Genomic DNA, 113,282 nt, shown 5'->3' on the forward strand with positions numbered 1-113,282 from the left:
GAAGATTGATCTGGAGGCTTCCAGGTGTGGGTTTTGCCCATGTCCGAGCCCTTTCCCGACGACCCCTTTGAAGGCCTAGCCGGCCTGAGATTGGTGAGGGATTGGAGGTAGGTAGGAAGCTTGTCACTCTGGATCGTTCGTTGTTGACCAAATGAAAGGTAGGGTGAAAGCCCGTCGCCAATCGTTTGGCGCCCCCGCGGAGCGCGGACTGTAAAGTCCGGGCAAGCGTGAGCGAAAAGATCTCTGACGGATGGTCGGATTACCGTTGCCTGACCGCGCGGTACCGGATTTGATCTCGAGAAGCTGGTCTTAAGATGGACCGCAAGTGAGCTGCTCGGCGTAGCTCCAATAAAGCGGATCCATCGAACACGTCGATGGCATTGTTGAATGAACCGGGTTGTAAAAGGTAACCTGGTTTTTGGGGTCTTGATATGCGGCTTGTCCGTATGGTCAGGTTTGGAACCTCTTCGAGCGCAAGCGAGAAGGATAGGAATTCCAAACCCAATAGATGATGAGCATTGGCAATGAGAACGATTAAGTGTCGTAAGGGCAATTGGTGGATGCCTTGGCATGCACAGGCGATGAAGGACGTGATACGCTGCGAAAAGCCGTGGGGAGCTGCGAATGAGCTTTGATCCATGGATATCCGAATGGGGGAACCCACCTTAAATGCTTGGAAAATCCAAACTGTCAGCGATGACGGCTTGGGTTTCCAAGCATTGTTAATAAGGTATCTTCACCTGAATAAAATAGGGTGTAAGAAGCGAACTCGGGGAACTGAAACATCTAAGTACCCGAAGGAAAGGACATCAACCGAGACTCCGCAAGTAGTGGCGAGCGAACGCGGACCAGGCCAGTGGCAATGTGGAATAAAGCGGAACGCTCTGGAAAGTGCGGCCGTAGTGGGTGACAGCCCCGTACGCGTAGAACACACATTGTCCTTGAGTAGGGCGGGACACGTGAAATCCTGTCTGAACATGGGGAGACCACTCTCCAAGCCTAAGTACTCGTGCATGACCGATAGCGAACAAGTACCGTGAGGGAAAGGTGAAAAGCACCCCGACAAGGGGAGTGAAATAGAACCTGAAACCGGTTGCCTACAAACAGTCGGAGGGCGCAAGCCTGACGGCGTACCTTTTGTATAATGGGTCAACGACTTAGTGTAACTAGCAAGCTTAAGCCGGTAGGTGTAGGCGCAGCGAAAGCGAGTCTGAATAGGGCGTTTTAGTTAGTTGCATTAGACCCGAAACCGAGTGATCTAGCCATGAGCAGGTTGAAGGTTGGGTAACACCAACTGGAGGACCGAACCCTCATCTGTTGCAATAGATTGGGATGACTTGTGGCTAGGGGTGAAAGGCCAATCAAACTCGGAAATAGCTGGTTCTCCGCGAAAACTATTTAGGTAGTGCGTCGACCGAATACCCTCGGGGGTAGAGCACTGGATGGGCTATGGGGACTCACCGTCTTACTGATCCTAACCAAACTCCGAATACCGAGGAGTACTAGTCGGCAGACACACGGCGGGTGCTAACGTCCGTCGTGAAGAGGGCAACAACCCTGACCTCCAGCTAAGGTCCCCAAGTCATGGCTAAGTGGGAAAGGATGTGAGGATCCCAAAACAACCAGGATGTTGGCTTAGAAGCAGCCATCATTTAAAGAAAGCGTAACAGCTCACTGGTCTAAATAAGGGTCTTTGCGCCGAAAATGTAACGGGGCTAAAGCCATGCACCGAAGCTGAGGATACATGAGCAATCATGTGTGGTAGCGGAGCGTTCCGTAAGCCTGTGAAGGGGTACCTGTGAGGGGCCCTGGAGGTATCGGAAGTGCGAATGTTGACATGAGTAACGATAAAGGGAGTGAGAGACTCCCTCGCCGAAAGACCAAGGGTTCCTGCTTAAAGTTAATCTGAGCAGGGTTAGCCGGCCCCTAAGGCGAGGCGGAAACGCGTAGTCGATGGGAACCACGTTAATATTCGTGGGCCTGGTGGTAGTGACGGATCGCACAAATGGTACATTCTTATTGGATTGAATGTGCTGTGGAGCGGTTCCAGGAAATAGCTCCACCCTATAGACCGTACCCGAAACCGACACAGGTGGTCAGGTAGAGTATACCAAGGCGCTTGAGAGAACTATGCTGAAGGAACTCGGCAAATTGCACGCGTAACTTCGGAAGAAGCGTGACCCCATTTTACGCAAGTAAGGTGGGGTGGCACAGACCAGGGGGTAGCGACTGTTTATCAAAAACACAGGGCTCTGCGAAGTCGCAAGACGACGTATAGGGTCTGACGCCTGCCCGGTGCTGGAAGGTTAAGAGGAGAGGTGCAAGCTTTGAATCGAAGCCCCAGTAAACGGCGGCCGTAACTATAACGGTCCTAAGGTAGCGAAATTCCTTGTCGGGTAAGTTCCGACCTGCACGAATGGCGTAACGACTTCCCCGCTGTCTCCAGCATAGACTCAGTGAAATTGAATTCCCCGTGAAGATGCGGGGTTCCTGCGGTCAGACGGAAAGACCCCGTGCACCTTTACTATAGCTTTACACTGGCATTCGTGTCGGCATGTGTAGGATAGGTGGTAGGCTTTGAAGCGGGGACGCCAGTTCTCGTGGAGCCATCCTTGAAATACCACCCTTATCGTCATGGATGTCTAACCGCGGTCCGTTATCCGGATCCGGGACAGTGTATGGTGGGTAGTTTGACTGGGGCGGTCGCCTCCGAAAGAGTAACGGAGGCGCGCGATGGTGGGCTCAGACCGGTCGGAAATCGGTCGTCGAGTGCAATGGCATAAGCCCGCCTGACTGCGAGACTGACAAGTCGAGCAGAGACGAAAGTCGGTCATAGTGATCCGGTGGTCCCGCGTGGAAGGGCCATCGCTCAACGGATAAAAGGTACGCCGGGGATAACAGGCTGATGACCCCCAAGAGTCCATATCGACGGGGTTGTTTGGCACCTCGATGTCGGCTCATCGCATCCTGGGGCTGGAGCAGGTCCCAAGGGTTTGGCTGTTCGCCAATTAAAGCGGTACGTGAGCTGGGTTCAGAACGTCGTGAGACAGTTCGGTCCCTATCTGCCGTGGGTGTAGGAATATTGACAGGATCTGTCCCTAGTACGAGAGGACCGGGATGGACATATCTCTGGTGGACCTGTTGTCGTGCCAACGGCATAGCAGGGTAGCTATATATGGAATGGATAACCGCTGAAGGCATCTAAGCGGGAAACCAACCTGAAAACGAGTGTTCCCTATCAGAGCCGTGGAAGACGACCACGTTGATAGGCCGGGTGTGGAAGTGCAGCAATGCATGAAGCTTACCGGTACTAATAGCTCGATTGGCTTGATCGTTCTCATTGACCATGCTCATCAGCGCGCCTCAAGGCGCGATGATGATGCTGTTCTTCTGTCCTGACGCTGTCGCGGCTTTGCCGCTTCGCTCCGGACGGGCCGCACCATCAGGTGCGACGGCCGCTTGGCCTTGCGGAGCTTCGCTCCGACGCCCGATCAGAAGAAAAAAGACGTGTTCTAAAAGACAAACGAGGCAAACGCCTCTACCAGCTTCTCAATGTTTTGCCCTTAGCCGACCTGGTGGTCATGGCGGGGCGGCCGCACCCGTTCCCATTCCGAACACGGCCGTGAAACGCCCCAGCGCCAATGGTACTTCGTCTCAAGACGCGGGAGAGTAGGTCGCTGCCAGGTCTGCTAAGTGCAAAACAAACATCTTCTCATCCAAAATCTCTACGGCCCATCGCCGACCAAGGGCCGCTCGCAAAGCGGCCCTCTTGCGTTCGAATAGTCGTCGATCAAAGCATAACGTGGGGTGGAGCAGCCCCCGCCGGCCCGCAGAAGGCAAATGCCTTCGAGCACCGGCAAACAAAAAAACGGGCAATGCCCGGCGCTCAAACAATAACGCGGGGTGGAGCAGCCCGGTAGCTCGTCAGGCTCATAACCTGAAGGCCGCAGGTTCAAATCCTGCCCCCGCAACCACTGAAACTTGTAAATTCTCCCATTCGGGAAACTTCTTCAAAAGCTCCTCAGCATATTCGCTGAGGAGCTTTTTGCGTTTCTGCTCCGTGTCGAGCTCGCCAGACGCAATCCGTGCCAGGAGATCGTTTTGTGCAGCGGCGACGAACTGCTGCTGCATCACGTCGATCACATCCATCGAGGCCATGATGTGTGCGATGTCGCCATGCACCTGCAGGCTTGCCGGCTGGTGGCCCGGCGTCTTGCCAATGACGACCGTCTGAATGAGGTCCCGCACGATGTCAACGGCGGAGTAAAAACCGGCCACGCGGCGGCGCAAAAGTCGGCCACTTGTGGCGCGCGCATGAGACCGCCGGGAGGGCTTAGGCCCGAGCGGGGGTCTCATGTGCGCGTTGCGATTTTCGAAGGGCGTCAGCCGGCCTTTCGGGCGCGGCTTTGGGCGAGACGATAGCTGTCGCCGTTCATCTCGAGGATGCTGACGTGATGGGTGATGCGGTCGAGCAAAGCGCCGGTCAGGCGCTCGGACCCCAAGGTTTCCGTCCATTCGTCAAAAGGAAGGTTGCTGGTGATCAGGGTCGCGCCTCGCTCGTATCGTTGCGAGATCAGCTCGAACAGCAATTCCGCGCCGGTCTTTGACAGCGGCACGAAGCCCAGTTCATCGATGATCAACAGCTGGTAGGCGGCCATCTGCTTCTGGAACCGGATGAGACGCCGCTCGTCGCGCGCCTCCGTCATCTCGCTGACCAGTGCGGCCGCTGTCGTGAACCCAACGGACAGGCCCTTCTGGCAGGCGGCCAGGCCGAGGCCGAGCGCCACATGGGTCTTGCCCGTGCCGCTGGGGCCGAGAGCGATAACGTTCTCCCTGCGCTCGATCCATTCGCAGCGCGCCAGTTCCAGCACCTGCATCTTGTTCAGCTTTGGGATGGCGGCGAAGTCGAAACTGTCGAGGCTTTTGACGACCGGGAACCTGGCCGCCTTGATGCGACGCTCGACCTTGCGACGGTCCCGTTCGATCATCTCCCGCTCGGCAAGCCGGGTGAGGTATCCGACATGATCGACGCCTTCGGTGGCGCACAGCCGGGCCAGCTTCTGGTACTCGCGCTGGAAACTCGGCAGCTTCAGGGTTTTGAGATAATGGGTGAGAAGGATCTCGGGTGCTTCGGTGTTCATGCGGCTTCTCCCGCATCCGACGACAGGAGACGCATATACGCCTTCGCCGATGTCGTCTCGACCGTCGCCCTCGGCAGGTAGGGGTAGATGGACAGGTCCAGTCTGGGCGGCCGGCGTTCCACCCGGCACAGGATCAGATGCTTGACCGCGTCGAAGCCGATGGCTCCGAGTTGCAGGGCCCGCTTCACCGCCGCATGCAGATCGGCGAGTTCGAAGCTCTCCAGCAGGCGGAGGACCTGCACGTACTCACGCCGGCCGTGCTTGGCCATGCGGCCTTCCATCAACCGGCGCAGCGTAGCGAACTCTTGCGGCAAGTCCCAGCCCTGGAGGGGCGCTGCCTGATCCAGCGAATTGATCTTCTGCTCGATCAGCGGCAGGTAATGGACAGGATCGAAGACGACGTCTTCCCGTTCCCAGCACCGAGGATGGCGGGCGATGATCTCGCCACGGCAACCGATGACCACTTCGTTGACATAGCCGCGCACCCACACATCCTGATGGCCATAGGCGACCGGGACGGAATAGTCGTTGGTCTTGTAGCGCACCAGCGACTGCGCCGTCACCTTGGCACTTGCCTGGTCGCAGGCATCAAATGGCGAGGCTGGCAAGGCGCGCATGGCAGCCAGATCGCGCCGCAAGCGCTCGCCGATCGTCTCGCTCTCGCCGCGCAGCCTGTCGCGCTGGCGCTTCCGGCACTGCTCCTCCAGAAAGGTGTTGAACGCCTCCCATGTCGCAAACTGCGGGATCGGCACCATGAAGTTGCGCCGGGCATAGCCGACGAGACCCTCGACGTTCCCCTTGTCGTTGCCCTTGCCGGGACGGCCATAGCGATCCCGGATCAGGTAGTGGGACAGGAAGCCGCTGAACAACGTCGCGCGCTTGCGGGTGCCGTCAGGCAAAATCTTCGCCACCAGGCAACGGTCGTTGTCGTAGACGATCGATTGCGGCACGGCCCCGAAGAAGGAGAACGCATGGATGTGCCCATCGACCCAGGCCTCCGACACAGCCGCCGGATAGGCCCGCACATAGCAGCCGTCACTGTGCGGCAGGTCGAGCACGAAGAAGTGCGCCTTCCGCTCCACGCCACCGATCACCACCATCGCCTCGCCGAAATCGGCCTGCCCATGGCCGGGCGGGTGCGACAGTGGCACGAACACTTCCTGGCGGCGCTGATCCCGCTCGCGCATGTAATCCTTGATGATCGTATAGCCGCCGGTGAACCCGCGCTCGTCCCGGAGCCGGTCGAACACCCGCTTGGCCGTATGGCGCTGCTTGCGCGGCACTTGTCTGTCTTCGTCCAGCCAGTGATCGATCGTCGAGACAAACGCATCCAGCTTGGGCCGCCGGATCGGTGATTGTCGCTGATAGCCAGGTGGCGTCGAATAGGACAGCATCTTGGAAACGCTGTCGCGCGATATGTTGAAATGCTTTGCAGCCTGACGCCGGCTCAGGAAACGATCATACCAGCGGAGAAGGTCGGCCGAGGAATGCCGAGCTTGTCGAGGGTCTGCTTGGCAGGCAGGTGGGATTCTTCTACGAGCCGGACGATCTCAAGCTTCTCGGTGGCGGGATATCTCATTCGTCGTCGCCCCCATCCCCGATCATGCTTTTTTTTGAGCAGGCGGTTTTCCAGGGTGAGGTCGGCCAGGGCCTCCTTCAGGTCGCGCGTTTCACGGCGCAGCGCCTTGACCTCGTCGCCTGTCGCCGAACGGGCGGTGTCACCGGCGAGCCGCTTCTTGCCCGCTTCGAGGAATTCCTCCGACCCAGCTATAATACAGGCTCTCGGCAATCCCTTCACGGCGGCAGATTGCGGCAATGCTGTCCTCGCCACGCAGGCCGTCCAGCACAATGCGGATTTTCTCTTCCGACGAATGGTGCTTGCGCGTGGCGCGGCGGATGTCCTTGATCGTCTTCTCGGCCGTCGATGTCTGCGGCCCAGATTTTTGTCTCATCTTCGCTTCCTTCGAATGAGCTGCGATGAGCCGAAAATCCTCTCTTCTCAATTAAGCCAGTTTTGTCTCATGGGCGCTGATCCGGGACAGGGTTCACCGCGCACCTCGCACGAAACTCTCGCCAAGAGCTTGCGGCAGGCTCGCCTTCCTACCGGCGACGAGCAGCACGATCATCACCATCGCGAACGGTAACATCTGGATGACATCGGTCGGGACATTCACTCCGGCCACCTGCAGCGCTGTGGCAAGCGAAAGGCTGACCCCGAACAGGAGTGCCCCTCCGAGAACCCAGAGCGGACGTCCGCGGGCCAGCATTGCAAGAACGATGGCGATGAAGCCGTTGCCGTGGCTCATGAAGGGGATAAAGACGCCCGCGACGGCGACCGACATGAAGGCGCCGCCGAGCCCGGCCAGCGCACCCGTCGCCAGAACGGCGAGGCTGCGAGTGCGGACCACGTCGACGCCCATGGCGTCGAGGGCCGCGGGTTTGTCGCCTGCGGCCTGGAGCACGGAGCCGAGATGCGTCATTCGGTAGACCCAGGCGAAGAGCCCGACGAAGGCAATCGCCAGATAGACGACCGGATTGTGGTTGAAGAGGATCGGCCCGAGCACCGGAATGTCGGAGAGCGGCCATATCGGCCACTTCGAGACGCCGTCGAGACGCGGGTAGCTCCGGGAGAACTGGACGAAATGCAGGAGTGCCGTCAGCCCCTGGACCGCGAGCGTCAGGGCGATACCGATGACGATCTGGTTGAGGCCGAGGCGCACGCAGAAGAGCACCATGAAGGCGGCGATCAGCGCACCCGCGGCAGCACCGCCGAGGAAGCCGAGGCCAGGGCTGCCGCTCGCCCACGCGAGGAGGAAGCCGGCATAGGCACCCGCAAGCATCATGCCCTCGAGGCCGATGTTCAGGACGCCGGCCTTTTCGGAGAGCTGTTCGCCAAGGCCGGCGAGCAGAAGCGGGGTCCCGGCCGAGATGGCTCCGAGGAACAAGGTGATGATGAAACTTTCCGTGAACAGTGACATGCCTAAGACCTTTACTCAGAGCTTCGCGCAGTAGTGGCGGCGCTTGTCGAGATATTCGGCAAGCCCAAGCGTGATCAGCAGCAACGCCACGATGACGAGCGAGAAGAAGCTTGGCACGCCGAGCCGCCGAGCCGCGCTTTCACCGCCAATTGTCAGAGCGGAGAACAGGAAGACATAGGCGATGGAGCCGAAGCCGTTTAGCCGGGCAAGGAACACCAGCGGCACGACGGTCAGGCTGTAGGCCGGGTTCCAGTCGGCCCGCACATTGCCCTGTGTGCCCAGAATGTCGACGGCTCCGGACAGGCCCGCAAGACCCGCCGAGATGGCGAAGACCGCGATCGTCAGCTTCGGGACCGACAGTCCGGCATGGACTGCGGCACGCGGATTGGCACCGACGAGACGCAGCCGCATACCGAACGAGGTGCGGGTCATCATCAGATGCACGGCAACGATGACCACAAGGCCGACGATCAGGCCGGACGAGATGGTGGTGTCGAACAGCTTCGGCAGGCGCGCTTCCACCGGAAGGGTACGCGTCTGAGGGGTGGTGGTGCCGGGGTCGAGGAAGGCGAGCTTGACCAGTACGTTGGCGAGGGACACGCCGAGAAAGCTCATCATCAGCGTTGTGATGATTTCGTTGATCCCGTGCCAGGCCTTCAGCAGGGCCGGTAGGACGCCCCACAGCGCCCCGATGATGGCGCCGATGACAAGACCGATAAGCAGGTTCATCCAGATCGGCATGCCGGCAGCGAACATCAGCGGCGTTGCTGCAGCGACGATGACGGCGGCCAGCAGGAACTGGCCGTCACCGCCCAGGTTCCAGATGCCGGCGCGGAATGCGACGATCAGGCTGGCTGCAATCAGGAGGAACGGGCCCATCCTGGTGAGGGTCGCCGAAAGGCCGGAGGGCGACAGGATCGCCCGTTCCACCACATAGGCGTAATAGCTGAAGGGGTTGATGCCCATTGCCAGAAGGATGATCCCGCCGAGCGCCAGCGCAGCGATGAGCGGTCCGATGCTGATGGCGAGCATGCGACCCCAGGCGGGGAACGCCCTTGATCTGACGGTGGTTGTCGCCGTGACGGCGGTCACCTGTGGTTCACTCATTCTTCTTCTCCGGTACTCATCAGGCGGCCGACTGCATCACGCGCACCCGGGCCATTCGGGACGGCGCCCAGCAATTTGCCCCTGTCAATCACGCTGATCCGGTCGGCCAGCTCCAGAAGTTCGTCAAGATCCGTCGAGATCAGCAGAACCGCCTTGCCGGAATTCGCCGCCTCGCGGATGCGGTCGCGTGTCGCGCGAATGTTCTTGACGTCGAGGCCGTAGGTCGGCTTGGCGAAAATCACCGCCTCCGCCGCTCCGGTCAGCTCGCGCGCCAGAAGCACCTTCTGGATGTTGCCGCCGGACAGCGTGCCGACCGGCGTTTGAATGCTTGGCGTCCTGATGTCGAAATTGCGCACATGCTCGGTGGCCTGCGCATTGATCGCCTTGGTCTTTTCCAGGCCCCTGTTCCAGAACGGTGTGGCGCCGATATCCTTCAGCAGGAAGTTGGTGGCGACCGCGAAGATGCCGACCGTGCCTTCGCCCAACCGGTCGTCGGTCACGTATCGAAGCCCGGCGGCGCGGCGTGCGCCGACATTCTGCCCCCCGATCTCCGTTCCGTTGAGCTCAACACTCCCGGATGCTTCCGTCTGGCCCGCCAGGGCCTCGGCAAGCTCCTTCTGACCGTTGCCGTCGATGCCGGCGATCCCCAGGATTTCGCCCGCCCGCACATTGAGCGTGATATTGTTGAGCGGAATGCGCCCGGCTTGGGAATTGAGCCCTTCGACCTTCAGTACCACCGGCCCGAAGTCGCGCGTCGGGCGGGGCTGGTCGCCCGTCTTGCCGACGGCGGCCTGGCCGAACATCAGGCCGATGATGTTGGCCGTGTTCTGCTCGTCCGATTGGGCCTTGAGCTCTTCCGGGGCGATCGAGCCGGCATTGCGGCCGAGCCTGAGGACCGAGATCCGGTCGCCGTAGGCCAGGGCCTCGTTGAGCTTGTGGGTGATGAAGATGACCGCGAGACCATCGGCGGCAAGCCGGCGCATCAGCGCGCCAAGCGCGGTGGCCTCGTGCGGCGTCAGCATGGCGGTCGCCTCGTCGAGGATCAGGCACCGGCTTCCGCGCATCAGCGCCCGCAGGATTTCGACCTGTTGGCGTTCGCCGAGCGAAAGCGTGGAGACCAGTGCGAAAGGGTCGACCCGCAGGCCGACGCGGTTCGCGGTCTCGTGAATGCGCTTCGCAACGCCGGTGCGGTCCGGCTTGTGCCACCAGACGCCGTCGAGCGTGAAATTGTCTACGACGCTCAGGCTTGGGACCAGCATGGAGTGCTGGAAGACCGTTCCGATGCCGAGCGATAGGGCCTGGCGAGGCGAGGTGATGGTCACGGCGGTTCCGTCGATCTCGATTGCGCCGTCGTCCGGCTGCTGCAGGCCGGACAGCATGCCGACCAGGGTCGACTTGCCGGCGCCGTTTTCGCCGAGCAGGACATGCACCTCGCCGGGCCAGATATCGATATTGACGTTGTTGTTGGCGATGACGCCTGGAAACCGTTTGGTAACGGCGCGCAGACCGATGAACGGTCTCACGGGCGGGTGTGACGGAGAGGGTGCTGCCTCGGTAGTCGCCTGCATCTCAAATTCCTTCATGAAAGTCCGTATTGCCGCACGCGTCATGCATGCGGCAATACAGGTTTCGGAGCAGGATGGCTCAGTTGGAGCCGACCGTCTTCACCAGCGCATGAACGCTGTCGGCATCGAATTTCGGCTCGACCTTGATCTTGCCGGAAACGATGTCGGCCTGAAGTGCCTCGATTTCCGTCCAGACGGAATCCGGTGCATTGGCGGTCTTGAGCAGGCGGAGGCTGCCGTCTGCGAGCTTGATGTCGTAATTGTGGCTGCCGTACTTGCCGTCCTTCAGATCCTGGATCATCGCGGCATAGACGGGCTCGAGGTTCCAGATGACCGAGGACAACAGGTGGCCCTTGTCGATCGAGGTCTTGTCGCCGATCACGTCGATGAAATAGGCCTTGCCGCCGTCAGTGGCCGGGGTGGTTTCGACGGCCTGCAGCATGCCGAAGCTCGATCCGTTGCCCTGGCCGAAGATGATGTCTGCGCCCGAGGCGATGACCGTTTCGGTCACGCGCTTGCCGCCGGCCGCATCCGCATAGGCTGCCGGGCCGATGACCGCATAGCGGACTTCGACGGCCGGGTTCTCGGCCTTGACGCCTTCGGTGAAGGCGACGGACATGTTGTTCCACGACGGGGGTTCACCGGAAACGACGATGCCGACGACTTTGGTGCGGGTAACCTTGGCGGCCAGGCGACCGGCCAGGTAGGCGCCATCACTACCGGCTGCGGTATAATCGGCGATCTTGCCGGCGGCCAGCTTGTCGGGGCTGTCGACGATGGCGACCGGAACGCCCAGTTCCGCGCCGATTTCGGGCGCAGCGGTGTTGTAGCCGGAGGCGTGGGCAATCAGAAGATCCGCGCCGTCTTCGGCCAGTTCGCGCAATGTCGGGCGAACGTCGCCGTAGCCGAGGTTTTCGGCCACGACCACCTTCACGCCTGCGGCTTCCCCGGCGGCCTTGGCGGCGTCGACGCCCTGTTGGTTCCAGCCCATGTCGGTGCCCATCTCGGGGGCCAGAATGGCAATAGAGTCCAGATCTGCGGCCAGGGCCACTCCCGAAGTAAATCCATTTACAGCAAATACAATCGCAGCAATACTTGCCGACGACCTGATTTTCTTCCGCATTATATTGTTCCCACTCTTGATTGTTGTTGACGATTGCTTGAAGCCTGCTAAGTTTTATTGGTCACAAAACCGCAGAATTGGGTCACGATATGAAAGTCCACCTCCTTCTCATTCCCGCGTTCGTTTCGATCTTCGCAGCCACTCCAGCTCTGTCCGCCGCGCAGGCGCTGGACTTCGCGGTCGAAAATACGGGCAAGACTGCGTTGAAATGCAGCGCGGCCATTGCGCACTGGTTTTCTGCCGATCTCGGGGAAGCCGCGCCCGGCGCGAGCATCTCCTTCAGCCTCGGCGTCGACGTCGATTCCGGAACGGTGTTCCAGAAGAATTCGGTCGGTGACAAAATGGCGGTACAGCGTGTGTGGTGCGGCCTGAAGGGCGACGACTGGCGGACCAGAAACGAGATCCCTCTGGAGCGTCGCGCGGGCGTTACGCCCGGGCCGGTTCGCCTGCAATGCGCTGCCGAAGGGGGCAAGACCCGATGTGTCGCGCAGTAGGCGCGCTTGCTGCTTTCTGTCCGCCATCCTGCGCGATGCGCAAACCGGCCCCCCTCCTGGGGAGGGCTGGGCTGGCAGAGCAAGGAATCAAAGATTGCCAGGAAAGCCATAGCGATGTTCTCGATTGACAGCGTGAGAATACGATAGCATGATCATACCGTAATACAATAATGAAAAGCGGTGGCGAAGGAGAATTTTCGTTTCGTTAGCTTAACTGTATGATTTATAACGCATTATTGTAAGGTCTGATCGCTCTGTTCGAGGGGAAAAGTGAATATGCGGACTGCAATTGTCACCGGAGCCAGCCGTGGTTTGGGAAGAGCTTTCGCGATCGGTTTGGCAAGGGACGGCTTCGCGCTAAGCCTTTGTGCTCGCGACGTGGAAGGCCTTGAGGCGACCGCCGAATTGGCCCGGGCGGCGGGCTCGCCGAAGGTTGTTGTCGTCGCCGCTGACCTTTCCCAAGCGGGTGTCGCGGAAAAGGTCGTCGACGCCACTTTGCAGGCGACGGGACGCATCGACGCGCTGATCAACAATGCGGGCGCGACAAAGCGCGGCGACTTCTTTGCGCTGACCGACGAGGATTTTCTCGACGGCTTCGCCCTCAAGTTTCACGCGACAGTGCGCTTCTGCAGGGCCGCGTGGTCAGCCCTGGCCGAGAGCAAGGGTGTGATCGTCAACATTTCGGGTGTCGGCGCCCATACCCCGGAACCGGATTTTACCATCGGCGGCTCGGTCAACTCGGCCCTGATCAACTTCACCAAGGCGATCTCCAAGCGCGCCGTCGATACAGGGATGCGGATCAACACGCTCTGCCCCGGACACATCGTCACGGATCGCTTGGCCGGGCGGATCGAAACGTTGGCCCGGGACCGGGGAATTCCGTTTGATGATGCGCGCGAGGAAATGCGCCTGGAACAGGGCATTCAGCGTTTTGCCGATCCCGAAGAGGTTGCAGACGTGGTCCGCTTCCTCTGTAGCCCGGCAGCATCATACATTCATGGCACCGTGATCAACGTGGACGGTGGCGCAACGCCGGGGATCTGAGGTTGGCCCGAATGCGGGCCGAACGCTTACTCTTCGCCTTCTTCCGCCAGTCGTTCGCGTAGAATGGCGAGCGCGGTCTTGCCGGCATTCATCACATGGCGTGCGGCGGCCTTGCGGGCTTCCTTGCCGCGTCGGGCGGCGAGGAAGCCGACGACTTCCTCGAGCTCCTCAAGGCTTTCGCGCGTCCGTCCGGGCGCGCCTAGAGACGTTGCACGCAGCACCATCACACGTGCGTTGAGCGAGGAAAGCGTGTGTCCAAGCGCCTCGTTGTGGGCGCCATAGATCAGGCAGTCATAAAACGCGTTCTTCGCGGTCAGCCGTTCGAGCGGATCCGTGATGTGCTCGCCGCGCTTCAGGACTTCTAACGCGGTCTTCAAGGCCTCGATGTCTTCGTCCGTCGCATTGCGGGCAAAGAGTTCACAGGCAAGGCCCTCCAGTTCGACGCGTACCTGATAGATGCCCTCGGCCTGTTCGGGGAGCAGGCGCGCGACGATCGGCCCGCGATGCGGCACGACCTGCACAAGGCCCTCGCTTTCCAGCTGGCGCAGCGCTTCGCGCACGGCGGTACGGCTGACGCCGGTCATTTCGCACAGGTCGCGTTCGGTGATGCGTTCCCCGGCCTTGAAATATCCGACCGCGATTGAATCGCGAATGCTCTCGGTGACGCTGTGGCGAACCGGTGCCGCGGCCTTGACGACCTTGAAGTCGCTGGGCGGTGTCTTCCGTTGCAAGAGCTTGGCCATCAGTTTGTGCCCCGTTTGCGAACTGAGAATTGATAATACGGTATTACTACACGCAAAATGCCTGCTTTAAAAGCGGTAGATTGCCGAGGTGCCTGTTTTGGGTGCAACGCCGCCTCCATCCACGCGTCTGGCCAGCTGGCTTGCAGATGCCTTTGCTTTGAGCGTTCGGTTCTCATTGCGCCGAATCATCCAAGCAACGGCAGCGATGGTGAGAATATGCGAAAAGTTCGAAATGGAATAACATTCTCGATCCGGGATATTAGTGAGTATGATTACAGTATCGGCACGTTGAAGCGACGAATCGCTCTACGGCAGGGGCGGATACATAATCGATTTTGCTCAAATCCGAAGTGGTGGTTACTCGCCCAATTTACGGATTTCCGGTGATCTTCAACAGCTTTCCGCTCCCTGCGGTCTCTGCGCTGAGCCGCTTGGCAAAAGGCAGGACGGGCACCGGGCTGGAGAGCCCCCGGGAAAGCCGCATGGTTCCCGGAGGCCTTGGTCAAAAGGCAGAGGCTTGGATGCCGGGCCAGCCCTTACGCCTGGGCCTGATCGATCACCGCCATGGCAGCGGCAACGCCGGCCCCGACATCGATCCCCTTGACGCCGGCTGCCTGGAGCCCGCCGGCAATCGCCGCGACGGAGATGAGCGAGTAGGTCGGGCGGGCGGTTGGCCCCATGTGCCCGATGCGCGTCAGCTTGCCCAGCGTCTCTGCCCGGCCCGACGAGAAGACGACTCCATAACGGGCCCGGATGGATGCCCTGAGTTTGGCTTCGTCGACGCCTTCCGGAATTGCAACTGCTGTGCAGGTCGGTGATGCGATCTCCTCGCGCGCCGCCCAGAGCTTGAGGCCTGCGGCCTGGATGCCGGCCCGGCAGGCCTTGGCCGTCAGCGCATGGCGGGCCCAGACCGCCTGTTCCCCTTCGGCCAGGTAGAGGTCGAGCGCGGCATCTAGGGCGTAGATCTCCGAGACGGACGGCGTGAAGGGAAACGGCTGGTTCGCCTCATGGGCCCGTTTCCAGTCGCTGATCGAGAGGATGGAAGCGGTCGGCGCGTCGGCGTTGGCGGCAATCTTTTCCCACGCGGCCTCGCTCACATGCAGAAGTGACAATCCCGGGGGGCAGCCGAGGCACTTGTTCGGTCCCGTGACAAAGATATCGGCGCAGGAAGTTTCAGGCAGGACGTCCATGCCGCCGAAGGCGGAGACGGAATCGACGATCAGCAGCTTGCCGGCCGCCCGCACGACTGCACCGATCTCCGCTACCGGATTGACCGTGCCGGATGGTGTGTCGTGGTGGCAAAGGGAGACGATCGCAATGTCGGGGCGCTTCTTCAGCATGTCCGCCACGGCATCTGCCGTCAGGACTTCGTTGTAGGGTACTTCGAGCTCGACCAGTTCCCTGGCGTAACGCGCGGCCCAGAAGCCGAAGCCCTTGCCATAGACACCGGAGACGAGGTTGAGCACCACGTCGTTCTTGGCGATCAGCGAAGCGGCCGCAGCTTCCAGTCCCAGCACCGGTTCGCCCTGCAGGATCACCGGTGGCGTGCTCGTGTGGAAGACCTGCCGGACCTTGGCGTTCGTCGCCTCGTACTGCTCCAGGAAGGCCGGATCATAGTCGTAGAGCACCGGGCGGGACAGTGCGCGCAGCACGGACGGGTAGGCGTCCACCGGGCCGGTCGTCAGCGTGAAGATTGGATCCGAATATGTTCTCTGGCTCATGCGCTTCTCCTGTGATTCCTAGTCTTGCAACGTTGCGGGGCGGGTTGCGCGCAGGAAAGCTGCGCCGTCGGCGGCGCCCTCGAGCCCCTCGAGGGCGGCAATCAGGGCATCGCCATCCACCGGAAGGCGCCGCCATGCGATCTGGTCGCGGAATTTCCCGGCAAGGTCGGCGTCGCTCATTGGATGTCCGAGCCCGCCCTTGGCGGCGGAGACGGCATGCAGGATTTCTTGCCCGTCAGTGAGGCGCAGACGAACCTGCACAGCATCCAGGGCAGATGCCGGGTCGTCGCGAAAGGTGAGCTTTTCGCCGAAAGCGCGGATGTCCGGATCGGCGACCGCCGCGTCGGAGAATGCCGCCAGATCGGCACGTCCGCGCAGCAGGCTGACGGCGACGGCATGTTGTGCACTGACCTGTGCTGATCGTCCGGTGGTCACGCCGGGCCTGTCGGCGCGCTGGCGCAGCAGCGGATGGCCGGTCAGTTCCACTGATGCGACGTCGGCCGCGTCGAAGCCGCCCTTCGCATGCAGCGCGAGGCATGCCTCGATCACCGGGTTGAGCACCACGCCACACGGATAGGGCTTGAAGGTGTTATTGAGGATCTCCCAGTGACTGCCGAGTTCGCCCGTGATGGCAGCAAGGTCCGGCTGATCGGCGTGAAGCGCCAGGAAGCCGCGCTTACCCTCGAGCGGTTCTTCGGGGCCGGTATAGCCATCGGCAGCTAGTATCGCCGCCATCAAGCCGCCGCGTGCAGCCTGGCCCACCGAGAGGCTTTTTGACATGGTGCCGAGCGTTTCGACGGAACCCGCCCCTTGCGCCAGCGCGTTGCCGAGCGCATCGACCAATTGCGAAGGCGAAAGATCCAGCAGGCGCCCGGCCGCCATGGCGGCACCGAACACCCCGCAGGTCGATGTGATGTGCCAACCGCGCGCATAATGCGTTGGATGGAGGGCGTTCCCCAGGCGGCAGGTGACCTCCGCGCCGAGCACGAACGCCTCGATCAGGGCCTGGCCCGCGACCGGGCGCCCTTGGGCAGCCAGCGTTTCGGCGAGCGCCAGCACGGCCGGGCCGACCGGCGCCGAGGGGTGGATGACAGTCGGGATATGCGTATCGTCGTAATCGAAGATGTTTGCCGCGGCCGCATTGATATAGGCGGCCCACAGCATGTCGGCTCGTTCGGGGCGACCGATCAGCGTATTGGTCGGCGGGCCGGAGAAGACCGGCAGCAACGCTGCCATCTTGTCGATCGCCGCTTCGCCGGAACCGCCGATTGCCGTTCCCACCATGTTGAGCAGCGAGCGCCGCCCGGCAGCGATGACTGCGTCGGGCAACGCCGGCGGCGCATGGGCGAAAGCGGCGACGATGGCGCTGATGCTGCTCATGTCAGGCGTCGGCGGCCTTGCCGCGGACTTCGGTATCGGCCCACTTTTCCAGCGGGCGGATGATCGCCGTCATGTCGGCCGACGGGCCGCAATCGGCTTTGGTGATCGAGAAGAGCATCCGCACCGCATTGCCGACCAGCATGGGCACGCCGAGGCGATCGGCTTCCTCGAGGCAAAGGCGGATGTCCTTGAGCGACAGTGCGATCGCAAAGCCGAAGTCGAAGCCGCGCGGCAGGACGAAGCGCGGAATCTTGTCGACGCTCGCCGATGTGCGGCCGGAGCCGGCATTGAGCACCTCGATCATGACATCGGCATCGAGACCGGCTTTTGCACCCATCACCATCGCTTCGGAGGTGATGGCGAGCGCTGCGGCCGAGCAGATGTTGTTGATGAGCTTCATCACCTGAGCCTTTCCGGGCTCCTCGGCGATACGGATCACCTTGCCGAGCGCAAGAAGCATCGGCTCGACAATGGCGAAATCGGCCGACGGTCCGGCCGCCATCAGCGCCAGCGTGCCCTTCGTTGCACCCGCGACGCCGCCCGATACCGGGCTGTCGATCAATGCAATTCCGGCTGCGGACAGGATCTCCGCCAGATCCATCTCGGCCTTCGGGCCGGTGGTCGAAAGATCGACGACGCGCTTCACGATGCCGGGGGTTTCGGCGATGCTCCGGCCGATGGCTAGCACCACTTCGGGCGTGGGCAGCGACAGAAAAAGCGTTTCGGCGCGAGCGGTCAGCTCCGGAATGGTCGCCGCGGCGGCAGCACCGGCGGCCATCAGCGCCGCGACCGCCGCGTCGGCGCGATCATTGACGACAAGCGTGTAGCCTGCGCCGATGATGCGTTCCGCCATCGGCCGGCCCATGTTCCCGAGGCCAATGAAACCAATCTCACTCATTCAACTCTCCTGTTGTCGCGGTCCGCCGTTCAAGCGAAGGACCAGCCATTGTCCACGGGGATGGCTGCACCATTGATGCCCTCGCTGGAGGGGCCGCAAAGGAACTGCGTAAGCGCCGTCACCGTTTCTATCGGAATGAACTTGCCCCCCGGCTGCCGGGTGGAAAGAAAAAGCCGCTCCGCCTCGTCGCGGGAAATGCCCTTGTCGTTCGCGAGCGTCTTGATGCGCTCGAGCGCCGAATCGGTCGCCATCAGGCCCGGGCAGATTGCGTTGCAGGTGATGCGCGTCGCTGCGAGTTCGAGCGCGACGGTGCGCGTCAGGCCGATCATTGCATGCTTGGTCGTGACGTAGTCCGCACGCCCGGCCAGCGCCATCAGGCTGTAGACCGAGGCCATGTTGATGATGCGGCCCTGGTTGCGCTCCCGCATCTTCGGCAGGCATGCCCGGATCAGCCGGAATGGCGCGGAAAGATTGACCTCGAGCGCCCGATCCCAGTCCGCATCGCCGAGCGTTTCCACCGGCGACATCTTGCGGACCACCGCGTTGTTGATCAGCACGTCGATCGTGCCGAGATGGCTTTCCGCTTCATCGACGAGGCAGGCGGCGGCACCCGCTTCCGAGAGGTCGATTTCGACCGCGCCGACGGGGCGGCCGATTTCCTCGGCCAGTGCATCTGCTGTGTCTTCCACGTCCGGCAGGATGTCGGTCAGAAAGACCCGATCGCCGGCCTTCGCAAAGGATCGCGCCAGTTCCAGCCCGAGGCCGACGGCCGAACCGGTAATCAGAACACCTCGTTCGCCAAGGAATTTCATCGAGAAAGCTCCTCCCACGACAGGGAGGGCGCGACATCCAGCCGAACAACGACACCTTCCAGTCCCGTCGAGGCCGCGGGGTAGGCGCGCATCACCGCCGGGTCGTGCCCCGGCACAATGTGGTCGAGGCTGGGCGCCAGTTCGGTCAACCTTGAGTAACCGCGAATGAGTGCAGCCTCATCGAGGAGTACGGGGAAGGGATTGCGGCGTTCCATGTTGGCGTAGAAATGCGTGGCATCGGATGCGAGCACCACCCATCCGCGCTCGGTCATGACGCGCACGGCTTGAAGCCCGGCGCTGTGGCCCGGCACCGCATGAAGCCAGAAACCCGGCGCAAGTTCGCGGTCGCCCCTGTGGAACTCGATCCTGCCGGCATAGAGGCTTCGGATATAGGCGACGATGTTCTCGACGTCGAAAGGCGCGCGCGCCTTCGCGTCGCACATACAGGGACCGGTGGCGTGTCCGGCCTCATCGACCTGGAGATGGAAACGCGCGGCCGGAAAGTCCCCAAGTGTGCCCGCATGGTCATAGTGCAGATGGGTGAGCACGACCTGTGAAACCGTGTGGGCATCAACGCCGAGCAAGGCAAGCGCGTCCTTCGGATCGCACAGCAGCGTCCGTCCACGTGCCTTGGCCGCATCGCTGCCAAACCCCGTGTCGATCACGAAAACCTCGTTTTCGCGGCGAGCAAGCCAAATGAAATAGTCGAGATTGGCGCCTGTCTCATGCGGGTCGGCATGGAGAAAATTGTCCTTGGCGGTGCGCCCGGCATGCGTCGCATAGCGCAGGGCATATAGCTCGAATGGCGCAATTCCCGCGTCCGGCTCCCCCGTCTGGTCAATCATTGTCGTTCCAATCCTCGTCGCCAACCGATGACGGATGTCAAAAACGGCTCCTACAATATGACCGTAATCTTGTCATACAATCTATTGACAGGTCAAGTCCGGCATGTCTAGATCGGTGCCATCAGGACGGCAGGGCCCCGGCTCGAAGACTGCCTTCCTGTCCACCTTAACGGAGAGATGCATGACTCGTCCTGAATTCAGCGGTGAACAATTCCAGAAAGGTCTGCAGGTAAGGCGTGAAGTGCTCGGCGATGCCTATGTGGCACCGTCGCTGGCCAATGCCGACGACCTCACCGCTCCCCTGCAAAAACTCGTGACCGAGTGGTGCTGGGGAGAAATCTGGACCCGCCCGGGACTGGAACGCAAGACCCGCAGTTTTCTCAATCTCGCGATGTTGACGGCGCTCAACCGTCCGCACGAGGTCAAGATCCATGTCCGCGGCGCGCTGAACAACGGTGTGACGGAAGAGGAGATCGTCGAGGTCATCCTGCAGGCGGCGATTTACTGCGGTGTTCCGGCCGCACTGGACTCGATGCGGGTCGCCTCGGAAGTGATCCGCCAGGTGCGCGAAGAAAAAGCTTGATTTGACCTTGGCGCCCGAGGGGGCGCGATCGGCAATTCGAATTTCAACAGGAGGCCTAAATGACAGAGACGGGAACGCAAAAATCCGTAAAGGGCGTACCTCACAGGCTCAAGACCGGTGAGGAATACAAGGAATTGCTCAAGGATAACCGGCAGATCTGGGTTGGCGGCGAAAAGCTGAACTCGGTCTATGACGAGCCGGCGCTGGCACGCGGCATCGACCTTCTCGCATCGATGTTCGACGACCAGTTCACCGAGGAACATGCGGACGCGACGACCTATTACGACGAAAAGGTCGGCGCCGTGCTCAGTCGTTCCTGGCAGATCCCGCGCACCAAGGAAGACCTGGCAGCGCGTCGCAGGATGATCGAGTACACCTCGCTCAAGACCGCCGGCACCTTTGGCCGCCCGCCGGATCTAGCGCCGTCCATCGTCGTCGGCCTCTATGCCTACCTGCCGACCTTCAAGAAGAAGAAGTCGCTGATCGAAGGCATCGATCCGGATTTCGCCGAAAACATCGAACGCTACATGGAATACGGTCAGAACAACAACCTGACCGCATCGGAAAGCCTTGCCGGGCCCCAGGCCGACCGCTCGTCGCCGAAGGCCTCCGAGGCTTCGCTGCTCAAGGCCCGCAAGGTCACCAACGACGGCGTCTATATCTATGGCGCCAAGACCGTCGGCTCCATCGCCGCACAGGCGAACGACATCTTCTTCACCAATCTCGGTGGTATCCAGGAAACGCCGGCTGACGCCTGCATCTGGGGTTCGGTGCCGATCGATACCCCCGGCATCAAGATGATCTCGCGCGAAATGGTGTCGCAGCCATTGGCCAGCAAGTTCGATCATCCGGTCTCCAGCCTCGGCGAGGAAGCCGACCAGTTCATCGTCTTCGACAACGTCTTCGTTCCGAAGGAGCGGCTCTTCAATCTCGGCGATCCGACCGCGATGAGCTATTACGGCCCGGTCTGCGTCTTCGCGCACTGGCACGTGCTCACCCGTCTGGCCGTCAAGGCCGAGCTCTTCGTCGGGGCAGGTCAGATGGTCCTCGACTATCTCGGCACCGGCAAGATCCCCGCGGTGCAGATGATGCTCGGCCAGCTCGTCGAATACGCCCAGACGCTGCGCGCCTTCGTAACCGCGGCTGAGGCTCTCGCCGTGCCGACGGAAGGCGATGTCATGCGCCCGGATGTCGGGATGCTGACGGCCGGTCGCCTGTACTCGATCGAAAACTACCCGAAGATCATCCACATTCTTCAGGAAATGTGCGGTCAGGGTCTCGTCATGCGCTTCGGCAAAAAGGCCTTCGACAACCCGGATGTCGGCCACTTCCTGCATGAGCTCCTGCCCGGCCACGGCGTGTCGGCCATGGTCAAGGAACAGCTGATGAACTTCATCTGGGACATGACCTCCGGTTCGCTGGCCGGTCGCGTCGCACTGTTCGAGAACGTCAACGCCACCCCGGCTCCCGCCCTTCGCGCAAGGCTTTACAACGAAGTCAAGCGCGACGGCTATGTCGCTCAGGTGAAGAAGATCGCCGGCATCGAGTAAACCCAAGTCGACCCCGCCCGACCCAAAGAAGGGCGGGGTTCTCTTTTCCGACAATGCGGGAGCTCGCGATGGATCACGCCACGCTCATTGACTGCCTCTATCAGGCCTACGCGTCACGCGACGCGGATCAGGTGGCCTCCCTCTATCATCCCGACGGCTGGCACGAGGAAGTCGCGATGGGCAAGCGCCGCGAGGGACGTGCTGCACTCGCCGAGGGGCTGGTCGGCTTCTGGCGGATGCTGCCCGACGTCGCCTGGGATCGTCGGGGTTATATCCGGGCGGCCGATCAGGTGGCGGTTCCCTATGTCATGACCGGAACCTTCACGCCTCGCGGCGACGGTTTCCCAAGGCAGATCGCTCTCGATGGTCTGCATATCTTCGAGATCCGCGACGGTCTGATTGCCTCAAGCAAGGACATGTGGGACCTCGACCTCTTCAAGGCGCAGATGGGCTGAACCGATGGATGACCTTGCGACACTGGACGGCATGGCCCTGTCGGGATTGATTGCCAAACGCGAAGTCACGGCCGGCGAGGTTCTCGAGGCGGCGATCGAGCGGATCGAGCGGCTGAACCCGAAACTGAACGCCATCGTGCACGAGCATTTCGATCTCGCCCGCAGGCAGGTGGCGGACGGATTGCCGGGCAGTCCGCTGTCGGGCGTTCCCACACTTCTGAAGAATACCGGTTTCGAAGCCGAGGGCATGATACTGTCGACGGGATCAGAACTGCTGCGCAACAATGTCAGCAAACGCGATTCCACCATCACCGCGCGTTACAAGGCCGCGGGCATGGTGATCCTTGGAAAATCCAACACACCGGAATTCGCCCTCAGTTTCACCTCGGAGCCCGACGCCTTCGGCCCAACGCGCAATCCCTGGGATATCTCCCGCACGGCCGGCGGCTCGTCCGGTGGCGCGACCGCCGCCGTTGCAAGCGGCATGGTCCCGATTGCCAATAGCTCCGACGGTGCCGGCTCGACGAGACTTCCGGCCAGCCATTGCGGTCTGTTCGGCTTCAAGCCTTCGCGGTTGGTCAATCCTGTCGGCCCGGCCACTGCCGAGGCAATCGGCGGTATGTCGACCCCACATGCTGTGTCCTGGTCGGTTCGCGACAATGCCGCCATGCTCGACATATCCGCCGGTGGGGACGCTGGCGATCCCTGGGCTTCGCCGGCTGTTCCTGGCAGCTATCTTTCGGCCGTGGACACGACGCTGCCCCGTTTGAAGGTTGCGTTGATCACCGGCTCGCCCAACGGGAGCCCGGTCGAACCGGAAATGGTTGCGAGCGTCGAAGAGACGGCACGCCTTCTGGAAGGCCTGGGACACAATGTCGAGACCGTCAGGGATGCGGGCTATGATGCCGAAGCGCTGAAGACCGCCTGGCGCATCGTCGTCGGGGTCAATGTCGCACTCGGCGCGACCGGCGGCGATCCGGCCTCGCCGAACCTGCAGAAGCTCGAACCCGTCAATCAGGAATGGGTCCGTGAGGCGCTGGCCGTTCCCGGCACGCGCTACCTCTGGGCGATCAACCAACTGCACGCCTCGTCGCGAGCAATGGCGGCTTTCTTCAGCCGGTATGACGTCATGCTGACGCCCGCGGCGGCCGAACCGGCTCCCCTGTTGGGCAAACTCGCCGGCCGCGACAAGACCCTCGATGAATTCTATGACCTGTTCTGGTCGCATTCGCCCTTCACGGCGGTTTTCAACACCTCGGGCTGCCCGGCCATGTCGGTGCCGCTGGGCATGAGCGCGAAGGGCCTGCCTGTCGGGTCGCATTTCGGCGCTGCCTTCGGAAAGGACGCCCTGCTTCTTTCGTTGGCTGCGGAACTGGAGCGTTCGTCCCCCTGGATCAACCGGCGACCCGCCCTGTTCGGCTGAGGAGAAATCACGTGCAAAACCAGGAAATCCTTGCTTTGAGTGCTCGGGACCTCGCTTCGGCGGTGCGTTCGCGTGCGCTTACGGTACGAACCATCACCGAAGCCTATTTGAAGCATATCGACGATACCGACCGGCCGGTGATGGCTTGGCAGCACCTCGATGCCGATCAGGCGCTTGCCTCTGCCGACGCAATGGACCGGCAGGGCGTGACGGGCCTCCTTGCAGGCGTGCCGATCGGCGTGAAGGATGTGATCGACACGGCCGACATGCCGACGGGTTATGGCACCTCCATTTATTGTGGCTTCCGGCCGCCGTGGGATGCGGCCTGCGTACAGAACGCCAGGAATGCCGGCGGACTGATCCTCGGCAAGACCGTCAGCACCGAACTCGCGATGGCAAGCCCGAACAAGACGCGCAATCCGCACGACCCGGCCCACACCCCCGGCGGCTCTTCATCGGGTTCCTGCGCCGCAGTGGCAGCCGGAATGGTGCCGATGGCATACGGCACCCAGACCTCCGGCTCGGTGATTCGTCCGGCAAGTTTCTGCGGGGTGACGGCATTCAAGCCGAGCTTCGGGCTGATCAACACGGTCGGCATCAAGGTACTCTGCCATAGCCTGGACACGCTCGGCATCATCACGCGCAACATCGGCGATGCGGCCCATTGCGCCTCCGCCCTCAGCGGCTGGTCCGACCTGGAAAACCCGACACCGCCGGCGCGCCCGCGCATCGGCATTCTGACCGGGACTCGTCTCGACAAGGCTGAAAGCTGCTCGATCGAGGCGGTCGAACGTCTTGCCGCCATTGCGGAAGCGGCCGGTGCTGAAACGACCGTCATCCCGGCGCCCGCCTGGTTCGACGGCATCTTCGATCTGCACGAAGCCGTCATGGGGTGGGAAGTGACCCACTCGCTTGCATCCGAAATTGCCCGCAACTGGGACGGCCTGACCCCTGTCACGCGGGCCATGCTGGAAGAGCAGGGGCGAGTCGACGGGATCCGCTACCGTTCGGCCATGGCCGAAATTCCGGGCATTCGCCACCTGATGGATGCGATCCTGTCCCGCTTCGATGCCGTGCTGACGCTCGCTGCTCCCGGCGAAGCGCCGAAGGGCATGGCGACGGGTGATCCGCTCTTCAACCGGCTCTGGAGCGTGCTTCAGGTGCCGCTGGTCTGCCTGCCGGTGACCAAAGGCCCGCAAGGCCTGCCCGTCGGCGTCCAGTTGGTCGGTGCCCGCGGTTCCGACCATCGCTTGCTCTCCGCTGCACAATTCCTCGAAACCGCCCTCGCTGCCAAAGGAGGCATCCAATGACCCAGCTTCCCACGGATCAGTTGGTGGACGACTTTCGCTCGGCGATGCGGCAGCTTGCGGCAACCGTCAACATCATCACCGCAGGTGAGGGAGAGGCCCGCCGCGGGTTGACGGCGACGGCGGTATGCTCGATGTCCATGACGCCGCCCTCGATGCTGGTCTGCGTCAACCGCTTCGGCGAGGCGCACAAGGCGATCACCGCCGCCGGAAGTTTCTGCGTCAACATCCTCGCCGACGATCAGCGCGAGATCGCCATGCGGTTCGCTGGCCAGATCGGAGAGGTGGGTGAGGACAAGTTCGCTCCTTATGGCTGGACGCGTCTGGCGACCGGCGCATTGGCCCTCGACGGCGCGATGGCCAATCTCGACTGCGAGATTGCCTCGGTTTCGGAAACGTCGAGCCACTCCATTTTCATCGGCAATGTGAAGGCCATTCGCTTTGGGCCGGAGACGTCGCCACTGCTTCATTACAAGCGCAACTTTTTCTCGCTGGTCAATCAGACGGCACTCTGAACGACCAGCAAAATCGGGAACCGGCTTTTCGACCACAAGACAAAAAAGCAGAGAGCGCCTTCGATCCGGCCTGACCGGATCCGCGCCTGGTCGCAGCCACAAATTCAACGGGCAACGGCCCAACGGAGGTACCACATCATGGCAATCAGCGACGCGCAGTTCTTAAGGGGCTGGAGACAGGTGCTCGAAATGTGCAACCTGAAACAGGGTGAGCAGGTCACCATCCTGACCGGCGACGACAGCAACAAGCAAATCGCCTACATCGCCAAGCTCGCCGCATCGGACCTGGGGGCCGTGGTCACCGAACTGAACCTGGCGCCGATGAACGGCGAAAAGGCGCTATCGCCCGACAAGTCCGGCTATGTCGGCAAGACACCGCTCGAAGGCAACAGCGCAGCACTTGCCTGCCTGCAGGCCTCCGACCTGGTCATCGACACCCTGCAACTCCTGTTCTCGAAAGAGCAGGAAGAGGTGTTGAAGGGCGGCACGCGCATGCTGCTGGCGGTCGAGCCGCCGGAGATCATGATGCGTCAGATACCGCGTCCCGAAGACAAGGCCCGTGTCCTTGCGGCTGCGCGTAAGATCGGCGCGGCAAAGGAGATGCATGTGACTTCGAAGGCGGGCACGGACTTCCGCTGCCGTCTGGGCCAGTATCCCGTGCTCACCCAGTATGGTCTCGCCGACGAGCCCGGCCGCTGGGACCACTGGCCGAGCTGCTTCTCGGCCCGCTGGCCCGACGAAGGCAGTGCCGAAGGCACGATCGTGATCGACGAGGGCGACATCCTCCTGCCGTTCAAGAAATATGCGCGCGCGCCCATCACCGTGACGATCGAGAAGGGCTACATCGTCGACATCAAGGGCGGCTATGACGCTGAATTCATGCGCAAGTTCATGGAAAGCTTCAACGATCCGCGCGCCTATGCGATGGCGCATGTCGGCTGGGGTCTCGAAAACCGCGCGAACTGGACGGTTCTCGGCCTCTACAATCCTGAGGCGCAGCTTGGCATGGACGCCCGGTCCTTCGCTGGCAACTTCCTCTGGTCGTCGGGGCCGAACACCGAGGCGGGCGGCGATCGCGACACGCCGTGCCATCTCGACATCCCACTTCGCAATTGCTCGGTTTCGCTCGACGGCGAAGTCATGACCCTCGATGGCGTGGTCATCCCCGAAGATCAGAAGTAAGCCATGACACACTACGACGTGGCAATCGTTGGCGCCGGATCTGCCGGTGCCCTTCTCGCGGCTCGCCTCAGCGAGGATCCGTCCCGCCAGGTGCTGCTGATCGAAGCAGGCGGCGAGCCGACCGATCCCGATATATGGAAGCCGGCCATGTGGCCGGCGATCCAGCATCGCAGCTACGACTGGGACTACCGCACCCTTCCGCAGAGGGCGACGGCCGGGCGCAGTCACGCCTGGGCGCGCGGCAAGGCACTTGGTGGCTCGAGCCTGCTGCATGCCTTGGGCTACATGCGCGGTCATCCGGCCGACTTCGCCGTCTGGGCGGAGGCGACGGGCGACGAGCGCTGGAGCTGGGACGGCCTGCTGCCGGCCTTCCTCGCCATCGAAGACCATTCGCTCGGCGGCGACGGCATCCACGGCAAGGATGGACCGATGCCCGTCCGGATACCTGACGATGAGGTGAGCCCCCTGGCGCAGGCCTATATCCGTGCAGGCGAAGCCCTGGGCCTGCCGCGCATCCCCGGCCACAACACAGGCAAGATGGTCGGCGTCACGCCCAATTCCCTGATGATCAGGGACGGCAGGCGCGTCACGGTGGCGGAAGCCTGGCTGACGCCGGCAGTGCGCAGTCGGCAGAACCTGACGATCATGACAGAGACGCTCGTACGCAACCTCGAGCTCGACGGATCGAAGGTCTCGGCCTTCGAGATCATCGGACCGAACGGCAGTGCCGACATCAGCGCCGCCACCATCGTCCTGTCGGCCGGTTCGCTGGAGAGTCCGGCGCTGTTAATGCGCTCCGGGATCGGCCCCGAAGACGTGCTGAAGCAGGCCGGTGTCACCTGCCGCATCAAGTCCCCGGAAGCTCGGTCGCAATCTGATGGACCATCTGCTCGGAGCGGGCAATTTGTATGCCGCGCGGCGAGAGGTGCCACCGTCACGGCTGCAGCATTCCGAAAGCATGGCCTATATGCGCGCGGGCGATTTCGGGGCCGACGGCCAGCCGGAAATCGTGGTTGGCTGCGGCGTCGCTCCGATTGTCTCGGAAAGCTTCACGGCTCCGGCGCCGGGAACGGCCTATTCCTTCCTCTTCGGGGTGACGCATCCCACAAGTCGCGGCCAGCTGCGCATTTCCGGACCGGAGATGAGCGATTCGTTGCAGATCGACCCGTGTTACCTACAGACCGAGTACGACCGCCGAATGTTCCGCGCAGCCCTTGCTGCTGCGCGGGAAATTGGACATCGGCCGGAACTCGACGATTGGCGTAGCCATGAGCTTCTGCCGGGGCCGCTCGACACGACCGAGGAGATCGACGCCTTCATCGCCAGGGCGGCAATCACGCATCACCATCCTTCCGGCACCTGCCGGATGGGCAGGGACGATGCCGCTGTCGTCGATGCTAGCCTGCGCCTGCGAGGCCTGGACAACCTCTATGTCGTCGACGGCTCAGTGCTGCCGGGGCTGACGGCGGGGCCGATTCACGCGGCGATTCTGGCTATCGCCGAGACCTTTGCCAGGCAGATGGAAGGGGCTTGAATCAGAGCCAACGTTCCGGTTGTCTTATCGGTTTTACAGTTGGAAAGCATCAGGATGGCGTATGCGAAGTGGGTCTCGGCGAAGGGCAACGATGATCGCCCTCTCTTCGATTGAATGAGTCGTCGAGCGCATGTCTTTCTGACCAGTCGGCAGATCCTTCCCGTTCTGTGTCGCTTCCACTTCGCGACAGTCTTCTGGTTGATCCCTTAAGGCTTCGCCAGAACCCTCAGGCTCTCTTGACTATGTGGTATCGCTCGACGGACTGCCTCTGTCGTGCGGGCGCTTCCGTCTAAAATCAGGCCCATCGCGAATCCTTCCATTCCTGGCCGAACAATGCACCATCAAATACCGGGACCAAACACCTAGTTTTCTGGCCGCGGTTTACGATTAGCGGCGACAACAGCCTCAGCCTGGATCACACACATTTCAAGCTCTTGTTTTGTCATTCCATTTGAAGCGTTCGAGAATCGAGCGATGAGTTCGGCTAACTCAGGATCGGTGAGGCCGGAGGCCGTTACTCCCAGTAGCCAGTTTGGGGTCGTACCAAGTGCCTCGGCAATTCTCACGAGCGTTGCGAGGTCCGGTTCTCTTCGTCCGGATGAATAGTGCCTATATCTGCGCCCGTCTAGCCAGAACGCCATGCAGCCTCAGCATTTGAGATCCCCAAATGCGTTGCTCTCTCCTGCAGTTTTTTCGCAAAGACGTCCATGGGAACAATTTGTTCCCCAGGACACCGGTCTGGCTACGAACAATATGTAGTTACAGTTGAGCGCTAACCGAACGATCCGCAGCAGAGTCGAAATTGTCCTCGGGTCATGAAGCTGTAAACATGGAAATCCGCCAGCTTTCCTACTTTGTGGCGGTTGCCGAGGAACTGCACTTCGGCCGTGCCGCCATGCGGGTGAACATCGCCCAGCCGGCATTGAGCACGCAGGTGCAGGCGCTGGAGAAGCTCTTAGGCGTGCAGCTTCTGTTGCGCTCGACGAGGCGGGTGGAGCTGACCAGGGCAGGGGAGGTGTTCTACGATCGCTGTGTCAGGATGCTGAGCGATCTGGAACTCTCGGCCGAGATGGCGCGCACGGCTGCCGGCAAGACGGTGCGCGAGATCAGGATCGGGACAATATATCCGGCGACCACCGGCGTGCTGCCGGCGTTTCTGTCGCGCATTGGTCGGAAGTATCCCGACATTCGCCTGCATGTTTCCAATGGCTCGACCAGCGACATCATCCGCCAGCTGGAATGTGGCCGCATCAACCTCGGCTTCATCCGGCCGGTCGAGAATATCGGATCGCTGCGCTTCCTCTCCATTGCCCATGAGCGCTATCTGCTGGCGGTTGCCCGGGACAATCCGATTGCCGGTCTCGACGAGATTTGCATCTCGGATCTGCGCGATCAGAAGATCATCGGTTTCCAGCGGCAGAACCTCTCCTACACGGAGCGGTATTTCGCGGAAAAGTTCGAGGAGCATGATCTGGCGGGCAATGTCGCCTATACCTGTGATGACAGTTTCTCGCTGGTGTCACTGGTTTCTGCCGGTCTGCGTGTCGGCTTTGCGCCGGAATGGACGGCCGAGCATCCCGATCGCGATATCGTTCTGAAGAAGGTTCGGGGGATCGATTTCAGGATTGGGCTTGGGGTTGCCTGGAACAAGGAAGACCCGACCGCAGCGCGAGACGACATCATCGATATCGCGCGATCCCTGGCGCGGCCGGGCAGGTGATGCAGCCTTGCCGGATCCGTCGTGGGATGCCGTACGAGAAATCCAGCGAGCCCTGCAAGGGCGCGATGGGTTCGAGTAAAGTTGAGCCGCCTTGCGTTCAAAGGCCGTGAGGCGGAGATGATCCCGTCGGGTATGGAGAGGCCCCACGGCAACCAGGCAAGAATCCGCAGGCGCGCCTGGCATGGTGGTGGCCGTTGCGATGTTCGACTGGCCACGACAGCGCGCTTCCATAGGGACAACGGTTACTTCTTCGCAGCAGGCTGCCTGATGCGGATGCGCAGGTGCCCGCCCTGGGGCTGTTCAATGTCGAACGCGTTCGTTTTGCGCACGAGATCGCTGAGCTTGCGGAAGCCATAGGTCCGCGGATCGAAGTCCGAGGCAAGGTTGGCGAGCTGAGTGCCGACGGCGCCGAGCGGCACCCAGCCGTCTTCGCTTTCCATCTGCGAGATCACTTTCTTGATGATCGGCGTCGCGGCCTTCGGCTGCTGCAGGGACGTCGATGCCTGGACCAACTCGGCGCCGTTCGCGGCTGCCGCCGGCAACAGGTTCTCGGTGTAAATGAATCTACGGCAGGCTTGTCGAAAGCTCTCCGGAGTTTTCTGCTCACCGAATCCGAATACGTCTACGCCTTGCTCACGGATCCGAGATGCGAGGCGTGTGAAGTCACTGTCCGAAGAGACCAGGCAGAAGCCGTCGAACCGGCCGCTATGCAGCAGATCCATGGCATCGATGACCAGCGTGATGTCGGACGCATTCTTGCCGGTCGTGTAGGCGAACTGCTGCTGCGGTATGATGGCGTGCTTGGCCAGAACATCGATCCAGGCCCTTGATCGTGCACTGGCGAAGTCGCCGTAGATCCGGCGAGCGCTCGCCTCGCCGATCTTGGCGATCTCCTCAAATAGGCCATCGACTATTTTGGCGGAGGCATTGTCCGCGTCGATCAGGACGGCAAGGCGCGGTGAACGAGGTTCAGCTGGCATAGGCCTCTACTCGGCTTGTTTAGAGATTTCCCGGTGGCGCTCAGCTGGCAGAATAGCTCCCTGCGCCCAAACGGCAACTGCGGATTGTTCAGCTCCAGGTAGGGGGCAAGTTCTGGGTGGTGTGCATCGAACGCGATGGGCGACTGTTCGGGGCAACCGTGACTGGACGCAGAGCGGAGCCGTCTGACGTGAGCCTCGCCGCTTATAGTGATGGCGCATCTTCTGGGCTTCGGCCGGGTGAGGGAAAACATGTCCTCGTCAACAGCAGTACGTGAGCCAGAGTCGAACTCGATCATGAATCCTGGCCAGCTCGCAGACGCTCGATAAAAATCATTTTTGCATGCGGATTGCCCCATGCGGGCATTGACAGAAAGCTCCGTCAGAAGTTATAGAACGAACGTTCGATGAGGACTGAGTGCATCAAGGGGAGAAATCGGCGATGGAAGCATCTGGTGGCCGTGGCGCCGACGGGGCGGATACGACGGACGTGCGGGAAAACCTGCTGTCTACGGCGGTCGGAATGTTCTCCGAAAAGGGCTATAGCGGGACATCGATCCGCGATATTGCCAAAGTGCATGGCGTCAGCCTCTCCAACATCTACTATCACTTCGGCAACAAGGACGGTCTCTGGCGCGAGATCCTCGATCGTTCGGTTCGGATGCTTCCGGATCGGTTGCGCGCGGCGGCTGCCCTGGTGGAAACCCCGCGCGCCCAGCTCGAGGCGCTGGTCCGCGCCCATCTGGCTGTGGCGGCCGAACACCGTCGCGAACTGCTGATGCTCCTGGCTCAAAGGACGGAGCTTGCCGAGGACGTCGGCAACGAGACCGCCGAGATCCAGCGCGATGTTCTTGAAATCTATTCGGAGGTGCTTGGGCGGCTCAGCGCAGAGGGGGCGCTGAATTCCGAACATGTCCGTGTAACCGCTTTCAATATGCTGGGTGTCATCAACTGGCACCTTCGCTGGTACCGCCCGGACGGTCCTTTGCCCGTCGAGGCCATACACCAGGAAATCGTCGATTTCATCATGCGCGGCGCCTGCCGCACCTGACATCAGACTAGATCCGCCTCGCGGGCGGAAGGAACGGAGCGGCAGGCCGGTCGCTCCGAAGGGAGGAGATATGGCCTATACTATCGATATTGATACCGGTGGAACCTTCACCGACGGGTTTGTTGCGGGGCCGGGCATTGCCCACGCGGTCAAGACGCCGACCACGCCGCACGACCTTACCGAGTGCTTCCTGAACTGCATCAAGGCAGGTGCAGCCGCAGTCGGAATACCCGTCGAGCGGTTCCTCGAGCAGACCGATGTGGTGCGCTTTGCCAGTACGGTCGGCACCAATGCGCTGATCGAACGCAACGGCGCGAAAATCGGTCTTGTCGTCTCCATGGGGGGGCGGGCGCTTGCCCCGGTCAGGACCGAGAACAAGGCCGGTATCATCGACGACGACATGGTGGTCGAGATCGATGACGGGCTTTCGCCCGAGCAGGTGCTCGGCAAGGCGCAAGGTCTGATCGATGCCGGCGCCCAGTGCCTGGTTGTCGCCCTGGACGGCAGCGAAACCGATCCGGCGCGCGAGCGGGCCGTCCGTCAGATCGTCAAGCGGGAATATCCCCGTGACTTCCTGGGGTCCATCCCCGTCTTCCTGTCGTGCGACGTAACCGTGCGGGACGGCTATGCCGAGCGCATCAACAGCACCATCGTTTCCGCCTATTCGCACAGTCGCTTAGCGCGTCTCCTTTACAAGGCGGAGCAGGAACTGCGGGCCTTGCGTTACCGCGGGCCCTTCCTGATCGGCCACAATGACGGGGCGGTCGCCCGCGTCGCCAAAACCCGGGCGATCAGCACCTATAACTCCGGTCCCGCGGCCGGCCTGGTGGGCGCGCGCGCGGTGGGTGCGCTCTATGGTGAAACGGATGTCATCTCGGCCGACATGGGTGGCACCTCTTTCGACATCGGCCTGGTCAGCGACGGCCGCGTCAATGTCGGCCTGCGGCCCGAGATCGAAGGCTATCGCACCAATGTGCCGATGAACGAGGTCGAGGCACTCGGCGCGGGTGGCGGCTCGATTGCCGGGGTGCGGGACGGCAAGCTTTTCGTCGGGCCACGCTCGGCCGGCGCCATGCCGGGACCGGCCTGTTTCGGCCTTGGCGGCAGTGACCCGACCGTGACCGACGCAAACCTGGTTCTTCGTCGCATCGACCCGGAAAATTTTCTCGGTGGCGCGCGCAAGCTCGATGTGGAAAAGGCCCGCTTGGCCATTCGAACCGCCATTGCCGAACCGCTCGGCATCACCATCGAGGCCGCAGCCCTTGCCGTGATCGAACGGGTCGAACACGAGGTCGGCGCCGCTATCGCCGATCTGCGCTGCGCGGCCAGGAACGGCGATCCGCTGTTGAACGTCTATGGGGGAGCAGGGCCGCTGCACGCCTGCAAGGTGGCGGAGGCCGCCGGGCTCCGGCGCATCGCGATCACACCGTTTTCCGCAGTGTTCTCCGCCTTCTCCTCATCGCTCATGGATGTCGGCCATGGCTACATGCGGGCCGTTGGCCTGCCCGCCGGTGCCCCGCAGCTGCTTCAGGCCGTCGGTGCATCGGTCGCCGAGATGAAGGAGGCGGGCCTGCGTGACATGCGTGGCGAGGGTTTCGACCTTGGAAGCCTCACATGGCGGCTGGATGCCATCCTGCTTTGCGCCGACGGGTCCGAAACACATTGTTCGGCCGAAGTGGCTGATCCCCTTGCGGCGGCCGCGCTCCAATCTCTCCATCAGGCCGTCGCGACCCAGGCGCCGGATGCCGTGCGGCTCACCTCGGTCGGCCTCTTCGTCTCGGCGTCGGTTCCGCATTTCCGCTTCGAGGAAAAGCCACTGTCCAGCGAGGACGTCACCACGGCCAGAACAGGCCGACGCGAGATCGCCATTGAGGCGGACGCGCCGCCGGTCGAGGTGTCGGTTTTCGATCTGGAAAGGATGCAGCCGGGGCACGCGCTTTCGGGTCCGTCGCTTCTGGAAAGCAGCAAGACCACGGTCTGGGTTGCTCCGGGCTGGAATGCTGCAATCGACCGTTTCGCCAATCTCATGCTGACGAGAGGCTGAGTCATGACCGTTCGCATTACCGAAAACCTGTCCATCGACCTTGCCACCGAAGAATGGTGCTGCGTCGCCTGCAGCCATCGCCTGGCGCCGGCGAGGATGAACTACAAGACCGGATGCATGGTCGCCGAGGTTCCGATGGAGGAGGCGCATCCGCCGCTGGTCGAGGGGCAGGCGCTGAGCTTCACCCCGCATGCCGACTTCTGCCGCCTGGTCGAGTTCTATTGCCCCTCATGCGGCACGGTGCTGGAAAACGAGTATCTGCCACCCGGGCATCCGCTGACCTACGACATCGAGCTCGACATCGACGCGCTGAAGGCGCGCCATGCCGAACAGGACGGCCGGTCATGAGCGGTCGCCTGGCCATTGACGCCTTGCGCCAGGGGCGCAGCTGGGACCACCCGATCCTTCTGCCGTCGGCCGTCGGGCTCGGTGCGAGGATCGATGCCCAGCCCCAGGGCCTCGTCTGGTGTGATCCGCAAAAACTGGCGGACGCCTGCGTGGCCGCCGCCCGTTATCTCGGTGCGGATGCGCTGTGGGTCCCGGCCTTCGGTTCGCCGGATCTTCCCGATCTGGATGCCTTGACCCACCGCGACGCGGTGCAGCGGGCGATCGCGGCGGCGGCCCGCTTGCAGATGGGCTGCGTCGTCGAGATCCGGGGCCCCCTGGCACGGGCGCTCGCGCTCGGTGGCGACCTGGACGACGCGCTCAAGCAGGTCAAGCCGGATGTCATCGCGGAATTCGAGGCGCTCGCCAATCTGCGGCCCGACATCATCGTGCTCGCGGAGCCTGAACCTTTGCCGGAACAGGCCGAAAGCCGCGTGCTCGCGCGGCTTTACGGGGCGCTTCGTCGCCTGGCCGAACACTACGACATTCTGAAAGGGATGAGGCCTGCGATGTCGAGCATGTCGGCGGACAACGCGCCGGATCTCTCCTTCGCGCTTGCGCCGGGCATGGCCGCCGGACGCCGCGCGCTGGCGGTTGCCGCGGACTGGACGGATGCCGACGGGTTTGCCCGGGCGGTGGCCCGGGCCCGGACTGAGGCACGAGAGGCGGAACTGCCACTGATCGTTTGCTGTGCGACGGCGCTCGGCGGCGAGATCGAACCAAATCGCTGCCGGGAGGCGGTAGCGCAAATTACGGAAAGCGTCTGAGACGTGGTTCCGGTCTGGGAGGAAGTCATGAAATTCGATGTTGGTATCGACATCGGCGGCACGTTCACCGATCTCTGCGCGATTTCGGAAAACGGCACGCTGATCACAGCAAAATCGCCCACCACACACTATGACCTTTCGGTCGGTCTGATCCGCGGCCTGCGCGAATTGGGCAAACGCGCCGGGCTTGCCCAGGATGTCTTCCTGGGGCAGGTCGAGGCGCTGCGCTACTCCACCACCATCGGCACCAACGCGCTGATCGAACGCAAGGGCCCGCGGCTCGGATTGATCACCACCGCCGGTTTCGAAGACACGATCTTCATCGGCCGCAGCCGTAGCTGGGCCGACGGCATGGCGCTGCACGAAATTCGCGACATGGCGACGATCCGCAAGCCCGAGCCGCTGGTGCCGCCGGAGATGGTCGTCGGCCTGTCCGAGCGAATGGACTGCCACGGCAAGGCGGTGCGCGCGCTCGATCCCGACGAACTGCGCGAGAAGCTGCAGCATCTGGTCGACAAGGGTGCCCAGGGCATCGTCGTCAGCCTGATGTGGTCCTTCCTCAATCGCGCCCACGAGGAGGAAGTGCGCCGTATCATCGAGGAGGAATATCCGGAGGAGTTCCTCGGCTCGATGCCGGTGACGCTCGCCTCTGAAGTCTCGCCGAAGGCCGGCGAATACACCCGCACCATGACGGCGCTGGTCAACGCCTATATCCACGGCGTGATGATGCAGGAACTGGGTGACCTGACCCACAATCTGCGCAAGGCCAATTATCGCCGTCCGCTGATTCTGGTGCACAATACCGGCGGCAGCAAGAAGGTTTCCCGTACCCGCGCCGTGCTCACCCATAATGCCGGCCCGGTTGCCGGCATGTACGGGGCGGCGCTGATCGGGGCACAGGAAGGCCATCGCGACATCGTCTTTGCCGATATGGGCGGCACGTCCTTCGATATCGGCGTTCTGGCCGGTGGCGTCTTGCGCGCCCAGGACTTCATCCCGGTCATCGACCGCTGGCGCACCAATATTCCGGCCATCGAGGTCAAATCGATCGGTGCGGGTGGCGGCTCCATCGCCTGGATCAACGAGGCCATGGGAGCGCGGCTCGAAGTCGGACCGCAATCGGCAGGCTCGGTTCCGGGTCCTGCCTGCTACGACCAGGGCGGCACGCTGCCGACGGTCACAGACGCTGACATGGTCCTGGGCTATATCAACCCCGACAACTATCTCGGCGGGCAGATGCAGGTCGATCCCGACGCCGCCCATGATGCCATCAAGGCAAAGATTGCCCAGCCCCTCGGCATATCGGTGCTGGAAGCGGCCTGGCGCATCCGGCGGCTCGTCGATGCGCGCATGGGTCAGGAAATGTTCAATGAGGTTGCGCTGAAGGGCCACAATCCGCGCAAGTTCGTGGTCTTCGCATGCGGTGGCGCGGGTGCCGCCCATGCCTGCGGCTTTGCCCGGCATATCGGTGCGACTACCATCATCGTTCCGGCGATGTCGTCGGTCTCCGGTGCCTTCGGAGCATCCACCATCGAGATCCGCCAGGTCTGGGAACAGTCGCGCAGCATCCGGCTCTTCAACTTCATGGAGCAGTCCTATCTCGGCGATCCCTCGGCCCTCAACGCTCTCGTGGGAGATCTGACCGACCGTGCGACCCGCGACCTGAAGCTCGAGGGTTTCGATCCGGACCGCATCGAGTTCACCCTCGAATTCGACATGCGCTACGGCTCGCAATATCACCTGACGCGTGTCACCTCGCCGGTGCTGAATTTCGGCGGAGCGGACGATTTCCGCGAAGCTCTGCCGCCTGTTCGAGGAACAGTATGCGGCGATCTATTCGCCGGAAGCGGCCTTCCCCTCGGGCGGTATCGCCATCGAAGCCGTCTTCGTCACCGCGCGCATCCGGCAGGAACCGAGACGGCTTGCCAATGCCGCCGAGGAAAGCCCCTACGAGCCGCAGCCCGAGGCCATCCGCAAGGCTTGCTTCGATCCGGCCGCGGGCATGGCCGACACGCCGGTGCATGACTGGACCAGGTTGCGCCCCGGCGCGACGATCGCCGGACCGGCCATCATTGAGACACCCGACACCACCTACGTGATCGAGCCGGGCTGGACCTATCGCATGAACAGCCTGCGCAACGGCATCATCAGCGCCGCCTGAAGGCGTGCGGGCGCCGGTCCCGGAGGGGACCGCAGCTCCCAGAGGAGGAAACCATGAATGCACTGACCACCATCCGCTACAGCCGCGACCACGAGGTCGTGCAGCGCCTGCGCCCGGAGCCGCCCACCGAATGGGAAAGCCGGGCAATGCAGGGGCTCGACGAACTGGAATACGAGATCTTCACCCACAAGCTGCACATGATCGCCCTTGAGGGAAAGGAAACGACCATGAAGCTCGGCGCGTCCACCGCCATGCGGTGGGGCGACGTGGCCTTCGGCATCTACACTGCCCAGGGTGACCTGGCGGTCTGCGCAACCGGTATCTACCACCACGCGGTGCTGAGCCAGTTGCCGGTCAAGTACCTGGTCAAGCACCTGGCGAACGACCCAACGGTCGGGCTGAAGGAGGGGGACGCCTTCTTCTACAACGATCCGTTCTACGGCGGCGTGCACAATGCCGACATGGGGCTTTGCATTCCGGTCTTTGCCGACGGCAAGCTGGTCGCGTTTATCGGAGCGGCGGTGCATACCGGCGAATGTGGAGGATCCGAACCCGGCGGCATGGTGAACGGGGCAAAGTCCCGCTACGATGAGGGGCTGATGTGCCCACCGATCAAGATCGGCGAGAACTTTGCGCTGAAAGAGGATCTGCTCGGCTTTCTCGCCACCTCGACCCGAGATCCGCGTACAATGGTTCTCGACATCAAGGCCCGGTTAGCCGCCGCCCGCATCGCCGAGCGCCGCGTCCACGAATATGTCGTCGAGATCGGTGCCGACTTCCTCGTCGGCGGACTGCGGCGCATTCTCAAGCAGACGGGGGAGGCGGCCCGACAGAAGGTTGCCGCCTTGAACGACGGCGTCTACCGCCAGCCGCGTTTCATCGACACGACGGGTCCCGAGGCGGCCCTCCTGAAGATCAACCTGACGATCGAGAAGAAGAACGAGCGCATCAAGCTGATCCTCAACGGTTCCTCGCCGATGCTGCCCGACCGGCCGATGAACTGCTACTTTCAGGGCTTGCTCGGCATGGCGATGGTCTATGCCTGCGGCTGGCTCTTCCCGGACCTGCCCGCCAACAACGGTCTCCTTGAAGCCGTGGAATGGGAGTTCCCGGAAGACAGTTTCGTCAACGCCAAGGGCGACGTGCCGGTCTCCTATGCGCCGGCAACCATGGTTGCTTTCAGCCAGGGCATGTTCATGGCGGGCGCAAAGCTCACCTACGCGACGGATCCGAGCAGGGCGGTCGGGGCCTGGTATACGGGTTTTGCCGTCACGGTCTTCGGCGGTTTCAACCAGTGGGGCGAGCCGATGGCCGACATCACCCCCGAAATCAATGCCACAGGTGCGGGTGGCCGGCCGGGCATGGACGGCGTCGATGTCGCCGGCGCCTTCTTCGCGACGATGAGCGATTGCGGCGACGTGGAGACCACGGAGGCCGAGCGGCCCTTCCTCTACACCTTCCGCAACTTCTTCAACAATTCCTACGGGCACGGCAAGTATCGCGGCGGCTCCGGCGTCGGTCTGGGGCTCAAGGTCCATGGCGTGCCGATGGTCGCCCTGGGATCCATGGGGTTCGGCTCGCACTTCCCCTCGACGCTCGGCGTTTTCGGTGGGCGTGCCGCGCCGCCGGCCTTCGTGCAGACCGTGCGGGGCTCGAACCTCGATGCGCTGATGAGCGAAGGTGCCGCACTGCCGCACAATATGGCCGAGCTCTACGCTCCGGGGGGCACGCCGGAAGAGGGGCAGCGCAGCTATCTGAGCCTTGCTCACGCGCCGGCGCTCTATAACGGCGGGGACACAGTCTATGTGCCGGTGTCCGGCGGTGCAGGCTATGGTGATCCATTGCAGCGCGATCCCGACGCGGTCGCACGCGACGTCGGCACCGGACGGACGTCCGCCGAGGCTGCAAGCGGCATCTATGCGGTGGTGATCGACGGCCACACCGGCCTTGCCGATGCGGCGGCCACCGAGGCGCAGCGTGCCGAGATCCGGGCTCGGCGGCTGGACCGCGCCAGGCCCTATGCCGAATTCGTCGCCGAATGGTCGAAGCTCACGCCGCCTGCGGAGATCCTTCGCTACTACGGCCCTTGGGAGGGTGCCGCGGCCTAAGGTGCCGCGCAGGGAAAACAAGACATGGACGATACAACCATTCATGGCCTGCTGAAGCGGCAGGCCACACGCTACGGGCCGCGCCCGTTTCTGACCTTCGGCGAACAAACCTTCAGTTTTGCCACCCTTCAGGAGATGAGCGACCGTGCGGCGGCAGGCCTTGCCGCCCTCGGGGTCGGCAAGGGTGACCGCGTGGCGCTGATGCTCGACAACTGCGTCGAGTATCTGGCGCTGTGGTTCGGCCTGTCGCGCCTCGGCGCGGTCGAAGTACCGCTCAACACCGCCCAGCGGGGTGCGGTGCTCGCCCACATGCTGCGGATCTCCAGGGCGCGCCTGGTGGTTTCCGAGGCTCATCACCTGCCGGCCATCGATGCGGTGCGCGACGATCTTGGCTGGCCGTTGCGCACCGTGGTGCGCGGCGATCCGCTGCCGGCCGGCGCTGTGTCGCTGGAGGCGCTGATGGCCACCACGGATCGGCCGCCCGAAACCGAGGTCTCTCCGCAGGATCCCTATGCGATCATGTTCACCTCGGGCACCACCGGACCGTCAAAGGGCGCACTGATGCCGCAGGGTTATGCGCTGGCCGCGGCTCGGCAGATCTGCGAAGCAACAGACTATGGTGAGGAGGACTGCCTCTACAATGCGCTACCGGTATTTCACGGCAACGCCCAGGTTCTGAGCGCATTGCCCGCATTGATGGCGGGCGCGCGCATGGTATTGGTCGAGCGGTTCTCTGCCAGCCGTTTCTGGGACGACATCCATGCCCATGGCTGCACCGCCTTCAACTATATCGGCACGATCCTCTCGGTGCTGATGAAGGCGCCGCCGACCCCAGACGACCGCCGGCATTCCTTGCGCATCATGATGGGCGCCGGTGCCGGAAAGGGGCTGTTCGAGGCCTTCGAGGCCCGCTTCGGCACGAAACTCATCGAAGGCTACGGCATGAGCGAGATCGGTGTTCCGATCATGAGCGATCCGGCGCGCGCGCGCCCTGGCTCCTGCGGACGCCAGACCGCGCATTACGACCTGATGCTCGCCGACGTTGCGGGTCGCGCGATTACCAAGCCGGACACGCCGGGCCAACTTCTGGTGAGACCGAAGCGGGCGAACGGCATGATGATCGAATATGTGGAAATGCCGGACAAGACGGTCGAGGCGTTTCGTGACCTGTGGTTCCACACCGGAGACCTGCTTCAGTTCGACGCCGACGGCTTCTGGTATTTCGTCGATCGCGACAAGGATGCCCTGCGCAGGCGCGGCGAGAACATCTCGTCCTTCGAAGTCGAGCGCGTGATCAACACGCTGGAGACGGTCAGTGAATGCGCGGTCATTCCCGTGCCGTCCGACCTGGGCGAGGATGACGTGATGGTCTGCATCGTGCCCCGATCGGGCAGCAGCGCGGATCCCCTTGCCGTGCGCGAACATTGCCAGGGCCGGATGGCCGACTTCATGTTGCCCAGATATGTGCGCTTCGTCGCAGAATTACCCAAGACCCCGACCGCTCGGGTGGAGAAGCACCGGCTGCGGGCCGAGGGCATAACACCCGACACCTGGGATGCCGACAGCGCGACGGTGCGGGCATGAGCGCGGCGATCCCCTCTGCGCCAGTCCTGCCGCCCGAACTGGTCGCGCAGTATCACGTCGACGATGCCGGCAAAGTGCTGTTGCGCGCGGTGCGCGCCGCGAATGGCGGCGAGGTACTCTTCCCGCCCCGCAAGTTCAGCGGGCCTGATCTCGCCCCGACCGAGGAATTTCTGCTGCTCGGAGACGGCAGAGTCAATTGCCTCACCCGGGTCCGGGTGCGACCGCCCTACGGGCTGCCTCCGGGCTATGTGATCGGCTTTGTCGATCTCGATGCGGCGCCTCTTCGCCTCTTTGGTTTGTTCGAAAGCGGCGCAGGGCTTTGCCCCGGCAAGCGGGTCACGCTCAGCCTGCACGCGCTGGGTGTCGACAACGATGGCAATCCCTGTCTGCGTCCGGTCTTCGTGCCGGCGGACGGTGAGCCATGCGGAAAGGCCGCCGCATGAGCGCGCCCTGGATCGCTGGATGGGGCTTGACGCCCTTTGGTCGCCACGAGGAAACCGATCTTGAGACGCTTGCGGCAACGGCGGCCCGCGAAGCCCTGCTCGATGCTGGCTTGCCGCCGGAGCGCATCGGCCTTGCGGTCTTTGCCAATGCGCTGGCGGCCCGCCTGTCGGGAAGCCTGACGATCGGCCAGGACGCGCTGGCGCATGTCGGCCTCGCCGGCTGTGCCGTGATCAACACGGAAAATGCCTGCACCTCCGGTTCGACCGCCTTCCACATTGCCTGCCTCGCCATCCGGGCGGGAGAGGTCGATGCGGCGCTCGTTGTCGGGGCGGAAAAAATGTTCCACCCGGCGCTCGGCCTTATCGATTCCGGCAAGACCTTGCCCGACACGCTGCTGGGACGGGTGACGCCCGCCGGCTTCGCCCTTCGGGCCAGTCGGCACATGGAACGGTTCGGCACGACTGCCGAACAGCTGGCGGCAGTCTCGGTGAAGAATCGCCGTGCGGCGGCAGGCAATCCGCTGGCGATGATGCGGGAACCACTGACACTAGAAGAGGTGTTGTCCGCCCCAATGGTGGTCGATCCGCTCACCCGGCTCCAATGCTCGCCGATTGCCGATGGCGCCGCCGCGATCGTACTCGTCAGTGACCGGCTGGCCAGGCAGACCGGCCCACGCGCGCGGGTGCGCGCCTCGGTGCTGACCAGTGGCCAGTACGACCTGATGGCGGACCTGTCGGAATGGCAAACCGACAGCCGGACCGCGCAGCTCGCCTATGAGCGGGCAGGGGTCTCGGTCTCCGATCTTTCGGTCATCGAATGCCACGACGCCTTCTCGATTGCCGAGATCCTGCACTACGAGGGCCTTGGTCTCTGTGCGCCGGGCGAGGGCGGTCGCTATGCCGAACGGCTGCTGGCCGGCGATGCGAGCTGCGTGCCGGTCAATCCGTCGGGCGGGCTCCTGTCACGCGGCCACCCGGTCGCGGCAACCGGCATCGCCCAGATCATCGAAGTGACGCGCTATCTGCGCCAGGCGCCGAAGCCCGGCGGCATCGGCCTTGCCCACTGCATGGGGGGCGACAAGGAGGCCGACACCAAATCCTGCACCATCGCCGTCGTCGAGGCCGCCGATCCGGCGAGCCGCGGACGGGGTGCAGTCCAACGATCCAAAGAGGAGGAGAACGCTGATGGATAACAAGACTGAACTGACAGGCAAGGTTGCACTGATCACTGGTGCAGGCGGGGCGATCGGAGGCACGACTGCCCAGTTGATGGCGGCCCGAGGGGCTTCCATCGTCGCCGTCGATCGGGACGAGGCAGCGCTTGCGGCTCTGGCCGTCGATATTCCTGGCTGCACCCGCGTGGTGGCCGACGTGACCGACGAGACCGCGGTGCAGAACTACGTGGCGAAAGCGATCGCCGCGCATGGCCGGATCGACATCTTCTTCAACAATGCCGGGATCGAGGGCCATTTCCATCCGATCAACGAGTACCCCACCGACGCTTTCCGCAAGATCGTCGACATCAACCTGATCGGGGCGTTTCTCGGCTACAAGCACGTCGTCCCCCATATGCTGGCCGCCGGAAAGGGCTCGATCATCGTCACCTCCTCGGTGGGCGGTCTGATCGGCACGCCGTTCATCAGCGGCTACACCGCGACCAAGCATGCTGTGCTTGGCCTGATGCGCAGCGTCGCTGCGGAATGCGGGGCGGCCGGCGTGCGCTCGAATGCGGTCAATCCGGGTCCAATCGAATCCCGCATGATGGCGGATGTCGAAAAGGGCATGGGCGCCGGCATGCCCGATGGCGCCGTGCGCTCGATGATGACTCAGATGGTGCCGATGCGCCGCTATGGCACGCCAGCCGAAGTGGCCGAACTGGTCACCTTCCTGGGCTCTGATGCGGCAAGTTTCGTCAATGGAGCGGTCATGACTGTGGATGGCGGTTTCACCGCCGTCTGAACCCCTGAGGATTCCGGTCTCGCAAGCAGGGGGTCTGTCCAGGTGCTTGCGGGGCTTGAGCCTGACAAAAGATAGAAGAGGAGGAAGGGAATGAAGATCAACAGAATGTGGGGACCTGCGACCGTTCTGGTCACGACGCTGGCAGCCTTCGAAGCGCAGGCGATCGATACGTCGCCAGGCGATTACACCCTGCTGCCGCCCGAAACGGCAATCGCCTTGCAGTATTTCCAGTATTCGACTGCCGACGAGATTCACTTCGACGGCGTGGGTACCGTGCCCGACACACAGATCGACGCCGTGCTCGGCGTTTCGAGGGTGCTCTATTATGGGGACGCGGGAGGCTTTCGCTACGGGCTGCAGGCCTATCTGCCCTATGGCAGCTTCAGCGAAGCGCGCATCGGCGGCGCCGCGGCTCCCGAAGCCAATGGCCTTGGCGATTTGACCGTGGGGGCGACTGCGTGGCTGATCGAACCTTCCAATCCGGTAACCGGCACGACGCTTGCCGCCACCGCATTCCTGACGCTGCCGACCGGGAACTACGATCCAGCGGGCGTCAGCATGGGGTCGGGCACCTATACGCTTACCCCGCAGATCGGCTTCATCCAGGGGCTGGGCGGCGGTTTCTACTTCGACGGAACGCTCGACGTGGCCCTGACCCGCGACCATGACGAAGGCGGGATCACGATGAGCCGAGATCCCAGCTATCAGGCCCAGGCCTATCTGCGCTATCAACCGTCGCAGCGAGCCTCGTTCTCGCTCGGCTATTCGGGAAAGTTCGGCGGCGAGGCCTATGCCGACGATACCTACACCGGAAGCAAGACAAGGGTGGATTCCTTGCGGTTGTTTGCCAATTACTTCCTGACGCCCACGGTGCAGGTCGAAGCAATGCTGTCCAAGGACGTCAACGTCGAAGGCGGCCCATCGAATACGGTAACGCAGCTACGCCTTCTCAAGGTCTTCTGATCTTCCACAGCCTGCAAGGGGCATGAGGTAGCGCCTTTCCCAAAGGGAGCGGCCCGCCTCATGCCTCGTGCATGGACGGACCGGTTGCGACGAAAGATCACCGTGCGAGCGGCACTAGAAAACATGCCGCTTGCGAAGGCAGTGCCGTTCCCATGACCGGCATGGGCCCGTGAGCCTTATGAGAGAGCTGAGAGGTTGTACCGGCGAGGACGAAAGATCGTATTGATTTGATCGTGGGCTGACAGAAAGCGTTGCGCTTGAAGAGGCGATTTGAACCGCCCCATGATCTTCTCCCGCTTCCTGGTCTGGCGGTGTGAGTTGTCAATTCTGTTGTTCAGGCCTTTATGGGCCCGATGGTCCGCATCCGGCGCCAGGTCTTGTATCGGTTTGATGTAGCTGCGCAGTTTGTCCGTTACGACGACGCGTGGCTCACCAAATTGCTTGACCAGTCTGGAGAAAAAACGCTTAGCAGCCTTGGTGTTACGGCGAGTCTGAACCAGAATGTCGAGAACATCGCCGTCGGCGTCAATTGCCCGCCAAAGCCAGAATTTCTTTCCGCCGATCGTGATGACGGCCTCATCCATAAGCCATTTGTCGTTTGGCTTTGGTCGGTTCCTACGAATGCAGTCGGCAAAATGACGGCCAAAGCGGTTGATCCAAAGGCGAACGGTTTCCCGGCTGACAATTACACCACGCTCGGCAAGAAGGTCTTCCACATCCGCTGTGCTCAGGGCAAACCGGTGATACACCCACACTGCGTAGGCGACGATGTCCCGCGGAAAACGAAACCCCTTCAGGCGGGGAAATGAAGCTCGGTAATTTCATTCCGTCTCGATACCCAAAACGCGGGGGTCAAACAACTTGGCAATACCTTGTTATGCGCTGACGCAGCCACGGGCAGCCAGCAGATCCGCAACCACTTGCCGAACATGAGGAAAGGCCAGACGACGTTGGCGATAACGTCGTCTGGCAATCGGCGGCGGCAGTGCATTGGATCAAGGGAGCGACATCCCTCGTCTTCCAAGGGTACCTCTCGACAATCCGTTAGGTTGACTGACGCTCAATCGCCTGCGGCGATCTCGTCCGCGACCACGTTTCGGGGTATCGCCGGCTTACGGAAAAACCGGCTAACGGCGATCGGCAGCAGGAAGCCAGCGATTGCAAGAGCCCACAAGGCGATTGAAAGCGGTGAAGCGAACAATGTTGACCATTCACCGTCTGAAATCGTCATCGCGCGGCGTAGGTTCACCTCCATCTGGTTGCCGAGAAGCACGCCCATGATGACCGGCACCAGCGGAACATTGAGCTTGCGCAAAACCCAGCCGAGCACGCCGAAGATGATCATCACGAGAAGATCGAAGGTCGAGCCGGAAATTCCATAGATGCCAACAAAGGAGATCATCGCAACGGCCGGCATCAGATATTTGGTCGGGATCAGCAACACACGGACGAACAGGCCAACCATCGGAATGTTGAGCAGCAGCAGCATGATATTGCTGATGAAAAGCGCGGCGATCAGGCCCCAGACCACATCGGGATTGTTGGTGAAAAGCAAGGGGCCGGGTGTGATGTTGAGCGCCAGCAGCATGGCCAGCAACACGGCCGTGGTTCCAGACCCAGGCACGCCGAGCGCCAGCATGGGAACCAGAGCGCCACCCGCGGCGGCGTTGTTTCCAGCCTCTGGCGCTGCCACGCCACGGGGGTCACCGGCGCCGAAAGTCTTGTCCTTGTCGTTGATGGTCTTTTCCAAGCCATAGGCGAAGAACGAGCCGAGAGAAGCGCCGGCGCCGGGCAGAACACCGGCCAGAAAGCCGACGACCGTGCTGCGAACGATCGGCCAGGCCGTTAGTCGCAAGACGGACAGCGATGGCAGCAGCGGACCGAAATCGACCTTGGACTTGTGATGCTCTGGAAGATCGTCCTTGCCGCGGTTTTCGATGAAGATGAACACTTCCGACAAGGCGAAAAGGCCGACGATCGCCACCAGGAAATCGATTCCGTCATAAAGATGGACTTCACCAAATGTCAGGCGCGGCACGCCGGTCTGTCCGTCGACGCCGATCATGGCGATGCCGAGACCAAGGGCCGCGGCAAAGGCCGCCTTGGCCTGATTGCGGCTTGCTATTCCACCCAGCGTGGCGAAGGCGAGAACATAGAGTGCGAAATACTCGGCCGGGCCGAAAAGAAGCGCCATCTTGACCAGTTGCGGCGCCAGAATGGCAAGTCCCCAGGTGGCGGCAAACGAACCGACGAAGGACGCGATGCCGGAAATGGTCAGGGCGACGCCGGCCTGGCCCTTCAGCGCCATCGGGTAACCGTCCAGGGTGGTCATCACCGCCGGTTCGTCGCCCGGAATATTCAGCAGGATCGAGGAGATGCGGCCCCCATACATCGCACCATAGTAGACGCTGGTCAGCAGGATGAGGGCAGGGGTGGCAGGAAGCCCGAGTGTGAAGGCGAGCGGGATCAGGATCGCAACGCCGTTGGACGGGCCCAGTCCAGGAAGGGCGCCAATGATGGTGCCGAGAAAGCAGCCAATCAGCGCAAGAGCCAGGTTCTGCCAGGTGAGCGCGACGGCAAAACCGTCGGCGAGGGATGAAAGCGTGTCCATATCTCTGTTCCTTGCCTTTTGCCTTAGAAACCCAGCGGGCCTTTGGCCAGCGTGAGGCCGAGGGCGAGATGAAAGACGGCATATATGCCGACCGAGATCGAAATCCCGGCAAATCCGGACTGAACAAGTGTCGCCCCGAGCCGCCAGGCGATGAAGGCGCTGGCAAGCATGGTGGAGATCACGAATCCGGCGCTGGGCAGCAGATAGGTATAGGCGACGAGCACCGCGATGGTGACGATCACTTCGAGCAGGCGACCGAACCGCGGCCATTCGGGCTCCGCGTCCGGCATCAGGAAGATCACCACGCTTGCAATCGCCAGCACCGTGCCAATGATGATCGGAAATGTCTTCGGGCCGACAGGATCGCTCATGAAGCTCTCCTCAACCAGCGTTGCCTGCCAGATGTAGAAGATTGCCAGGAGGGCGCTGATCGCGCCAAGTACACGATCGCTCACGTTGAGTCCTCTCATAGAAATTGGGGAGACATACGTGCCGGCACGCGCAAGAGACGGTTTGCCGGCACGCTGTTGCGATTATTTCACCAGACCGATTTCGCGGGAAATAGTCTGGATCTCCGTGATCAATTCCTTGACGAAGGCATCGAAATCGGGACCGCGCTTGTCCAGCGGTGCCAGACCGCTCTGTTCCATGATCTGCTTCCACTCGGGCGATTCATAGACCTTGCCGACCGCATCGACCCAGTAGTTGTAAGCTTCGTCGTTCATGCCGCCGGGGGCATAGAAGCCACGCCAGTTGGCGCCGATGGCATCGATGCCCTGTTCACGCGCCGTCGGGAACTGGGCAAAATCACCGCTCATGCGCTCGGGTGCCAACACAGCGATCACCTTGATGTCGCCGGAATCGACGAAACCCTTGGCTTCAGAGGCATCGCCGGTAAAGGCCTGCACCGAACCGGCAAGAAGCTGCGTCACGGCTTCACCGCCGCCATCGAAAGCCACATACTTGATCTTGCGGACGTCCTCGACGCCGGCCTTCTTGGCCGCGATCAGGACTTTCAGGTGATCCCAGCCACCAACGGCCGAACCGCCGGCGATGGAAACGCTTTTCGGATCGGCCTTGATCTTTTCCATCAGCTCGGGAAGCGTGTTGATGGGCGAGCCCTTGGCTACCGCGATAATACCGTAGTCGGCGCCAATGCTCGCGATCCAGCGGACCTGATCCGCCGTATTGCCGGGATAGGCGCCTTGGGCGAGACGGGTCGAGGTCGAGGAAGACGCGGCGACGATCAGATCATTGCTGTCGTTGCGCTTGGCGACCACTTCGCTATAGGCCACGCCGCCGCCGCCGCCGGCAAGGTTGGTGACCTGCATCGTTCCCTTGATGAGCTTGAGATCCTGAAGGACCTTGCCAACCTGGCGGCAGGTGAAGTCCCAGCCGCCACCAGCAGCCGCAGGTGCGATACATTCAGTCGCCTCGGGCTCGAAAGCGAAGGCATTGGCGGTGAGCGCGAGTGTTGTCGCAGCCGTCAGCACGGCGCGAGAGAACCAGTTTTTCATGAGATTTCCTCCATGGATTCAAAAATTGCGCAAGCCTCCACTGACGCAATTCGCTATAGCTACCCAATGAAACTGTCATTTCACTGTCAGCATGGAGACCGCGAACGGGGATGCGCTTTTTGGTGGTTGAGGATACCCAGGATGTCGCCGAGGCGATCCGGGACCGGTTCGTACGCGGCGGCCATGTGATCGACATCGTCGGGCATGTGGCGGACGCGGAACAGCTGAGCGCGTTCAATATGTACGACCTTGTGATTCTCGATGTGAATCTGCCCGACGGTTCCGGTTTCGATCTGCTGAGACGCCTGCGCCTTGCCAAAAACACCGTTCCTGTCCTGGTGTTGACGGCACGGCTTGCCGTCGACGACAAGATCAGCGCGCTCGACATTGGCGCCGATGACTATATGGTCAAACCCTTCGATCTCGGCGAGCTCGAGGCCCGGGTGCGCGCCATTATCAGGCGCCGCGCAGGGGGTAACCAGTCGTTCCTGGAAGCCGGCAATCTGACATTCGACATGGTGGAACGTCGGACCCTGGTGGCCGGCGAAGAGCGCGAGCTTACCCGTCGCGAGCAGATGCTGCTGGAGATATTCCTCACCAACAGCGGCCGCGTGCTGGAAAAGGAAGACCTGCTTGTGCGGCTCTTCGGTCTGAACGGCGACAGCAATCCCAACGCGGTCGAGGTCTATGTCGGCCGGCTGAGGCGCAAGATCGAAGGGTCGGATCTGGACATACGCACCCTGCGCGGCCTCGGCTACCAGGCGCGGCTGACGGTCCGGCCGGACTCATGATTTTCGGGCGAAGCCTGCAGTCGCGCGGCCAGTCCGTCGCCTTCCGACTGGTGGTGGTGCTGGCGCTTGTCACGGCAATCGCGATCGTGGCGACCGTGATTGCGGCCTATCGTTATGGACGCGCCGCCGCCGACGAGGCTTTCGACCGGTTGCTGACGGGCGCCGCTTTGCAGATTTCCGAACGGGTGTTCGTGGCCGACGGCAAGGTGCAGGTGGATCTGCCGCTCTCGGCTTTCGAACTTCTGGCGCTGGCCTCCGACGATCGCGTCTTCTACCGGGTGAGGGGGGCGACGGGTGAAACCGTCACAGGCTATGACGACCTGCCATTGCCAGCCCAACGCCGCAAGATGACCACTCCTCTCGTCTACGATACGGAGTATCTCGGCGTCCCTGTCAGGGCCGTCATCCTGCAGAGGCGGCTTGCCGAAACCCAACTCCGCAGTGCCGTTGATGTCATTGTCGCCCATACGACGCAGGCACGCGCCGACCTTGCCCGTGACATCGCGACCCGTGCCATGCTGGGGGCCGCGCTCGGCGGGATCGTTGTCATCGCCGCCACCTTCTTTGCCACCCGCTATGCGTTGCGGCCGCTGGGCAGGATCGAGGAGCATATGCTGGCGCGCGATCCGCTCGACCTTTCTCCGATCACCGAAGCCGCCCCAAAGGAAGTGGATGCCCTGGTCTCCGCCATCAACCGCTTTATGTCACGACTGGACCGCCGCGTTGGCGACATGCAGGCCTTCGTGGCTGATACTGCCCATCAGATGCGCACACCGATCACCGCATTGCGTGCCGTCACCGAAAATGCGCTCGACGAAACAGACCCCGGCCGGCTCAAATCGATGCTGCACAGGATCCGCAATCGCGCGATCGGCGTGAGCCGTCTGATGGAACAATTGCTCAGCGAGGCGCTGATCATACACCGATCTGACTCAGCCCCGCTTGTCCCGACGGATCTGCGCCGCGTGGTGCTGGATGCCGAACGCGAATTCCGCACCACCGTAAGACCGGAACACGACGCGCTCGAACTGGATCTCTCGACCGATGCCGCCACAGTGCTGGCCGATCCATTCAGCCTGAAGGAAGCCGTCAAGAATTTGATTGCCAATGCATTCGCCCATGGCCAGCCACCGGTGCGACTGGTGGTGGAGACGGAGGAGGGGGGCACGGCCCTGCTGCGTGTCGAGGACCATGGGCCGGGCATCGATGGCGAACAGCTGAAACTCCTCGGCCGCCGGTTCAGCCGGCGCGAGGATCGCACCGAGAGTGCGGGACTGGGTCTTGCCATCGCCCACAAAGTCATCTCCTTTCACGACGCGACGTTTCTGACCGGACGGTCGGAAAAGGACTATTTCTGGATCGGCTTTCGCATCGCCTTGGCGAAGGAGACAACGACATGATCGGAAAAGCAGCGCTTTGCCTGGCCTCCTTTTTCGTTGCCTGGCTTACCGGTCCTGTTGCCACAACGGCGATGGACATGGATTTTCCCGCCTCGTCGACACCGCCGGACGTGCTGACAATCGCCAGTGTCACCGATCTCGACGCGATCCGCCCGATGATCGAGGGTTTCCAACGCCGGCACCCGTCCATCGCTGTCCGTTATCATGAGAGCGAGAGCCCTTCGCTCGACAAGGCGACCGCCGAGGCCTGTCGCGAGGGCGTATTCCTTGCCGATGTGGTGATCTCGTCTTCGGTGGCAAAGCAAGTCGGCCTGGTCAACGATGGCTGTGCCAGGCCGGTGGAGACCAGCCTGGTCGCGCGGCTTCCCGCCTGGGCCAAATGGCGGCAGGAGCTGATCGGGCTGACTGCCGAGCCCGCCGTGATCGTCTACAACAAGGCAGCGTTCGCGGCGGAGAAAGTCCCAGCGGACCGATTCGAGCTCGTGGATCTTTTGCGAAAATCCACCCGCTTCATGGATCGGATCGGTACCTATGACATTGCCAGCTCGGGTGTCGGATATTTCTTTGCTTTCGAAGACGCCGTGCAGGCCACGACCTGGGGCCGTCTTATGGAGGTTTTCGGCCGAAACCGGGTGAAGTTCTATTGCTGCTCAGCGGACATTCTTGATCGGGTTGCCGATGGCAGCCTTTACATCGGATACAATATCCTTGGTTCCTACGCGTTGGCACGGGCGGACGCCGATCCCCGGATCGGCGTCATTTTTCCCTCCGACTACACGCTGGTGATGACCCGCACTGCCTTCATTTCCAAAGAGGCGAGAGCGGTGGCGGCGGCAAATCTGTTTCTCGAGTTCGTTCTTTCGCCGGAAGGAACCAGGATCCTCGAACAGCAGATGCGCTTCTATTCGCCGATCGACGGGATCGCGAAACTGGCCGAACTCTCGCCGGGCGAGGACAACACGATCCGTCCCATCGCCCTCACGCCGGCCCTGATTGTCGCCCTCGACAAGGAAAAGCGACGCCTTTTTCTCGAACAATGGGACAAATCCGTTTTCATCCCCAGCCCGTGAAAGCCACAAGACTGATCTTTCAGCCTGGCGTTTTCCCTGGCGGATAGGGACAGATCAGCCAAGGGGTATCATGAGCACTATGGTCGGTATTGCCAAGTTGTTTGTCTTTGGTTTCGAGGCGGCGATGCGGCGGTTTTTCAAGCCACCATTTCTGCAGTATAGTCGGCCCACAGGCAGAAGGCATCTGCCCTTGCGTGGCGGTATGAGAGAACTGAGAGGTTGTACCGGCGAGGACGAAAGATCGTATTGATTTGATCGTGGGCTGACAGAAAGCGTTGCGCTTGAAGAGGCGATTTGAACCGCCCCATGATCTTCTCCCGCTTCCTGGTCTGGCGGTGTGAGTTGTCAATTCTGTTGTTCAGGCCTTTATGGGCCCGATGGTCCGCATCCGGCGCCAGGTCTTGTATCGGTTTGATGTAGCTGCGCAGTTTGTCCGTTACGACGACGCGTGGCTCACCAAATTGCTTGACCAGTCTGGAGAAAAAACGCTTAGCAGCCTTGGTGTTACGGCGAGTCTGAACCAGAATGTCGAGAACATCGCCGTCGGCGTCAATTGCCCGCCAAAGCCAGAATTTCTTTCCGCCGATCGTGATGACGGCTTCATCCATAAGCCATTTGTCGTTTGGCTTTGGTCGGTTCCTACGAATGCAGTCGGCAAAATGACGGCCAAAGCGGTTGATCCAAAGGCGAACGGTTTCCCGGCTGACAATTACACCACGCTCGGCAAGAAGGTCTTCCACATCCGCTGTGCTCAGGGCAAACCGGTGATACACCCACACTGCGTAGGCGACGATGTCCCGCGGAAAACGAAACCCCTTCAGGCGGGGAAATGAAGCCGGTAATTTCATTCCGTCTCGATACCCAAAACGCGGGGGTCAAACAACTTGGCAATACCCATCGGGGACCGACACCAGCGCGGGCTTCCGCGCCGGATAGGAGCTTAAAAGAAGTCGGATCGCCAATGGGGGGACACGTTCACCTTCCCAGAGAGACCCACGCAACATATTAGCAGCGCCCTGGCAGGCCTGGCGCCACTGTCTGTCAGTCGCCGCCGAACTCGCTCTTGAGAGTTTCGAGGTCGATCTGCATGTCGTGGATCACGGTGCTCCAGTGGCGGATATGGGCTGCCTGTGCGACCGCTTCATTGGTTGTGCCGCACTGGCGGAACCCATGGCCCCGCCGCCGGTGGCGTCAATGCGCGTGAAAGTCCTCGACCTCGGGCGTCAACATGATCGTGTTGATCGTTAAACCCGCGTCCTTGAAAGCATCGTTGCTGCCGAGCTTCTTGCCCGCCACCAGGTCGATCACGGAAATCGAGCCGTCGTTCATGCCGGGGATGTTGATCAGGCTGTTCTGCACATAGGCGCGGCTGCCGTCAGGCGAGAACACCATGTGGTGGGCACCGCCCGCCGCCTCGACGGCGTAGAGGTGCTTAGGCGCGCGCGGGTCGGAGATATCGAAGGCGTTGAGATGCCCCGGCAGCGCCGTGGTCACATAGGCCCGGTCGCCCTCAGCGTTGAAGTAGACCTCGAGCGCCATTCCTTGGCCGATCGCGGAGAAGTCGAAGTCACCGCGAAAGGAGAACGTCTCCAGCTTCGGTTGCCATTCGGCGATCCAGATGCGGCCCTCATACATATTGGTGATGTAGGCGACCGGCGGCTCGGCTCCCGGGACGAAGAACGCCTCGACGGGCGCCGTGCCCGCCGGAGACGGCTTGTCCGCGATCTTGTGCGTCGACAGGACCTTGCCGGTGCTCGGCTGGATGACAACGATAGACTCGCCGGCGTCCGTGGCATCCTTGGGGTTGACCGTACTCGTCACCAGCATGCGGTCGATGCCGTCATGCACGGTGATGCCGTGCGGATAGGGCGCGGGCATCGGAATGGTTTCGAGCACCTCATCCGTCTTCGCGTCGCCGACGATGACGACCGAGCTTCCCATGCAGGTGAGATACCAGCGGTTTTGCGCTTCGGAAAAGGCGACATCCTCACCCACCTCGCAGCCGGGAACGGGTACGACCTTGGTCCGGTACGGGAAGCTTGCCACGTCGAGAACCCGCAGTTCGGAGCGGCCAAGCGAGGTGAGGTAGGCCCGGTCGCGCGCAGGGTTGTAGAAGATGTGATGCGAGATCAGATTCGGCGGCAGCGGAATCTGGGCAAGGATCTTACCGTAGTCCGGCACAGCCGGGTCGAGCTCGACGAAGGCAATGCCCTCCTGGCGGACGGCTTTCTGGCCTTTGGTTTCATAGAGAACGAGTGCCGTCTGCTCCGCCTGCGCGGAGGTGAAGGACCCGGCGAGCGTGGTGGACACGGCGATCGCGGCGATTGCAAAAGTCTCTCTCATTGTCGTTTTCCTTGTGTTTGTGTCTTGAAAGAAGGGAAGATTTGACCGCCGCCGCGCGCCCTTGCTGGGCGGGGAACCGCCCCGGGACTTGGGCCGGGCGGGGTTTCTGCAGGGATCTGCAAAAGTCAGTCGGCGAAGAGTTCTCTCGCACTAGACGCGACATATCGGATATCGGACCGTGTCAGGCCGATGTCCTTGAGCTGGGCATCGAAGAGTGTGTGCAGCATCCACGCGTTGCGGCGGGTGCGGCGCATCCGGAGCAAGCTGGTTGCAACAGCGATCGTCGTTCGTGCAGTGGTTGTTCTCATGGGTCTTTTCCTTGTTCTCAATCGTTGATCGAAGGTCATGCGGTCTGTCTCCGCGCGCCCTTCACGCTGAGAAGCCGGATTGGTTCGGGTTTGGCGCCGGCGAACCTGCCTCAGCGGGTCGACCTGTCGATTTTTTGGCGGCTTCGCACGCGGCTCAGGCTGAAAACCGCCAGGCCACCGACTCCGGGATCTGGTCGAGCGACCTCTTGAGCAGCTTATTCATCCGGATGCAGCCGAAGCTGCTGCCGGTATTCAGCGGCAGTTGTTCGCGTCCCTGCGCCAGATAACCGAGCCGCTCATAAAGTGCCGCGCCGGACAAGGTCGCCGTCAGGGCGATGTCCCGCATGCAGTGATCGAGGGCGTCTCGTTCGATGCGCGTCATGATTGACGATGCTATGCCGCGCCGTGCGGCGGCAGGGTCGACGAAAACGCTGCGAACGGTGGGCAGGGCTTCCGCTTCATCCCTCTTGCCGAACCCTGTCGCGTAGGCCGGTCGCCTGCGGACGGTGTCGATATCTACGTGAAGGCCGAAGCATTCAACCCTCTGGTTGATAGCCCGATCGGCGCGGGTGAGATCAAGGCTGGCGTTCCGGTAGGTGAGGGTGGTTCGGGTCGGACCGCTCAATCTGTCAGTGTTGCCTCAATCGTATTCCTTGAGGAATTCCGAGACGGTTTGCAGGCAGAGCTCCTTTTCCTCCACGTGGGGCATGTGGCTTGATTGCTCAAAGACCACCCAGCGGCAGCCGGGGATATTCTCGATATAAGGGGCGACCACCAACGGCGTTGCCTCGTCATGGCGCCCCGAGATCAGAAGTGTCGGGGCTGTGATCGAGGACAACCGGTCCTCGATCGTCCAGTCCTTCATGGTTCCGATCACATGGAACTCGGTCGGGCCATTCATGTTGCGATAGACGGTGTTGTCCTCGTCCATGATTTGAAAGGTGCGCGCCACTTCTTTCGGCCACGGCACGACCCGACAGACATGGCGGTCGTAGAAGGCCCGGGATGCGGCGACATAGTCAGGATGGGTGAGCGTTCCCGCTTGCTCGTGGCGCAGCAACGTGGCCTGTACGTCGGCGGGCAGTTCTTCGCGAAGCCGGTTGGCCTCAATCACCCAGGTCTTCATGCTGGCCGGAGAATTGGCGATCACAAGGGCCTTCAGGCCGGGGGGCTGGCGAACGGCATGTTCGGCGCCCAGCATGCCGCCCCAGGACTGGCCGAGAAAGGCATATCGATCCTGGATGCCCAGATGCGCCAGCAAGGCGTCGAGCTCCTCGAGGAACAGCGATACCGTCCAGAAATCCTCACCCTTTTGCGGCAGGCGTGTGGAGTTGCCGTTGCCGAGCTGGTCGTAGTGGATGACGGCCCGGCCATCCAGCGCCGCTATCTCCTTGAAGGAATCGACGTAGTCGTGGGTGCATCCCGGCCCGCCATGGGCAACGACGAGCGGCAGGCGCTCGCACGGAAGCTGGCCGGTGATGCGGTACCATGTGCGGTATTCACGATACGGCACGTAGCCTTCGATGGACGGAATGTCAGTCACGCCCGTTCTCCTTTGTCTTAGTGCAGGGAGAAAATCATAGGGGCGCTTAAAGGCACATGGCAGCTATCATAACTGATAGGGAGTGACGTTCTCAAGAAGACGGCACTGAGTGGCCCGGACGACCGCCTGCGTTTTGTTCTTGGCGCCGAGTTTGCGGGCAGCGGAATTCAGATGCATCACCACCGTCGGCACCGACCGGCCGATCACCCGGGAGATTTCCTTGGCCGACAGTCCATGGGCGGAATAGGACAGACATTCCCGCTCGCGTTCGGTCAGCCGCACGCCCGAAGCATTCAGAACCGTGTCGTCATAGAGCTCGTAGGCGGCTTCGTGAAACACCTGGGCAAGCAGATTGAAGTCGGCGAGCACATGTGTGGCCTCACGCATGAATTCCTTCCGCGCACCAAAGCGAACTCCGGTTACCGTTGCATAATCGCCGCGCGGCATGTGGACCGGCACGGTGACTCCGGCAAACATGTCGTGTTCGCGCAGGAAGTCACAGACAGGCTTTGTCTCCTCGGTCACGAAGCGCGTGATCCTGGTTTCCACGTCCGGGTCGTAGTTCCAGAAGAATGGCACCGATGTTTGCATGGCGAGCCGCTGGACCGGATCGATGCGGAAGTATTCGCGGGTGCACCAGTAATCATACATCTCACCGGCGATATTGCGCAGCTTGAGGAGGGTGGGGATTTCGACCTGGCCGTCCCAGCCGCGCCGCGCGGGCGTATAGTCATAGATTAGCGCTTCGAAACCCATCTTGCGCATCGCTTCGAAGGCAAGGTCGATCCTCTCGTCCAGAGTCCCTGATGCCGAAAAACGCTCTGTTATGGTACCAATTTCGTCAAGCATCCCACTCTCCGGCATGGCGGCGGCAAGGGCACCCTATCACTTCTTATAGCTAGTGCGCATGGTGCGATGCGTTAAAGTTAGCCATGCTCAAAAAATGGTCAAGGTAATTCAGAAGGACAGGGAGAACCATGTGGCGCGAAATCACTCCGGATGACCGCATCGAAGTGGAAGTCGACGGTTTCAAGGTGGTAACTTACCTGTTTGGCAGCGGCGATGAGACCATATTCTGCCTGAATGGCGGTCCGGGCCTTCCCTGTGACTATCTGCGGGACGCCCATTCCTGTCTTGTCGACAAAGGGTATCGTGTCGTTGCCTTCGACCAGCTCGGCACGGGCGCGTCCGATCGACCAACCGACGCCGCCTTGTGGACGATCGGCAGATATGTCGAGGAAACCGAGACGGTCCGCCGCAAACTCGGCCTCGGCAAGGTTCATCTTTTGGGGCACTCCTGGGGAGGGTGGCTTGCCATCGACTATGCCTTGAAATACCGCGAAAACCTCAAGACATTAATCCTCGAGGATACCGTTGCCGACATGCCGCATCTGGTTGTCGAACTGGAGCGGCTTCGCGCAGCCCTTGGCTCCGAGACTGTTGCCATGATGCAGAAGCATGAAGCCCAGGGGACGATCGACCATCCGGAGTATCTGGCTGCGATCACGATCCTCAACTATCGCCACGTCTGTCGTTTGCCGGATTGGCCAGCGCCCGTGCGCCGGTCGCTCGATGACTGGAACATGGGCCCGTATATAACCATGCAGGGGCCGAATGAATTCCTCTATACCGGCAACCTGAAGGACTGGAACCGCATCCCGGATCTGCCGGGGCTCGACCTTCCTGTGCTGATTACCGTCGGCGAACATGATGAACTGACGCCGGCCTGCGCCATGCGCATGAAGAACGCCCTGCCCAGTGCCGAGCTTCGTGTGTTGCGCAACGCAAGTCATATGCCCTTCTATGAGAACCCTGGGGACTACTATGGTGCCCTGACCGATTTCCTCGCCCGGCACAGGTCAGCCTGATGGTGATCGGAAATCATCGGGAACAGCAAGGAAGGCGGAAGTCGCCCTGATGCATCGATACAAGTTCGTCCTCTACCGGCCGCTACAGCTTCTGCCCGTTCTCTTCGGCATCAGCGTCATCACCTTTGTGCTCGTGCGCCTCATTCCGGGCGATCCTGCGCGTGTTATTCTTGGTACCAAGGCAACCCCGGCAGCGATTGCCCGAATTCGTGAGCAATACGGCCTCGATGAGCCACTCTGGCTGCAGTATTTCTATTTCATCGAAAACCTTGGTCGCGGAGAGATGGGTAAGTCGATCCTCTACAAGATCGATGTCTTGAAACTGATCGCCACGCGCATAGAGCCGACGCTCATGCTTGTCCTTACAAGCGTGTTCCTCTCCATCCTGATCGCCGTGCCGATGTCGGCGCTCGCGGCGCGCCACCAGGGCCGGCTGGCCGATCATGCCGTGCGGGTCGTATCCACCATGGGGATCGGGTTTCCGCCGTTCTGGCTCGGGCTCATGCTGATCATTTTCTTCGCGGTGCAACTCGATCTCTTTCCCGTCTCCGGCTATGGCAACAGCCTCGCCGAAAAGCCCTGGCACCTGGTGCTTCCGAGCCTCACCATCGCGCTGTCGCTGTCTGCGGTCATTACCAGAAGCCTGAGGGCTGCGATGATCCAGGGCTTGCGATCGGACGTGGCGACAGCCGCGCGTGCCCGGGGCATGCCCGAAAGCATCGTCTTCTGGCGCCATGTCTTTCCCAATTCGCTTGTTCCGACGATCAACCTGCTGGCCGTCAACATCGGCTGGCTGATCGGCGGAAGCGTGGTCGTCGAAACCGTCTTCGCTTTGCCGGGCATGGGTCAATTGCTCGTGAGGGCGATCTTCTCGCGTGACTACATGGTCGTCCAGGGGGTCGCCATGGTCTTTGCCTGCGCGACCGTGCTGGTCAATTTCCTCGCCGACATTATCACTGTGACCGTCGATCCAAGGGTGAAGCTATGAGCGCGTCGACGACCCGCTATTCCGCATCGTTCCGGATTAGCCGGTGGCTGGGCCGGCACCTTTCGCTTGCAATGGGCATGGGTATACTGGCCTTCTTTATCCTGGTGGCAATCGCGGCTCCCCTGATTGCACCCTTCGATCCGGTGGCGCAGATGGCGGATGTCCGCCTCAGGCCGCCGTCGTTCGCCCACCCCTTCGGAACCGACAATTTCGGCCGTGATATCCTGTCTCGCGTGATATGGGGCACCCGGATTGATCTTCAGATCGCGTTCATCGGCGTTGTCTTCCCCTTCGTGATCGGTACCCTGCTCGGAACCATCGCCGGCTTCTTCGGCGGGCTGGTCGACATCGTCTTCATGCGCATCATCGACATCATCCTTGCCTTCCCCTTCCTGGTGCTGATGCTCTCGATCATCGCCATTCTGGGGCCGGGCCTGATCAGCTTCTACATTGCGATGGCGTTGGTCGGCTGGGTGTCCTATGCACGCCTGGTGCGCGCCCAGATCCTGGTCCTGAAGAACAGCGACTATGCCGTTGCCGCCGTCAGCCTCGGTTACGGCCGGATGCGCATCATGTTCCGCCACCTCTTGCCCAATGCAATTGCCGGTTCGCTGGTGTTCGTGATGTCGGATGCTGTTCTAGTCCTGCTGAACGGTGCGGCCATCAGCTATCTTGGTCTTGGCGTCCAGCCTCCGACTGCTGAATGGGGGATCATGGTCGCGGAGGGCCAGCCGTTCGTCACTACCGCGTGGTGGATCACCTTCTTTCCCGGGCTCTCGATCGTTGTCCTCGCCTTTGGCTTCAGTCTGCTTGGCGATGCCCTGGGCGACCTGCTGGGAATTCACGAATGACCGCGCCCCTTCTCTCGATCCGCGACCTCGTCGTGAATTTTCACGGTGGAATGTCTACCCGGACCCTGATTGATCAAGTCTCCGTCGATCTGGCGCAAGGCGAAATCCTCGGTCTTGTCGGCGAAAGCGGCTCGGGCAAAAGCCTGCTCTGCCGTGCGGTCATGGGACTTCTGCCGTCGTCCAGGCTGTCGATCGATCAGGGCTCGGTAATGTTGGGCGCGCGCGATCTCGTGACCGCGAGCCCGGCTGAAATGCTGGCCGTTCGCGGTGGCGAAATCGGCATGATATTCCAGAACCCGAGCAGTCATCTCGATCCGGTCATGAGGATCGGTGATCAGATCGCCGAAGGCATACGCTTTCATCAAGGAGCAACGGCGCGCCAGGCGCGCGAGGCAGCGATTGAGATGATGGCGCAGGTCGGCTTTGCGCAACCGGCCCGGCAATACGGCAATTATCCGCATGAATTCTCCGGTGGGATGCGCCAGCGCGCGATGATTGCTGCGGCCCTTTCGTGCCGACCCAAGATCCTGATCGCCGACGAGCCGACAACGGCGCTTGACGTGACGATCCAGGCGCAGATTCTTGAACTGCTGCTCGAGCTGCGCGACCGGCTGGGTCTCTCCGTGATCCTCATTACCCATGACCTCGGGATCGTCGCACAGACCTGCGACAGGATCGCCGTGATGCAGAACGGTCAACTGGTGGAGCAGGGTGAGAAGCGGCAGGTCCTTTCCGCCCCGAAAGCCGACTATACCCGCATGCTGATCGGCAGCCACCCGTCTCTGCCGGCGGCCGGGGATGGGGTAAGTATTTGCCCGCCCGTCGCGGGCCATCGCAGCCCGCCGAGGCCCCTGCTGGAAGTCGATGATCTGCATGTCCGGTTTCATACCGGGGGCTCCTTCCTTCGTGCAGGCAGCAAGACCGTCAGTGCGGTCAAGGGCGTGAGCCTTCAGGTTATGCCCGGCGATGCGATCGGCATTGTCGGGGAATCGGGTAGCGGCAAGAGCACGCTTGCCCGCGCCATTCTCGGGTTGACGCCGATCTCGTCCGGTCATGTCACCTTCGACGGTGTCGATCTTTCACAACAACCCCGCCAGGCGCTCGCCAAGCTGCGTCTCGAAACGGCGATGGTGTTCCAGGACCCGCTCAATGCACTGAACCCGCGTTTTACGGTGGGCGAAACGATTGGCGAAGTCCTGAAGACGCATGGCATGCCGGCCGCGGATATCCCGGCCCGCGTCGATGAATTGCTGGACCTTGTACATCTTGAGCGGGAATTTTCCGCACGCAAACCGCGCAGCATGAGCGGCGGTCAGTGCCAACGTGCCGGAATTGCCCGCGCGCTTGCGGTCAACCCGCGTCTCATCATTGCCGACGAGTGTGTGGCGGCTCTCGATGTGACAATCCAGAAGCAAATCGTCGATCTCTTTGCCGAACTGAAGGAGCGGATGAACCTTACATTGCTCTTCATTGCGCACGATCTGGCGATCGTGCGCAATCTCTGTGAACGGGTCGTGGTAATGTACCAGGGTGAGGTGGTGGAAGAAGGCCTTTCTTCGCAGATTTTTGCCCGGCCACAGAATCCCTATACCGCAGCGCTAATCGGCGCCGTCCCCGACATAGATCCCGACAAGAAACTTCTGGCGCCCAAAGTCGCGCCCGCTGCCGCCTGAACCACTGCTCAAATCAAAAAAGAGGGAACAATCAAATGCTACGGAAATGGATGAGAATCGGCATGCTCACAGCCATGGCCGCGATTTCGGCGGGAGCCGGGATTGCCGAAGCGGCCGACGTTCTCACGATCGGTCGTCGTGAGGATTTAACGACGTTTGACCCGATCAGGACCGCGCAGAACATCGATTTCTGGGTCTTTTCGAATGTCTATGACGTGATGATCCGGGTCGACAAGACAGGGACGAAGCTGGAACCGGGCCTTGCCGAGAGCTGGACCGTCTCCGATGACGGATTGACCTACACCTTCACTATGCGCGATGCGAAGTTCTCCGATGGCAACCCGATCACGGCCGAAGATGCCGCCTTCAGCCTGCTGCGCATCCGTGACAACGAAGGCTCACTCTGGAGTGACTCCTACAAGGTGATCGAAACCGCGACGGCAACCGACCCGAAGACCCTCGTCGTCAAACTGGCGAGCCCTTCTGCCCCGTTCCTGTCCACCCTTGCCATGCCGGGCGCCTCGATCATTTCGAAGGCCGGGATGGAACAGCTCGGCGAAGAGACCTATGCCGAAATGCCGGTCGCCTCGGGTGCATTCGTCGTCAAGGAATGGCGGCGCGGGGATCGCGTTATTCTCGAAAAGAACCCGAATTTCTGGCAGGCCGACCGCGTGTCGCTTGACGGCGTGGAGTGGATCTCGGTTCCGGATGACAACACGCGCATGCTCAACGTCCAGGCCGGTCAGCTCGATGCTGCGATCTTTGTGCCCTTCTCACGGGTCGATGAACTGAAAAAAGACCCCAACCTGACGGTCCACCTCGACACCTCGACGCGGGAGGACCACCTTCTTATAAACCACGAGCACGGCGAACTTGCCAAGAAGGAAGTCCGCGAGGCGCTCGACTATGCGATCGACAAGAAGGCGATCGTTGATACCGTTACCTTCGGTCAGGGTGAAGTGGCGAATTCGTTCATTCCCAAGGGCGCGCTCTATCACAATGCCGACAACCTGCATCGTCAATATGATCCCGAGAAGGCCAAGGCGCTTCTGTCTGAAGCAGGTGTCAGCGGCCTGACGCTCAACTATCTGGTCAATGCGGGCAATGAAGTCGATGAACAGATCGCGGTTCTGCTCCAGCAGCAGCTGCAAAAAGCCGATATCACGGTGAACCTGCAGAAGATGGACCCGAGCCAGACCTGGGACATGCTCGTTGCTGGGGACTATGATCTCTCGGTCATGTATTGGACCAATGACATTCTCGACCCTGACCAGAAGACCACCTTCGTCGTTGGTCACGATTCAAACGAAAACTACATGACCCGCTACAAGAATGACAAGGTCAAGGACCTGGTGGCTGCGGCTCGTCTGGAAATGGTCCCGGCGAAGCGCGAACAGATGTATATCGACATCCAGAAGATGGCAAAGGACGACGTTCACTGGATCGACCTTTATTACAGCCCCTTCATCAACGTATCGCGTAAGAACATCGAAAACTTCGATCAGAATCCGCTTGGCCGTTTCTTCCTTGAGGATACCGTCAAGAACTGATGAGGCCTGCGGCCGGTTGTCTAAACCCGGTAGGCATTGACTGCAAACGGCCCCGCCTGACATCGTCAGGCGGGCTCTTTCCTTTGTGCCAGCGAGAGCACTTCATTCGTGCGTGCGATCATAGGTGATGTTGCGGGCAAGCCAGCAGCCGATCGTCAGTCCGCGGACCATGCCGTTATCGTTGCGGCTGATCTGTATCGTCCAGTCGCCCGGGGCCGGCGCATCCATGGAACGACGGCATGGCAATATCCAGAGATCCTCGGCGACCGGATAAAGGGCCATCATTTCTCCCCTGCCGAGGAATCCTTCGAAGAATCCATAAAAAGCTCCATTCCTATGGCTGATCTCGAATGTGGCATTGAGTTCCCTTGAATGATAACGGCCGTCAATGTCGGGTATTGCTGCGCCTGACACGCGTGTCGCTGAACCACGCAAGTTCTCGCGCCAGCGCTCGTAGGCGATTTCGCCACCGCACTGGACCAAGGTCATTGTGGGGGAATGTGCGGTGTCTGCCTCTTCGACGGAAAGCACCTCAGGCGATCCGGAAAACAGGGCTTTCAGGCCCCCATGACCTAGCGAAACCGTCAACAGAAGGCCGGTGTCCCGGTCAATGTAGTGGCCTTCCCAGCCGGGGCCAGCAGTCGCCATATTCCGTTCCTCTGTGGGGATGCCAAGCGCGGCCTTCATCAGCTTGGTCGCTGTTTCGTGCGCGTTTCCTTCATGGTTGAAAAGGACGACAACGGACAGTCTCTCTGACGGTGCGTAGATGCGGTGCATCCTGAAACCCCGCAGGGCTCCGCCGTGACCGGTGGTCTGGATCTTGCCAACCATGTCGTGGGCAAGGCCATTGCCATAGGGGGCTTTGCTACCATCAATAAACGTCTGAGGCTTCGACAGACGACGATAAAGGCCCAGTTCGTCATCGCGTGTCTTGTCGATGAAACGTTCCCAGGCGAGCATGTCTTCAAGAGATGCAAAGATGCCTGCGTCGCCGTTCCAGTAGATGCGGTTGGTCGCGGGGAAGAAGCCTACGGAATCGTTGCCCTCGTGACCGACGATCTCATTGCCAGTTTCGGCGGTATCTGGCAGCAATTCTGCCGTTTGCATTCCCGCAAGATCGAAGATCCGCTGGTGATAGAGTTCGCCAAGCGAGCGCTCCGAGACCTCCTCGATGATGTCGGACAGAATGCGGAAATTGCCGTTGGAGTAGGAATAGCGGCTACCCGGGGCAAAATGGGTGCTGCCCATGCGGGCAAACAAAGGTCTTGCATCTTCTCTTCGAAAAACACCTTCGGCGTCGGCGCCATGCAGTACAGTAAGAGCCCAATAGTCCCTCAGGCCCGACTGGTTGTTGCAGAGGTCACGGACGCTTGGTCTCTTCGTTTCCAGATTCGGCAGATGGTTCTGCAGGAGCGGATCGAAGTGCTCCAGATTATTCCCGAGGTCCTGCAATATGGCGCATGTGAACTGCTTGCTGATCGAGCAGATTGGAAAACGAGTCGAAGCCGTCACGGGGACGTGCCGCTTGGGATCGGCAAAGCCCCACACATGGCTTAGTATGACCTCGCCGTCCTTGACGACGCCGATTGCTCCACCGGGTCCGCGCACTTGCTCGGAAACCTTCTGAGCAAGCAGTTCCAGGGCGGAATGATCGATGGACTGCATGAATTCTCCTTACGGCTTTCGGGTGTCGGGCAAGACCGAACCAAGGCGACTTGGTCGTGCCAATCACCCAAGACCGGGCGTGTTGATGATCAGAAATGTTATAACTATCTGCGAGATAGGGTGAAATGGATAATGCGTGAGAGCCTTAGGTGCTTCTTCCCATTGTCGGCCGCGTTCAGCAATCACGTGAGAGCGGAGTCAAGAATTGCGTTACCGATCATGAACTGAGACCCAATTACCACCCGTTTTTGGGGATCAGCGCACTTACAGAAGCAGTCGCGCGACTTCCCGGCCATCGATTGCCTCGATGCGATAGCGATCGTGCGGAGTTCCCCCGGTGGTTTCGGCGGCAATCATGGCGTTCACGACGGCTTCTTCGATGCATTGGACTGCGGCGCTATAGGTAGGATCGAGGATCTCGTCGTTGACCATTTCGAGAGTTAACACCGGGCCGGCCTTGTGGCGCATTGGATGGGGATTGGCGGTCGAGAAGGCGAGGAAGATGTCGCCGGAATTGTTGCCGCCGATGGTGCCGTTGCGGCCGATGCCGATGGCGCCGCGCCGGGCGAGCTTCTGCAACTGGTGGGGCGCGAGCGGCAGGTCGGTGGCGATCACCACGATGATCGAGCCGCGCTCGGAAAGGCCGGGATCGTTCTGCTTCAGCAGTTTGCCGACCGGCGCGCCGCCGATCGTCAGCCAGTCGCGCTGGCCGTGATTGGCCTGCACCAGGGCAGCGACCGTGTAAGGCTCGCCGTCGAGTGCGATCCGTCGCGAGGCGGTGCCGGTGCCGCCCTTGAAGCCGTAGGCGATCATGCCTGCGCCGCCGCCGACATTGCCTTCCGCGACCGGGCCGGGTTTCGCGCCGTTCAGTGCCGCAAAGACATGATCGACGGTCACATGCTGGCCGTTGATGTCGTTGAGCAGCCCGTCATAGGTTTCGGCCACCACCGGCATGATCCACAGATGCTCGTCGCCTTCGTAGGTCGCGGCATATCGGTCGATCATCCAGCGCACCGCGCCGTGATGGGTGATGCCGACGCTGTGGGTATTGGTGATGAGCACCGGACCGACGAAATAGCCGCCGTCCTCGATCCAGTGCGATCCGGTCATCTCGCCATTGCCGTTGAAGCGATGAATGCCGGCAAAGACGGGAACGGGTTCATCGGCCGTGGCATGCGGCAGGATGGCGGTGACGCCGGTGCGCACCGGCAGCTTGCGGCCGGGGCGGGGGCTTTCCTCGCGGAGGGTCGAAAAGCCGACATGGATGCCCGCGATGTCGGTGATGGCGTTCAGCGGACCGGGTGTGCCGTCGAAGGGAATGCCGAAATCGCGGGCGCGCTTTCGGCGGGGTGCGGTCGTGTCGCGCCCAGGCCTTCAAGGCGTTGGTCGGCGACGGTATTCAGGCCTGCCCGCTGAACGAAAAGCTGCCACTCCTGAAGGATATTTACGTCCAGAGCGAGCCGGAGGACGTGAACCAGCTCTATTTCTGGCTGGACGGAGCCTTCGTCAAGGGTCGGGAAAAGGGCGGGGGCGGAGCGACCGTGAAGCAGGCGCAGGCCTTCATCCGAGACGCATTTGATATCGGCTTTTCGGAATATCTCAACAAAGACGTCGACATCGCAACGATCGCATCCGTCTACAACACCCCGTATGGCCCACAACACTATCTCACGGACCTCCCCGGGCACCGGGCCGAGCCCGGCCTTGTCGGCATCATTTCCGAGGGTGAGGCCGTCATCGACGCGATCAGCGAACGTACCCGCACACTTCGGACAAGCTTCGCCCTCGACGCCTCCTGCGATGACCCGGCCTTCGAACGCCTGCTCGACAGCGAGGCCGGTCTGAAGCTTTCGGCCTATCCGCTTGACGACGCCAATCAACTCGCTAGGCTCAAGGTGTCCTACGCGCTGGGTTTCATCCAGCAGCACCGGGAGACAGCCGGCGGCACGGCCACCAGAACCGAAGCCTACCGCAGGTATCGCGAGATCTGGGAGCGGCTCAAGCTACTCTCGGTCGTCCGGATTGAAGGCCAATTGCTCGACGAAGTCCGGTTGGGCGGCACCTGCGACCGTTGCGGCATGGCGCCGGTGACGATACGGGTCTTGAACGGATCGGAAATGCCGGGATGCAAGGTCTCGAGCGCCGATCCCCAGGGTCGCTTTACGTATCGTCACACGTTCCACCGAAGTCTCGATCGATCCTGCTGCAACCGTCGGGGACATTACATCCAAACCTGCCACGATCGATGCGCGGCATCTCGACCTTGTCGGCGTGCGGCCGCCTTTCGTCCGCCAGTTCAGCGTCAACCTGTTCATGCCGTTCGAGGCCGGCGAGGATCTGACGGATGCACTCAATGCCCTGCGTGGATTGCATGACGCAGCGATGGAAGCCGCAGCTACCGGACGCACTGCATGCTCCGCCGGCCATGCCGCCTATTCCGAACTGAAGACGGCAGCAGGGGAAGCTCACGAACTGGATCATCTCGCTCGAACGGGAGATCGGCAAGCTCTCGCCGCAAGTGGCCGCTATGGAACAGGCCGGCGAGCGCAGCCGGCAATTGGCTGACGAGGCGCAACGCGCGGCACAGGCCGTTGCAGACGCCAAGCAGAGGGCCGAAGCTGCGGCGCTGACGGCATGCGACAAGGCCGCAGAGCTGCGCAAGGAGACCGACGAAGCCCTGCAACGCCCCTATCTGACCGAAATACGCGGCGCGGTCACGCAGACAAAGCTTCAGGCGCAAACGGCGATAAGCGAGGACCGCAAGGCCCGTGATGCCGCATCCGCCGCCGACGAGCTCGTTGAGACGTCGCAGCCCACCATAGAGGAACTTGGCGCCGTTCCGGCACGGATTGCCGCGATGGCTGCGGAAAGGGACCGGCTGCAGGGGATCGCCGACGATGGCGCGGCCCGACGGACGGCGCTTGGCGAAGCCATCCGATCGATCGAGGCGATCGCGCCCCGCGCCGAGGCTGCCCATCGGGCCATGCTGTCGCTCGCTGCGAAATCCGGAACGGAGGACGCCGAGGCCGTAATCGCGGAGGCCGATAGGCTATGGGCCGAGATGCGGGCTGCGGCCGGAGAACTGGCCGGATGCAGTGAGGAGCTCGATAGGGCTTCCGCTGTCGCAATAACCGAAGTCGGCGCGCTCGCAGACCGCTTGAAGGAACTTTCACAACGGACCGGTCCCATCGGGCCGCAGGATGGCGGGCCGGCTCTGATCGACACGCTTCGCTCTGCTGCTTCTTTGGCGAGAGCAAGCGCCGACGTGTCCGAAATCTTCGCCGAAGCGGCAACGTCCGCCGCAACTGATGCCGCTCGCTGCCAGGCCCTGGGCGAAAGCGCATTGACGCCGATCGGGCCGACGACAATGCCGCGGCCGCCGAAGCGGCGATCGCGCAATGCCGGTTCGAGGACGCACGACGCCTTCTGGAAGGCATGACGAATTCGTCGCGCTACGACGAACTCTCCGCCAGCTATCGCGCCTCGGTCGACCGGGAAGGCCAGACGAAAGCCGACTGCGACCGGGCCCAGGCGCTCTATCAGAGCGGCGCGGTCGACGCCGCCCTGGCAGCTCTCCGGAAGGCGCGCGCCAATACGCAATGCGACAGTTTCCGCAGGGCGATCGATTCCGCCATCGCCAAGAGCGAGGCCGGCGGAAACGACACGCTCGCCAGCGCGGTCCAGGCGGCCATCGACAGCTGTGACTTCACTGTGGCCAGAGACGGACTGGTGACGCTCTCCGACGCTGGCCATCCGCTCGCGGCGGAATTGAGGGCCTCTTACGCGGCCGCTGTCGATCGCGAAACGCAAACACAGGCCCTGTGGGATCACGCGCGCGCTGAACGGCGAGGGCAAGACGAACGAGGCCGTTGCGATTCTGCAGAGCGCGCGCAGCAATACACGTTGCGAGGCCTTCGTCGGTCGGATCGAACAAACCCTGACCGCACTCGGCACAACCCAACCTGGCCCTCCGGCCGACGTGACCGCGGTGGCGGGTTGGGAGCAGCCCTGGCGCGGAACGATCAGACTGACGCAGCTCCAGATCAACGGGGCGACGACAAGCGTGGAAAGTGCGATCCAGATGCTGGACCGCGACGGGCGGCGCGCGAAGGCGCAGGCCGAACAGCAAATCCGGAGGGATCAACGGGATCGGCACAATGCTGGCGAGCCCGATCGGCGAGGCAATCGTCGGCGCAGCAAAGGCCGCCCTCGACGTATTCGACCAGGGTATCTCGATGAGCTTTGCCCTCACAGCGCAGCCGGACGGTTTCCGCATCGCGCCGGTTGGCGAGATCGATCAGGGCATGCAGAAGAACATCGACCGCATTCCGCTGCTGAAGCCGGCCGGGGAGCGGCTGATCCAGACCAGTTATGCCAATCCGGTAGGCAGTCTGGAGCTGAATGTCGCCATGCGCGCCGCCGACGCCTTCGACAAGATCGAGCTGCAGATTGAGCTTGAAGGACGGCGCACGCCCGACGACGACGCCGGCTCAGAGATCAGGACCGTCAAGATGACGCTGTCGGGATCATTCGAGGTGGGACAAATCCCGGCCAATGTCCTGGCCTCTGAAATCACCACGCAGTTCCAGGAAGCGATGAAGCGCTACACTTCAAAGCCTTCAAGCCAGTGATCGCTGGGGCGCATGCGCAGGAGGGTTTTGTATTCCTCTTAAGTCCTCCAGGCTTTCCTGCTGCTGGCCGCTTGTTTGATCAGCTCAACCTGATTGTCGCCACGCATGGTACGCGGAAGGCGTTTTGCCTTGTGTATTGATTTCAGGCCACGGTTCCGCGGTCGCCGCCGCCGGTTGGGTGGTTCTCACTAGAGAATAGGCCGTCTTCGAAACTCAACGACTTCCGCGACTTGACCCCCCGATGGCCTGTCTCAGGAAATGCTGTATCCCGATCAGCCGTCTCTCCACCGGGACCAAGCCACAGTGGCTGCCACCACGGGCTTCCGAAGAAAATAGAATGGGATTTCCTTCACCTCGGTAACCGGAAAGTCCTGCTCCTGCTCAGGTATGTCTTGGGCCAGATCTGCCAACACCTTGCCAAGGACCGTTGCCATCGCGACGCCCCGCCCATTGTAGCCAATTGCCCCCCAGACGCGGGAACCTGCCCGCACGACATGGGGGTAATGATCCGCAGTCATTGCAACGAACCCGCCCCACTTGAACGCCCAGCTAGCCTCCGAAAGCTGTGGGAAAAGCCGCTGACTTGCCTCTTGAAGCAGCGAGAACTGTTTCTCGGTCCCGCTCTCCGTGTAGTCGCCGCGCCCGCCCATGATGAAGCGCCCCTCAGGATCAAGGCGGAAGTAGAGCAGCAGCCGGCGGCTATCCGATGCGGAATGACCGCCGGGCAGGATGGATCTTCGAACTTCGTCACTGAGAGGTGCGGTGGCCACCTGAACCGAGCGGATTGGAACGACGCTTCGGGCAATCCCGGGATTGAATGATCCAGAATATCCGTTTGTGCAGATCAATACCTTTCGGGCGCTCAGGCGGCCGTTTGGCGTGTGGATCACGTGCGTCGCGCCGTTTTGTTCCATACGAAGTGCAGGGCTGCGGCCATGCAGCCGTGCCCCGGCCCTCTGAGCCGACCAGGCAAGACCGAGCGAATAGTTCAGCGGATGCAGGTTGCCGCCTCTGGGGTCAATCATCCCTGCGAGGTAGGCATCTGTCCCGACAAGTTCCGCGGTTTCGGCGCGCGAGAGCAACCGCAAAGGCGCGCCACGACACTGCCATTGTCCCACCCGCTTGCTGACCGTTTTCAGCGCAGCTTCATTGTGTACGGGCTAAATCCATCCCGGCTGCCGCGCGGCACAGTCGATCCCCAGCCGTTTGATCAGATCGAAGACAAAATCGCCCGCGCGACCTGAAAGCCGCACCATGCGTCCTCCCAGATCGGGACCGAACTTTGCCTCGATCGCATCCGGATCTTCCTTCAGGCCGGGGTTCACCTGTCCACCATTGCGCCCCGAAGCACCCCATCCCGGGGTCTCCGCTTCGAGCAGAGTGACGGCGACACCGGCTTCAGCCAAATGCAGTGCCGCCGAGAGGCCGGTGAAGCCTCCGCCGATTACCGCGACCTCTGTCTCTTCGGCCCCTTTCAGAACCGGGCAGTCGGGCGTCGGATTCGCAGTGGCGGTCCATAGGGAGCGTGCGATATACGGCTTCTCGTTTTCGATCATCCTGTTTTCCTTTGTGATCAATAGACGGCGGGGCTTACGATCCACAAGGCAACGGTATCGACATTGCCGACACACCAGAACCGGATCAGCGCCGTCGCCGGGAATGCGAACGAGTCGCCCTCGGCAAGCTCGAGGATCTCCCCGTCGACCTCAAGCCCCAGGGTTCCCGACAGGACCGTCCCGCATTTCGCGCCCGCCTCGTGGCGATAGGGCGTGTTCCCGGTTGAACCTCCCGGTCGGATCACCAGACGCATCATCTGTATGCCCGTCACCTCGTCCGGAGTCATCAACTCCTTCCGCATGCCCTTGGCTCCGAGATCGAGAACCCGCCGCTGATGGCTGCGGACGACAACAGAGCTATGTTCGCGGGTGCCCTGCTCGAACAGCCAGCTAACCGGCATTTCAAGAGCTTTGCAGATCGCTCCGAGTGAGCGCACGGAGGGCATCGTCAAACCCCGCTCAATCTGGCTGAGCAGGCCAATCGACACTTCGGCCCGCGCCGAGACCTCCTTGAGCGATAAACCCCGCACCTGACGCCGGAGGCGCAGGCGTCCGCCGATCATGGAAGCGTCGCTCTCAGTTTCTGTCGTCGTTGTTGCTTCGTTCATTGCTTGCCCATTTTCAATCACTCCGTTGACATCCTGCACCATCTTCTACCAAAGTGAAATAGCTGATGAATAATTTCAGTTCGGCTAGAAGCGGTCCAACCAAGTTCACAGCGGCGACACGCCGCCGGACGTCACAGGAGAGGGCAGTAAGACAATGACAATAGTTCAGAAGATGAAACGCAGCTTGGCGCCAATGATTGTGGTCACGCTGCTGGCTGGCGGAGCCGCAGCGCAAACCACCTATACCGTAGGCTCCACACCTTCAGGCGTTCCGTTCACGTTTCTTGATGTGGCCACCAACAAGATCGACGGTGTGATGGTAGACGTCATCGAGGCGGTAGGCGAAGCCGAGGATTTCACTCCCGAGGTGGAAGCCACCCAGTGGAGCGCGCTGATCCCCTCGCTGACCAGCAACAAGATCGACATCATAGCTGCTGCCATGTACGCGACCGAAGAACGTGCCAAGGTCGTGGCTTTCAGCGACACGGTCTATTCCTACGGTGAAGGGCTGTTTGTCGCGGCCTCCGACGGAGGAACGTACAGGACCCTTGAGGACCTTAAGGGCAAGACGGTCGGCGTGCAGGTGGGCACGGCCTATGTCGCGCCGCTGAAGGCAACCGGATTCTTTGCCGAGGTGAAGGTCTACGACACCATCGCGGACATCATGCGCGACGTTTCCGTTGGCCGCATCGACGCGGGGTTTGGAGACCGCCCGATCGTCGCCTATCAGCTGTCCAAGGGCGCATCCGACGTGCGTCTTGTCCCGGAGTATACTTCGACGATTGTTGGCAACGTGGCCATCGCCGTGCGCAAGGACGATCCGGAATTGCTGGCCAAAATCAACAGCGGTCTCGCCAAGATGAAGGCTTCTGGCAAGCTGGACGAAATCGTCAAGAAATGGGGCATTGAATAGTCGAGTCATGGCGGCGCCCCTCGGGCGCCGCCGGCCGATTTCACCGGAGCAGCCATGATCGAATTTCTCGCCAGATCCGAAACCTATATTCCCATCCTCATGGAAGGCGTCTGGCTGACCCTGGTCGTCACGTTCTTCTCTCTCATTCTAAGTACGATCCTTGGCTTGTTCTGGGCGCTTCTGAGTCGGTCGAAAAACCCGGTCCTGCGCGGTATTAGCTCCACGTTCATTACGGTGATCCGCGGCATCCCGATCATCGTGCAGCTCTTCTACATCTACTTCGTGCTTCCCGAGATCGGACTCGATCTGACGGCGCTGCAGGCCGGGATTGTCGGAATCGGTGTTGCGTATTCGGCCTATCAGGCCGAGAATTTTCGCGCCGGGATCGAAGCGGTCGACAAGGGTCAGATCGAGGCCGCACAGTCCGTTGGGATGAACGATGCCCTTGTCATGCGGCGGGTCATCCTGCCTCAGGCTTTCAAGATTTCCCTTCCCCCCTTTGGCAACACCATGATCATGATGCTGAAGGACTCATCTCTCGTCTCGACGATCACTGTTGCGGAATTGACGCGTCAGGGCCAGCTGATAGCGGCATCGACATTCGACAACATGACCGTTTTCACCCTGGTCGCATTGATCTACCTGGCAATGGCACTGCCTCTCACATTCTTTGCGCGCTGGCTTGAGAGGAGGTACAGGAAAGCATGATAACGGTTCAGGATATCCACAAGTCGTATGGCACCATCGAAGTCATCAAGGGAGTGAGCTTCGACGTTCAGGTCGGCGAGGTCGTCTGCATCATCGGCCCGTCCGGATCGGGAAAATCGACCATTCTGCGCTGCATAAACGGGCTGGAGACTTATCAGAAGGGCGAGATCAGGATTGACGGAGATCTCGTTAATCCGGCCGACAAATCGATTATCGGTCTTCGCCAGAGAGTGTCGATGGTGTTTCAGCGCTTCAACCTCTTCCCGCACCGCACTGTTCTGGAGAACGTGATGGAAGGGCCGGTCCATGTGAAACACGTGCGCCGCAGCGAGGCGCGCGAACTGGCCGCAGAGTACCTCACGAAGGTTGGTCTCGAGGCTAAGCTGGACGCCTATCCCGAGAACCTGTCGGGCGGCCAGCAACAGCGCGTGGCCATCGCCCGTGCGTTGGCTATGCAGCCCGAGGCGATCCTTTTCGACGAACCAACCTCGGCCCTGGACCCCGAACTGGTAGGCGAAGTGCTGAAGGTCATGCGGGATGTCGCATTGGAGGGGATGACCATGGTCGTCGTGACGCATGAGATGGGATTTGCCCGCGAGGTGGCCGACCGGGTATTGTTTCTCGAAGGCGGCCGCATCGTCGAACAGGGACCACCCGAGGAGATCCTTCGTGCTCCGAAGGAGGTCAGGACACAGGACTTCCTGCGCCGGGTAATCAATCCGCTTGAATAGCCGGTTGCGCAGATTGCATGAACGGGCATCCATACATGACCCCGGGCATTGTGGGCAAAAGCAAATTTCAGCGACGATTCAAGCGTGACGTTGTGCGCCTCATGACCGAAGGGCGGCAGTCGGAGATTTGTTCAGGAACGGAGCTGCCAAGTGAGTGGCGGCGTCTGCTGTTTCACAACATCACTATTGCGGCCGTCTTCGGAAAAGATGGGTTCAGCCTTGACTTTTGTTAGTCGCCTGACATTATTGTCAGGTGGCTAACAAATCGAATGAAAACCTTCACGGGTCTGTCGGTGGTTGGGCGAAGCGATGCTACCTGGCTGGTCGTGCTGCGATGGAGGCGATGCTCCGCCCCTACGATCTCGGCGCCACGCAGTGGTTTGTTCTCTACCATCTGGCACATGACGGACCGATCATGCAGCGCGATCTGGTGAAAATCCTCCAGGTCGAGCGAGCGACGTTAAGCGCGGTCATAGCCGTCCTTGTCCGCAAGGGGCTTGTGGAGCAGGTGCCGGACAGCTTCGACCAGCGACAAAAGCTGCTCCGGATGAGTGCGGCGGGCATCAAGCTCTGGGACGAGTTGCCCGATCTGGCAGTCATTCACAGCGTCGCTTTCGACGGCGTGGACAACGCCGCCGTCGCCGCAGTGGTCGATGTTCTCAAGACCGCTACCGAGCGACTTGAAAAGCTCACGGAAAGGAAGTGACGCATGGCAGTCTTGATAACCGGTGAGACCGGACTCGTTGGGAGCCGCCTCCTACCTCGTCTCTTCGAGGCGGGCGTGGATTGTCGTGCACTTGTGCGCGGAGGAAAGGACGTTCCCGCAGGCGTGACGGCAGTCGAGGGCGACCTTTTCGATCGTTCGACCCTTGGGCCGGCGGTTGAGGGCGTCACAGACATTATCCACCTCGCCGTGGTTTTCCGTACCTAACACACCGACCTTATCTGGAAGAGCAATCTGGAGGGGACACAAAATCTCGTCGGTGCCGTGAAGGACCACGCCCCCGAGGTGCGCTTCATCCTCGCGAGCACCAGCAACGTTTACGACGCCGACAGCGCTCATCCCAGGCGCGAGGACGATGCGGTTGATCCCAAGCACGCCTATCCCGCAAGCAAGGTCGCTGCCGAGAAGGCATTGCGGGACAGCGGTCTCAACTGGGCGGTCCTGAGGTTTCCCTTCGTCTGCTGCGATCAGGACGGCCATCTGGAGGAACTGCCCAAGCACGTGGTCGCGGGCAAGTGGCATCCGGCCAAGCGGATCAGCACGATCCATCATCGCGACATCGCTACGGCCATCAAACTTGCCTTGGACGGCGTGTTCAACGGCCGCATCGTCAATATTTCCGATGAGGCGCCGAGTTCAATCTATGAGCTCGCGGCGTTGGTCGGCGAAAAGCTGGGGTCCTCCGCCGAGCCGCTGGAAAACCTTTGGCATCTCCATGTCGACGCCTCGCTGGCGCGCAGCCTCGGCTTTCAACCCAACGTAAGGACAGTTTCCAGGCCGTTCAGGACGAGCTGATGTGACCCGCCGGCAGCAGCGCAGTCAGCGATTGCGATACTGATCGCTGCGCTACGGTCATGCGACATGGGAGCTTGACCACAGGTCGCCATCGGATTGGAGACCGCATACGGCAGGAATCCTCACGAAGGCGACGAGCGTCCAATGCCTACTGTTGCCCCTGAAGCAGAACGAGGGAAATTCCAGCGAGGACGCAATCAAGACCTCGTTCAAATTCCGCCCCGGCCGATGGATGGTTGGCTTCCTTGACCACCCTTTCCATCATCGGAAAACGACCGCTTGCCAGCAGCCTCTCAAGGTAGGGCCACCAAGCCTGCTCCCACGCGGTCTGGTCCATGCCGAATTCCTGCAGGGTCTGAAGCCTGTTGGTTTCGTTGCGCAATGCGCCGACCACATAGGCTACCACAGTGCCGACGGTCTGCATGATCGTGTCGATTTTTTCAAAGCCACGCGCGCCGCTGAGCGAAGCGTAAAAGATTTCGATAAACGCAATCCCATTTGGACCCAGGTGCGGCCTGCCTCCAAGCAGTTCGACCAGCCACGGATGTTTGCCGGCAGCTTCGCGGAGCCGATAGGCAAGCGAGCGTAGTATCTCTTGCCAATCACCCTGGGGCGGACCGGCGGTCAGCATTTCTCCAAATGCGGCATCCGTCATCAATTCCAGCAGTTCAGCCTTGGTGGATATATAGCTGTAGAGCCGCATTGTGCTTGAATCGAGAGAGATGGCGACCTTTCGCAGCGAGACCGACTCCAGTCCGTCCCGGTCGGCGATCGCCGTCGCGGCACGAGTGATGACGTCCCTACTGATGGGGGTGAGCGGACCCTTGGGCTCGGGTCGCTCCCAAAGGATTTTTGCGGCCCCTTCCGGGATATTGGACGGATTCTTCATTCATTTATCCTACCCGACCGGGATCGAATTGACAACTTTCGTACGTTGATTGTACAGCGTTATTGAATTATACGATGATATGAAGATGCCGATGGGAGGCGTGCGAAAGGTGCGGTCGCGTTGCATGCGAAAAAAGATGCGGGGCATTTGATGGGTGCTGACGGTGATCGCGCCTATCTTCCGCTGGAGGATTCCGGCAAGGCGACGCCGTCGGCGCCGCGCGATCGGGCGCCGACGGCAACGATCCGGGCAAAGCGGCTTCCGCTATTGCTGCTACTGCTTACTTTCGGCGCGGCCGTCATCCTGTATTTCAATCCGGCGATTTTGGATCTCGTTTGGGATCGGCTCGATTATGAGGCCGGCGGAATGGCACCGGTGCGAACGGGCGAGGTGGCTTTCCCCGAGGATCGGCCCGCGGAGGTCGTTGCCCTCGGCCATCTGAAGCCGGATGGCGGGGCATTGGCTCTGGCACTGCCCTACGGCGCTGATGATGCGCGCATTGCGCGGCTGTTGGTATCCGAAGGCGACCGGTTCGAAGCCGGACAAGTCATCGCCGAATTGGACAACATGCCGGCCCTTCTCGCCGCGAAGGCCAGTGCGGAATCGAATCTGGCTGCCCAGCAGGCGGCGTTGGAACAGGTTCGCGCTTCGGTCCTGGCAAGCCTTGCAGATGCACGCGCCAGTCGTGCCGTGGCCGAGGCAACGCGGATCCTGGCCAATCAGGAACTCGAACGCCAGACCAAACTTGCGGCGCGCAATTCAACAACACAGGCGCTGCTCCAGCAGGCGCATGCGAACGCCGTCAAGGCGCAGGCCGAACTCGGACGAACAACCGCGCTCGTTATACGCTTCACCGGAGCAGGGGATGGCAGCCAGTCCGACATCGTGCTTGCGGCGCGCAACCTCGATGTGGCACGTGCGAACCTGTCGCGGGCAAACGATGATCTTGCCGCAGGGCAAGTGATCGCGCCTCAGGCGGGCACGGTCCTGAAAATCCATGCCCGCTCAGGGGAAAGGCCCGGCGAGGCCGGCTTGGCGACGGTCGGCCTCGTCGAGCAGATGACTGCGGAGCTGGAAGTCTACCAAACCGACATCCAGAAAATAGCGCTCGGTCAGCAAGCACGTATGACCTCCCCGGCGCTGACGGCGCCGCTCATCGGCAAGGTCACGGCCATAGGACAAATCGTGGAGCGCCAATCGGTGATGGATTCAGAGCCGGCCGCGAATGCCGATGCGCGCGTTGTTCGAGTTACAGTGACGCTCGATGCCGCCTCTTCGGCACTGGCGCGTTCCTATACGAACATTGAAATCGTCGGCAGGATAAGGATGGAACCAAAGTGACGCAGTTGTTGTCCATCCTGTTCCGGCGTGTCCCCATCGGTTGGCTGCAACTCACCCATAGTCGCCCGCGCCTCGTTGCCGCGGTCGCCGGGATAGCCTTCGCCAATCTGCTGGTCTTCCTGCAACTGGGCGTGGTCGCTTCGTTGTCGGCCGTGGTCAACCTGACCTACTCGCCGTTCCGCGCCGATATCATGATTTCGCCACCAAGCGCCACGCTCTTCACCGGAGCATTGGTGGCGCGACGGATCATGTATATGGCGCTTGCCGAGCCAGGGGTGTCGGACGCAACGCCTCTCTATCTGGGTAGTCGGGAGTGGAAGCAACCCGACGGCATTTCCAAGATGCTCTTCGTATTCGGCATGGCGCCGGAAGCGAGCGCGTTTGCCAGCGAGCCGATCGCTGCGCAGATGAACCGGCTGTCCTTGCCGGACAGGGTCTTGCTCGACAGTCAAGTCCGCAATTTAGCCCTGAACTGGGACGCAACGGCAATCGATCAGGCGTCGATGGAAAAGCCTTTGACATTCGAGATCAGTGGCCACACCGTAGCCGCCGTGGGCAGCTTCAAGCTCGGAAGCGGCTTCGGATCAGATGGCGCGCTCTTTGTCTCGGATCAGACATTTCAGCGGCTTGTGAAAGAGCGAACGACCGGGACTGCGAGCCATATACTCGTCGATGTGAAGCCGGGCGAAGACCCTGCGGTCATCGCCCGCCGCATGGAAGCGCGATTGTCGCCGGAGCATGTGCAGGTCCGCACCATGGCGCAGGCAATCGCGGACGATCTGGTTTACACGAATACACAAGTGCCCATGGGCATCATCTTCGGGATCGGGGTTTTCGTCGCCATTCTGGTTGGTCTTGTCATCGTTTACCAGGTGCTGGCAGCCGATGTCGCCGCTCACTTGAAAGAATATGCGACGTTCAAGGCAATGGGCTTCCCCCATCGGTTTCTTCTCGGCATTGTTTTCGAGGAGGCAATGATCATCGCCTTGATCGGCTTCCTGCCGGGTGTCATTCTCGGTGCCGGGGTCTATCAGGTGATGGGCGCGGCGACCGATCTGCCCTTGGGCATGACCGCAGGCAGGGCCGCGGCCGTGCTTTTGGGCACTTTTGTCGCCTGCTCCATATCGGGCGCGCTTGCCACCGTTCGCCTGCGGCGCGCCGATCCCGCGGAACTGTTCGGATGATCCCAGCTCAATCACCATCCATATCGATGCACGGCGTCAACTATTGGTTCGGCGCCGGCGAAGCCCGCATCCAGGTGATATTCGATGCCTCCCTGACGATCGAACGCGGCAGCTTCACCATCCTCAGAGGGCCTTCCGGTTCGGGCAAGACCACCCTGCTGACCTTGATGGGATGCCTGCGCAAGCTTCAGGACGGGTCGATCCGCTTGCTGGGCCAGGAACTGCGCGACGCTGACAACACCGCGCAGCAAGTGCTGCGCCGCCGGCTCGGCTTCATTTTTCAGGCCCACAACCTCCACGAAAGTCTGACGGCGCGGCAAAACACGCTGATGGGCTTGCAGGTGCATGGACCTGGAGGGGACACCGCCAAACAGAACGCCGCGGCGGTGCGCCTGCTGGAATCGCTCGGCCTGGGGAGCCGGATAGACTACTTGCCCGAAAAGCTCTCGGGTGGGCAAAAACAGCGCGTGGCCATCGCCCGCGCGCTGGTGTCCAACCCGGAAATCGTTTTCGCGGACGAACCCACCGCTGCCTTGGATAGGGACTCCGGACTATACGTGGTGCGGATGCTCAAAACCCTTGGACAGATACGCGGAACTTCAACCGTCATGGTTACTCACGACAGTCGCATCATCGAACTTGCCGACAGGATAATCAGTATCGAGGACGGGCATGTGGTGTCGAACTGAAACAGGCACCCTGAACCGCCGCGAAGAACAGGGCCAAGAACCTTTCCAGCCCGCTGCTGAAGAAACACAACGTCGAAAGGCTCAGGCAGATCGAGCGCCAGATCAAGGCCGTGGACGAAGCCATCATGGCCTTGATTGCCGAGGACGCATCCCGCAAGGCTAGGTTCGACATCCTCGTCTCAATTCCGGGCGTGTCACAGGTCACGGCTTTTACACTTCTCATCGAGATGCCTGAACTGGGCGAACTGGATGAGAAAGCCGCAGCCGCACTCTCCGGTCTTGCGCCGGTGAGCCGCCAGTCCGGACGATGGACCGGACGCGCTTTCATTGCTGGCGGCAGGGCCATCGTCCGCCACGCGCTCTACATGCCCGCCCTCGTCGCTTGCCGCTTCAACCCAGATCTCAAGGCAAAATACGACGACCTCGTCAAAACAGGAAAGCCACCCAAGGTCGCCATTACAGCCATCATGCGAAAGCTCATCCTCCTGGCAAACGCACTTCTGCGAAACAACAGGAAATGGATCCCAAAACCCGCTTGATCAAAACGGATACTCTAAGGTCTGCGAGCATTATCTGATGCAGAAAACGACGGACTTCCCGCGTGGGTCTGCTCGAGATGGTATTATCTCGGAAAAGCGGTAATAGCCGGGGTGGAAGAAAAAGGGCTTTCGGCACGCTCAGATTGGCTTCTTTAATCGCTCCAGGATCGTCAGAAACTCCGAGATCAACGGACTGTTCTTGTTGTCTCGCCGATAGGCGATCTTGTGCATCGACGAAAAGCCGAAAGCGCTGGGGCGGATGGCGCGCAGTTCGCCGCGCGCCACCCAGGGTTCGGCGAAATGGCAGGGCAGGAAACCGATGAACTGGCCCGAGAGGATGAGCATGACCTGCGCCTCCATCGCCACGACGGAAGCGCTCGCACGCGGATGGCCGACCAGGTAAAGGTCGTCGAAATGGCGGTAACGGCGGACCGAGAAGCGGGCGCCGGAGATGACCCGCTGGTCGATCTCATGGTCCGGCCTGTCGAACAGCGGATGCTCGCGACCGCAGTAGAGATTGTGCGGCTCGCTGGCGAAGTCCCGGTAGGTCAGGCCGGGAGAACGCTGTGAAAACGGTCCGATGGCGATATCGCGATCGCCGTCCGCCACCTTCTGTTCCAGATCCGAGGGCGTTCCCAGTTCTAGGTCGATGAAGATATCGGCATCCGGCCGCATGAACTCGGCGATCGCCCGTTGCACCCCGAGTTGCTCGCTGGTCATCACGCCGTCCGAGGCCCCCAGGCGCAGGCGGCCCGACAGATTGCCGCTCGCCGCACTGACGCGCTGGGTGAAATCATCGATGTCGCGGAACAGCTTGACGGCCGCATCATAGGTGGCGCGGCCGAGTTCGGTCAGGCGAAACTGCTGCCTGCCGCGATGGCACAGCTGGCCGCCGGTCCGCTTTTCCAGCTCCGCCAGATGCGTGCTTAGCGTCGATTGCGACAGGTTCAGCGCCAGCTGCGCGTCCGAGAAGCCATTGGCGTCCGCGAGCGCGACGAAGACGCGAAGCAGGCGGATATCGATATTGTCCAGGCGACGCATTGGCGAAACTCACATTGACGTTCTTCGATGTAACATCCCAAATATTGTGATTTACTCCAATGTAAAAATGCATGACGCTGCCTCAAATTCAAAAAAAGGGGAGCATCATGAACAAGACGCTTGGACTGACGACCGCGATCGCCCTGATCGTGTCTTCGACGAACGCTTTCGCCGCGGACCAGATCCGAATTCTCGCGCCGACCTGGCTGGGCTTCGCGCCGGTGCACGTCGCGCTGGCCAACGGATGCTTCGAACAGGAGAAGCTCGACGTCACTATCAACTTCGAGGACGACCTCAGCAATGTGATGGCCGCCATGGCGCGCGGCGACGTCGAGATCCAGATGCGCAGCGTCGGCGAGTATCAGGGCCGTCCGCGCGACAAGACGACGCCCGGCATCATCATCGGCACGATCGACAAATCCGTCGGCGGCGATGGCGTGATCGCCGACGGCAGCACCAAGACGGTGGCCGACCTCAAGGGCAAGACCATCGCCGCCGAACCCAATATCCCGGCGCGTCTCCTGCTGCAGATGGAACTCAAGCAGGCGGGCCTCACCCTCAAGGACTTGAACATCAAGGAGATTTCCAGCGCCGATACGGGGGCCGTCTTCGTCGACGAAAGCATCGCCGCGATCGCCACCTACGAACCCTTCATGTCGCAGGCCATCAAAGCCTCGTCCCGCGAGGGCGCCAAGGTGCTGATCTCCTCGAAGGACCATCGCGGCATGATCATTGACGCCATCATTGCCCGCAACGACGACCTCAAGGCCTCGCCGGACAAGTATGGGCGTTTCCTGAAGTGCATCTATTCGGCGGTCGACTTCATCAAGGCCGAGCCGCAGAAATTCGCCGAGATCGCCGCGCCGAGCTTCGGCCTGACGCCCGAAGAGGTGCTGGACGTGGTCAATGGCAGCCTCGCCTATACCACGCTCGCGGAAGCCCAGGTCTATATGGGGGAGCCGGGCAAGCCGGGCAGTCTGTTTGGAATCTTCGACACGGTAATGGCGCTCAATCTGGAGAATGGCGCAGCCGACAACCAGCTGGTGGCGGCCGAGCAGATCGACAATTCCGTCATCGCGACCATCGGCAAGTGAGTTCGGACCGGCACACACGGATGTTTGGAAAACTGTTCACCTTTCGAGGCGGGAAGTCGCCCGCCGCCGAACTGATCGTCGGTTTGGCGGCGGCGGCGATCCTGCTGGGGTTCTGGGAACTGGCGGCACGGCTGGGCCTCGTCAAGCCGCAGTTCCTGCCGTCACCCGGCGACGTTCTGGCGGCTCTCTGGCGCATGCTGACGCAGCAGGACCTGCTCTGGCATACCGCCGTCTCGGCGGGGCGCGTCTGGTCAGCCTTCCTGCTGGCCGCGCTCATGGCGATCCCGATCGGCATGATGATGAGCAGCTATCGCATCGTCGGGGCGTCGCTCGAACCGATGATCGATTTCATCCGATACCTGCCGGTGCCAGCTCTTGTGCCCTTGTCGATCATCTGGTTCGGCGTCGGCGAGTCCACCAAGATCTTCCTGCTCTGGCTCGGCACCTTCTTCCAGCTGGTGCTGTTCGTGGCGGACGATGCCCGCCGCGTGCCCAATGAATATGTCGAGGTGGCCCGCACCGTCGGTGCGCAGTCGCGGCAGGTGATGACGGACGTGATCTTCAGGGCCATGGGGCCGTCGCTGCTCGACAATCTGCGGATCACGCTCGGCTGGTGCTGGACCTATCTCATCATCGCCGAAATCGTCGCTGCGGATTCCGGCATCGGCTTCGTCATCTGGTCGGCGCGCCGTTACGTGAAGACGCCCGAGGTCATGGCTGGCGTTCTCGTCATCGGCCTGGTCGGCCTGGTGACCGACCAGCTGCTACGCGTCCTGCATCGCAAAATCTTCCAATATGTGTGAGCCCTCCATGGCACAGAACTACTTGGCATTCGAGGGCGTGACGAAGAGCTTCGGCCCGATGGACGTCGTCACGAAGACCGATCTCTCGATCGGCCGCGGCAGCTTCGTCGTCTTCCTCGGCCCGTCCGGCTGCGGCAAGACCACGCTCATGCGCATGGTGGGCGGCCTCGATACGCCCTCTACCGGTCAGATCCGGCTCGGCGGCGATATCGTGCGTGCTCCCGACCGCCGCCGCGGCATGGTCTTCCAGGCATATTCCTCCTTTCCCTGGCTGACGGTCGCGGAAAACATCGCCTTCGGCATGCGCTACCGTTCCGACATTTCCACGCAGGAAAAGGTGGAGCGCAAGGCGCACTATCTGAAGCTTGTGGGGCTCGAGGAATTCGCCGACGCCTATCCGTCGCGCATTTCCGGCGGTATGCGCCAGCGCGTCGCCATCGCCCGCACGCTTGCCGCCGGCTCCGAAGTCCTGCTAATGGACGAACCGTTCGGCGCGCTCGATGCGCTGACCCGCGAACGGTTGCAGGTGCAGTTGCGGGCGTTGCAGATCTCCGAACAGAAGACGGTGATCTTCGTCACCCACGACGTCGAGGAGGCGGTGTTTCTCGCCGACCGCGTGGTGCTGTTCTCCAGGCGGCCGGCGCGCATGGTCGCCGACATCGACGTCAACGCCGCGCTCGGCGTCGAGCGGCCGCTCGAAATCCGCGAAACGCAGAGCTTCTTCGACCTTCGCAACAAGATCCTCCATCTCATCCGCAACGAAACGGGAGATCCCGTATGAAGGGCATGTTTTCGGGCCGCACGGTGGTGATCACCGGGGCAAGCCGCGGGATCGGGCTCGGCATCGCCCGGGCCTTCCACCGCGAGGGCGCGCGGCTGCACCTGATCGCTGATGATCCGGCTGTTCACGAGCGTGCCGCAGAAGCTCGGCGCCACCGCCGCCCAGGCGGACATTGCCGACGGGGCGCGCGTGGATGCCGCGTTGAGGGATGTGGGAACGATCGACGTGCTGATCAACAATGCGGGCCTGGAGCGGCTGACACCACTTGATGATGCGAGCGCCGAGGGTTTCGCCACCTTCCGCCGCATCATCGACATCAACATTGCCGGCACGGCGCTGGTCACCAGGCGTGCGCTCCGGTCGATGTTTTCGGGCGGGGCGATCGTCAACACAGCGTCGATCTGGGGACGGGTGGCCGAGGCGCAGTTCGACGCCTATGTGGCTTCGAAACACGCGATCATCGGGCTCACCAAGACCTGGGCGAAGGAGCTCGGGCCGCGCAATATCCGCGTCAACGCCGTCTGCCCCGGTTGGGTAAGGACGGAGGCCTCGATGCGTTCGCTGGGGCTCATGGCCTGCGCGCAGGGCGTCAGCGAAGACAGGCTTCTTGAAGACATCGTCGGCGGGCAGGCCCTGCCCGGCCTGATGGAGCCCGACGACATGGGAGAGATCTACCTCTTCCTCGCCTCCGACAGGGCGAAGAACATCACCGGCCAGTCGCTCGGCGCCGATCGGGGAGCAGTTCCATGGTGAAACCGTTGACGGGCAAGAGGGCCCTGGTGACCGGGGCGGCAAGCGGCATCGGCCGGGCCGCGGCGGAAGCGCTGATGGCCGAGGGCGCCACGGTGATCGGGCTGGATCTCAAGCCGCAGGAGGGAAGCCTTGCCATCCTCGCCTGCGATCTGGCGGACGAGGGGCAGGTCATCTCGGCAGTGGGCGAGGCAGCGCGGCGGATGGGGGGGATCGACATCCTCGTCAACAATGCGGGCATCCTCGAAGAATGCCCGCTGGGGGGCATCAGCGCCGCCCACATCGACCGCATGTTCGCGGTCAACGTGCGGGGGGCGGTTTTGGTGGCGCGCGAAGCGCTTCGGCATTTTCCGGCGGGCGGGCGGATCATCAACATCGCCTCCGAACTCGCCTATCTCGGCAGGGCGGACGCCTCCGTCTATTGCGCCACCAAGGCGGCCATTCTCGGCCTGACCCGGTCCTGGGCAAGAGAACTGGCGCCGAGGATCCTGGTCAATGCCGTGGCTCCCGGTCCGACAGATACGCCGCTCCTGGCCTTCGAGACCCTGACGGCGGACCAGAAGGCGGCCGAGACGGCCAATCCCATGGGACGGATCGGCAGGCCTGAGGAAGTGGCGGCGGCCGTGGTCTTTCTCGCCGGGCCGGGGGCCACCTTCTTCACCGGACAATGCCTGGGCGCCAATGGCGGCGCGGCGATGATTTGAGGACGTCACGATGAACGACAGCGTATTCTGGGCGGAACAGACCTGGCCCGAGGCGGCCGCGAAGGTGGCCGGCGGCGCACCGATATTCCTGCCTCTTGGGGCGACCGAGCAGCACGGCCATCACATGGCACTCAATGTCGACGTCGTGCTGCCGACGTCCATCTGTGAAACGGTCGCCAGGGCCGTGGGAGGATTGGTCCTGCCTACCATCCCCTATGGCAATCGCTCGCAGCCGAAGACCGGTGGCGGTTCGGCCTTCGGCGGCACGATCAACCTGACGGCTCACACCTTTTCGCTCGTGGTGCGCGACGTGCTGTGCGAGCTCTACCGGCAGAAGGTCCGGCGGATCGTGGTGGTGAACGGCCATTACGAGAACATCTGGCCCGCGGTCGAAGGCATCGAGCTGGCACTGGATGCGATCGGCCGCGACCGCTGCGACGGGCTGACGATCCTCAGGTTCGACCACTGGGATCTCGTCCAGCCGTCGACCATCGACCGGATCTTCCCGGACGGCTATCCCGGCATCGAACTCGAACATGCGAGCGTGATCGAGACGTCCATGATGCTGGCGCTGCGCCCGGAATTCGTCGATCTCGATCGATCGCTGCATGACGGGCCGGCCAAGTTCAAGCCCTATGATCGCTATCCTCTTCCGCTGGCCGACGTGCCGCCGTCCGGCGTGCTGTCCATGACCACGGGATCGCAGGAGGAAAAAGGCAATTGGCTGCTGACCGACGTGGTCAGCCGCATGACGCAGATCGTTCGAGACGAATTCAGCATTGGAGGCCATAATGATCAACGCTAAGCATCAGCCGGTGGATGCCGCCGAGGTTCCGCGCTTTGCCGGCCAGGCGACGTTCATGCGGCTTCCGGCCGTGCCGTCCGCCGAAGGGCTCGACATCGCCCTGGTCGGCATTCCGTGGGACGGCGGCACCACCAACCGGGCCGGCGCCCGCCATGGGCCGCGCGAGATCCGCAGCCAGTCCAGCCTGATGCGCAAGGTGCATCACGTTTCCAAGATCGCGCCCTTCAGCCTCGCCAATATCGCCGACGTCGGCGATCTCTCGGTCAATCCGATCGACCTGATGGACGCGCTGAAGCGGATCGAGGAAGGCATTGCCAGCATCATCGCGGTCGGCGCCATTCCACTTTCCGCCGGTGGCGACCACCTGACGACGCTGCCTGTGTTGCGCGCGGTGGCCCGGCACCGGCCGGTCGGCCTCATCCATTTCGACGCCCATTCCGACACCAATGACAGCTATTTCGGCGGCAACCGATATACCCATGGCACGCCGTTCCGGCGCGCCATCGAGGAAGGACTGCTCGACCCCAAGCGCATGGTACAGATCGGCATTCGCGGTTCGATCTATGAGACGGACGAGCATGCCTGGGCCATCGAGCAGGGCATCCGTATCATCTACATGGAAGAGTTCACCCGCCGCGGCGCGGCCGCGGTGATCGCCGAAGCAAAGGCGATCGTCGGTTCGGCGCCGACCTACGTGACCTTCGACATCGACAGCATCGACCCGTCCATGGCGCCAGGCACCGGTACGCCCGAAGTCGGCGGCTTCACCACGCGCGAGGCGCAACAGATGATCCGCCTGCTGGAAGGCGTCGATATCGTCGGTGCCGACGTCGTCGAGGTAGCGCCTCCGTTTGATCTCGCCGGCATGACGGCGATCGCCGGCGCAACAATGATGTTCGAACTGCTGTGCGTGATCGCGGCGAAATTTCAGGCGTGACACCGGGCGTGTGATCCCGACTTGAAATTTGACCCCTTTCGGCGTCGCAAAATGCCCCACGACCGGAGCCTAGTGCCTTAGGCGCGGCCGAGCCGTTATGACGTCTCATCCGAGCCGGTGAAGATCGGTGCGGTGACCGCCCGGAAACGGTTCTACCAGGTTCTGCACTGCAACGGCATGGGCTATCGCGATCCGACAGCGCTGGTCCATACGCGCGGCGTGAAGGCAGAGGGCGGCTGGGCGGTCGTCTGCGCCGAACAGGTGGATTTTCACTACACGTCCGAGATCACGCCTTTCATCGAGCGGCGCCTGTGGGACGAGCGGGATATCCCGGCGCTGTCGCGCATGGTCGACAAGATCCACGAGGGTGGGGCGCTGGCCGGCATCGAGCTTGCCTGCACCGTCATGCTATTGGAGATTGTGCCGGCGCAGCAGATCGTGGACACGATGCTGGCGACGGGATTTGGGCTTGCCCGCATTTGCGAAGGCTTCATCGGCAACCGCATCCTCAAGCGTTACCGCGCGTGCCGTGGGCCAGGATATCCCCGAGACCTTGGGCGATATTCTGGTCAGTGCCCGCCGCAAGGGCCAGAAGACCGGCGGTGGCTGGTATGACTATGAGGCCGGCGATCGCCGTCCCCTTCCTTCGGACGAGGTTACCCACCTTCTCGGTGCCCTGATGCAGCCCGACCGGAAAAATCCGCTCCATTGGCCGACCAGAGCGTCCGGGGCGGCGGTCTAGCTCACGAGCCAATTGTCTTTATAGAAGCGAACCTTCTCGGGCGTGAATACAAGATTCGTTGCGGCACCGATGGGCGGAACGTGATGGGGAGTGCGTAGCTTCACGATTGTGCTGTTCGCGAGGTCGGCGCTGACGATGGTGAAGCAGCCCATGTCCTGAATATCCATGACGGTTGCAGGCAATGTGCCCGCTCGCGGGGTGTCGGTAAGCGTGACGAATTCCGGACGAATGCCGACCACGACATCGCTCAGCGAACGGCCTTCGGCAGAGCGGAGCGCACCGACCTCGCGTCCGAGGACCGACACCGTACCCCCGTCGACCCTGCCCTCGAGAAAATTCATCGCTGGCGAGCCGATGAAATAGCCGACGTGGCGATGCACCGGTTCCTCGAACAGTGCCTGGGGGCTCCCCATCTGTACGACGCGGCCATGGTCCATGACCACGACCTGTTCGGCCAGCGTCATCGCCTCGTTCTGGTCGTGCGTTACATAGACCAGCGTGTGTCCGTGCTGGGCGCTGATGTCGCGCAGCTTGCGTCTAAGACTGAATTTCAGCTGCGGATCGATCACTGTCAGGGGTTCGTCCATGAGGATGACCGCCACGTCGTCGCGCACCAGTCCGCGCCCGAGTGAGATCAGTTGCTTGAGGTCAGGCGTGAGCTTTCGCGCCGGCTTCTGCAGCACTCCGTCGAGATTGAGCAGGCTTGCCACCTCGTTGACCCGCCGGTCGATCTCGCCTTTCGGCGTGTTGCGGCAACGCAGCGGAAAGGCAAGGTTCTCGAACACCGTCTTCGACGGATAGACCACCGGAAACTGAAAGACCTGGGCGATGTTACGCTTCACCGCGCCGACCGAGGTCACGTCGATCCCGTTGATTAGCACCCTGCCTTCGCTCGGCATCAGCAGGCCGGAGACGATGTTCAGCATCGTGCTCTTGCCGCAGCCGGACGGACCGAGCAGGGCATAGGTGCCGCCGTCCTCCCAGGTGAGATTCAGCGGATGGAGCGCGTAGTTCGGCTTGCCGTCGACGATGTCGTAGGCATGGGCGAGGCTCCTGAGTTCGATCTTTGCCATGCAATCAATCCTTCTGGCCGGAGACGCTTCTGCGGGGCGGGGCGGCAATCAGCGTGCCCGTGGTCGCATCGAAGGCGTAGAAGCGCGCGCTGTCCGGGGTGAAACCGATCCTGTCGCCTGGCTGAAACAGATGCACGCCCTCCTCCTCCAGCACGAGATTGCGCCCGTCCAGATCGAGATGCAGCACGGTCAGCGAGCCGTTGACCTCGGCAAGCGCCACGACCGCCGAAAAATCCCCGCCGAGCGCCAGGTCCGTCGCCCTGAGGCCGAACGTGTAGCGATCCGGCGCAAGCGTGGAAAAATGCGCCGGCAGCGGCGTTTCGAACGATGGCCCGAGGATCATCCGGCCGCCCGCGATTTCGCCTTCGAGCAGGTTCATCGGCGGATCGTTGAAAACCTGCGCCGCGATCGTGTTGGCGGGATAGTGGAAGACGTCGCGATAGTCGCCCGTCTGGATCGCCTTGCCCTCGTGCAGGATGATGACATGCCCCTGCAGGATCATCGCCTCGGCCGGTTCGGTCGTCGCATAGACGACCAGGCGGTCTCTGCTGTCGCGGAAGATGCGTCGGAACTCGTCGCGCAATTGTTCGCGCAGCTTGTAGTCCAGATTGACCAGCGGCTCGTCGAGCAGCAGGAAATCGGTATCCTTTACCAGCGCCCGGGCAAGCGCCACGCGCTGCTGCTGGCCGCCGGAAAGCTCCGCCGGGCGCCGGTCGAGATAGGGGCGCAGGCCGAGCAGGTCGCTCACATAGGTGAGTTTCGCCTCGATTTCGGACGGCGTGCATCCAGCCCGCCTCAGCGGAAAGACGATATTGTCGCGCACGTTCAGGTGCGGATAATTGACGAACTGCTGGTAGACCATGCCGACCCGGCGCTTCCACGCGGGGATATTCAGGAGATCGACCCCGTCGCGCACGAGACTGCCGGAGCGTACTGCCTGCAGCCCGGCCAGTACCTTGAGAAAGGTCGTCTTGCCGGAGAGCGTGCGGCCGATGACGGTGACGACGCCTGATGCCGGCAGTTCGACGTCCAGCCCGTCGAGATGGATGGCGTTGCCGTCGGCCACGGTCAGATTGCGGATTGCGTAGGTCATCATAACTCCTATTTGCGTGCGCCGGCGAGGCTGCCTTTTTCAAGGTAGCGCTCCACCAGGAAGGCGACCACGATCAGGGGCGCCACCGAGACCAGTGCCGAGGCGGAAAGGCTCCACCATGGTGTCACCGAGGAATTCAGCGAGACGATCGCCACGGGCAGCAACTGCGTCTCGGTGAAGGTCAACGTGAAGGCGAAGAAGAAGTCGTTCCAGCCGAAGACGATGCAGAAGATACCGGCGACCACGAGGCCGGGCAGCGAATTCGGCAGGATCACCCGCCAGAAGGTCTCGATCGGCGTGCAGCCGTCGATCATCGCCGTCTCGTCGAGCTCGCGCGGAATATTGTTGAAGAAGTCGACCATCACCCAGACGGCGATTGGCAGGAGCAGGGCGATGTAGACGATGACCAGACCGAGGATCGTGTCGAGCAGGCCGAAGAGACCGAGCATCAGGAAGAACGGGATGGCCAGAACCACCGGCGGCATGATCCGCTGCGAGACGAAGAAGAAGGTGAGGTCGTTGTTGCCGATCGGCCCCGCCTTGTAGACGAAGCGGGACAATCCGTAGGCGGCGAACGTACCGAGGATCAGGCTGATCGCGCTGGCCGACAGCGTGACGATCATGCTTGCGGCGAACGGCTGGACGATGTCGATGCTGCCGGCTCCTGATCCGAACAGACCCTTCCAGGCGGCGAGCGAAGGCTCGTAGTCGACATAGGGCAGATAGGTCGGCCCGGCGGTAACCCCGTTGGCGGTCTTGAACGAGGTTGTCAGCGCCCACAGGAAGGGCGCGATGACGAAGGCGCTCCATCCGAGGATCGCCGCCGTCTTGATGATGCGAAAGAGGCGCGGCATGGATCAGGCTCCCGATTTGACGAGGTATCTGGCGAGAAGCTTGGCGATGATCGTCAAGAGCACGATCATGATCACCAGATAGGTGATCGACAGCGCCGCCGCGTAGCCGATCTGGAAGTCGCGCAGACCCCGGATGAAGATGTAGTAGCTTGAGGTTTCCGTGGCCGTGCCAGGCCCGCCGGACGTGACGACGTAGATCGTTTCCATGATTTTCGAGGCTTCGATCAGACGGATGATGACCGCGCCCGCCGAGATCGGTGCCATGGCCGGAAAGGTCACGTTGAAGAAGGTCCGGATCGGTCCGGCGCCATCGATCGCGGCAGCCAGGAACGGCTCCTTCGGCAGCGACAGCAGGCCGGCCATCAGCAGCAGGAACATGAACGGCGTCCACTGCCAGACGTCGACGAGTATGACGACCACCGTCGCCCAGCCGGCGCTTGTCAGCCAGGCGATATTTCCAATGCCGAGAATCTGCATCAGGTCATTGGCCGGCCCGAGGGATTCGTGGAAGATCGTGCGCCAGATTACGGCCATGACCACTGGTGTCGTCATCATCGGAATGAGAAACAGGACGCGCGTCAGCCGCCTCAGCCGCACCTGATGCCAGACGAGCAGAGCAAGCGCGAAGGCGATGACATATTCGAGCAGCACGCAGGCCGTAGCGATGAAGCCGAGCCGGACGAGGGATTCCCAGAAGCGGGCATCGCTAAAGATGCGTCCGTAGTTGCCGCCTCCGATGAAGTTCAGGCCGGGGCTTGCGGCATCCCATCCCGAAAAACTCACGCGGATGGTGAAGATCAGCGGAAACAGGATGATCGCCAGCAGGGTGAGGAGTCCCGGCAGCAGGAAGAAAAGTTTGTAGCGCGACAGCCCATACACGCGGTTCGTTCCTTCAGTTTACGGCCACATCCGCCCCGGTCGAAGGACACGGGACAAAAGCCTTCTCCACGGTAAGGGGCGCACCGCTTACGATGCGCCCCCTTTCGACGGTCCTGGAGTTACTGGTTGTCTTCCAGAGCGACGACGCGGCCATAGGCCTCGCGCACCTTGTCGACGCCGATCCGGTCGACGATCTCCTTCCACTCCTTGGCCACCTGGTCCAGCGCTGCCTGCGGTGTCGCCTGACCGGCGATCGCCGAGGCGACTCCCGTTGCCATGGAGGTCATGAACTGGTTTACGCCCGGAACGCGAAGGTCGAAGACACGGTTCTGGCTGGTGTCCATGCCCGACAGCGTTTCGACGTAGCTCTTGGCAAGATCGGCATCCCAGCCGAGCTTGTCGGTCCATAGCGCTGGATCGAAATGGCTGGTGCGGTAGGGATTGACGCCGAAACGGCCGACCTGCAGGTCGGACAGTGTGTTGGCTTCGTTGGAGAAGAAGCACAGATAGTCGAAGGCCATGTCCTGGTTCTTCGACTTGGCCGACACCGCCGAGGTCCAGCCCCAGGTGATGTAGGGCGCGCGGTTCGGCTCCTCGAACTTGTCCCACTGCTTGGTCTTGCGGTTCCAGACCTCGCGGGCGCCCGGCAGAGGCGCCGCGGCCACCTTGTTGCGGATCGGGCTGTCGGCCTGCTGCGCCTGGACGAAGGCATCGTCCCAGGAATAGCTCATCAGCGACTGGCCGCCGCCGAAGGCGAAGATCTCGTCGCCGAGGCCGAAATTGGCGCCGCCCGGCGCCCAGTCCTTCGAGGCCGCGACGAACAGCTCAAGGCCGCGCACGAAGCCGGGCGAATTGATCAGCGGCTCCATGGTTTCGAGGTCGAAGAAGAAGCCGCCCTTGACGTTCGGGTTCTTGGCATAGGGTGCCGCGCGGCTGATGAAGGCCGAGAACATCAGGTCGTCGCGCTTGGCGACTTCAGCCGAGCCGAAATTGGGATTGCCGTCGCCGTCCCAGTCCCAGCCGGAAAAGACCTTGGCGACTTCGTTATATTCTTCCCAGGTGGCGGGCACGGTCAGGTCGCGGCCGGTCGCTTCCTTGAACTTCGCCTGCATCTCCGGGTTTTCGAACATGTCGGCGCGGTACTTCAGATAGTGCCGGTCACCGTCGATCGGATATTGCACCATCTGGTCCCCCCACTTGGCGACGTCGATGTAGTTGCGGGTGACATCCTTCATGCCGGTCGACTCGCGATAGGCATCCGGAACGGGGGCCAGGAAGGGGTTGAGGTCGCCGATCCATAGAGAGCCGTAGAACAGCACGTCATAGGCATTCTGCCCCGTCTGGAACGGAATCAGGATGCGCTGGAACAGGTCCCCGAACGGTACATGCACGACGCTCACCTTGGCGCCGGTCAGTTCCTCGAACTGTTTGGCGTGGAGCGCAGTCGGCTCGCCGATCACCGGAACGGCATGGGTGATGATGTTGAGCGTGCGGCCGGAATAGTCCTTGGCGTCGATCGCCTCGTAGGAGCAGGTTCCCGGCAGGTCGGCCGGAATGCCGAAGCGGCTGTAGTCCGCCGCCATGGCGGGTGCCGCGGCGGCCGCCAGCGCAAGCGTGCTGGCGGTCAGAAGCAATGTCTTCAATGTCATGTTTCTCTCTCCCAGGTTTAAAATCCTTGCCGGCGAAAGCCGGCTCCTCATCAAGGAATAAGCACCGCGCGGCCGTGAATCTTGCCGTGGTGAAGGTCGAGTAGGGCGCGGTTGGCATCGGCCAGCCGGTATTCCGCCGTTGCCAGGTGGACCTTGCCCTGATCGGCAAGCGCCATGAGTTCGACCAGTTCGGGATAGGTGCCGACGAGATTGCCGACGATCCGTTTTTCCGACGTGATCATGTCGATGGTCGGGATCTCGAGCTTTCCCCCATAGCCGACGATGTAGTAGGCGCCGTCGTTGCGGGTCATGGCGAGCCCCTCCAGGATCGCACTGCCTTCGCCGACGAAATCGATGACGGCCTCGGCGCCCCATCCGCCGGTCAATGCGAGCACCTTGTCGACCTGTTCGCCATTGGCGAGCACCAGTTCGTCGGCGCCGCACTTGGCAGCAAGCTCAAGCGCTTCCTTCGAGCGGTCGACGGCGATGACCTTCGCCGCACAGAGCGATTTCAGCACCTGGACGCCGATATGACCGAGGCCGCCGACGCCGATCACCACGGCATATTGTCCGGGCAGAAGGTGCTGGGCGGCCTTCTTGCAGGCTCGGTAGGCGGTGAGGCCGGCATCGGTGTAGGGCGCCACATCCTTCGGCGCGAGCGTCTTCGGCAGCTTGATCAGCGAGCGTGCGCCGGTCTGCAGATATTCGGCATAGCCGCCATTGGTATTGATTCCGGGAAAGGAGCTTTCCTCGGCATGCATGTCATTGCCGCGCCGGCAGGCGAGGCAATGGCCCGACGTGACCAGCGGATGGCAGATCACCGCGTCGCCCGGCTTGAAGTGCGTAACGCCCGCACCGACTTCCTCAACCCATCCGGCATTTTCGTGCCCCATGATATAGGGCAGCTGGACATCGGAATTGTTGCGCCACAGACCTTCGATGACGTGCAGGTCGGTGCGGCAGACGCCCGCCCCGCCGATACGCACGATCACATCGTTTGGCCCCTCGATACGGGGATCGGGCACATCCTCGTAGACTACGAATTCGCTCTTCTCGAGCTTCTCGTCATATTCGTGCAGAACTGCTGCCTTCATTCCAAAGCCTCCTCACTCGGCGTATTGTCTTTCCGTCTTTCTCATTGCAGTTGCCGTGCCAACTGCCTGTTCACCTGAAAGAAATAAGTGAAATCAAAGAGATGAGGTTTTGGTGCAGTGCGCTCGCGGCAGCGCATGATGTTCAGGCCCACAACAGCGGCAGGGCTTCACGTGTTCAAATCATGAACACTTGCCAGCGGCAGCGAAAATTGGTCCACTAAGACCCGGACAAGAAGGGACAAAACCCTTGAAAAGCCTGAGGAGAGGCGCTGTCCGGGGGGAACAGACAGATGCTTTCACGGACTGAGCGCCTGAAGAGGCTCAGGATCACGTTGATGCAGGGTGGACAGGTCGACGGCAATCTCGTCAATCCGCAGATCGCCGAGAGTTGGCAGCGCTGCATCGAATCCGGGCTCGATCCTCGGGTGACGCCGCCGCCGATCCAGATCGGCACGCGGGAGCTCAAGCAGTTGCGCGAGCGCGATGAACTGACCCATCGCTTCGCCGTGGCCGAAATGCATTCGCTCTATCAGCAGATCGCCGGGAGCAATTTCCTGATCGCCTTCGGCAATGCCGAAGGAACGGTGCTCGATACCATCGCCGATGGCGACTTCCAGTCCAGCAGACCGGGTCGAGGGATCGTGCCGGGCGCCGTGTGGAAGGAAAGCCTGCGCGGCACCAATGCTCTGGGAACCTGCGCGGCCGGTCGCCAGCCGCTGATCGTTCACGGCGAGGAACACTTCTTTGCCGCCTATTCCGATGTCAGCTGCTTTGCCGCGCCGATCCTGCATTCCGACGGTGAACTTGCCGGCGTGCTCGACGCCTCGTCCGATTGCAGCGCGCGCCACAGCCACACCCTGGCGCTGATGCGCATGGCCGCCACCCATATCGAGAACTCGCTGTTTCTCGCCCAGCAGGAGAAGCACATCGTCGTGCTGTTTCATTCCCGCTGGGAACTGCTGAATTCGGTCAGCGGCGGGCTTGTCTCGTTCGATGCCAATGGACGGCTGGTGGCGGTCAACAAACGTGCACGGGAGATCCTGCGCGGTATCCCGCTGCGCCCCGGCACGGAATTCAACGCCATCTTCGACACTCCGTTCGATCTGGCTCTGGCGGAGATGTCGAACAGCCGGCAGCCGACGCTGCGCGATGGTTTCGGCAGCCGTTACGCTGTCCACTGGCGCAATCGCCACAGTTTCGAGAGGCGCTTGCCCCAGGCCGGAAAAACAGCCAGCGCCAACACGGCCAGCGGTCGTCTGCTACCCTCGACGAAGCCCGACTTCGTCGCCAACGACGCCGTCGTGCGCCAGCAACTGGACAAGATAGCCCGCGCCGTCCGCTTCAGACCGCCCTTCCTGATCCGCGGCGAAAGTGGCACCGGCAAGGAAATGCTGGCCCGGCATATCCACAAGGCAAGCGGGCGCCAGGGTAGCTTCATCGCCGTCAATTGCGGCGCGCTGCCCGAGCATCTGCTGGAGGCCGAACTCTTCGGCTATGTCGGCGGCGCCTTCACCGGAGCCCAGCGCACGGGCGCCGAGGGACTGGCCGTCGCCGCTGATCGCGGCACGCTTTTCCTCGACGAGATCGGCGACATGCCGCTGTCGAGCCAGGTGGCGCTGTTGCGCTTCCTCGACAGTTCCGAGGTCCGCCCGGTCGGCAGCCATCAGGTGCGCAAGGTCGATACGCAGATCGTCGCTGCCACCAATGTCGACCTCGAGGAGGCGATCGCCACCAAGCGCTTCAGGGAGGATCTGTTCTATCGCCTTGGCGTCATTCGTCTGGAGCTACCGGCGCTGCGCGACCGAACCGATTTCGGCGCCGTGCTCGACCGCATGCTGGCGGAGATTTCGCCGGGGATGCAGATCGATCCCGCCGCTGCGACGCTGATGGCGGCATTCGGCTGGCGCGGAAACATGCGCGAACTGCGGTCCGCCCTGCTGCAACTGGTGATGGCCGCAGACGGAAACCGGATTGCACCTTCTGATGTTCTCGATTTGCTCGGCCACCCAGGAGTAGGCATCGGCCGCCAGACCCATTCCCTGCGCACCAAGATCGGCCGGGAAGTCACCGAGATGCTGCGCAGCAACGGAAACAACATCAGCTTAACGGCACGGACGCTCGGCGTCTCACGCAACACCGTCTACAAATACGCCAGAAACCCATAAGGGCAGGGGGGAAACAGCGCGGCTCTGTTCCGTAAATAAGCTTATCTCGCAAAATGCCCGACTAACCGCCACTTAAGTGAGGTTCCGTACAAGCCTCCGTGCAATCAGGCCCCCGCAACCAAAAATTATCGCGTATCAAACGCTTATCCGCCGCCCTCCGGGGCGGCGTTTGCGTTTGCACCGTTCGTGGAAGCTGACCTGAGCTGACCTGATGACCTGAGCCCCTGATCTTCCTCCAGATTTTGGTAAAGTCCGTCACAACAAGGAGACGGACGAATGAAGCGTTCACGGTTCACGGAAGAACAGATCATCGGGATATTGAAGGAGCAGGGTGAGCCTTGGCGAACGGTGCGAAGACGGTTGATGTCTGCCGCAAGCACGGCATCTCGGATGCAACCTTCTACAAATACAAGGCCAAATTTGGCGGCATGGACGTGTCGGAGGCCAAGCGGCTGAAGACTCTTGAGGACGAGAACGCCAAGCTGAAGCGGCTTCTGGCTGACGCGATGCTCGACAATGCGGCTTTGAAGGACCTGTTGGGAAAGAATGTATGGTCCGCCTCGCCCGTGCAAGGGTACGAGACATCGTGAGCGACGATTCCAGTTGCATAAATGTATCCGGCCTCTCGCGAGTGAGCTGCGGTTGCAGCCAGGCCATGATGAGATCCGCACACGCCGTTCCCAATAAATGGTTCGGGCACGAAGCCCGCTTTTTTGCACGGGGCTTACGGCATGTTGATCCACTGTTTCGTCATCACTATTCCCGAGCCTTGCAATCGAACCAGGACCATCAGGCGAAGGCAGGATCTCTGCGCTCGTAGAGTGCTCCCGGTTTGGTCAGGACGACCCAGACGATCCGGGCCATTTTGGCGGCAAGTGCGACAACAGCTTTGTTAGGGTGCATTCGGGCTTGAAGACCGTCCAGCCAGCCTCCCAGCCGATCCTTTGTTCGGTCGAGGTGTCGGAAGCAGGATCGCGCACCATGGACAAGCAGTTTACGGACATAGCGGTTGCCTCGCTTGCTGATCCCGAGAAGCTTCTGCTTCCCTCCGGTCGAGTACTCCCGCGGCACAAGGCCTAACCATGCGGCCAGATCACGCGCTTTCCGGAACTGTCTGCCGCTTCCAATAGCAGCAAGAAGTGCAGTGGCTCCCAAGGCTCCAATGCCAGGAATTGTCATGAGCCGTCGTGCCACATCCTCGCGACTGGCGATCGCTTCGATCTCGCGCGTGACATCACCAATCCGCTTTGCCAACTGACGCAGATCGGCAAACAGTTCGCTGAGCAGTTTGCGCATTGCCGGCGAAAGATCGTTTGCCTGATCCTCAAGAGCCTCGGGCAGGTCGAGCTTGAACAGACCTGCGCCCTGTCGTAGCGCGACACCATATTCGAGGCAGAAAGCACGCATCTGGTTGATTAAGCGGGTTCGCGTGCCGATCATCTGGTCACGCACCCGGTGCAAGGCTTGAAGGTCGGCCTGTTCCTCAGTTTTCAGTGTAGCAAATCGCATCGTTGGTCGCGTGGCGGCCTCAGCGATTGCCTCCGCGTCGATGATGTCACTCTTGTTCGACTTAACGTAAGGTTTCACAAACTGGGCCGGTATCAGCCGTACCTTATGACCCATCGCCTGGATCTTCCTCGCAATCCACTGAGACCCTGCACAAGATTCCATCCCGACGATCGCTGATGCTGCCCGCTGGAAGAAATGAAGCAGCGTGTCCCGTCGAAACCGAACCCGCTGGATGACCGTACCGTCGCTCCCCAACGCGACGACGTGGAAGATGTTTTTACCAATATCAATCCCATAGACCGCCGCGGGACGCGGCACATTGCGTTGTGGCATTGCAACCTCCTTTGGTTTGACCGCCTCATGATGCGGCAGGAGGACGAGGCGGACCATCCCATTTGTGGTGACGCCCGATGTGAAGCGGGATGCGGTGGCTCACGTCTGTGTGCAACATGGGATGAGCCAGCGTCGGGCGTGCGAGGTTCTGTCGGTGGATCGGTCGAGCATGCGATATCGCAGCGTTCGGCCTGACGATGCGGCCATTCGGGAGGCGATGAAGAAGGTGGCATCCGAACGCCGCCGCTTCGGCTATCGGCGCATCCACGTGTTGCTCAAACGCCAGGGGATCTTCATGAACCTGAAGAAGCTTCGGCGTCTCTACCGCGAGGAGAAGCTGACGGTGCGCAAGCGTGGCGGCCGAAAGCGGGCCTTGGGCACGAGACGTCCCCTGGCTTTGCCGTCGCGTCCGGGCGAGCGCTGGAGCCTGGACTTCGTCAGCGATGCCTTCACCGACGGTCGCCGCTTTCGGGTCCTGGCCGCCGTCGACGACTTCACCCGCGAATGCCTGTGCCTGGTCGCCGATACATCCCTGTCAGGCGCTCGGCTTGCCCGCGAGTTGGACAGTCTCATCGCCAGACGGGGAAAGCCGAGGACGATTGTCTCGGACATCGGCACGGAGATGACCAGCATGGCCATCCTCAAATGGTGCCAGGAAGCAAAGGTCGAATGGCACTACATCGCCCCAGGCAAGCCAATGCAGAACGGCTTCGTCGAAAGCTTTAACGGCAGCTTCCGTGACGAGTGCCTGAACGAGACGCTGTTCTCGTCGCTCACTCAGGCCCGCGCCGCCATCACCGCATGGAAGGAGGATTACAACAGGAACAGACCCCACTCGTCGCTGGGCAATATCACCCCCAGCGAATTCGCAATGAAAATGGCTATGGAAAACAGGCCGCATGAGGCCAGATTGAAAACCCAAGACTCTCCCGAAAAATGGAGGGAAAGTGGGTCTCAGGTCAAGCGACGAACCGGCACGTCGGTGTTGATCACCCAGTGCGTTTCGCCAGCATAGATCTCGACAGCACCAGGATGAGCCCGATGATCACCGTTGCTGCAATGAAGAGGAAGGCGGCCGCGGCGATCGCGGGGCTGATGTTCTCGCGGATCGAGGAAAACATCTGCCGCGCTAGCGTGCGCTGGTTGGGGCCGGCAACGAAAAGCGTCAGCACCACCTCGTCGAGCGAAGTGGCAAAGGCAAGCACCGCGCCGGACAGAACGCCGGGCATGGCAAGCGGCAGCGTGACGCGGCGAAAGACCGTCGACGGCGAAGCGCCGAGGCTCTGGGCGGCCAGTTCCACACGCTCGTCGATTCCCGCGAGCGCCCCGGTGACGCTGACCACCACGAAGGGGACGGCGACGACGGTATGAGCGATGATCACCCCAAGATAGCTGTTGGTGAGGCCAAACCCCGACAGCAGTACCTGCATCCCGACACCGAGCACGACGGCCGGCACGACCATCGGCAACAAGAAGAGCGTGCGGATTGAGCCACGGAAGAAAAGCAGCCGGTTACGCAGGCCGACCGAGGCCGCCGTGCCGAGCACGGTGGCCAGCAGCGTGGTGCCCGTACCGATGATCAGGCTGTTGACGATGGCCCGCCGCCAGGCATCGGCGAAGAACAGTTCCTCAAACCAACGCAGCGACCAGGAGGGGATCGGATAGGTGAGGATGACGCTCGAGGTGAAGGCGAGCGGCAGAATGGCGATCAGGGGCGCGACGAGGAAGAGGATGGCCAGCGTGGCGAAGGTCGCCTTGGCGATTTTCATCGGCATCGTCAGTGCCTCCCCGGCTCGTCGCGGGAGAGCCGCGCATAGACACTGTAGAGCAACAGCGTGGCGACAAGCAGAACGACACCCAGTGCGCCGGCCATTCCCCAGTTTGCCGAGCCCGTCGCATAGAAGGCGATGATGGACGAGATCATCTGGTCGCCCGGCCCGCCAATCAGCGCAGGCGTAATGTAATAGCCGATCGCCGAGATAAAGACGAGCAACCCGCCAGAGGCGACGCCGCGTAGGCTGAGCGGCAAGAGCACGCGCAGGAAGGCGCGAATCGGATGGGCGCCGAGCGATGCGGCGGCCGGCATCAGGTTCTTCGGAATGGTGATTAACACCGAATAGATCGGTAGGACCATGAAGGGCAGCAGCACATGGGTCATGGCGATGATGACACCGGTGCGGTTGAAGATCAGCGCGAGCGGCGAATTGACGATGCCGAGCGTCAGCAGGAGATCGTTGATCAGCCCCTTTTCCTGCAACAGGATGAACCAGGCTGCGGTCCGCACCAGGAGCGAGGTCCATAGCGGCAAGAGGACGGCGGCGAGCATCAGGTCGCGCTTCCAGCCGGTAAGCGAAGCGGCGATGATGGCATAGGGATAGCCGATGCAGGCGCAGGCGAAGGTGACTAGCGCGGCAATCCAGAAGGTGCGCAGGAGGATCACGCGGTTCACCGACTGCTCCGCCGGCAGGTGTTCGATCTCGCCCGCGGCATTACGCCCGAGATCCACGGCCGCGAGCAGGTTGCGGTCGGTATAGGGGGAGAGCGCGTTGGCAATCGCCAGCCAGAATTCCGGCCTCTCCCAGCGGTTGTCGATGGAAACGAGGTCGGTGGGCGGATTGGCGTTGTCGCTGATCGCACTCATCGTCTTGCCCATCAGCGTGCGGAAACCCGAACGGGCGCTGTTGAGGCGGCGCACCATGTCGCCAAGCGCCTGGTCGTCATCGACCGCCCTCAGGTCCTCGATCACCGCAGCCTGCATTTCCATTGTCGGTGGTGACGTGCGGTCCCAATCGGCGAGGACGTCGGCGCTGCGTGGCAGCAGGCGCAGCACGGCGGGATCGGAAACGGACTGCGACATCATGCTGAAAAGCGGCCACACGAAGAAGCCGATGAGGAAAAGCATAAGCGGCGCGAGCAGGAAAAGCGACCGCCCCGTGCGGGAGGAGGTTGCGCTCATGGCACGATGACCCGACAATCATCGGCCGCGAAGGTCGCAAAAACCTTGGTGCCGGGCGCGAATTCGCGCGAGCGTCGACCGAGCTTGGCAATCAGCGGGTGGATGGAGTTGTGCAACTGCACACGCAGGTGATCACCTTGGTAGACGGAATCGGTCACCTCCGTTTCCAGCACGTTGTGCGCCTCTCCCCGCGTCTCTGCAAGCTCCACCCGTTCCGGGCGAATGGAGAGAAGCACGGTCTGGCCGGAAGCGACACTGCCGGAAACAACCGAGATGATCTGTGCGCCGGACGGAAGCCGCACGACCGCTTCCTCTCCGTTCACTGATTCCACAACGGCTTCAAAGAGATTGGTCTCGCCGATGAACTCGGCGACGAAACGCGTCGCCGGCGCGTCATAGACCTCGCGCGGCGTGCCGATCTGCTCGATATTGCCCTTGTTGAAGACGGCAACCCGGTCCGACATGGTGAGTGCCTCGGACTGGTCGTGCGTAACGAAGACGATAGTAAGGCCGAGGCGACGGTGCAGGTCGCGGATGTCGAGTTGCATCTGCTCCCGCAAGTGCTTATCGAGCGCGCCGAGCGGCTCGTCCATCAGAACGACGCGCGGCTCGAAAACGAGGGCACGGGCCAGCGCCACGCGCTGCTGCTGACCGCCGGAGAGTTGGATGGGGCGCCGGTCGGAAAGGGCCGACATCTGAACCATGTCGAGCGCTCGCTTGACGCGCTCGCCGATCTCCCCCTTGCTGACGCCGCGCATCTGCAATGGAAAGGCGATGTTGTCGCCAACGGACATGTGGGGGAAAAGCGCGTAGCTTTGGAAGACGACGCCCATGTCCCGTTTGTGAGTAGGCACCGCGTTGATGGCCTTTCCATCAACCACGATGCTGCCCGAGGTCGGCTGCTCGAAGCCGGCGAGCATCATCAGGAGCGTCGTCTTGCCGGAACCGGACGGTCCGAGCAGGCTAACGAACTCGCCCTTGCCGATGCCGAGATCGAGGTCCTTGACCACGCAGAGCGGGCCGTAAAACTTGGTAATGCGGTCAAATCGAATGAATTCGGCCACGGAAGACTCCATCGCTTAAGGCGAAAGGTGCGCCCTACGGCATGCACCCGGCCATGCAGGGAAGGCGCTCGATGCGAGCGCCTTCCCCAGGATGTTCTTACTGGGCCAGCCAGGCGTTGAAGCGCTCAGTCAGCGTTTCCGCATTGTCGATCCAGAAGTCGACGTTGAGCGGAATGGCATCGGTCAGGTTTGCCGGATCGGTCGGCAGGTCCTTGGCAAACTCGGCCGGCACCTTCGCGGCCGCGTCCTTGTTCGGCAGGCCGTAAGCTACGAATTCGGGCAACTTTGACTGGTTCTCCGGAAGGCTGGCAAAGGCGATAAAGTCCTGTCCGGCATCCTTGTTCTCTGCATCCTTCAGCACGACCCAACTGTCGACGGCATAGATGGAGCCGGGAAAGACGACCTTGAGGTTCTTGCCTTCGGAACGGTTGATGCCGGTGATGCGACCATTGTAGGCGGAGGCCATGGTCACTTCGCCCGAAGCCAGAAACTGCAGCGGCTGGGCGCCGGATTCCCACCAGACGATGTGCGGCTTCAACTCATCGAGCTTCTTGAAGGCGCGTTCGACACCTTCGTCAGTGCTGAGCACGTCATAGAGCTCGTCCTTCGAAACGCCATCGGCAAGCAGCGCAAATTCCAGTGTGTATTTTGGTCCCTTGCGCAGCGAACGCTTGCCGGGGAACTTCTCGACGTTCCAGAAATCCGCCCAGGACGCCGGCCCCGCGGCCAGCTTGTCACCGTCATAGGCAATCGCTGTGGACCAGACGATGGCGCCGACCCCACAATCATTGACGGCGCTGTCGAGGAACTTGTCCTTGCCGCCCATCTTGTCCCAGTCGATCTTTTCGTAGAGGCCGTCGGAACAGCCGAGCGCCAGCTCTTCGGCTTCAACCTGCACGACATCCCAGTTCGGCGCGCCGGCCTTGACCTTCGACTGGATGACACCGATACCGCCGTCCCAGGCTTCATCAAGCACAGGCTTTCCCAGTTTTTCCGAGAACGGCTTGAAGTAGATGTTGCGTTGGGCGTCCTGATAGTTGCCGCCCCACGAGACGACGGTCAGGTCGCGCGCGAGAGCCGGCGCAGCGAGGCTGGCCGACAGAACGACGGCGGCTGCTGTCCGGAAACCCGATTTCATGATTGTCTTCATGGCATTCCCCTTTTCTTCGTTGTGTTGAGCCGTTGCAGGCTCCGTGACGTAATCATCCAGGCCACCCGTCCATTCCTTTGCGGCTTTGGCAGCGGCCAGCTCGATCGTCACATCCTTTCCCCTGGACGTATCGACCGATTGATGCATTCCGGACATTGTCGGTCAACGGACATTTTTTGCCCTTTTGACCTTTGTCAGACGTGCTGCCCTCCATTGATGTGGATTTCGGCTCCATTGATGTAGGAGGACTGTTCGGAACAAAGGAAGTAGATGGTTTCCGCAACTTCGCGCGGTTCGCCCAATCTTCCCATTGGCACTTCAGCAGCGACCAGCGCATCGGTGCCGGGCGAAAGGATCGAGGTTTCGATCTCACCCGGCGCAATGGCATTGGCGCGCACGCCGCGTCGGCCGAACTCATGCGCCATTTCGCGCGTCAGCGACGCCAGTCCCGCCTTGGAAGCCGCATAGGCGACGCCGGCAAACGGATGAACGCGCGAACCGGCGATCGAGGTGACGTTGACGATCGAGCCCCTGGCAGCCTCGAGTTCCGGCATCAAGGTCCGGGCGATCAGCGCGGTCGAGACGAGGTTGACGTTAAGCACCTGCATCCAGACGCTCGCATCCGTTTCCATGACACCGAGCCGGCTCCTGTTCGGCCCTTTGGGCGAAATACCGGCATTGTTGACGAGCGCGTGCAGCTTGCCGTGCGGCAGCCGCTCCCGCACGGTCGCCGCAAGGCGGTCGATCTGCGAAAGATCCGCAAGATCGGCCTGTATGTGGCTTTCCCGGCCGGATGGCCAGGCGCATTCCTCGGAAAAGGGCTGGCGAGACACAGTGAGGACACGCCAGCCTTTCGATTGAAAAAGCTTCACCGTCGCATGCCCGATGCCGCGGCTTGCTCCCGTCAGCAGCATGTAGCGGCATTCATCGGTCATGCGGAATTCTCCTTGATGCTTGATACATCGTAATCCGCGGCGGATGAATTGCAAGCCCTCAGTTCTTGCCGCCGTCAGGCGCGGCGTGCGTCACGGTCCACGCCGCTTGCGATACGGTCAAGGATCGGCTTTCCGCCCAACAGGATGTCGTCGACGATCGCCATGGAGGCCGCAGCCGGATCGTGCCGCTTCAGCGCCTCGATGACCGGATAGTGATGGTCGATCATCGCCCGGCCGCCGGCGAGATAGGCGCCGGAAATATGCGGCCCCATCTGCAGCCAGAGCCGGCGCAAAATACTGGTGAGTACCGGAAGCCCGGCGATCGTTGGCAGCATGAAGTGGAAGGCCTGGTTGAGTTGCGTACCTCTCAGCCGATCCCCGTCCGAGATCGCGGCCTCGTTTTCGCGCACAATCTGCTCCAGAGCCTGGATATCCGCGCTTGTCGCCACCTGGGCAGCGGTTTCTGCGGCAAGGCCCTCCAGGCGGATGCGAATGGCGCGGATTTCACGGTAGCGTTCTTCGCTGAGGCCCGCGATGCGGATGTCGCGCGGCGAGCGGAAGGTGACGGCTTCGTCGTTGACCAGACGCAGGATGGCATCGCGGATCGGCGTGACACTGGTGCCGAATTGTTCGGCGAGATCCCGAATCTTCAGACGATCGCCGGGTTGGAAGCGACCCTGCATCAGCGCATCGCACAACGCGCCGTAAACGACGCTGTTGAGGTTGGCATATTCCAGTGTCGAAAACTCGGTCATGGAACCAATCCGCAAAATAAAGTGATAAGATACTTGATGCATCTTTTTTTGCATGTTTCAAGTATCGATAGCCGCCGGCATGTTCGACATAGACACGGATATGCCGGCCGGCGCTGGAAAATGCGGGAACGCTGGACGACCAGCGGGCAAACGCACGCAACGGAGAGATCATGACCGAGCAATCGGCCGCCAGGAAAACGGATTCGATGTCGGCGATATGGAGCGCCACGTCGCTCGACGATGCACAGGCCTCCGTTAGCGCCGTTTATGGCCTGAACGGCGCGGTGAAGCGCCTTTCCAGCGAGCGCGACGAGACCTTCCTCTTCACCGCCACGGACGGCACCGCCTTCATCCTGAAGATCGCCAATCCCGCCGAGGATCCGGCCACGCTGGACTTCCAGGACGGCGCACTGCTGCACCTTCAGGTCGCCGCCCCGACCGTACCCGTGCCCCGGCTGTTGCCCACCCTCGAAGGCAGAGCCAGCCACACCTTGTCCACGTCGGAAGGTCCGCGCATCATGCGCCTGCTCACGTTCCTCGACGGCGAGTTGCAATACCGCACGTCGGCCTCCGAGGCACAAAGCCGCAATGTCGGCCGGGCGCTGGCCGAACTCGGGCTTGGCCTTGAAAACTATGCCGGGCGCCCCCCCGAAGGAAAGCTGATGTGGGACATATCCCACACACCCGATCTTGCCGCGGTGGTCGACCACGTGGCCCCGGAGCGCCGCGCACAGGTTGAAGCGATTCTGGACGAATTCGAACTGTCGCTTCCGGCGATCGCCGCGCTCACGCGCCGGCAGATCATCCACAACGACTTTAACCCGCACAATATCCTGCTCGATCCGGTGGAGCCGACCAGGGTCGTCGGCATCATCGATTTCGGTGATATGGTGTATGCGCCGGTCGTCAACGACCTCGCCGTCGCTCTCTCCTATCATCTCGCGACCGACAACTGGGCCGCCCGCATCGGCGCCTTCCTCGAGGGCTTCCAGTCGGCGCGAGCGCTCGAGGAGGCCGAAATGGAGCTCCTGCCGCTTCTCACCCGGGCGCGCCTCGCCATGTCGATCATCATCGCCGAATGGCGCTCGGCCCGCTTCCCGGAAAATCGCGCCTACATCATGCGCAACCACGCCAGCGCCTGGCGCGGTCTGCAAAATACAGCCGATCTCACTGCGGCCGGGCTGAAGCGGCTCGTGCCCAACCTTTCCGAGGCCTGATCATGTCGATGGTGAATGCTTTTTCGCGCGAGGATTTCGAACGGTTGAGCGAAAGCGAACGGGCGCTGATCGCCCGGCGGGAAAAGGTGCTCGGACCGGCCTACCGCCTGTTCTACGAGAAGCCGCTGCATCTCGTGCGCGGCGAAGGCGTTTTCCTCTACGATGCGGCCGGCGAACGCTATCTCGACGCCTACAACAACGTCGCCTCGCTCGGCCACTGCCATCCGCGCGTCGTCGAGGCGATCACCAGGCAGACCGCCATTCTCAACACACATACGCGCTATCTGCATGATGGCATCGTCGACTATGCCGAAAGCCTGACGGCAACCTTCCCCGAAGGGCTGAGCCAGGCCATGTTCACCTGCACCGGCAGCGAGGCAAACGACCTTGCCCTGCGCATCGCCCGCTTCGTCACCGGCGGCACCGGCATCATCGCCACCGATCTCGCCTATCATGGCCTCACCAGCGCCGTTGCCGAATTCTCGCCCTCGCTCGGAGAATCCGTGACGCTTGGGCCCCACGTGCGCACCGTGCCCGCCCCCGACAGCTACCGCCATTCGCCCGAAGAGATGATGGAGAAGTTCGGCCGCGACGTCCGCGCTGCCATCGCCGACCTCAGGCGCCACGGCATGAAGCCCGCCATGCTGGTCGCCGATACGATCTTTTCCAGCGACGGCATCTTCGCAGGTCCGAAGGGCTTTCTGAAGCCGGCGGTGGATGCCATCCACGAAGCAGGCGGCCTGTTCGTCGCCGACGAGGTGCAGCCGGGATTCGGCCGCACGGGCGAGGCCATGTGGGGCTTCGAGCGCCACGGCATTGCCCCCGACATGGTGACGCTCGGCAAGCCGATGGGCAACGGCTACCCGATGGCCGGCATCGTGCTGCGACCGGAGGTCATTGCCGAGTTCGGCCCAAAGGCGCGCTATTTCAACACCTTCGGGGGAAGCCCGGTCGCGGCTGCTGCCGGCAAGGCGGTGCTCGACACAATCCGCATCGATGGCTTGCAGCAGAATGCCTTCGACGTCGGCCGCTATCTGATGGACGGCATGAAGGATCTGGCGGGCCGCCACCACGCCATCGGCGACGTGCGCGGCTCCGGCCTCTTCATTGGCGTCGAGATCGTCGCCGACCCGGGAACCAAGAGCCCGGACGCAGCCCTGACCACCCGCATCGTCAATGGACTTCGCGAGCGACGCGTCCTCATCAGCGCATCCGGCCCCCGCGCCAACGTGCTGAAGATCCGCCCGCCGCTCGTCTTTTCACGCGAGAATGCCGACATGCTCGTCGATTCACTCTGGAAGGTCATGGCGGCGCTCTGATTCCGGAAGACCAAAGGGTCACAATGGGTACCGGCGCTTCGCGGTTCGGGACGGTCCAGGAACCAACTATTTGTCCCGGATCAGCGCCTTGAGAAAGACCGGGCTCAATTGAGAGGAGGGGATTGTCGGCTAATCGTAGCTCACTCGAAGGAAATGTAGATGAGCAAGAAACCCTTAACGACGAAAGCCGAGGCCGACCCGGCCGTGAACGACATCCTCCGGGAGACCGCCAAGGTCCACAGCGAAGAAGATAAGATCCGGATTGTCCCTGCGGGCCCCTGCGGAGAGGACGGTATCGCAGACCTGTGCCGCCGTGTTTCGGATCCGCGCTAGCGGTTCTAGCTGAGGACAGTCCGCGGTCGACACCCAATCCGTCGTTCCGGTGCAGACAAAGCCGATTTAGCTCCTCGCGCGGGGCGGGAGTAAGTTCCGCTTCGCCTGTCCAATCGCGTTAAAATGTGCAAGTCTCCGTGCAATCAGGCCGCCATACTTCTTGCGCCAATTGAATACGTCGCCTCGCTGATCCCCGCCCTCCGGCAGATCTCCGCAACCGGCACGCCATCGTCTCTCTGCTTCTCGAACATTGGCACCAATTTCGCGTCGGCCGCGACGACAATCACGTGATCGGCGGGCTCAGCCAGTAGGGGCGAGTCGACGGCAATCTGGACGAGGTTGGTGCCACACCACTCGCGTGGCTCACCCTCCCGCGGCATGAATCTCTCCTATTGTTCGCGTAATTGCTTGCGCCAGCTATGGCGCGCAACGCACGCAGACCTCGAAGGTCGGGTCTATTTCCAGCCGCCGAACGGCAATCGGTTCGCCGCATTCGGCGCAATAGCCGAATTCGCCATCGCGGATCCGGGACAAGGCGCGTTCGATCGCGACTTTCCGATGCTGGCGCCGACGATTGATGTCTTGGGCCATGGCCTGTTGTTGCATGGCATCCACGCGGGATAGCCGGCCGACGCTTTGCTGGTCGAGTTCCACCGGCGCCCTGTATTCCCGGCTCTCTTCCATCAGCCGGATCGTCTCGAGCAATTCCGCCTCAAGGCGCTTCCTGAAGGTCTCGATGATATCCGGATCCTCAATGGTCTTCATGGTTCTCCTTCGGACAAGAAGGGCGGACAAAGGGCCCGCCCTTCTTGTCCTTAGCGGAAGATGACGACCGGCACCCTGCAGGAGCGGATCATCTCGGTGGTGGTGGAGCCGATGAAGAGGGAGCGCAGGCGCGAGTGGCTGTAGGCGCCCATGGCAAGAAGATCGAAGCCCTCTATCTCCACCGTCTCGGCAATCACCTTGTCGGCCTGCCCCTGGATGAGGGCCACTTCCGGCGCATAGCCGGCAGCCTTCAAAATTATAGCCCCGTCGTCAAGCTTCTTGCGGTTTTCCGGCGTGTCGGCACCTGCCATCAGCAGCTTGGTTGCGAGGCCGTCGAGGATCGCACTGCGGGAGATCTGGTCCACCGCCTTCATCGCCATGGTGCCGCCATCATAGGCGATCAACAGCTTGTTCACCGGCTTGAAAGCTCGCGAGGCAATGACGATCGCCTTTTGGGTCGAGCGAACCACACGCTCGAGGTTGGATCCGAGATGGCCCTTGGCCGAATCCGCCCCTTCACCGCGCTTGCCTATGACGATGATGTCGGCATTGGCTTCGAACTCCTGCACGGTCTCGATCAGATCGCCGTTGCGCAGCTTCGTCTCGACATTCTCGATGCCGGCCGCCTGAAGACGGGCTTTTGCCTCTTCAAGCAACAGGCGTCCGCGCTTGTGGGCGACCTTGGCCTTTTGCGCGTCGAGTTCCGCGAGTTCCTCGAGCAGGGCGGTTCGGGCGCCAAGGCCGATATTGCCGCTCAGGTTCACCGGTTGCGACGAGAGGTCGCGCCGGCCGATCACGTGGAGGATCTCCACGGTGACGTCGGTCTTGGAGGCAATCCAGGCGATGTGGTCGCACACGCTCTGGGCATAAGACGAGCCGTCGATCAGTCCGAGTATTCTTGTCATTATCGTTCCTCCCTCAGTGGCCCATCAGGCGTTCCATGGCGCCGGGCTTATCGTGGATGGCGAGTTTATCGACGATGGTCTCGCTCGCTTCGTTCATGCCGATGATCTCGACGTCGGCGCCTTCGCGGCGGAACTTCAGGACGATCATGTCGAGGGCTGCCACGCTGGAGATATCCCAGATATGGGCATGACTGACGTCTATCGTAACCTTGTCGAGGGCTTCCTTGAAGTCGAAGGCCTTGTTGAAGTCATCCACTGAGGCGAAGAACACCTGTCCCTCGACCGTGTAGGTGCGGTGGGAACCGTCAGCCGACAGAGCCGAAGTGATGCGGAAGATCTGGGAGATTTTCCAGGCGAAGAAGACGGCCGACAGCAGTACGCCGATCAGAACGCCGATGGCGAGGTTATGCGTGTAGACCACCCCGAAGACCGTCGCGATCATCACGATCGACGACGAGCGCGGGTGATCCTTGAGGTTCTTGACCGAGGACCAGGAGAATGTGCCGATCGAGACCATGATCATGATCGCGACAAGTGCGGCCATCGGGATCTGGCTGACGAGATCACCGAGCACAAGGATCATGAAAAGCAGGAAGATGCCGGCGCAAAAGGTCGACAGCCGGCCGCGGCCACCGGACTTAACATTGATGATCGACTGGCCGATCATGGCGCAACCGGCCATGCCACCGATGAAGCCGGTCATCGTGTTGGCGATGCCTTGGCCGACACATTCACGGTTCTTGTCGCTCGGCGTGTCGGTGAGATCATCGACGATCTGCGCCGTCATCAGGGATTCCAGCAGGCCGACGGCAGCCACCGCCACGGAATAAGGCAGGATGATCATCAGCGTTTCGAGGTTGAACGGGATCTGCGGGATCAGGAAGATTGGCAGGGTCGAGGGCAGTTCGCCCATGTCGCCGACGGTGCGGATGTCGAAGCCAAACCAGATCGACAGCGCGGTCAGGACCACGATGCAGACCAGCGGCGAAGGCACTGCCTTCGTCACGTATGGGAAGAGATAGATGATGCCGAGGCCGGCCGCGACCAGGACATAGGTCAGGACAGGCACGTTCGTCAGTTCAGGCAACTGTGCCATGAAGATAAGGATGGCAAGCGCGTTGACGAAGCCTGTCATGACGGACTTCGACACGAAGCGCATCAGATAGCCGAGGCGGAATATGCCCGCGACGATCTGGATGATGCCGGCCAGAACGGTGGCCGCCAACAAATACTGGAGGCCATGGTCGCGCACCAGCGTGACCATGAGAACGGCAGTGGCCGCTGTTGCGGCGGAAATCATGCCGGGCCGACCACCGACGAAGGCGATCAGCACGGCGATCGAGAAGGATGCGTAAAGGCCGATCTTCGGGTCGACCCCAGCAATGATGGAAAAGGCGATAGCTTCGGGGATGAGAGCCAGCGCCACGACGAGGCCGGCAAGCGTGTCACCTTTGACGTTGCCGAACCATTCGGACTTGAGTGAGCCAATGAAATCGCGGTTCAAGTTTAAGGTCTCCATGCCGGCGACGATGGGAGGTGGTCGATCCGGGAGTTGATGTCGTTGATCATTGAGATAGCGCGTAGGGTCATCGTCGCTTCGTCAGGGCTCGGATCCAGAAGCTGGTTCATGGCTTTGGGAGCTCCAACGGGAACTGATGCAAGCAATCGCGATGCGGGGAATTTGTAGGTTGCCGGGGGATAGGCGCCCGGAGAAGCCACCCGTGAACGGGTCCGTTGACTGCGGCAATATTGCGGCAAACCCGCTGGAAATCAAGCAAAAACTCCGCAAGCGAAGCGATGCCCTCCATGGAACTGCCAGACTTGTCCGAGATAGAGCGATCGGATCGCTTCGTTTCTCTATATGGTATTTTAGATGCGCACTTCTTCGACCCGCACCTCTCCGAAATCGACTTGAAGGATCTGCGTAAAGCCCTCTTCAGGTGGTTCCTTCGACCAGAGTGCGAAATCCCACAGGCCTCATCTGTTCCAACAGACGCGAGTGCTCGGGACCTTTCTTCTGCCTAATGACGTGATGGATCGGAGAAGCGGCATCGCCGGCTGAGATCATCACCAATCTCTGCCTGCGCCGTTAACGATTTGTTAACCATGTGGAGGCTAGCAAAGCTAACCAATCATTAACCCAGATGACCAAAGTGCCAACAGACGCCCGTTCGATTCGTATCAAGGGCCGCTCCTTTATGGCGGTCGTACTCTCACCCGATCTGCCGCTCGATGAGTGGTTGGCAAGGCTTGACGACCTCGCCGCGCGGTCGGCGGGCTTCTTTCTCGGCCGTCCCGTCGTCCTCGATGTCACGGACCTGGCGATCGATCGTGCCCAGCTGAAGGATCTGCTGGCGGAGCTTCGCACGCGCAATGTGAGCGTCATGGGGATCGAGGGCGGACGGCCTTCGCTGATCGAGCCCGGAATGCCGCCCGCCCTGAAGGGGGGCCGCCCGGCCCCCGATTTCGAAGTGGCGACGAGCGGCACGGCTGAAGTTCCACGCACCGAGGAGACGAAGGTCGAAGAGCCGACTGTCACGCGTCAGGCGCTCCAGTCGCTGATCATCCGCGAACCGGTCCGTTCGGGTCAATCGGTCACCTTCGCCGACGGAGACGTGACCGTGATCGGTTCCGTCGCTTCGGGCGCCGAAGTCATCGCCGGTGGCTCCATTCATATCTACGGAGCATTGCGTGGACGTGCCATGGCCGGATCGCTGGGCAACGCATCGGCCCGAATTTTCTGCCGCAAGCTCGAGGCCGAACTGGTGGCCATCGACGGCATCTACAAGATGGCCGAGGACATGGCGCCGGAGCTTCGCGGACAACCCGTACAATGGTGGCTCGACGACGAGACGCTCAAGGCAGACAAACTCAATTGAGCCGCAACGGCCAAAACAGGAGAGCAAAATGGGGAAGGTAGTCGTTGTCACGTCAGGCAAGGGCGGGGTTGGCAAGACCACCTCGAGCGCAGCATTGGGAGCAGCCCTTGCGCAACGTGGTGAAAAGGTCGTCGTGGTCGACTTCGACGTCGGCCTGCGCAACCTCGACCTGGTCATGGGTGCGGAACGCCGGGTGGTCTACGATCTGGTCAACGTCATCCAGGGTGACGCCAAGCTTCAGCAGGCGCTGATTCGCGACAAGCGGCTGGATACCCTGTTCCTGCTGGCCGCCTCGCAGACCCGCGACAAGGACAACCTGACGCCGGAAGGCGTGGAACAGGTTATCAACGACCTGAGGCGCTATTTCGACTGGGTTATTTGCGACAGCCCCGCCGGCATCGAGCGCGGCGCGACGCTGGCGATGCGCCATGCCGACGTGGCTGTCGTGGTGACCAATCCGGAAGTCTCGTCGGTCAGAGACTCGGACAGGATTATCGGCCTGCTTGACGCAAAGACCGTCAAGGCCGAACAGGGCGAGCGCATGGAAAAGCATCTTCTGTTGACACGCTATGACGCCAACAGGGCCCAGCGCGGCGACATGCTCAAGGTCGACGACGTGCTGGAGATCCTGTCGATCCCGCTTCTCGGCAT

At 61.7% G+C, this 113,282-nt stretch carries 97 protein-coding genes, 1 tRNA gene, 2 rRNA genes, 11 pseudogenes and 1 other annotated feature (1 of these 112 cut by a window edge); of the genes and pseudogenes, 62 read left to right on the plus strand and 49 right to left on the minus strand.

Annotated features, from left to right (window positions below):
• Positions 1 to 532 precede the first annotated feature (532 nt).
• From ACWPVA_RS00020 to ACWPVA_RS00030, 3 genes are all read left to right on the plus strand, one after another.
• A 23S ribosomal RNA gene (locus ACWPVA_RS00020) occupies positions 533 to 3,335 on the plus strand.
• A gap of 236 nt (positions 3,336 to 3,571) precedes the next feature.
• Positions 3,572 to 3,686 (plus strand): 5S ribosomal RNA (gene rrf, locus ACWPVA_RS00025).
• A 211-nt stretch (positions 3,687 to 3,897) separates the two neighbouring features.
• A tRNA-Met gene (locus ACWPVA_RS00030) sits at positions 3,898 to 3,974 on the plus strand.
• Between the two features lie 408 nt (positions 3,975 to 4,382).
• Here ACWPVA_RS00030 and istB read toward each other — a convergent pair.
• From istB to ACWPVA_RS00065, 7 genes and pseudogenes are all read right to left on the minus strand, one after another.
• Positions 4,383 to 5,141, minus strand: coding sequence for an IS21-like element helper ATPase IstB (istB, locus tag ACWPVA_RS00035; protein ID WP_454285720.1), 759 nt, complete (start codon positions 5,139 to 5,141; stop codon positions 4,383 to 4,385).
• Complete coding sequence (gene istA, locus ACWPVA_RS00040) at positions 5,138 to 6,592, minus strand: IS21 family transposase (protein ID WP_454289488.1); 1,455 nt, start codon at positions 6,590 to 6,592, stop codon at positions 5,138 to 5,140. The genes istB and istA overlap by 4 nt, the downstream gene beginning before the upstream one ends.
• A pseudogene (locus ACWPVA_RS00045) lies at positions 6,593 to 7,093 on the minus strand (transposase); the annotation flags it as partial. It lies immediately after the preceding gene.
• A 93-nt stretch (positions 7,094 to 7,186) separates the two neighbouring features.
• Positions 7,187 to 8,119, minus strand: a complete 933-nt coding sequence (locus tag ACWPVA_RS00050) for a putative B6 ABC transporter permease subunit 1 (protein ID WP_454285721.1) — start codon at positions 8,117 to 8,119, stop codon at positions 7,187 to 7,189.
• A 15-nt stretch (positions 8,120 to 8,134) separates the two neighbouring features.
• Entirely contained in the window at positions 8,135 to 9,226 is a 1,092-nt protein-coding gene (locus tag ACWPVA_RS00055) for a putative B6 ABC transporter permease subunit 2 (RefSeq protein ID WP_454285722.1), read from the minus strand.
• Positions 9,223 to 10,794 (minus strand): putative B6 ABC transporter ATP-binding protein, encoded by a 1,572-nt coding sequence (locus tag ACWPVA_RS00060; RefSeq protein WP_454285723.1) that lies wholly within the window; start codon positions 10,792 to 10,794, stop codon positions 9,223 to 9,225. Before ACWPVA_RS00060 ends, ACWPVA_RS00055 begins: the two co-directional genes overlap by 4 nt.
• Positions 10,795 to 10,870: 76 nt before the next feature.
• Positions 10,871 to 11,842 carry a putative B6 ABC transporter substrate-binding protein gene (locus ACWPVA_RS00065; RefSeq protein ID WP_454285724.1) on the minus strand — a complete coding sequence of 324 codons (972 nt, stop codon included), beginning with the start codon at positions 11,840 to 11,842 and terminating at the stop codon, positions 10,871 to 10,873.
• Between the two features lie 161 nt (positions 11,843 to 12,003).
• On the opposite strand from ACWPVA_RS00065, the gene ACWPVA_RS00070 reads away from it, so the two are divergent.
• Positions 12,004 to 12,408 carry a hypothetical protein gene (locus ACWPVA_RS00070; protein ID WP_454285725.1) on the plus strand — a complete coding sequence of 135 codons (405 nt, stop codon included), beginning with the start codon at positions 12,004 to 12,006 and terminating at the stop codon, positions 12,406 to 12,408.
• Between the two features lie 276 nt (positions 12,409 to 12,684).
• Positions 12,685 to 13,452 carry an SDR family oxidoreductase gene (locus ACWPVA_RS00075; protein WP_454285726.1) on the plus strand — a complete coding sequence of 256 codons (768 nt, stop codon included), beginning with the start codon at positions 12,685 to 12,687 and terminating at the stop codon, positions 13,450 to 13,452.
• 26 nt (positions 13,453 to 13,478) lie between these two features.
• Here the strand turns inward: ACWPVA_RS00075 and ACWPVA_RS00080 are convergent, their stop codons facing one another.
• From ACWPVA_RS00080 to ACWPVA_RS00105, 6 genes are all read right to left on the minus strand, one after another.
• Positions 13,479 to 14,195 carry a GntR family transcriptional regulator gene (locus ACWPVA_RS00080; RefSeq protein WP_454285727.1) on the minus strand — a complete coding sequence of 239 codons (717 nt, stop codon included), beginning with the start codon at positions 14,193 to 14,195 and terminating at the stop codon, positions 13,479 to 13,481.
• Between the two features lie 536 nt (positions 14,196 to 14,731).
• Positions 14,732 to 15,916, minus strand: coding sequence for a pyridoxamine--pyruvate transaminase (gene ppaT, locus ACWPVA_RS00085; RefSeq protein ID WP_454285728.1), 1,185 nt, complete (start codon positions 15,914 to 15,916; stop codon positions 14,732 to 14,734).
• Positions 15,917 to 15,934: 18 nt separating this feature from the next.
• Entirely contained in the window at positions 15,935 to 17,296 is a 1,362-nt protein-coding gene (locus ACWPVA_RS00090) for an MmgE/PrpD family protein (protein ID WP_454285729.1), read from the minus strand.
• A gap of 1 nt (position 17,297) precedes the next feature.
• The gene (locus ACWPVA_RS00095) at positions 17,298 to 18,194 is read right to left on the minus strand and encodes an NAD(P)-dependent oxidoreductase (RefSeq protein ID WP_454285730.1); all 897 of its coding nucleotides are present in this window, start codon (positions 18,192 to 18,194) and stop codon (positions 17,298 to 17,300) included.
• Between the two features lie 29 nt (positions 18,195 to 18,223).
• Positions 18,224 to 19,006, minus strand: coding sequence for an SDR family NAD(P)-dependent oxidoreductase (locus ACWPVA_RS00100; RefSeq protein ID WP_454285731.1), 783 nt, complete (start codon positions 19,004 to 19,006; stop codon positions 18,224 to 18,226).
• Entirely contained in the window at positions 19,003 to 19,851 is an 849-nt protein-coding gene (locus ACWPVA_RS00105; protein WP_454285732.1) for an N-acyl homoserine lactonase family protein, read from the minus strand. Before ACWPVA_RS00105 ends, ACWPVA_RS00100 begins: the two co-directional genes overlap by 4 nt.
• Before the next feature lie 181 nt (positions 19,852 to 20,032).
• Here ACWPVA_RS00105 and ACWPVA_RS00110 point away from each other — a divergent pair, with 181 nt between their 5' ends.
• The 8 genes and pseudogenes from ACWPVA_RS00110 to ACWPVA_RS00145 all read left to right on the plus strand — a co-directional run bounded on the left by ACWPVA_RS00110 (position 20,033) and on the right by ACWPVA_RS00145 (position 28,400).
• A complete protein-coding gene (locus ACWPVA_RS00110; RefSeq protein ID WP_454285733.1) occupies positions 20,033 to 20,434 on the plus strand; it encodes a carboxymuconolactone decarboxylase family protein in 402 nt (133 codons plus the stop codon).
• Positions 20,435 to 20,493: 59 nt separating this feature from the next.
• The gene (locus ACWPVA_RS00115) at positions 20,494 to 21,984 is read left to right on the plus strand and encodes a 4-hydroxyphenylacetate 3-hydroxylase N-terminal domain-containing protein (protein WP_454285734.1); all 1,491 of its coding nucleotides are present in this window, start codon (positions 20,494 to 20,496) and stop codon (positions 21,982 to 21,984) included.
• Positions 21,985 to 22,052: 68 nt separating this feature from the next.
• Positions 22,053 to 22,439 carry a nuclear transport factor 2 family protein gene (locus tag ACWPVA_RS00120; RefSeq protein WP_454285735.1) on the plus strand — a complete coding sequence of 129 codons (387 nt, stop codon included), beginning with the start codon at positions 22,053 to 22,055 and terminating at the stop codon, positions 22,437 to 22,439.
• A gap of 4 nt (positions 22,440 to 22,443) precedes the next feature.
• Entirely contained in the window at positions 22,444 to 23,862 is a 1,419-nt protein-coding gene (locus ACWPVA_RS00125) for an amidase (protein ID WP_454285736.1), read from the plus strand.
• Positions 23,863 to 23,873: 11 nt separating this feature from the next.
• Positions 23,874 to 25,172 carry an amidase gene (locus ACWPVA_RS00130; protein ID WP_454285737.1) on the plus strand — a complete coding sequence of 433 codons (1,299 nt, stop codon included), beginning with the start codon at positions 23,874 to 23,876 and terminating at the stop codon, positions 25,170 to 25,172.
• Positions 25,169 to 25,684 (plus strand): flavin reductase family protein, encoded by a 516-nt coding sequence (locus tag ACWPVA_RS00135; RefSeq protein WP_454285738.1) that lies wholly within the window; start codon positions 25,169 to 25,171, stop codon positions 25,682 to 25,684. Before ACWPVA_RS00130 ends, ACWPVA_RS00135 begins: the two co-directional genes overlap by 4 nt.
• 138 nt (positions 25,685 to 25,822) lie before the next feature.
• The gene (locus ACWPVA_RS00140) at positions 25,823 to 26,866 is read left to right on the plus strand and encodes a 2,5-dihydroxypyridine 5,6-dioxygenase (protein ID WP_454285739.1); all 1,044 of its coding nucleotides are present in this window, start codon (positions 25,823 to 25,825) and stop codon (positions 26,864 to 26,866) included.
• Between the two features lie 3 nt (positions 26,867 to 26,869).
• Positions 26,870 to 28,400 (plus strand): annotated as a pseudogene (locus tag ACWPVA_RS00145) (GMC family oxidoreductase).
• Between the two features lie 66 nt (positions 28,401 to 28,466).
• On the opposite strand, the pseudogene ACWPVA_RS00150 reads toward ACWPVA_RS00145, so the two are convergent.
• Positions 28,467 to 28,705, minus strand: a pseudogene (locus ACWPVA_RS00150) (IS481 family transposase); the annotation flags it as partial.
• A 57-nt stretch (positions 28,706 to 28,762) separates the two neighbouring features.
• The gene (locus ACWPVA_RS00155; RefSeq protein ID WP_454285740.1) at positions 28,763 to 29,041 is read right to left on the minus strand and encodes a helix-turn-helix domain-containing protein; all 279 of its coding nucleotides are present in this window, start codon (positions 29,039 to 29,041) and stop codon (positions 28,763 to 28,765) included.
• A gap of 188 nt (positions 29,042 to 29,229) precedes the next feature.
• Between ACWPVA_RS00155 and ACWPVA_RS00160 the strand changes: the two genes are divergently transcribed.
• The gene (locus tag ACWPVA_RS00160) at positions 29,230 to 30,120 is read left to right on the plus strand and encodes a LysR family transcriptional regulator (RefSeq protein WP_454285741.1); all 891 of its coding nucleotides are present in this window, start codon (positions 29,230 to 29,232) and stop codon (positions 30,118 to 30,120) included.
• A 242-nt stretch (positions 30,121 to 30,362) separates the two neighbouring features.
• On the opposite strand, the gene ACWPVA_RS00165 is transcribed toward ACWPVA_RS00160, so the two are convergent.
• Positions 30,363 to 31,100, minus strand: coding sequence for an NYN domain-containing protein (locus tag ACWPVA_RS00165; RefSeq protein ID WP_454285742.1), 738 nt, complete (start codon positions 31,098 to 31,100; stop codon positions 30,363 to 30,365).
• A 439-nt stretch (positions 31,101 to 31,539) separates the two neighbouring features.
• Between ACWPVA_RS00165 and ACWPVA_RS00170 the strand changes: the two genes are divergently transcribed.
• From ACWPVA_RS00170 to ACWPVA_RS00225, 12 genes and pseudogenes are all read left to right on the plus strand, one after another.
• Positions 31,540 to 32,148 carry a TetR/AcrR family transcriptional regulator gene (locus ACWPVA_RS00170; RefSeq protein ID WP_454285743.1) on the plus strand — a complete coding sequence of 203 codons (609 nt, stop codon included), beginning with the start codon at positions 31,540 to 31,542 and terminating at the stop codon, positions 32,146 to 32,148.
• 70 nt (positions 32,149 to 32,218) lie between these two features.
• Positions 32,219 to 34,192, plus strand: coding sequence for a hydantoinase/oxoprolinase family protein (locus tag ACWPVA_RS00175; protein ID WP_454285744.1), 1,974 nt, complete (start codon positions 32,219 to 32,221; stop codon positions 34,190 to 34,192).
• Positions 34,193 to 34,195: 3 nt separating this feature from the next.
• Entirely contained in the window at positions 34,196 to 34,540 is a 345-nt protein-coding gene (locus ACWPVA_RS00180; RefSeq protein ID WP_454285745.1) for an acetone carboxylase subunit gamma, read from the plus strand.
• Positions 34,537 to 35,343 (plus strand): hypothetical protein, encoded by an 807-nt coding sequence (locus ACWPVA_RS00185; protein ID WP_454285746.1) that lies wholly within the window; start codon positions 34,537 to 34,539, stop codon positions 35,341 to 35,343. Before ACWPVA_RS00180 ends, ACWPVA_RS00185 begins: the two co-directional genes overlap by 4 nt.
• Before the next feature lie 27 nt (positions 35,344 to 35,370).
• A pseudogene (locus ACWPVA_RS00190) lies at positions 35,371 to 37,125 on the plus strand (hydantoinase/oxoprolinase family protein); the annotation flags it as partial.
• A 49-nt stretch (positions 37,126 to 37,174) separates the two neighbouring features.
• A complete protein-coding gene (locus ACWPVA_RS00195; protein WP_454289489.1) occupies positions 37,175 to 37,504 on the plus strand; it encodes a hypothetical protein in 330 nt (109 codons plus the stop codon).
• 53 nt (positions 37,505 to 37,557) lie between these two features.
• Positions 37,558 to 39,612: a hydantoinase B/oxoprolinase family protein gene (locus tag ACWPVA_RS00200; RefSeq protein WP_454285747.1), complete on the plus strand. Its 2,055-nt coding sequence runs from the start codon at positions 37,558 to 37,560 to the stop codon at positions 39,610 to 39,612.
• Positions 39,613 to 39,636: 24 nt separating this feature from the next.
• Entirely contained in the window at positions 39,637 to 41,196 is a 1,560-nt protein-coding gene (locus tag ACWPVA_RS00205) for an AMP-binding protein (protein WP_454285748.1), read from the plus strand.
• A complete protein-coding gene (locus tag ACWPVA_RS00210) occupies positions 41,193 to 41,639 on the plus strand; it encodes a hypothetical protein (protein WP_454285749.1) in 447 nt (148 codons plus the stop codon). Before ACWPVA_RS00205 ends, ACWPVA_RS00210 begins: the two co-directional genes overlap by 4 nt.
• Positions 41,636 to 42,832, plus strand: coding sequence for a thiolase family protein (locus tag ACWPVA_RS00215; RefSeq protein ID WP_454285750.1), 1,197 nt, complete (start codon positions 41,636 to 41,638; stop codon positions 42,830 to 42,832). The genes ACWPVA_RS00210 and ACWPVA_RS00215 overlap by 4 nt, the downstream gene beginning before the upstream one ends.
• Positions 42,825 to 43,598, plus strand: a complete 774-nt coding sequence (locus ACWPVA_RS00220) for an SDR family NAD(P)-dependent oxidoreductase (RefSeq protein WP_454285751.1) — start codon at positions 42,825 to 42,827, stop codon at positions 43,596 to 43,598. The genes ACWPVA_RS00215 and ACWPVA_RS00220 overlap by 8 nt, the downstream gene beginning before the upstream one ends.
• Positions 43,599 to 43,688: 90 nt before the next feature.
• Positions 43,689 to 44,561 carry a transporter gene (locus tag ACWPVA_RS00225; RefSeq protein WP_454285752.1) on the plus strand — a complete coding sequence of 291 codons (873 nt, stop codon included), beginning with the start codon at positions 43,689 to 43,691 and terminating at the stop codon, positions 44,559 to 44,561.
• Positions 44,562 to 44,740: 179 nt separating this feature from the next.
• On the opposite strand, the pseudogene ACWPVA_RS00230 reads toward ACWPVA_RS00225, so the two are convergent.
• From ACWPVA_RS00230 to ACWPVA_RS00245, 4 genes and pseudogenes are all read right to left on the minus strand, one after another.
• Positions 44,741 to 45,386 (minus strand): annotated as a pseudogene (locus tag ACWPVA_RS00230) (IS6 family transposase); the annotation flags it as partial.
• Between the two features lie 235 nt (positions 45,387 to 45,621).
• Positions 45,622 to 47,172, minus strand: a complete 1,551-nt coding sequence (locus ACWPVA_RS00235) for a tripartite tricarboxylate transporter permease (protein ID WP_454285753.1) — start codon at positions 47,170 to 47,172, stop codon at positions 45,622 to 45,624.
• 23 nt (positions 47,173 to 47,195) lie between these two features.
• A complete protein-coding gene (locus ACWPVA_RS00240) occupies positions 47,196 to 47,627 on the minus strand; it encodes a tripartite tricarboxylate transporter TctB family protein (protein WP_454285754.1) in 432 nt (143 codons plus the stop codon).
• Between the two features lie 78 nt (positions 47,628 to 47,705).
• The gene (locus ACWPVA_RS00245) at positions 47,706 to 48,689 is read right to left on the minus strand and encodes a Bug family tripartite tricarboxylate transporter substrate binding protein (RefSeq protein WP_454285755.1); all 984 of its coding nucleotides are present in this window, start codon (positions 48,687 to 48,689) and stop codon (positions 47,706 to 47,708) included.
• 110 nt (positions 48,690 to 48,799) lie between these two features.
• Between ACWPVA_RS00245 and ACWPVA_RS00250 the strand changes: the two genes are divergently transcribed.
• Genes ACWPVA_RS00250 through ACWPVA_RS00260 form a run of 3 tightly spaced genes read left to right on the plus strand, consistent with a single transcriptional unit; the run spans position 48,800 to position 51,950 of the window.
• Positions 48,800 to 49,480 (plus strand): response regulator transcription factor, encoded by a 681-nt coding sequence (locus tag ACWPVA_RS00250; protein ID WP_454285756.1) that lies wholly within the window; start codon positions 48,800 to 48,802, stop codon positions 49,478 to 49,480.
• Positions 49,477 to 50,880 carry a sensor histidine kinase gene (locus ACWPVA_RS00255; RefSeq protein ID WP_454285757.1) on the plus strand — a complete coding sequence of 468 codons (1,404 nt, stop codon included), beginning with the start codon at positions 49,477 to 49,479 and terminating at the stop codon, positions 50,878 to 50,880. The genes ACWPVA_RS00250 and ACWPVA_RS00255 overlap by 4 nt, the downstream gene beginning before the upstream one ends.
• Positions 50,877 to 51,950 (plus strand): ABC transporter substrate-binding protein, encoded by a 1,074-nt coding sequence (locus ACWPVA_RS00260; RefSeq protein WP_454285758.1) that lies wholly within the window; start codon positions 50,877 to 50,879, stop codon positions 51,948 to 51,950. Before ACWPVA_RS00255 ends, ACWPVA_RS00260 begins: the two co-directional genes overlap by 4 nt.
• A 137-nt stretch (positions 51,951 to 52,087) precedes the next feature.
• Here ACWPVA_RS00260 and ACWPVA_RS00265 read toward each other — a convergent pair whose 3' ends face one another.
• The 6 genes from ACWPVA_RS00265 to ACWPVA_RS00290 all read right to left on the minus strand — a co-directional run bounded on the left by ACWPVA_RS00265 (position 52,088) and on the right by ACWPVA_RS00290 (position 56,993).
• Positions 52,088 to 52,798, minus strand: a complete 711-nt coding sequence (locus tag ACWPVA_RS00265) for an IS6 family transposase (RefSeq protein ID WP_454285759.1) — start codon at positions 52,796 to 52,798, stop codon at positions 52,088 to 52,090.
• A 343-nt stretch (positions 52,799 to 53,141) separates the two neighbouring features.
• On the minus strand, positions 53,142 to 54,293 hold the full coding sequence (locus ACWPVA_RS00270) for a YncE family protein (RefSeq protein WP_454285760.1): 1,152 nt from the start codon (positions 54,291 to 54,293) through the stop codon (positions 53,142 to 53,144).
• A gap of 125 nt (positions 54,294 to 54,418) precedes the next feature.
• Complete coding sequence (locus ACWPVA_RS00275; RefSeq protein WP_454285761.1) at positions 54,419 to 54,601, minus strand: hypothetical protein; 183 nt, start codon at positions 54,599 to 54,601, stop codon at positions 54,419 to 54,421.
• Positions 54,602 to 54,755: 154 nt separating this feature from the next.
• On the minus strand, positions 54,756 to 55,226 hold the full coding sequence (locus tag ACWPVA_RS00280; RefSeq protein WP_454285762.1) for a GNAT family N-acetyltransferase: 471 nt from the start codon (positions 55,224 to 55,226) through the stop codon (positions 54,756 to 54,758).
• Positions 55,227 to 55,241: 15 nt separating this feature from the next.
• Positions 55,242 to 56,144 (minus strand): proline iminopeptidase-family hydrolase, encoded by a 903-nt coding sequence (locus tag ACWPVA_RS00285; protein ID WP_454285763.1) that lies wholly within the window; start codon positions 56,142 to 56,144, stop codon positions 55,242 to 55,244.
• 66 nt (positions 56,145 to 56,210) lie between these two features.
• Complete coding sequence (locus tag ACWPVA_RS00290; RefSeq protein ID WP_454285764.1) at positions 56,211 to 56,993, minus strand: helix-turn-helix transcriptional regulator; 783 nt, start codon at positions 56,991 to 56,993, stop codon at positions 56,211 to 56,213.
• A gap of 128 nt (positions 56,994 to 57,121) precedes the next feature.
• Here ACWPVA_RS00290 and ACWPVA_RS00295 point away from each other — a divergent pair, with 128 nt between their 5' ends.
• Genes ACWPVA_RS00295 through ACWPVA_RS00315 form a run of 5 tightly spaced genes read left to right on the plus strand, consistent with a single transcriptional unit; the run spans position 57,122 to position 63,074 of the window.
• Positions 57,122 to 58,012 (plus strand): proline iminopeptidase-family hydrolase, encoded by an 891-nt coding sequence (locus tag ACWPVA_RS00295; protein ID WP_454285765.1) that lies wholly within the window; start codon positions 57,122 to 57,124, stop codon positions 58,010 to 58,012.
• A gap of 49 nt (positions 58,013 to 58,061) precedes the next feature.
• Entirely contained in the window at positions 58,062 to 59,000 is a 939-nt protein-coding gene (locus ACWPVA_RS00300; protein ID WP_454285766.1) for an ABC transporter permease, read from the plus strand.
• Entirely contained in the window at positions 58,997 to 59,851 is an 855-nt protein-coding gene (locus tag ACWPVA_RS00305; protein ID WP_454285767.1) for an ABC transporter permease, read from the plus strand. The genes ACWPVA_RS00300 and ACWPVA_RS00305 overlap by 4 nt, the downstream gene beginning before the upstream one ends.
• On the plus strand, positions 59,848 to 61,524 hold the full coding sequence (locus tag ACWPVA_RS00310; protein ID WP_454285768.1) for a dipeptide ABC transporter ATP-binding protein: 1,677 nt from the start codon (positions 59,848 to 59,850) through the stop codon (positions 61,522 to 61,524). Before ACWPVA_RS00305 ends, ACWPVA_RS00310 begins: the two co-directional genes overlap by 4 nt.
• 35 nt (positions 61,525 to 61,559) lie before the next feature.
• Positions 61,560 to 63,074: an ABC transporter substrate-binding protein gene (locus ACWPVA_RS00315; RefSeq protein WP_454285769.1), complete on the plus strand. Its 1,515-nt coding sequence runs from the start codon at positions 61,560 to 61,562 to the stop codon at positions 63,072 to 63,074.
• Positions 63,075 to 63,176: 102 nt separating this feature from the next.
• On the opposite strand, the gene ACWPVA_RS00320 is transcribed toward ACWPVA_RS00315, so the two are convergent.
• Positions 63,177 to 64,739, minus strand: coding sequence for a D-aminopeptidase (locus ACWPVA_RS00320; protein WP_454285770.1), 1,563 nt, complete (start codon positions 64,737 to 64,739; stop codon positions 63,177 to 63,179).
• Between the two features lie 264 nt (positions 64,740 to 65,003).
• Positions 65,004 to 66,059, minus strand: a complete 1,056-nt coding sequence (locus ACWPVA_RS00325) for a DmpA family aminopeptidase (RefSeq protein WP_454289490.1) — start codon at positions 66,057 to 66,059, stop codon at positions 65,004 to 65,006.
• A gap of 29 nt (positions 66,060 to 66,088) precedes the next feature.
• Between ACWPVA_RS00325 and ACWPVA_RS00330 the strand changes: the two genes are divergently transcribed.
• From ACWPVA_RS00330 to ACWPVA_RS00340, 3 genes are all read left to right on the plus strand, one after another.
• Positions 66,089 to 67,114: a hypothetical protein gene (locus ACWPVA_RS00330; protein ID WP_454285771.1), complete on the plus strand. Its 1,026-nt coding sequence runs from the start codon at positions 66,089 to 66,091 to the stop codon at positions 67,112 to 67,114.
• A 152-nt stretch (positions 67,115 to 67,266) separates the two neighbouring features.
• On the plus strand, positions 67,267 to 68,178 hold the full coding sequence (locus tag ACWPVA_RS00335; RefSeq protein ID WP_454285772.1) for a hypothetical protein: 912 nt from the start codon (positions 67,267 to 67,269) through the stop codon (positions 68,176 to 68,178).
• 718 nt (positions 68,179 to 68,896) lie between these two features.
• Positions 68,897 to 69,370, plus strand: coding sequence for a hypothetical protein (locus tag ACWPVA_RS00340; protein ID WP_454285773.1), 474 nt, complete (start codon positions 68,897 to 68,899; stop codon positions 69,368 to 69,370).
• Positions 69,371 to 69,642: 272 nt separating this feature from the next.
• On the opposite strand, the pseudogene ACWPVA_RS00345 reads toward ACWPVA_RS00340, so the two are convergent.
• Positions 69,643 to 70,926, minus strand: a pseudogene (locus ACWPVA_RS00345) (NAD(P)/FAD-dependent oxidoreductase).
• A gap of 17 nt (positions 70,927 to 70,943) precedes the next feature.
• On the minus strand, positions 70,944 to 71,576 hold the full coding sequence (locus ACWPVA_RS00350) for a helix-turn-helix domain-containing protein (RefSeq protein WP_454285774.1): 633 nt from the start codon (positions 71,574 to 71,576) through the stop codon (positions 70,944 to 70,946).
• 130 nt (positions 71,577 to 71,706) lie between these two features.
• On the opposite strand from ACWPVA_RS00350, the gene ACWPVA_RS00355 reads away from it, so the two are divergent.
• The 5 genes and pseudogenes from ACWPVA_RS00355 (at position 71,707) to ACWPVA_RS00375 (ending at position 75,405) form a co-directional block, all read left to right on the plus strand.
• The gene (locus ACWPVA_RS00355; protein ID WP_454289491.1) at positions 71,707 to 72,447 is read left to right on the plus strand and encodes an ABC transporter substrate-binding protein; all 741 of its coding nucleotides are present in this window, start codon (positions 71,707 to 71,709) and stop codon (positions 72,445 to 72,447) included.
• Positions 72,448 to 72,501: 54 nt separating this feature from the next.
• Positions 72,502 to 73,155, plus strand: a complete 654-nt coding sequence (locus ACWPVA_RS00360) for an amino acid ABC transporter permease (RefSeq protein ID WP_454285775.1) — start codon at positions 72,502 to 72,504, stop codon at positions 73,153 to 73,155.
• Complete coding sequence (locus ACWPVA_RS00365) at positions 73,152 to 73,886, plus strand: amino acid ABC transporter ATP-binding protein (protein ID WP_454285776.1); 735 nt, start codon at positions 73,152 to 73,154, stop codon at positions 73,884 to 73,886. Before ACWPVA_RS00360 ends, ACWPVA_RS00365 begins: the two co-directional genes overlap by 4 nt.
• Before the next feature lie 334 nt (positions 73,887 to 74,220).
• The gene (locus ACWPVA_RS00370) at positions 74,221 to 74,592 is read left to right on the plus strand and encodes a MarR family winged helix-turn-helix transcriptional regulator (RefSeq protein WP_454285777.1); all 372 of its coding nucleotides are present in this window, start codon (positions 74,221 to 74,223) and stop codon (positions 74,590 to 74,592) included.
• Positions 74,593 to 74,595: 3 nt separating this feature from the next.
• Positions 74,596 to 75,405, plus strand: a pseudogene (locus ACWPVA_RS00375) (NAD-dependent epimerase/dehydratase family protein).
• Positions 75,406 to 75,553: 148 nt separating this feature from the next.
• Here ACWPVA_RS00375 and ACWPVA_RS00380 read toward each other — a convergent pair.
• The gene (locus ACWPVA_RS00380; RefSeq protein ID WP_454285778.1) at positions 75,554 to 76,294 is read right to left on the minus strand and encodes a TetR/AcrR family transcriptional regulator; all 741 of its coding nucleotides are present in this window, start codon (positions 76,292 to 76,294) and stop codon (positions 75,554 to 75,556) included.
• A 267-nt stretch (positions 76,295 to 76,561) separates the two neighbouring features.
• On the opposite strand from ACWPVA_RS00380, the gene ACWPVA_RS00385 reads away from it, so the two are divergent.
• The 4 genes and pseudogenes from ACWPVA_RS00385 to ACWPVA_RS00400 form a co-directional block, all read left to right on the plus strand.
• Positions 76,562 to 77,635 carry an HlyD family efflux transporter periplasmic adaptor subunit gene (locus tag ACWPVA_RS00385; RefSeq protein WP_454285779.1) on the plus strand — a complete coding sequence of 358 codons (1,074 nt, stop codon included), beginning with the start codon at positions 76,562 to 76,564 and terminating at the stop codon, positions 77,633 to 77,635.
• Positions 77,632 to 78,819, plus strand: coding sequence for an ABC transporter permease DevC (gene devC, locus ACWPVA_RS00390; protein WP_454285780.1), 1,188 nt, complete (start codon positions 77,632 to 77,634; stop codon positions 78,817 to 78,819). Before ACWPVA_RS00385 ends, devC begins: the two co-directional genes overlap by 4 nt.
• Complete coding sequence (locus ACWPVA_RS00395) at positions 78,816 to 79,508, plus strand: ATP-binding cassette domain-containing protein (RefSeq protein ID WP_454285781.1); 693 nt, start codon at positions 78,816 to 78,818, stop codon at positions 79,506 to 79,508. The genes devC and ACWPVA_RS00395 overlap by 4 nt, the downstream gene beginning before the upstream one ends.
• Before the next feature lie 14 nt (positions 79,509 to 79,522).
• Positions 79,523 to 80,047: pseudogene (locus ACWPVA_RS00400) on the plus strand (transposase); the annotation flags it as partial.
• Between the two features lie 138 nt (positions 80,048 to 80,185).
• Here ACWPVA_RS00400 and ACWPVA_RS00405 read toward each other — a convergent pair.
• Positions 80,186 to 81,088 (minus strand): LysR family transcriptional regulator, encoded by a 903-nt coding sequence (locus ACWPVA_RS00405; RefSeq protein ID WP_454285782.1) that lies wholly within the window; start codon positions 81,086 to 81,088, stop codon positions 80,186 to 80,188.
• Between the two features lie 107 nt (positions 81,089 to 81,195).
• Between ACWPVA_RS00405 and ACWPVA_RS00410 the strand changes: the two genes are divergently transcribed.
• From ACWPVA_RS00410 to ACWPVA_RS00445, 8 genes are all read left to right on the plus strand, one after another.
• Positions 81,196 to 82,182 (plus strand): ABC transporter substrate-binding protein, encoded by a 987-nt coding sequence (locus ACWPVA_RS00410; protein ID WP_454285783.1) that lies wholly within the window; start codon positions 81,196 to 81,198, stop codon positions 82,180 to 82,182.
• 20 nt (positions 82,183 to 82,202) lie between these two features.
• Positions 82,203 to 82,985, plus strand: coding sequence for an ABC transporter permease (locus ACWPVA_RS00415; RefSeq protein ID WP_454285784.1), 783 nt, complete (start codon positions 82,203 to 82,205; stop codon positions 82,983 to 82,985).
• Positions 82,986 to 82,992: 7 nt separating this feature from the next.
• The gene (locus ACWPVA_RS00420; protein WP_454285785.1) at positions 82,993 to 83,766 is read left to right on the plus strand and encodes an ABC transporter ATP-binding protein; all 774 of its coding nucleotides are present in this window, start codon (positions 82,993 to 82,995) and stop codon (positions 83,764 to 83,766) included.
• Positions 83,767 to 83,877: 111 nt separating this feature from the next.
• A complete protein-coding gene (locus ACWPVA_RS00425; RefSeq protein WP_454285786.1) occupies positions 83,878 to 84,519 on the plus strand; it encodes an SDR family NAD(P)-dependent oxidoreductase in 642 nt (213 codons plus the stop codon).
• Positions 84,513 to 85,220, plus strand: a complete 708-nt coding sequence (locus ACWPVA_RS00430; RefSeq protein ID WP_454285787.1) for an SDR family NAD(P)-dependent oxidoreductase — start codon at positions 84,513 to 84,515, stop codon at positions 85,218 to 85,220. The genes ACWPVA_RS00425 and ACWPVA_RS00430 overlap by 7 nt, the downstream gene beginning before the upstream one ends.
• 10 nt (positions 85,221 to 85,230) lie before the next feature.
• The gene (locus ACWPVA_RS00435) at positions 85,231 to 86,025 is read left to right on the plus strand and encodes a creatininase (RefSeq protein WP_454285788.1); all 795 of its coding nucleotides are present in this window, start codon (positions 85,231 to 85,233) and stop codon (positions 86,023 to 86,025) included.
• Positions 86,012 to 86,962 (plus strand): agmatinase, encoded by a 951-nt coding sequence (gene speB / locus ACWPVA_RS00440; RefSeq protein WP_454285789.1) that lies wholly within the window; start codon positions 86,012 to 86,014, stop codon positions 86,960 to 86,962. Before ACWPVA_RS00435 ends, speB begins: the two co-directional genes overlap by 14 nt.
• 117 nt (positions 86,963 to 87,079) lie before the next feature.
• Positions 87,080 to 87,577 carry an oxidoreductase gene (locus tag ACWPVA_RS00445; RefSeq protein WP_454285790.1) on the plus strand — a complete coding sequence of 166 codons (498 nt, stop codon included), beginning with the start codon at positions 87,080 to 87,082 and terminating at the stop codon, positions 87,575 to 87,577.
• 123 nt (positions 87,578 to 87,700) lie between these two features.
• Here the strand turns inward: ACWPVA_RS00445 and ACWPVA_RS00450 are convergent, their stop codons facing one another.
• The 6 genes from ACWPVA_RS00450 to ACWPVA_RS00475 all read right to left on the minus strand — a co-directional run bounded on the left by ACWPVA_RS00450 (position 87,701) and on the right by ACWPVA_RS00475 (position 94,346).
• A complete protein-coding gene (locus tag ACWPVA_RS00450; protein WP_454285791.1) occupies positions 87,701 to 88,777 on the minus strand; it encodes an ABC transporter ATP-binding protein in 1,077 nt (358 codons plus the stop codon).
• Between the two features lie 4 nt (positions 88,778 to 88,781).
• Positions 88,782 to 89,870: an ABC transporter ATP-binding protein gene (locus ACWPVA_RS00455; RefSeq protein WP_454285792.1), complete on the minus strand. Its 1,089-nt coding sequence runs from the start codon at positions 89,868 to 89,870 to the stop codon at positions 88,782 to 88,784.
• Positions 89,871 to 89,878: 8 nt separating this feature from the next.
• Positions 89,879 to 90,724 (minus strand): carbohydrate ABC transporter permease, encoded by an 846-nt coding sequence (locus ACWPVA_RS00460; protein WP_454285793.1) that lies wholly within the window; start codon positions 90,722 to 90,724, stop codon positions 89,879 to 89,881.
• Positions 90,725 to 90,727: 3 nt separating this feature from the next.
• Positions 90,728 to 91,603, minus strand: coding sequence for a carbohydrate ABC transporter permease (locus tag ACWPVA_RS00465; RefSeq protein WP_454285794.1), 876 nt, complete (start codon positions 91,601 to 91,603; stop codon positions 90,728 to 90,730).
• Positions 91,604 to 91,722: 119 nt separating this feature from the next.
• Positions 91,723 to 93,252 (minus strand): extracellular solute-binding protein, encoded by a 1,530-nt coding sequence (locus ACWPVA_RS00470; RefSeq protein WP_454285795.1) that lies wholly within the window; start codon positions 93,250 to 93,252, stop codon positions 91,723 to 91,725.
• Positions 93,253 to 93,302: 50 nt separating this feature from the next.
• Positions 93,303 to 94,346, minus strand: coding sequence for an NAD(P)-dependent alcohol dehydrogenase (locus tag ACWPVA_RS00475; protein ID WP_454285796.1), 1,044 nt, complete (start codon positions 94,344 to 94,346; stop codon positions 93,303 to 93,305).
• Between the two features lie 290 nt (positions 94,347 to 94,636).
• On the opposite strand from ACWPVA_RS00475, the gene ACWPVA_RS00480 reads away from it, so the two are divergent.
• Both ACWPVA_RS00480 and ACWPVA_RS00485 read left to right on the plus strand, forming a co-directional pair.
• Positions 94,637 to 96,511 carry a sigma-54-dependent Fis family transcriptional regulator gene (locus tag ACWPVA_RS00480; RefSeq protein ID WP_454285797.1) on the plus strand — a complete coding sequence of 625 codons (1,875 nt, stop codon included), beginning with the start codon at positions 94,637 to 94,639 and terminating at the stop codon, positions 96,509 to 96,511.
• Between the two features lie 276 nt (positions 96,512 to 96,787).
• Positions 96,788 to 97,062, plus strand: a pseudogene (locus ACWPVA_RS00485) (transposase); the annotation flags it as partial.
• Positions 97,063 to 97,300: 238 nt separating this feature from the next.
• On the opposite strand, the gene ACWPVA_RS00490 reads toward ACWPVA_RS00485, so the two are convergent.
• The gene (locus ACWPVA_RS00490) at positions 97,301 to 98,353 is read right to left on the minus strand and encodes an IS110 family transposase (RefSeq protein ID WP_454285798.1); all 1,053 of its coding nucleotides are present in this window, start codon (positions 98,351 to 98,353) and stop codon (positions 97,301 to 97,303) included.
• Between the two features lie 64 nt (positions 98,354 to 98,417).
• Between ACWPVA_RS00490 and ACWPVA_RS00495 the strand changes: the two are divergent.
• Positions 98,418 to 99,368 (plus strand): annotated as a pseudogene (locus ACWPVA_RS00495) (IS3 family transposase); the annotation flags it as partial.
• Here ACWPVA_RS00495 and ACWPVA_RS00500 read toward each other — a convergent pair.
• From ACWPVA_RS00500 to ACWPVA_RS00525, 6 genes are all read right to left on the minus strand, one after another.
• A complete protein-coding gene (locus ACWPVA_RS00500) occupies positions 99,343 to 100,128 on the minus strand; it encodes an ABC transporter permease (RefSeq protein ID WP_454285799.1) in 786 nt (261 codons plus the stop codon). The pseudogene ACWPVA_RS00495 and the gene ACWPVA_RS00500 overlap by 26 nt on opposite strands.
• A gap of 2 nt (positions 100,129 to 100,130) precedes the next feature.
• Positions 100,131 to 101,309, minus strand: coding sequence for an ABC transporter permease (locus tag ACWPVA_RS00505; RefSeq protein WP_454285800.1), 1,179 nt, complete (start codon positions 101,307 to 101,309; stop codon positions 100,131 to 100,133).
• On the minus strand, positions 101,306 to 102,385 hold the full coding sequence (locus tag ACWPVA_RS00510; RefSeq protein ID WP_454285801.1) for an ABC transporter ATP-binding protein: 1,080 nt from the start codon (positions 102,383 to 102,385) through the stop codon (positions 101,306 to 101,308). The genes ACWPVA_RS00505 and ACWPVA_RS00510 overlap by 4 nt, the downstream gene beginning before the upstream one ends.
• An 85-nt stretch (positions 102,386 to 102,470) precedes the next feature.
• A complete protein-coding gene (locus ACWPVA_RS00515) occupies positions 102,471 to 103,511 on the minus strand; it encodes an ABC transporter substrate-binding protein (protein WP_454289492.1) in 1,041 nt (346 codons plus the stop codon).
• 206 nt (positions 103,512 to 103,717) lie between these two features.
• Entirely contained in the window at positions 103,718 to 104,458 is a 741-nt protein-coding gene (locus ACWPVA_RS00520; protein WP_454285802.1) for an SDR family NAD(P)-dependent oxidoreductase, read from the minus strand.
• A 74-nt stretch (positions 104,459 to 104,532) separates the two neighbouring features.
• The gene (locus tag ACWPVA_RS00525; RefSeq protein ID WP_454285803.1) at positions 104,533 to 105,213 is read right to left on the minus strand and encodes a GntR family transcriptional regulator; all 681 of its coding nucleotides are present in this window, start codon (positions 105,211 to 105,213) and stop codon (positions 104,533 to 104,535) included.
• A gap of 170 nt (positions 105,214 to 105,383) precedes the next feature.
• Here ACWPVA_RS00525 and ACWPVA_RS00530 point away from each other — a divergent pair, with 170 nt between their 5' ends.
• From ACWPVA_RS00530 to ACWPVA_RS00540, 3 genes are all read left to right on the plus strand, one after another.
• Positions 105,384 to 106,430 (plus strand): phosphotransferase, encoded by a 1,047-nt coding sequence (locus tag ACWPVA_RS00530; RefSeq protein ID WP_454285804.1) that lies wholly within the window; start codon positions 105,384 to 105,386, stop codon positions 106,428 to 106,430.
• A 2-nt stretch (positions 106,431 to 106,432) separates the two neighbouring features.
• Positions 106,433 to 107,749: an aspartate aminotransferase family protein gene (locus tag ACWPVA_RS00535; protein ID WP_454285805.1), complete on the plus strand. Its 1,317-nt coding sequence runs from the start codon at positions 106,433 to 106,435 to the stop codon at positions 107,747 to 107,749.
• 159 nt (positions 107,750 to 107,908) lie between these two features.
• Positions 107,909 to 108,082, plus strand: coding sequence for a hypothetical protein (locus ACWPVA_RS00540; RefSeq protein ID WP_454285806.1), 174 nt, complete (start codon positions 107,909 to 107,911; stop codon positions 108,080 to 108,082).
• Positions 108,083 to 108,223: 141 nt separating this feature from the next.
• On the opposite strand, the pseudogene ACWPVA_RS00545 reads toward ACWPVA_RS00540, so the two are convergent.
• The 4 genes and pseudogenes from ACWPVA_RS00545 to ACWPVA_RS00560 form a co-directional block, all read right to left on the minus strand.
• Positions 108,224 to 108,333 (minus strand): annotated as a pseudogene (locus tag ACWPVA_RS00545) (transposase); the annotation flags it as partial.
• 166 nt (positions 108,334 to 108,499) lie between these two features.
• A complete protein-coding gene (locus tag ACWPVA_RS00550) occupies positions 108,500 to 108,847 on the minus strand; it encodes a TraR/DksA family transcriptional regulator (RefSeq protein ID WP_454285807.1) in 348 nt (115 codons plus the stop codon).
• Positions 108,848 to 108,897: 50 nt separating this feature from the next.
• The gene (locus ACWPVA_RS00555) at positions 108,898 to 109,752 is read right to left on the minus strand and encodes a universal stress protein (RefSeq protein ID WP_454285808.1); all 855 of its coding nucleotides are present in this window, start codon (positions 109,750 to 109,752) and stop codon (positions 108,898 to 108,900) included.
• A 13-nt stretch (positions 109,753 to 109,765) separates the two neighbouring features.
• Complete coding sequence (locus ACWPVA_RS00560; RefSeq protein ID WP_454285809.1) at positions 109,766 to 111,271, minus strand: SulP family inorganic anion transporter; 1,506 nt, start codon at positions 111,269 to 111,271, stop codon at positions 109,766 to 109,768.
• Positions 111,272 to 111,437: 166 nt separating this feature from the next.
• Positions 111,438 to 111,488 (minus strand) — a sequence feature (sul1 is cis-regulatory element that is thought to sense ions involved in sulfur or methionine metabolism; They are found in Alphaproteobacteria).
• 408 nt (positions 111,489 to 111,896) lie between these two features.
• On the opposite strand from ACWPVA_RS00560, the gene minC reads away from it, so the two are divergent.
• The gene (gene minC / locus ACWPVA_RS00565; protein WP_454285810.1) at positions 111,897 to 112,631 is read left to right on the plus strand and encodes a septum site-determining protein MinC; all 735 of its coding nucleotides are present in this window, start codon (positions 111,897 to 111,899) and stop codon (positions 112,629 to 112,631) included.
• 28 nt (positions 112,632 to 112,659) lie between these two features.
• Positions 112,660 to 113,282, plus strand: partial view of a septum site-determining protein MinD gene (minD, locus tag ACWPVA_RS00570; RefSeq protein ID WP_454285811.1) — the 5' portion only. Its footprint extends 193 nt past the window's final position; 623 of the gene's 816 nt are visible here — the first part of the coding sequence; it begins with the start codon at positions 112,660 to 112,662; its stop codon lies beyond the right edge, outside the window.

This window comes from Rhizobium arsenicireducens, assembly GCF_964021225.1.

What these genes read in the sequence shown, in the direction of transcription:
- istB (WP_454285720.1), bottom strand. Translation starts at nt 5,141, where the DNA reads ATGAACACCGAAGCACCCGAGATCCTTCTCACCCATTATCTCAAAACC.
- ACWPVA_RS00370 (WP_454285777.1), top strand. Translation starts at nt 74,221, where the DNA reads ATGGAGGCGATGCTCCGCCCCTACGATCTCGGCGCCACGCAGTGGTTT.
- ACWPVA_RS00320 (WP_454285770.1), bottom strand. Translation starts at nt 64,739, where the DNA reads ATGCAGTCCATCGATCATTCCGCCCTGGAACTGCTTGCTCAGAAGGTT.
- ACWPVA_RS00540 (WP_454285806.1), top strand. Translation starts at nt 107,909, where the DNA reads ATGAGCAAGAAACCCTTAACGACGAAAGCCGAGGCCGACCCGGCCGTG.
- ACWPVA_RS00140 (WP_454285739.1), top strand. Translation starts at nt 25,823, where the DNA reads ATGGCAATCAGCGACGCGCAGTTCTTAAGGGGCTGGAGACAGGTGCTC.
- ACWPVA_RS00170 (WP_454285743.1), top strand. Translation starts at nt 31,540, where the DNA reads ATGGAAGCATCTGGTGGCCGTGGCGCCGACGGGGCGGATACGACGGAC.
- ACWPVA_RS00095 (WP_454285730.1), bottom strand. Translation starts at nt 18,194, where the DNA reads ATGAGTGAGATTGGTTTCATTGGCCTCGGGAACATGGGCCGGCCGATG.
- ACWPVA_RS00525 (WP_454285803.1), bottom strand. Translation starts at nt 105,213, where the DNA reads ATGACCGAGTTTTCGACACTGGAATATGCCAACCTCAACAGCGTCGTT.
- ACWPVA_RS00460 (WP_454285793.1), bottom strand. Translation starts at nt 90,724, where the DNA reads ATGCCGCGCCTCTTTCGCATCATCAAGACGGCGGCGATCCTCGGATGG.
- ACWPVA_RS00455 (WP_454285792.1), bottom strand. Translation starts at nt 89,870, where the DNA reads ATGACCTACGCAATCCGCAATCTGACCGTGGCCGACGGCAACGCCATC.
- ACWPVA_RS00180 (WP_454285745.1), top strand. Translation starts at nt 34,196, where the DNA reads ATGACCGTTCGCATTACCGAAAACCTGTCCATCGACCTTGCCACCGAA.
- ACWPVA_RS00120 (WP_454285735.1), top strand. Translation starts at nt 22,053, where the DNA reads ATGGATCACGCCACGCTCATTGACTGCCTCTATCAGGCCTACGCGTCA.
- ACWPVA_RS00080 (WP_454285727.1), bottom strand. Translation starts at nt 14,195, where the DNA reads ATGGCCAAGCTCTTGCAACGGAAGACACCGCCCAGCGACTTCAAGGTC.
- ACWPVA_RS00290 (WP_454285764.1), bottom strand. Translation starts at nt 56,993, where the DNA reads ATGCTTGACGAAATTGGTACCATAACAGAGCGTTTTTCGGCATCAGGG.
- ACWPVA_RS00270 (WP_454285760.1), bottom strand. Translation starts at nt 54,293, where the DNA reads ATGAGAGAGACTTTTGCAATCGCCGCGATCGCCGTGTCCACCACGCTC.
- ACWPVA_RS00185 (WP_454285746.1), top strand. Translation starts at nt 34,537, where the DNA reads ATGAGCGGTCGCCTGGCCATTGACGCCTTGCGCCAGGGGCGCAGCTGG.
- ACWPVA_RS00110 (WP_454285733.1), top strand. Translation starts at nt 20,033, where the DNA reads ATGACTCGTCCTGAATTCAGCGGTGAACAATTCCAGAAAGGTCTGCAG.
- ACWPVA_RS00260 (WP_454285758.1), top strand. Translation starts at nt 50,877, where the DNA reads ATGATCGGAAAAGCAGCGCTTTGCCTGGCCTCCTTTTTCGTTGCCTGG.
- ACWPVA_RS00215 (WP_454285750.1), top strand. Translation starts at nt 41,636, where the DNA reads ATGAGCGCGCCCTGGATCGCTGGATGGGGCTTGACGCCCTTTGGTCGC.
- ACWPVA_RS00470 (WP_454285795.1), bottom strand. Translation starts at nt 93,252, where the DNA reads ATGACATTGAAGACATTGCTTCTGACCGCCAGCACGCTTGCGCTGGCG.
- ACWPVA_RS00205 (WP_454285748.1), top strand. Translation starts at nt 39,637, where the DNA reads ATGGACGATACAACCATTCATGGCCTGCTGAAGCGGCAGGCCACACGC.
- ACWPVA_RS00300 (WP_454285766.1), top strand. Translation starts at nt 58,062, where the DNA reads ATGCATCGATACAAGTTCGTCCTCTACCGGCCGCTACAGCTTCTGCCC.
- ACWPVA_RS00210 (WP_454285749.1), top strand. Translation starts at nt 41,193, where the DNA reads ATGAGCGCGGCGATCCCCTCTGCGCCAGTCCTGCCGCCCGAACTGGTC.
- minC (WP_454285810.1), top strand. Translation starts at nt 111,897, where the DNA reads ATGACCAAAGTGCCAACAGACGCCCGTTCGATTCGTATCAAGGGCCGC.
- ACWPVA_RS00125 (WP_454285736.1), top strand. Translation starts at nt 22,444, where the DNA reads ATGGATGACCTTGCGACACTGGACGGCATGGCCCTGTCGGGATTGATT.
- ACWPVA_RS00435 (WP_454285788.1), top strand. Translation starts at nt 85,231, where the DNA reads ATGAACGACAGCGTATTCTGGGCGGAACAGACCTGGCCCGAGGCGGCC.
- ACWPVA_RS00265 (WP_454285759.1), bottom strand. Translation starts at nt 52,798, where the DNA reads ATGAAATTACCGGCTTCATTTCCCCGCCTGAAGGGGTTTCGTTTTCCG.
- ACWPVA_RS00135 (WP_454285738.1), top strand. Translation starts at nt 25,169, where the DNA reads ATGACCCAGCTTCCCACGGATCAGTTGGTGGACGACTTTCGCTCGGCG.
- ACWPVA_RS00105 (WP_454285732.1), bottom strand. Translation starts at nt 19,851, where the DNA reads ATGATTGACCAGACGGGGGAGCCGGACGCGGGAATTGCGCCATTCGAG.
- ACWPVA_RS00530 (WP_454285804.1), top strand. Translation starts at nt 105,384, where the DNA reads ATGACCGAGCAATCGGCCGCCAGGAAAACGGATTCGATGTCGGCGATA.
- ACWPVA_RS00475 (WP_454285796.1), bottom strand. Translation starts at nt 94,346, where the DNA reads ATGAAGGCAGCAGTTCTGCACGAATATGACGAGAAGCTCGAGAAGAGC.
- ACWPVA_RS00250 (WP_454285756.1), top strand. Translation starts at nt 48,800, where the DNA reads ATGCGCTTTTTGGTGGTTGAGGATACCCAGGATGTCGCCGAGGCGATC.
- ACWPVA_RS00450 (WP_454285791.1), bottom strand. Translation starts at nt 88,777, where the DNA reads ATGGCAAAGATCGAACTCAGGAGCCTCGCCCATGCCTACGACATCGTC.
- ACWPVA_RS00060 (WP_454285723.1), bottom strand. Translation starts at nt 10,794, where the DNA reads ATGCAGGCGACTACCGAGGCAGCACCCTCTCCGTCACACCCGCCCGTG.
- ACWPVA_RS00305 (WP_454285767.1), top strand. Translation starts at nt 58,997, where the DNA reads ATGAGCGCGTCGACGACCCGCTATTCCGCATCGTTCCGGATTAGCCGG.
- ACWPVA_RS00535 (WP_454285805.1), top strand. Translation starts at nt 106,433, where the DNA reads ATGTCGATGGTGAATGCTTTTTCGCGCGAGGATTTCGAACGGTTGAGC.
- ACWPVA_RS00050 (WP_454285721.1), bottom strand. Translation starts at nt 8,119, where the DNA reads ATGTCACTGTTCACGGAAAGTTTCATCATCACCTTGTTCCTCGGAGCC.
- ACWPVA_RS00480 (WP_454285797.1), top strand. Translation starts at nt 94,637, where the DNA reads ATGCTTTCACGGACTGAGCGCCTGAAGAGGCTCAGGATCACGTTGATG.
- ACWPVA_RS00220 (WP_454285751.1), top strand. Translation starts at nt 42,825, where the DNA reads ATGGATAACAAGACTGAACTGACAGGCAAGGTTGCACTGATCACTGGT.
- ACWPVA_RS00365 (WP_454285776.1), top strand. Translation starts at nt 73,152, where the DNA reads ATGATAACGGTTCAGGATATCCACAAGTCGTATGGCACCATCGAAGTC.
- ppaT (WP_454285728.1), bottom strand. Translation starts at nt 15,916, where the DNA reads ATGAGCCAGAGAACATATTCGGATCCAATCTTCACGCTGACGACCGGC.
- ACWPVA_RS00100 (WP_454285731.1), bottom strand. Translation starts at nt 19,006, where the DNA reads ATGAAATTCCTTGGCGAACGAGGTGTTCTGATTACCGGTTCGGCCGTC.
- ACWPVA_RS00425 (WP_454285786.1), top strand. Translation starts at nt 83,878, where the DNA reads ATGATCCGGCTGTTCACGAGCGTGCCGCAGAAGCTCGGCGCCACCGCC.
- ACWPVA_RS00295 (WP_454285765.1), top strand. Translation starts at nt 57,122, where the DNA reads ATGTGGCGCGAAATCACTCCGGATGACCGCATCGAAGTGGAAGTCGAC.
- ACWPVA_RS00350 (WP_454285774.1), bottom strand. Translation starts at nt 71,576, where the DNA reads ATGGTGCAGGATGTCAACGGAGTGATTGAAAATGGGCAAGCAATGAAC.
- ACWPVA_RS00115 (WP_454285734.1), top strand. Translation starts at nt 20,494, where the DNA reads ATGACAGAGACGGGAACGCAAAAATCCGTAAAGGGCGTACCTCACAGG.
- ACWPVA_RS00510 (WP_454285801.1), bottom strand. Translation starts at nt 102,385, where the DNA reads ATGGAGTCTTCCGTGGCCGAATTCATTCGATTTGACCGCATTACCAAG.
- ACWPVA_RS00090 (WP_454285729.1), bottom strand. Translation starts at nt 17,296, where the DNA reads ATGAGCAGCATCAGCGCCATCGTCGCCGCTTTCGCCCATGCGCCGCCG.
- ACWPVA_RS00070 (WP_454285725.1), top strand. Translation starts at nt 12,004, where the DNA reads ATGAAAGTCCACCTCCTTCTCATTCCCGCGTTCGTTTCGATCTTCGCA.
- ACWPVA_RS00315 (WP_454285769.1), top strand. Translation starts at nt 61,560, where the DNA reads ATGCTACGGAAATGGATGAGAATCGGCATGCTCACAGCCATGGCCGCG.
- ACWPVA_RS00430 (WP_454285787.1), top strand. Translation starts at nt 84,513, where the DNA reads ATGGTGAAACCGTTGACGGGCAAGAGGGCCCTGGTGACCGGGGCGGCA.
- ACWPVA_RS00245 (WP_454285755.1), bottom strand. Translation starts at nt 48,689, where the DNA reads ATGAAAAACTGGTTCTCTCGCGCCGTGCTGACGGCTGCGACAACACTC.
- ACWPVA_RS00360 (WP_454285775.1), top strand. Translation starts at nt 72,502, where the DNA reads ATGATCGAATTTCTCGCCAGATCCGAAACCTATATTCCCATCCTCATG.
- ACWPVA_RS00410 (WP_454285783.1), top strand. Translation starts at nt 81,196, where the DNA reads ATGAACAAGACGCTTGGACTGACGACCGCGATCGCCCTGATCGTGTCT.
- ACWPVA_RS00155 (WP_454285740.1), bottom strand. Translation starts at nt 29,041, where the DNA reads ATGGCGTTCTGGCTAGACGGGCGCAGATATAGGCACTATTCATCCGGA.
- ACWPVA_RS00490 (WP_454285798.1), bottom strand. Translation starts at nt 98,353, where the DNA reads ATGCCACAACGCAATGTGCCGCGTCCCGCGGCGGTCTATGGGATTGAT.
- ACWPVA_RS00355 (WP_454289491.1), top strand. Translation starts at nt 71,707, where the DNA reads ATGAAACGCAGCTTGGCGCCAATGATTGTGGTCACGCTGCTGGCTGGC.
- ACWPVA_RS00335 (WP_454285772.1), top strand. Translation starts at nt 67,267, where the DNA reads ATGGAACAGGCCGGCGAGCGCAGCCGGCAATTGGCTGACGAGGCGCAA.
- ACWPVA_RS00075 (WP_454285726.1), top strand. Translation starts at nt 12,685, where the DNA reads ATGCGGACTGCAATTGTCACCGGAGCCAGCCGTGGTTTGGGAAGAGCT.
- speB (WP_454285789.1), top strand. Translation starts at nt 86,012, where the DNA reads ATGATCAACGCTAAGCATCAGCCGGTGGATGCCGCCGAGGTTCCGCGC.
- ACWPVA_RS00165 (WP_454285742.1), bottom strand. Translation starts at nt 31,100, where the DNA reads ATGCCAGCTGAACCTCGTTCACCGCGCCTTGCCGTCCTGATCGACGCG.
- ACWPVA_RS00395 (WP_454285781.1), top strand. Translation starts at nt 78,816, where the DNA reads ATGATCCCAGCTCAATCACCATCCATATCGATGCACGGCGTCAACTAT.
- ACWPVA_RS00055 (WP_454285722.1), bottom strand. Translation starts at nt 9,226, where the DNA reads ATGAGTGAACCACAGGTGACCGCCGTCACGGCGACAACCACCGTCAGA.
- ACWPVA_RS00340 (WP_454285773.1), top strand. Translation starts at nt 68,897, where the DNA reads ATGCTGGCGAGCCCGATCGGCGAGGCAATCGTCGGCGCAGCAAAGGCC.
- ACWPVA_RS00380 (WP_454285778.1), bottom strand. Translation starts at nt 76,294, where the DNA reads ATGAAGAATCCGTCCAATATCCCGGAAGGGGCCGCAAAAATCCTTTGG.
- ACWPVA_RS00515 (WP_454289492.1), bottom strand. Translation starts at nt 103,511, where the DNA reads ATGAAATCGGGTTTCCGGACAGCAGCCGCCGTCGTTCTGTCGGCCAGC.
- ACWPVA_RS00420 (WP_454285785.1), top strand. Translation starts at nt 82,993, where the DNA reads ATGGCACAGAACTACTTGGCATTCGAGGGCGTGACGAAGAGCTTCGGC.
- ACWPVA_RS00275 (WP_454285761.1), bottom strand. Translation starts at nt 54,601, where the DNA reads ATGAGAACAACCACTGCACGAACGACGATCGCTGTTGCAACCAGCTTG.
- ACWPVA_RS00225 (WP_454285752.1), top strand. Translation starts at nt 43,689, where the DNA reads ATGAAGATCAACAGAATGTGGGGACCTGCGACCGTTCTGGTCACGACG.
- ACWPVA_RS00520 (WP_454285802.1), bottom strand. Translation starts at nt 104,458, where the DNA reads ATGACCGATGAATGCCGCTACATGCTGCTGACGGGAGCAAGCCGCGGC.
- ACWPVA_RS00415 (WP_454285784.1), top strand. Translation starts at nt 82,203, where the DNA reads ATGTTTGGAAAACTGTTCACCTTTCGAGGCGGGAAGTCGCCCGCCGCC.
- ACWPVA_RS00175 (WP_454285744.1), top strand. Translation starts at nt 32,219, where the DNA reads ATGGCCTATACTATCGATATTGATACCGGTGGAACCTTCACCGACGGG.
- ACWPVA_RS00550 (WP_454285807.1), bottom strand. Translation starts at nt 108,847, where the DNA reads ATGAAGACCATTGAGGATCCGGATATCATCGAGACCTTCAGGAAGCGC.
- ACWPVA_RS00255 (WP_454285757.1), top strand. Translation starts at nt 49,477, where the DNA reads ATGATTTTCGGGCGAAGCCTGCAGTCGCGCGGCCAGTCCGTCGCCTTC.
- ACWPVA_RS00200 (WP_454285747.1), top strand. Translation starts at nt 37,558, where the DNA reads ATGAATGCACTGACCACCATCCGCTACAGCCGCGACCACGAGGTCGTG.
- ACWPVA_RS00555 (WP_454285808.1), bottom strand. Translation starts at nt 109,752, where the DNA reads ATGACAAGAATACTCGGACTGATCGACGGCTCGTCTTATGCCCAGAGC.
- ACWPVA_RS00310 (WP_454285768.1), top strand. Translation starts at nt 59,848, where the DNA reads ATGACCGCGCCCCTTCTCTCGATCCGCGACCTCGTCGTGAATTTTCAC.
- ACWPVA_RS00500 (WP_454285799.1), bottom strand. Translation starts at nt 100,128, where the DNA reads ATGCCGATGAAAATCGCCAAGGCGACCTTCGCCACGCTGGCCATCCTC.
- ACWPVA_RS00560 (WP_454285809.1), bottom strand. Translation starts at nt 111,271, where the DNA reads ATGGAGACCTTAAACTTGAACCGCGATTTCATTGGCTCACTCAAGTCC.
- ACWPVA_RS00405 (WP_454285782.1), bottom strand. Translation starts at nt 81,088, where the DNA reads ATGCGTCGCCTGGACAATATCGATATCCGCCTGCTTCGCGTCTTCGTC.
- ACWPVA_RS00160 (WP_454285741.1), top strand. Translation starts at nt 29,230, where the DNA reads ATGGAAATCCGCCAGCTTTCCTACTTTGTGGCGGTTGCCGAGGAACTG.
- ACWPVA_RS00505 (WP_454285800.1), bottom strand. Translation starts at nt 101,309, where the DNA reads ATGAGCGCAACCTCCTCCCGCACGGGGCGGTCGCTTTTCCTGCTCGCG.
- ACWPVA_RS00235 (WP_454285753.1), bottom strand. Translation starts at nt 47,172, where the DNA reads ATGGACACGCTTTCATCCCTCGCCGACGGTTTTGCCGTCGCGCTCACC.